We start from the raw sequence: 115343 nt of genomic DNA on the forward strand, positions 1-115343 counted from the left end.
GCACTTCATCTTTTTGTCGGCTCGTGGGGCTGGTCCTGTGCAGCAATGCGTCGATGGTTTACTTCGCTTTGGATTCGATCCGTGTGGCAGTCGTCACGACGCTGGCCTGTTCGCTGCTGCTTCAGGCCTGCTATTTCGGCTGCGTGCTCTTTTTCGCGGACGTCGATGATCTGTAGAACTGTTCATTCGCTCCGCAGAGGGCCGGCGAATCCAATCTCTTCCTAAGCCCGTTGGCCGTAATCGAAAGACACGGGGCCGGCGAGTTCGTGCTCAGCTGCCACTGTGCTAGCAAGGGAACGGAATCCAATCCCGGAGCAGATGGCCAGAGTTGAGCGAAGACTGCGGTCGGAGCTCCTGCGCTTCCGGGTCTCCAAGGGGACGACTTTGCGAACCGAAGGGACTTTGAACCGTTGACGTGGCCAGCGTGCGGTAGGTTGGGCCAGCGACAGGGATCCCGGCCGGCCGGGAAGCACCGCCCTCTCAATGTGCGTTGACTTCGCTTCCTTTGGCGAAATGTGGGTAACGGCGAGGGCCGCACTCTTCCCGGGCCGTCGACATTCCCGCCCTTTTGGTGCGTGCGCCGTTAGGCGCGACAATTCGGTGCCCGCGTGTAACTGCGCGCATTCGCCGAAGCTTAGACGTGGTGCATTCCCGCTCGCCCGTTTGGCGGACAGTTCCGGCCGTGCTGGTTTTGCCGCCTAACGCCCGCCGCTCGTCACTGCCACACCCCTCTCCGGCAACGGCTCGGCGCATCGCGCAAGCCGGTTTAGCGATCAGGCCAGGCCCTTCGCGAGTTCCAACGCCTGCCGTTCGAAGAGGCGGCGGTAAATGCCACCATCGAGATTGATCAGGGCGGCATGATCGCCGTCCTCCATGATGCGGCCACGGTCGAAGACGAGCAGCCGATCGAGCGAGCGGACCGTCGACAGCCGGTGTGCGATGACGAGTGTGGTTCGGCCCACCATCAACCGATCCACCGCTTGTTGAATGAGCACCTCGGATTCCGAATCGAGGCTCGATGTGGCCTCGTCCAGAATAAGGATCGGCGCGTTCGCGAGGAAGGCGCGCGCGATCGCCACGCGCTGGCGCTCGCCGCCGGAGAGCTTCAAACCCCTTTCGCCGACCAATGTCCCATAGCCCTTCGGCAGGGGCGCGATGAATTCGTGGGCACTTGCCAGTCGTGCCGCTTGCTCGATCTCGGCCTGGCTCGCGCCAGGCCGGCCATAGGCGATGTTCTCGGCAAGCGACCTGTGAAACAGGATCGGCTCCTGCTGCACGATCGCGATCTGCGAACGAAGGGACTCTTGGGTCACCTCCGAGACGTCCTGACCGTCTATCAGGATCCGGCCGCCGCTCAGGTCGTAGAGTCTCTGGATCAGCTTCACGAATGTTGTCTTGCCGGAACCGGAGGGTCCAACCAACCCAACCCTTTCGCCAGCTTCAATCGACAGCGAACATTCGCTATAGAGCGGCAGGGGATGGTTGGCGTAGCGGAAGTGGACGTTCTCGAAATCGATACGGCCGTTCGTGATCCGGATCGGCTTGGCCTCTGGACGATCGGCAACATCCACCTGCTGATTGTGGATGGCCACCAGTTCTTCCATATCATTAACCGAGTGCTGCACGTTGCGGACATGCATGCCGGCATCACGCAGATAGCCCTGCAGGACGATGAAGGACGTGAGAACATATGCTATCTCGCCCGGCGTTGCCTGTCCATGCGACCACAGAAGCAGGGCATATCCGACCACCGCCACCCTGAGCGCAACCAAAGTTACGCCTTGGGTTGAGCCGATGATCGTTCCGCGCACCCAGCTCCGGCGCGCGCGGTGCCGCCATTTCGTCATGATATTTGCAAGCCGCTCGTCTTCGCGAACCTCTGCGCCGAAGCCCTTGACCACAGCGTTGCAACTGACCGCGTCCGCAAGCGCGCCGCTGAGCCTTGTGTCCCATCGGTTGGCAAGGCTCGCCGCTGGCGCGACATAGCCGAGCGACAGCGAAATCGAAAACGCAAGGTAGACGAGAGAGCCGCAAGCAAAGATCACGCCCATGACCGGCCAGTGCCAGCCGAGCAGCACCGTCGAGCCGATCAAGATGACAAACGACGGGAGCAGCGTGACGAGTATCGTGCTGTTGAGGAGGTCGAGCGCCCACATGCCGCGCGTTATCTTGCGCACTGTCGAGCCGGCGAAGCTGTTTGCATGCCAGTCTGTCGAAAAGCGCTGCACATGATGGAACGCTTCGGTCGCGACGTCGGAAATCATTTTCAACACCAGGTCGCTCAGGCCAATGAAGGCGACGTGGCGCATGGCAATGCCACCGAGTGCCAATGCAATCGGTACAGAGAATGCTGCAACAGCTGAATCCGAAGCTGGTGCTGCCGCATTAGCAGCACGAGAAACAGCGTCGATGAGTCGGCCAGAATAGAGCGGCATCAACACGTCAGCCAGCGTGGAGGCGAGCATCGCGGTCATGATGATCGCGAGCCGGGCCGGCTGCCTGTTCCAGAGGCGAACAGTGAAGGCGAAAACGTCGCGACAAGTGGCGCCGCGCCCATGGACGGGGAAACGTCTCATAGTTTCCAAGCGGGCGCATCAACACGCTCGGTCCCAAAGACGATAAAAGACAAAACTGGAATTTCGACCTCCCCCATAACAGCATCAATTTTGGCGGGCAGCTCTTGCCGCCTCACGACGGTGAGTTCAAAAGTCGTGCCAACTGAGCGGGAACATCCGAAGGACAAATTCAGCAGGTTACCGAGCCTGGAGAAAGTCAGCCGCCATCCAGTCGATACGATTGCTACGGCTGCTCAACTCGGGAGATTGGAAAAGAAGGTCGATGTATCGATTGAATTTTGAGCTTGTTCTTGCCTCGATCAAATAAGTACAGTTGCAATGCAGCTTTCTCAGGCCCGGCACTTAGGTGCTGATTTCAAAAGCGCGCCGCGAATACTTTCCTGCCCATATTCCGTCAATCGAATGCTCGACTGTCGGATTGTGCGCTCCCCGACACAGTGCTGTCGGTTCGCCTCCTGGGTACCTCCCCCGTCGATTGACGACCTGAAGGAGAAGCTTCGCTCGCAAGCTGGCACGACTCTTGAGGGTACTCCAGGTGGCGGAAGGAACTCCGGCTCGAGTCCCGTTGACTTCGGATGTTGCGAGGCTGGGTTGGAGCAAACTGTGCACCAATGAGAACGCAATGAAGGAGACATCATGGAACTCCGGCGGATTGCGGTGGAGTTAGACCTATTCCTCAAGATGACTGATGATGTCGCTCAATCCGAACAGTTGTTCGAACTGTTGTCTGCGTTTGCGCTGAATTTCGATTGCCCGTGGATTGCCTATGGGCCGCTCGCATCAGAGAGGGCTTTCAAGCCGAACCGGGAGGGTTCTGTGGTGATGTGGAATTATCCTGCTGAATGGCAGGAGCGCTACTCGAGAATGGGCTATGCCAAAATAGACCCCCTCATCAAGAAAGGTCGAAAGGAGGCGGGACCCTTTCGATGGAGCGAGGTGTATACTGATGAAAACATAACTGAAGATGGACGCCGCGTCTTGGACGAAGCAGCAACATTCGGCTTGAGGTCAGGCGTTACCGTCCCATTACATGGCCCTGGTGGCAGCTTTAGGTTTGTGAGTTTTGCTCAATCCTCGGACTGCGAATTGCAGAATAGAGCGATCACCTACCTGCAAATGGCCGCGCTGCGGTTTCATCGGATGGTTACGAAGTTCGACACTACGACTGCGTCGGAACGAGCTCATAACCTGTCTCCGAGAGAAATAGAGTGCATTGATTTGGTGTCACAAGGAAAATCATCTTGGGAAATAGGAACTATTTTAGGCAGATCACGAAATACGATAGATTTCCATTTAAAAAATGTAATGCGGAAGTTGGATGCGACCAGCAGAACGGTAGCTGTTGTAAAAGCTTTGAACCTTGGGATTATCCAACCGCCGTAGGTGCGCAGCTAGTTCTCCGCCCGTAGTAGCGCGCGTGATAGCCGAGACGCTCCGGCGTGCGCTCGCTCTTCGAAGCACCCAGCGCCTCGTCCATCTCGGCCTCGAGCACCTCCTGCATCACGGCGCGAATCACCTCGTGCAATCCATCCGGCTTCGAAAGCAAAATGTCGTTGACGCTGCTACGGCGGATTTATCTTCAGGCTTGGTCCTGGTGGCGATGCTGAGTTCGCTTCGCTGAGATTGGGCGGTCATGACAGGGTGGTGTTCAATGTCACCGATTCCTGGAAGAAATTACCATCCGTATTAAGCGACTGACGATGAGTGATGTGTGTCCAAAATCTGACAGCTGTCAGAAAACATTTCGGGTTCAATACAGCGGAGCGTCTTAGCCCTGTCGGGCTTTTCGAAGCCTATCTCGCAGTAACTGCGCGCCAGGCGCACTAGCTCGGCCTTTGCTGGTCGATGTGCGGCAATATAGTGTGAGGGCTGACCCGCATGAGAACACGGAACTCGCTCGATGAAGGATGATCGACGGCATCCAGAAAGCTTCTCTCCGGCGGGTTCGAGGGTGCTGCGCGCGCATCTCGGCGACGGGCCAGCGACCAACGGTTGAGGCTACATCTCCGGAGCGAGTGATGCCTCGAAAGATGCAATGCTGTCTCTGGTCCGACGCGCTGGAAGTTTGTGAAGGGTCGGCCCGGCAAATCGGTGAACCGGGCGGCTTAGGCTGCCAAAAAGGGTAGATGTCTGCGTTGCCTCGGTAGATCAGCAGGCGGTATCAGAAAGCCAAAGGCACACGCACACCATCGTGGCGCTTCGCAGGAAGTAGATGGGAGTAATCACCAGTGATTTTACCGGAACTTCGCTCAGCAAACACAGCCGGCAGGGTTTTGGAGATAACGACGACCACGGGATGCGTCGTAGGATGTTCATATTGTCCCCAGGACAAGTTCGCGGTCCGGCAAAGAAAAGTGTCTCATGCGAGTCATCTGGATCTTGAAGATTTCAAGCGGTGTCTGGCCCGCGTACCGACTTCCGTCGACATTGGTTTTGCGGGATACTCCGAACCTTGGCTCAATCCGGACTGTACCGAAATGGTGGAGCACGCCTTCGCCAAAGGCCATGGCATCAGGATTTTTACGACGCTGGTGGGAATGAACGGGCAGGACCTGCAGCGATTGCAAGCCTTGCGCTTGGGCGTATTCGTGGTCCATGTTTTCGATGACGGCACCTACATGAACAGCCGCCTGGTCGGAGACAAGTATCGCGATCTGGTTCGTCAACTCGTCGACGCGGACATCCCCTTGATCCGATTCGTGGCCTTGGGCGAGCCCCACCCAGATATAGCCGACATTATTCCTACCGAAGCCCTGATAAAAGCGCGGCCGGTGAGCAGTAGGGGTGGAAGCGTCGACCCTAAGATCGTTGCACCACGTCAGCCAGTGGTCGGAGCCCTAACCTGCGTGGACGCACGACAGTATCGGAATGTTCTTCTTCCAAACGGCGACGTTACCCTGTGCTCTATGGATTTTGAACGGCGTCACGTATTGGGCAACCTTCTATATGAGGGTTACTCCGCTCTGTTTGAAAAGCCAGTTTTTCGCGAAATCGTCGACCGCATGAATGGAGCAGATGGTTTTCTGCTTTGCAGGATGTGTGAATTCGCCGACCCAAACGACCGGACCTGAGTGCATGCCGGCCGAGAGGGCGTGCCTGGCAGTGCGGATGGCCCCACGACAGATGCACCTGCCCGCGACGCCATCGTGTTTTCACGTTACGCCAGTATGTTCCTGTAGGCGCGGCAGTGGGCCTCGAGCATTTCGGAGACGAGCTCATCGAAAGGTCTTCGCCTTCCAACCGAGCTTGTCGGCCTGCCTAGCTTGAGGTAACGCCGATCACAGGTCAACCATCGGTCGGATGGAAACAGTGTTAGTCGATCCCGATCAGAGCTTGATTGCTTACTCACGGCTCACCTCGTCAACGCCTTCACCCTCCCGGACGATCTCCTTTTCGACTCGCCTGAAGGCAGCAGCCCAGCTGCGGCCGGGGATGGTTGCCGTCGCGGTAGTGGACGTTCTCGAAACCGATGCGGCCCTTCGCCAGCGCGTCTCCCGGTTGCTTCCGCCTGGCCTACGAACGGGCTTTCCGTCAAGGGGGTCCACGGCGGCCCCGCCCTCTTGATCCGGCGGCTCGGGCCAGTCATCGCGCAAGAGATCGGAATCCGCATTCTTCTCAAAGAGAGCGTGGCTTTCGCTGTGTCATCGGTCATCAAATAGTTTCTTGAATCAGGTTGGTGTCCGCAGCCCGAGGTTGAACGGCGAATATTGATGACCGCCGCGAAGCCGCTCGCTCGCTACGGCGCTATTGAGGAGCGCGCTCGCGAGCGGCTTCGCTACCGCCGAGCGACACAACCTCTGGCGACGCGACCCTGCTGATCTCCTTGGACTCATTCATTTGTCCGGAGCGCTATGGGCAGCGAAGGGTGGGTACGTCAACTACCTGATGCCATAGTAGCGATGCTTTCGCGGAAGCTTTAGAAGCCATCCTGTTGCAGCACATTCGAAAGCATCCGAATGGAGGGCAACGCAACCCAACAATATTTGATGAGGATGCCGGCATCACCAGACCAAACCCAGACCAAACAAAGCTGCCTCCGGCATTCTGCTTCAACGTTAAGCGACGAACATCTGCCGCAAACCACTAGCCATTAAACAGCTCTCTTCTTTGAAAGACTATGTGCAGAGGACTTGATATGGACACCGACGCTTTCACGGCTCATGAATCTAACGTTCGTCGTTATTGCCGGGCGTTCCCCACCGTCTTTACGAAGGCCCTTGGGGCGACGATCTGGGACGAGACGGGTAAGCCCTTTATCGATTTCCTGGTGGGTTCCGGCGCACTCAACTACGGGCACAACAATCCGGATATTATGGCGCCAGCGATTGAATATCTCGTCGGTGAGAACATTCTTCTGTCGCTTGATATGCATACGGCGGCAAAGCGTGACTTCATTGAAGGGTTCGTCGATTGGATCCTGAAACCCAGAGGCCTTTCGTACAAGATTCAGTTTCCCGGGCCGACCGGCACGAACGCCAACGAAGCGGCGCTGGCGCTGGCGCGAAAATACACCGGCCGCTCGAGCGTCATGGCCTTTACGAATGCGTTCCACGGCATGTCGCTCGGCTCTCTAGCGGTGTCGGGCTCGGCCTCAACCAGGGAACTGGGAGGCGTCGCTCGCCACGATGTGATCCGTGTTCCCTATGACGGCTATCCGAGCCAAGCTTTCGATTCCGCCAGTTACATCGACAGCGTTTTGAGCGACCCGGGGAGCGGCATAGAAAAGCCTGCCGCAATCATTCTGGAGACCATCCAGGCCGAAGGCGGCATGAACGCCGCATCCGCAGCTTGGCTCACGGAAATTCAGCGCATTTGCCGTACGCACGGCATTGTTTTTATCGTCGACGATATTCAGGCGGGTGCGGGCCGAACTGGCGATTTCTTCTCATTCGAGTCCGCGAAAATCGAACCGGATATTGTGTGTCTTTCCAAGTCCCTAAGCGGTTCAGGTAGTCCGTTGTCCATCGTTCTGATTCGACCCGACTTGGACATATGGAAGCCCGGAGAACATAGCGGGACCTTCAGAGGCAACAATTTCGCCTTCGTGACGGCAGGAGCCATGTGCAAGATGTGGTCGGATAGGAAATTTACTGCAGGTGTCGAGCGGACAGCCGTCAGGCTGCAAACGCACCTCGATCGCCTGGTTGCGAAATTTCCAAGATACATCGAACAGAAGCGCGGCCGCGGTCTGATGGCCGGCCTGAAATGCCGTTCACCGGCAGTTGTCGGCCGCGTGCACGATGTCGCATTCGAAAATGGCCTTCTTATCGAATCCTCGGGGCCAAATCGCGACGTTATCAAAGTCCTCCCACCGATAACCATCACCGATGCCGAACTCGATCGTGGCATCACCATCCTTGAACACGCACTACAGGAGCAAGACAATGCCTAGTCAGATATCTCAAGTGCCAGCCATCTCGCCGGTTTCGATCAAAGAACGGACCGGGTCGATCAACACGGCGGAGATCATCTCGGTCCTGAAAGGTGAGCTCACCGCTCTGCACATCAAGCAAGCTTTCAGCACCGAAGTAGCCGAGGAGATCACTACGAACTTTATTGGAAGCTCTGGTCTCAGAGAGCGTAAAGATGGTGTGCCCGGACAATATGTCGGCGCATCTCACTACAGGAAGGATGCAGCCACCTATTTCGCAGACGCCGAAAACGCGCGGCCGTACGTCGATGCCCTTTTTAAGAATTTGGTTGACCCGGTTCGAGCAGTATTCAGGGCGTTGAAGCGAGAGCTTCACAACCAGGGAATCGAATTGCGGCTAGCCCGTTCCGAACACGGCCAGGCCAATGTTTGTCGCGGCCTCAGTTGGTCGGGCACAGGCACATTTTCCTTGGATCCCCACGACGACGTCGCTCAAGTCTTACGTGCTGGCGATGATTACGAGCTTTCTGCGGTGGCGCACAATACGGTCGCAGCGCTCAACCTCTATCCCAGCATGCCTGAGGAAGGCGGCAATCTGAAGCTCTGGAGCCACAAGCCGACGGTTGCGGACCGGATATCGCAAGGTGTGGAGACCACTGGATATCCCTATTCGGCAGCCTATCTGGAAGCCGTCCCTTGCCGCGAGTTCGAGCTCAAAACCGGGGATATCGCCCTAATCGATGGCGGCTTCGTTCACGGGGTTACCGGTCAATTAGGCGACGGAAAGCGTCGCCTAGTGCTGAATTGCTTTTTCGGATTTGCGCGGCCTGATCTTGTTCTCTGGTGGACGTGACGTTGGACCTCGCAGCGATCGACTGGCTTGGGCCGTGAGTTGGCGTGGCCAGGCGTGTGACTGCTCATGCTGCCGTCATACAAGCCGAACCTCGAACCGATTGAAATGGCCTTCGCCAGACAGTTTGGGCTGATGCCTTTGCAGGCTACAATTCAGGACTCGCCCTATGAAGAAGCAGTTTACTCCTACAAACGATGTAAGCCTCGCGATCTTTGATCGTCTTGAGTCTGAGGTGCGGAGCTACGTCCGTGCGTTCCCAGTTCTGTTCGATCGAGGCGTCGGCACTGCCCTCATAGCTACAGACGGTCGGGAATACATCGACTTCTTGGGAGGCGCGGGAGCCTTGAATTACGGGCACAACAACCCAGCCTTCACGCGGGCGTTGTTGGACTACATTGCGCGCGACGGAATTGTGCACGGGCTCGACCTTGCTACGACCGCCAAGAAGGCCTTCATCGAAGCTTTTGAGCAGTTTATTTTGAAGCCCCGCGGTCTGTCTTATAAATTGCAATTTACTGGCCCCACAGGTACGAACGCGGTCGAGGCGGCTCTGAAGCTAGCTCGCCAAGTGACCGGCAGGTCAAACATCGTTTCGTTTACGAACTCGTTTCACGGAGTCAGCGCTGGGGCGTTGGCGGCAACCGGAAACACGAAGTTCCGAGATGCTGTCGGCTTTCCCCTCGCGCACGTGACATCGTTGCCGTACGAGGGCTATCTCGGCGCTTCAGACACGATCGAGTATTTCGAGAAGCTTCTCGATGATCCTAGCAGTGGTCTCGGCAAACCCGCTGCGGTGATCCTAGAAGCAGTGCAGGGCGAAGGCGGTGTCAATGCTGCTACCGTTGAATGGCTGCAACGGCTGCGTGATCTGACCTCTCGGCACGAGATCCTGATGATCCTCGATGATATTCAGGCTGGTGTCGGTCGCACAGGGAAATTCTTCAGTTTCGAGGCGGCTGAGATCGTGCCGGACATCGTTACCCTGTCAAAGTCGTTGTCTGCAATTGGAACGCCTATGGCCCTTGTCCTCATGAAGCCTGAACTTGATGTCTGGACGCCGGGTGCGCACACCGGCACGTTCAGGGGCAACAACTATGCTTTCGTCACTGCTCGTGCGGCCCTTGAGACTTACTGGTCCGACTCCAAGTTTGAAGATGAGATTGCTCGCAAATCAGCCATCTTGGCTCAAGAACTCAAGTCGATCGCAGACGACTTCCCCAGCCTTGCTCTGAATGTCCGAGGCCGCGGCTTGATGTATGGACTCGTATCACCAAAGCACCACTCATTGCCGGGGCTCATTTCCCGGGAAGCTTTTCGTCGCGGCTTGGTGATCGAGATCGCTGGCTCGTATGGTGAGGTGCTCAAGTTCATGACAGCCCTTACCATAACCGAGGCTGAACTGCGCCGTGGTCTGTCGATCGTACGCGACAGCATTGGCGCGGTGCAGGACAGCATTTCAGCGGAGTAGGCATTCACTCAGTCCCCCCTACCCAGTCTGGGCTTATCAAGCAAAGGAAATTCCGCTTTAGACGTATGCGATTGTATGGAGACGGACAGCAAAAATGGACACTCGGAGAGCTCAAACAATGGACACCGACCGCTTGACGTGATCGAACGACAGTACGGCATGTGCAAATCAATACACACTTCTTGCTCGTTGCAAGATGAAGGACGACGTCCAGGGCCGGTGAAACCGGTATTCTAATATATTATATAAGTAAGATGGTAATATTGCTGGTTTATCACGAGCGAAGACGAACGGTACACAACACATTAGAAATTAACTTGTATAAGAGGTCCGGTATTTCTTATCCTTTCTGATGAAAAATAGAACGGATTTTGTGCGACGTCGAAGTTTGGCGAGACGAGTGTAAGGCGCGTTCGCGAACCTTACACCGTTACGTTCTGAAGGAGTTGAGATCGTGAGTGATATGACAGCCCGAGACGATGAGATAAGCCTAGCCGAACGCGTAACGCAGCATTTGAAACCGCATTTATGGGCAAAGGCCAACCGGCTCCTTATCCGTAAAGCAATCAGCGAATTTGCACACGAGTTGCTAATTGCTCCTCGACTCCAGCGAATGGAAGGCGACTGGGGGAAGTATGTGCTGGAAAGCGAGACCCCTGGGTTGGAGTATTGGTTCCAGGCTCGGCGCCTCCTGCTAGATCACTGGCAAGTGGACGCCGGCTCTCTGGAGAAAAGGATTGAGGGCAGGCCGGCCCCCCTGGATGCGCTTGATTTTGTTATTGAGTTCAGCCGCCATCTTGGCATAAAGGAAGAGATGATGCCGGTTTACCTGCAGGAGATCAGCAGCACGCTGTATGGCAGCGCGTACAAGCAGGCCAAAACAGAGATATCCGCCGCAGAACTGGCTTTTGCCGATTACCAGATCGTTGAGGCTGGCATGACGGAGGGCCACCCGACCTTTATCGCGAATAACGGTCGCATTGGCTTTGACGCGCTCGACTATAGTCGCTATGCGCCGGAGGTGGGCAGTTCGATAAGACTCATATGGCTGGCCGTCCATAAAGAAATGGCAACGTTTAAGTCCATTTCAACGCTCGACTACGACCTTCTCATGCACGAGGAACTCGGTCGACAGGCGCTGGAACAGTTCGACGCAGCGTTGCGTCAAAAGGGACTAAACTCGACCGATTACATCTATATGCCAGCGCATCCTTGGCAATGGTTCAATCGGCTCTCAACTATCTTCGCGGCGGATATCGCCAACCGGCACATTGTCTGCCTAGGCCAGGGGAAGGACATATATCATGCCCAGCAATCGATCCGCACACTTTTCAATATAAGCGATCCGCATAAACGGTACGTGAAAACGGCGCTGTCGATACTTAACATGGGGTTTATGCGCGGCTTGTCACCGACACACATGCTGGCGACGCCCGCCATCAACGAATGGTTGAAGAATTTGCTCGACAGTGACTCCTATTTAGCCGCCAACGGCTTCAGCATCCTTCGCGAGGTCGCGACGATTGGCTATCGCAATCGTTGTTTCAACACCGCCCTCAAGAAGGACTCCCCTTACAAGCAGATGCTTTCTGCGCTGTGGAGGGAAAGCCCCCTTCGGCAGTTGAAAGAAGGGGAACGTCTGATGACAATGGCGTCGCTGCTTCATGTCGATTACAATGGTGAAGCACTCGTGACAGCCCTCATCAATGCCTCGGGGTTAGACGCCGCCGCTTGGCTACGCCGCTATTTTGAATCTTATCTGGCGCCGCTTCTCCACTGCTTTTATGCTTACGATCTAGCGTTTATGGCACATGGAGAAAATATAATTCTAGTTATGAAAGATCACGCTCCGACGCGAGTTATCATGAAAGACATTGGCGAGGAGCTTCGTATTCTAGGCGGAGATCTCAACGTGCCGGAGGAGATTAAGAGGATCTGCATTCAAGTAAATCGCGACATGAAGCACGACTTCATTTTCACCGACGTTTTCGACTGCTTCTTTCGTTACTTGGCTGTAACACTCGAAGAACATCTTGATTTTCCGTCGACACACTTCTGGCAGCTCGTAAGCGAGTCCATCCTTGGCTACCAGACGAAACATCCGGAATATGACGAAAAATACAGGCAGCATGACCTATTCGCTCCAGAATTTCTGCGACGATGTATGAATCGACTGCAGATACAAAAAAACCAGCAAATGGTGGACTTCGGTGATCCGGGAGAATACCTGCACACCGTCGGCACGCTGAAGAACCCACTGGCGGGCATTCGCAAAGTGACCAGTGCAGGTTAAGCTTGAAGGAGGCGCGTATTTTAAATGAACAATGTAGTTAGCCGGTTTTGGGCCAATACCATACCCCCCCCTTGGGGTAAGCAACCCCTTGCGTAAACGCCGCCGCAGCATGTTGCGCGTATCAGGCGCCCGCTCACCAGCGCGTCGCCTGCTTCCATTCTGAAAGGAGGCGCCTAATTTTTTTATCGCCTTCGGGCCGGCTTTCCAGGTGCCGTCAACACTGACACGGTTAGGCGCCCAAAGCTTGATTTGTGTAGACCTCGCTACCTTAAGCATAAACCTCGTCGAACGCCTTCAATCAAGCACTGCGGCCTTGACGCTCATGCTAGGAGATCATGGCCGCGTTGGAGGTAAGTGCGGCTCTAACTTATGGCTAGAAGGGAGCTTCTCATGTACATTCTAGAAACGCCGCGCCTAATCCTAAGGCCACCGTCGCATAGCGACGAGCTTCTTCTACATGAGCTTCATAGCGATCCATTTGTGGTAAATGCCATGTGGGATGGAGTCTATCCGACCCGAGAGCAATCGAAAGCTAAACTACAACAGTTCATCCATCATTGGCAGAGCAATGGTTTCGGCTTATGGATGGTGTTCGTAAAAGGCGAAGGCCAAGTCGGAAAATTCGCAGGCTACTGTGGATTGATGTACAGTGGCCCGTATCTGCCCGAAGATCCCACTAATGTGGAAACCGTATCGTGCCTCCACCTTGCGTCTTCCGGTAAGGGGATCGCCGCAGAGGCCGGCAGGGCAGCGATCCAGTTTGCTTTCGAGAACCTAACGCTCGAGAAGGTCACTTCATTCATTCGCCCAACGAACACGCGTTCGCTTCGGAAAGCACCGAAAGTAGGCCTTCGCTATGTAAGAGACCGGGTCTACAATAACGTAGTTATGCGATATTTTGAAGTGACAGTCTTGACTGCTGTAAAAATCGAAAAAGTCGTCGTTATCTCTTGTTAGTATCATTGTTTCTCGGAAGACGGTGATGCAAGAAACCGTAGGCGAGCGCTGCTCTCGCCCTACGAACTTGCAATCATTCACACCGACGCACCGGCGTGTCCGGAGATGCATGTGCCCTGGAATTGAGAGCTTGTCGGTTCAGAGATAGTTCAGATGGGTCGCTCGGTCTCGCTTCGGGCATGCCCTCGACCGATTTGGCGATCAAATCGCTCCGTTACAGACGGCATGATGTGGAGCTGCCGCGCCGTAAGTGACCATATCTCAGGCGGTAGGAGGAGCGCTTTGCTGAAGAAGCCCATCACACTTGGTACCTTGATGGGGAGTTGCGTGGTTTTCGATTATATCGTCGTGGGTGGTGGCTCCTCTGGATGCGTGATGGCGAGCAGGCTCTCCGCCTATGGCGCTCGCGTGCTGCTCATTGAAGCTGGCCCTGATACGCCGCCGAATGCCATTCCTGACGACATCCAGGATGGCGACCCAACGCGTGCTTACCTTAATCCCGGTTATCGATGGCAGTCACTCCACGCGACAACGGTGCGAGGTGGCCGCAAGCCTGTCCATTACGAACAGGCGCGCGTCATGGGTGGCGGCTCCAGCATCAATGCCCAAGTCGCCAACCGCGGCGGGCCCGGAGATTACGATGAGTGGGCCTCAAGCGGTGCAACGGGCTGGGGTTGGGAAGACGTGCTGCCCTACTTCCGTCGTCTAGAATGCGATTTGGATTTCGGCGGGGAATTTCATGGCACGAACGGCCCCTTGCCAATCAAACGTGTGCGCCAATCAGACTGGTCGGGCTTCATCCGGGCAATCTCCGATGCTTACGATGCTTTGGGGCTTCATTTCAGGCCAGACTTCAATGGTGCATTCGGTGATGGCTATTCAGTTGTCCCATTGACCAACCGCAATGGTCATCGGGTCTCCTCCGCGATGGCGTACTTACCCGAAACCGTCCGCTCTCGCCGCAATCTAACGATTTTATCCGAAACGACAGTTGCGCGGCTGACCTTTTTGGGAACAACGGTAACGGGGGTCGAGACGGAGAACAAATCGGGCGTGCAATCGTATAGCGCTTCTTGCGTTATCCTGTGCGCAGGAGCACTCCATTCACCCGCCATATTGATGCGCTCCGGGATCGGCCCCGCGAAGGAATTAGTACAATTCGGAATCCCTATCGTTGCAGATTTGAAAGGTGTGGGCCAGAATCTTCAGGAACACCCCACGATTTGCGTTTCGGCCTATTTGAAGCCGGCCGATCGCTTGTCACCCGGCGTGAGCGAATATATTCAGATGCACGCCCGCTACTCGTCGGGTTACGAAGGCTGCCCGTCGACCGATATGGCAATATCGACTGTTGCCAAATCATCCTGGCACCCGCTGGGGAGGCGCCTCGGCACTCTCGCCGTGTGGGTCAATCGCAGCTACTCGACGGGAACTGTGGCGCTCAAGGGTAGTTCGCATAAAATAGAGCCGGAGGTCGATTTCAACTGGTTGAGCGACAAGCGGGACGCCGAGCGCCTCAAGCAGGGCTTTCGCTTCATAGTCCGCCTGCTGCAGCAAGATTCGCTGTCCTCTGTGGCGCTGGACCCGTTTCCGTCAGCGTTGAATGCGCGAGCGAAGCTGGTGAGCAAGGTCACAAGCACAAACTATGCACTCACGTCATTTCTGGCGCTGCTCATGGACGCGTCGCCGCGGCTGCGCCGTGGGCTGATTAGGCGCGTCATAACGGATGGGGATAGCATTTCCGATCTCGTCAACGACGAGAAACATCTGGATCGGTATATTCGCCAGAACGTCATCCCAAGTTGGCATCCGACGTCGACCTGCAGGATGGGGGCAGCCGCGGATCCTGGCGCTGTGACCGATCCGTCGGGACGCGTTCATGGTATTTTGGGTTTGAGGATCGCCGACGCTTCCGTCATGCCATTTTGCCCTCGGGCGAACACAAACATTCCGACGATTATGGTGGCTGAGAAATTGGCCGACACAACCTTGAGAGACGGCAGACGGAGCTAAATCGCTGCCTGCTTTGCTGCTCGGCTAGTCGTCTCGTCGAGACGGCGGATAACGTCGACAAGCGCTTCCTCAGCTCATGTGCTCCTTGGTGCCGCCAGGCAGAACGCCGAACCCGATGTAGATGGCTTTTTTGCGAACGAAGTCTTCGTCCCTGAGCTTGACCGCTCGACCCGGATAGCGTCGAAAAAGACTATGGGATAGGAAAATTTCGAGCGGTCGGTTTCTGCCATTCGGCCATCGTCCGGGACGGCGTGTGTGATGGACGAGCTCAGGTAGCTGGCGATACCTCGCGTCATAGAGCTCTTCGAGATGGCCGATCCTGCCATGAAACCCGGAGGTCGGCGCTGGTCTGGATTGAGCCTGGAAGTCATAAAGCAATTCAGAATTGTAAATCGCTCTTAGTATCTTGGCCGTGATAATGTTAAACTAACCGCGACGGATGTAACAATATATACAACTATATTAACATACAAATCGTTGTTATCTTCACCAGGAAGCGCTAGAGATCAATTGCTAAGACGGAATCACCGCCCAGCCATCGGCTTAGCCTTAGAATGGGACATCATGTCGACTTTCGTTATTATTGGAAGAGACGGCGCGTTGCCCACATCCAAGGAACTGTCGACTTTGAGAGCCGCGGCAAACACTAATCAACTTAAGCGCCCAAAAAGGGGATTGACTATGACCACGCTGCCGAAAATTTCACTTTCGAAATTGAGAGACGATGCAACGCGACGTGACGAGCGCCAGCGCCTGCAAATGGCATGCCAGGAATACGGGTTCTTCTACCTTGTCGAGCACGGCATCCCCGGGGAACAGATCGCGCAAGCCATTGAGGCTTCCCGGCGATTCTTCGCATTGCCACAGTCGGTTAAGGAACGCTACGGGCACGCCTTTCAGGACGTGTACCCCACTGCCGCCCGTGGATACAGTCCTTTACACGGCGAAATGCTACATCCTGAGGCCGGCTTCGATCCAAAGGAGGTATTCGACCTCGGAATTGAGAACGAAGGCGACCGGCGTCCGTTCTCCGGCCGCACGCGCCTTCCGGATGAAGCCTTGGCTCCTGGCTTCGCAAGAAACCTGCTTGCTTTGCAGGCTACCGTGCTCGCCGGGATTGTCCCCCAGATCGGGGATGCGCTGGCGGACCTGATAGGTATGGAAGAGGCATGGTTCCAACGCCATTTCAGCACGCCGACGCTTGGGCAACGCGTGATACGGTATCCAGCTCGCGGCGGCACTTGCGCAAAGCACACGGATCATGGCTTCTTCACGCTGCTGCTGCAAGAGGAACTCCCCCTGCGTTCCTTGCAGGTGTGGTTCCGCGGTCGATGGATGCCGGTGCCGAGCCTGCCCGATAGTCTCGTAGTCAATCTGGGCGACCTCCTTCAGGTCTTGAGCGACGGCCGCTTCAAGAGTACGCCCCACCAGGTCGTGCATAGTGGTCCGACTGATCGAATTTCGCTGCCCTTCTTTATTTATCCCGAGATCGACGCTCGCCTGACTTCGCGACAAGGGCAGCAAGTTAGTGTTGTAGAAATGATGCTGCGCAACGTTGAGTCAATATGGGTGACTGGGAATGGCGCCGGACGCGCGCGCGAACTGCAATGATTGTCTGCTTTTCTAAAGCATGCGCAATTATGGCGCCGACGCGGTGCAGATCTCCGTGGTAAGCTGGAAGAACTCTCGCATCCGCTAGATTGTCCCGCCGTCGCGCGTGTAGCGCGGCGGTCGGAAGCCCGCTTCGGGATGAATGCACCTATGGTGTCAGATTGTTTGCATCGTGTGGTCGCAGGGAAAGATCGCACTAGATCTGCACCGCTGTCGCAAACGTGCTGCGGGAAAACCTGAGGGAACTTGATCCCATGATAACGCTCGCCCAACTCGCGCTTGACGTATCGCGAACCGAGCTCCCGGGAACCAGTTCCAGCGCGACCACGACGCCGTCACAGGCGGAAAGATCTTATAACACCCGGCGGTCGCGTGCTGCACGTCTTGCGGGCCGGTGGCAGTTATCGCAAGCCGTCAACCTTTCAGGCCGAACACCTCGCGCCCTGGAGCCCATTCTCAGCCGGAGCCCGCCCCTCATGGAGATTCGTCTCGCAGGCACTGCCGACCGCGATGCATGGCGGTCCCTTTGGTACGCATATTGCGCCGACCAAGGTCTCAATTCATCAGAACAGGCGACAGATAGGATCTGGCGGCGCATCGAGCGCCCAGACGAACCGATTAACGCGCTGATCGCGGTCTCAGCAACTGGCGTTACCATAGGTTTTGCTACCTTTGTCATTCACCCGTATACTCTTAGCGATCGTCCGGTCTGTTTTCTCGCAGATCTCTATGTCGACGAGTCTTCGCGGCGCCAGGGGATTGGCCAAGCCATGCTCACGAATCTGGCCTCCTACGGTCGCGACCAAGGCTGGCTGAGAATCTATTGGAATACGGACAGATCAAATTATCATGCGCGGGCGCTCTATGACAAGATCGGTAAATTGAGTCCATACCTTACCTACTACTATGACCTGTAGACTTGCTCTGAGGTCGTAACGAAAGCGCATTGACCTGCCCCAGTCTTTTAAACAGTGGCGAGTAGACTAGAGGTGCAGCCATTTATGTTGCGCACATGGGCTTGCAGCGGAATGTATTTTCGGCGCGATGATCCATTGATCAGGCAAGGACCGTGTTCGAGGTAAACTCCGTGCGGTGGTCTGCGACGATCATGCCGGGCTTGCCGCGCTGGGCGATCAGGTCGTCAGTTCGCGAGCAACGCGGCGACCAGAGATCTGTGTCCGGAATCGCGTAAGGCATTCGCGCGTCACGTCGTCGACGAGTTGATCGGCCGCAGGAGAACTGGTCGTACAGCGACCAGCGTGCGTTCGGCTTCGCCTCGACACGGATCGGCCCCGCATGCCGACCGCCGCTCGCCGTCCGCACTTCAACAAGGTAGGCGACATCTCGTCGACCGGCAAGATCTATTCCGGACGTCCGCGCTGTCGTTATGACAAGCCATATTCTAATTTAGATCTCAAAAATCTTCCGGGGAGCAGTGGTCAGTACCTCGACGCCGGAGTCTGTGACACGGAACGTTTCGCTGATGACGTATCCAAAATCCTCCTCGATCCAATTACCTAACATCAGGTGAAAGGTCATGTTTGGTAGCAACTCTGTCATATCGCCATCCTTAAGGCTTGCGGTCGGCTCCAACCAACCAATGCCGTGTGCATAGCCGCAACGCGTCTCCTTTTTGAGGCCCCGCTTCTCGATGCTGCGATTGAAGGCGTTGGCAACATCGCTGCAAGTCGCTCCTGGCCGTATCGCATCAAGAGCGACCTCAAGGCCGGCGACTTGGATCTCATGCACGCGACGTAGACGATCGGAGGGTGAGCCGATCGTGTAAGTGCGCATAAGCCCAGCACAGTAACCATATCGCGCACCGCCGATTTCGAGATTCACCTGCGATCCATAGCGAAAAACGTCCTCGCTCCACGGAATGTGGCACGTTCCCGTTCGCGGTGATGAACACAAACTTATTCCCTCGATCCCGCTTCCTGGCTTACCGTTTGCGCCGCGCACCAACGTTGCCACAATTTCCGCGCACGCGTCTGCTTCACGCACCCCGGGGCGTATTACCTCAGCAGCGCGTCGAATCGCGGCGTCTGAGATTGCCGCCGCCTCCCGCATTACAGCTATCTCGAGATCTGACTTGATGAGCCTTTTCCAAGTGACCGCCTTAGTAGCATCGACGATCGTGGCACCAGGCAGGCGCATCCTAAACTTTTTCGCCGATTGCGATGGAAGGCAGCATAGCTCGATTCCTATGCCTCGACTCGCGAGGCCGACGTCCTCCAAGTAATCGACTACCGCGTCATAGCCATCCTTGTCAGGATTTCCAATATACGCTTCGGGGTATGCGACGATTTTGTCGCGCTCCATAAAACATTGATGAATGGCTGCCGGCGCATCACAGCGGCGCAGAATGAACGTCGGTTCCTCTTCTCGTATCGAAACCACAACGGCCTGAGGAACATAGGCTGATAGCGCGGTGTACCCCGTGAGATAGGTAATGTTATGTTGGTCGGAAACGACGAGCGCGTCGATATCGCACCGACCCATTTCGAACTTCACCGAGCCGAGCCGGCGAAGGTATTCACTTCTAGGGAATGCCTGGGGTCCCTTGGATATATTCATAAGTTTGAACTCCAGCTATGCTTTTGACAACAAGGCGAGCTATTGCGGGTAAGAGTTCTTATGCTGGCGACGGATCACCTCTCAGTTGGGGGGGAGTCGTGGGGCTGCAGATCGCTCCTGTTCGCCCGACGGCGGTGTGATAGACCAAGCGATTAAGTCGACAGCTCGTTGGAGTATCGCTTCGGTCTGAGCAAGGCTGGGTGAAACGGCGACGACATGTCCTATCCAGTCTCGAAAATCGCCTTTCCTGAAGATCGGCGCGTTGGGTTCAACATACAATTTGATTTCAGCGACACCTGGTACCGCGATCGCCTGACTGCCGCCATCGATCCAATCGAGGGTGCCGTCGCAATCAGCAACTAGGAACCGCGCGGCTGCGGTCTGCAAATGCCTTCTGCGCAAATCCCATTCCTCGCCGACGACAAGCTTGATGTGCTCGGTGACCAGATCGACACCGCTCGCCAGTTGGACCAGTTCAGGCTCAAGCGCACCAGCAAGACGCGGATTCACTTCGATTACAACCGGGCCATGATTAGTCAACCGGAGCTCGATGTTCGTTGGCCCCCAATTAAGGCCAAGAGCTTGCAAGCACCTCAGCGAAACATCAACGATACGGTCATGATCGTCTTCCGCAAGCGGGGCCGGGAAGGTCGTTTCACGGAAGACGAAATGCGGTGGGGGGCCGAAATCAACGGCGACAATCCCAATAACCTCATTGCCCATTATCTCCACGCTATAAAAAGGGCCGCGCGCGAATTCCTCAACCAATATCCTCGGCGAAGACGGCCAGATGTGCTTCCCACCCAACAGATAGGTCGTGTGGTCAGCTAACTCATCGGCGTTGCGGCACAATCGGACACCGATGCTACCGCTGCCGATTGCCGGCTTAACAATTACGGGAAAGCCGATCTCCGCGACAGCGCTTTCTACTTCTGCCACATTCAGCGCCATGCGATAAGCGGGTATCGGAACTCCGGCTTCCGCAAGTAGCTGGCGCTGAGAGAATTTGTCACAGCATCGTTCAATCAATTCGGGGTTGGGTCCCGGTAAGTCGAAATGCCGACATAGTTTGCCAACGGTTGCATAGACCGACTCGTCGATGCCCGAGAAGCCCGTGATACCAGCGATGTCATTGGTCTCACGCAGCCTGGAACATTCGCGAATCAAGGTATCAAGATTGGTTGTATCGACACGGATTGCCTCGCTTCTTTCCGCCGCAAGATACTCGTACTGTGTTGGATCAACTGATAGTGTAATTGGATGAAAGCCAAGACGCCGGGCCGCGTGGATGTATCGTATTCCATTACCTCTTGCATGGCCTTCAACCAGGATGAGAGCTTTCCTTGACATTGGCTGTTCTCCACTCTGCGTTTTTGTCGATAGGTCGTTTTGCCATCGTGGACCTCAGACTTAAAGACAACGATCCAAGGCCAAACATTCCGTGAAATTGGTCGCCTCTACCCGCAGCCGCTGGCTGAAGCTGAAGTTGCCTTTGGCGCAGCAAAATCGTCTTCCCAGATCTGGGCAGAACCGATTGGGCTTGATGGCAACTGACCGAATAGTGGCCGAGTGGGATAATGCACTGTATCGCGTACCAGAGTACTGGGGACGAGTACGCCCTTGACCGGGACCCGGCGCCACGAGCTGTCACCGAAAGGCCCTACTAGGGAGTGAGTTTTAGCGCGTTATCGCCGGGAGAGCCCTCGCGAATCGAGAACGTTATCCTTCCATCGTCGTCTATTGCACCCTCGTAGAACATGTGGTCGCAGATAGAATTATCCCGGTGGAAAGTCAGCACTCGCGGCTTGATCTCCACCATCTGATGCTCCTCGATGTATGCGGAGGAGCAAACGATTATTTCGTCCCCGACCTGACAGGTGCGAGCAGCGGCTCCGTTCAGCACGCAGCAACGAGAACCCCGCTCTCCATAAATCACGTAAGTGCTGATTCGAGCGCCCGATGATTTATTCCAGATTTCAACGAATTCCATTGGAAGGATGCCGGCTTCGTCGCAGTGATCTGGATCCAAAGTTATTGAGCCCCGGTAGTTCAAATTCGCGTCGGTCACAGTTATTCCATGAAGCTTGGCGGCAACAAATTTTCTCATCTACATTTCCTCTCGGCGGTGGGACACTGCGTCGACAAGCGATTGCTGTGTCTTGGTTTCAGGATGGATGGATGGACGTTCTGCGATTTGTCGTATTGTGGTTCTTAGGACAAAATTGATTACTCTGGCGTGGCCAGCACGAGACAGTCAGGCGAAGGCTGGTTGTGGTGGGCGGAGGCATTGCCGGCCGGCTGTCCCCCATTGGTAATGCCATCCGATACAGTTCCGACATGTTCCGTTCCTTTAATTAGTTGTGATTTCAGGTGACTGTGCCAATCGGCCCGTTCAACTGGATCGCACACAAAGTTGCAAACCTCGTGCCAAACTGGCTAATCAGGCCGGAAACAGAAATGCGTGATCTCTTTCAGCTATTTAGGTGAGCAGACCACGGATCGGATCAAGAAGGCACGTCGCGGACGCGACAAAATGTTGAGTGTAGGACGGGTTGAGGTGGCGCCCTTCTGCTGGTGGTCGTGCGGCCGATCTGGGCATCGTTGACTTCTGGCGGCGGGGATGTCGAGGACGCTCGGGTATTGGCTGTTCGGATCTTAGACGCGTGCAGCCTCATGCCTCGAATGCGGCCGTTTTACTTGTCCCAGTCGAGGCCTGCCTAAATGTTTGATCTCAGGTTTTGATGGGGCATCCTTATCTTCCGAATCAAAGGATGCACTATGGGCCAGGTTCTTCATGGGAGCGCCACGACGACAGAGGCGGTCCGTCGGGCGCCCGCTGATCAAGGGTTTGTTTTCAGCGATGGGATGGTCGCGGGGCTTACGCTCCTAAGGACGACCTTAAGAGCCCAGCCTCGCTACCGTGCCATGATCGCGCAAGGCGGCCCTCGCCGGAGGCGTACCCGAGGATCGCCCCTGACCAACAAGGAAAAGCCGGATCGACGCGGTCATGTATCCTCTAAGAGTTGTCATGACGCTTACCTCCTTCAGGTTGTGTGCGTCAAGTTCTGCAAAATGGGGCGGCCACGATGCTGGTCATGCGGCTTGGCGTAGAGCGAGCTTCTTGTGCTCGCGCAGATCGTCCATGTTGATGTAGCGGTTGGCCTCCATCCAGTTCTCGTTGGTCTCGCAGCCAGCGCCCTGACGAGGCGCAGGCAGCTTTCATTGGGGAAGATGCGCATGACATTGGTGCGCCGGCGGATTTCCTCATTGTGCCGTTCAAGCATGTTGGTGCTCTTGAGATGCTTGTGATGCTGGCGCGGCAGGCAAAAGAAGGTCAGCGTGCGCTCGATGGTCTCCTCCACCCAACTCGTCAGTCGCGGATAGCGGCCCGACCATTTGGACAGCCATGCGGCGAGATCGGCCTTGGCCTCGGCGAGATCGCGCCGGTCATTAGAGCCAGCGCAAGTCCTGCAGGCAGTCGGCGCCGTGCTTTCTCGGCAGGTGATCGAGCGCGTTCCTGAGGAAGTGGACGTAGCAGCGCTGCCAGGCGGCTTCGGGGATCACCTCGCCGATCGCCGCGACCAGGCCGGCATGATTGGCGGAGACAACCAGCTCGACGCCCTTGGGGCTGCGCGCCTTCAGCGCGACGAGGAAATCCCTCCAGGCCGAGCGGCTTTCGCGATTGGCCATCTCGACGGCCAGGATCTGGCGCCGGCCGTCCCAGTCGATGCCGACAGCGATCAGCACCGCCTGGCTCATGACGACGCCGGCCTCACGCACCTTCTCTTAGCGCGCATCGAGGATGAGGTAAGGAAACGGCTCTTGAAGGGGGCGCCTGGCAAAGGCAGCGAGGCTCTCGTCCAGCCGCTTGTTGATGGCCGAGATCGACGAGGCCGAGAACGCATGGCCGCACAGCTCTTCCGTGATCGCCTTGACCTTGCGGGTCGACACGCCCTGCACATACATCTCCGCAAGCGTCGCCACCAAGGCCCGCTCCGAACGCTGGTAACGCTCGAGAAGCTCGGTCGAGAAGCGGCCGGCCCGGTCCTGCGGAACCCGCAGCTCAAGCTTGCCGACCCGCGTGACAAGGGTGCGGCCGTAATAACCCGAGCGGTAGCCGAGCCGCTCAGGTGTGCGCTCGCTCTTCGAAGCCCCCAGCGCCTCGTCCATCTCGGCCTCGAGTACCTCCTGCATCACCGCACGGATCACTTCGTGAAGTCCGTCCGGGTCCGAAAGCAGAATGTCTTTGATGGCAGCGCTGCCGGTCTTACTTTCAATCTTGGTCATGGTGGCGTTCCTTCGCGGGAATCGGTGACGTGAACAATCACCAGCCTGCCATGACCGCCCTCTCTCAGCGAATTTGCAGAACTGTCAGCACACACCCTCCTTCATCACAAACCCAACCGAACAACTGGGCAGGTGTTCCAAAAAACGCCGAGTTCCAATAAGGACTCAGGTCCTGGTCCGCTATTGTCACCCCTTCCAAGTCGATGTGTTCGTCACAAATCTTGCGCAATTGAGAAAGGTCGCCCGGGCGTACAACTCTGATTTCCACAGTATTCTCCTGCTTCTCGTTCCGGCACACGTCAGGGGATTTGCTTGCGCAGTTGCCTGATGTGGCAGGTGAGCCAGCCCGCATATTGGCCGTCGTATTGTGGGCCGCGACGCTCACATGTGCGCACCCGATGAAGTGTAGATGTGTTTGTTTCAGGCAATGAGGCGCGTCTTGTGAGCACCGCCACGGTGGACCTGAAATCGCCTCACAGACGCTTGCCCACTGAACACGTCCCCGCCATGACCGGGGACGTGTTAAGGCACATTGCCTTCAGCCTCTGCAGAGGTCAGCGGTCTTGCTGCCGTCCGCAGGTTGTCTTTGCCGTAGCCGTATTTGCCGAATACTGCCATCATTTCGCCAGAGCCAACATAGTCCTGCATACGGCATTGAACGCGTCGACCGCAGCCTGCTCGTTGAGCTCGAAGGCGATAGCAGGATAGTTGGCTGGCGCGATGAACGAATCGGCCAGCTCAAGGCTGTGGTCCTTCTTAACAAGTCCAGTCGCTGTAAAGTAGTCGAGGGCACCGGCGGCGGCGCGACAGCCTGTCCGCCGGCGGTCCGGCGACCTGCATGATTTTGTCGTCGGCGATGCCTGACTTTTTCGCGTCCTGGACCGCGGTGTAGCCTGTATCACTGACGAAGGTGAGTCCCTTGTCACGCACATCCTCATAAGAATGCAGCCCTTCCGGGTTGCCCTTAGGCACCAGCAGTGCGCCTCTCTCCGTAGCGATCGGTTCGCTGAACAGCACGTTGCGGCAGCGCTCCGGCTTGATCCACATGCCGGCCGTGATGAAGTCGAAGCGGCTAGCCTGCAGGCCGGGGACAAGTGAGCCCCATTCGGTTACGACCGGCTCGATTCTATTCTCGTGTTTTTGCGCGACGCACGCAAATGCCAGACAATCCGATCCCCAAATTAATTCCCAGCACCGCAGGTTATTTGGTGTCCGCTTTTTCAACGAGACGCTCCATGAGCGTGCTGTAGGCGACAAAACCGGTGTGAGACCAGAAGGTCTTGCGGCCAGGATTGGTCTCCAGCACGTCGAGGAAAATCCTTGATTTGTTGTGGAAACGAGACCGAATAAGCAGCTCAAGGGTCCTGCAGCCAATCTCCGAACGTCGGTGTTGGCAGCTGACGTAGAATTGCCTCAAAAAGACGCGTTGCCCACTCGGCTCCGCATTGTCTGGCTCCAAACGATGAGTGGCGAGGCCCACAATCTCGCCGTTCTGGCTGAAGAGGTCGACCATCCAAATTTCGCGATTCACCAACTGAATAAACCGCTCCTTGAGTTCTGAAACCGTCATCGGGGTTTCGATGCTTCTCGGCCTCGATCAACTCGCGGTTCAACATTGCCAACTTGTCGAAATCTTCGGCGGCAGCTCTGCGAATCTCAATTGTCTCTGAAGCACTGTGATCCTCTCCTGACCCATGCGACCCACGCAGCGGGCTAGGCAATGCGCTCCTACATGTCCGTGGTGGGTAAAGCCCGTCCGCAGCCAAAAATCCTATGATTAGAGTTGTTCTCGATGACCTCCGATACGGATTCTCTCGCCGGGCTTATTTCGATTTGGTCGAGGTCATTGAATCCTGCATCGCCCGACAGCCGCGCCGTCGGTAGGGATCAGCAAGCGTTCAATTTCCAGATGGTGGCTGCGAGAGGCGGATACCAACGTTTCTCGTCTGAACGTAGCCGTCCAGCGCTTCCTGACCCTTCTCCCTGCCGTAGCCGGACTGGTTTATCCCACCGAACGGTGTTTCCACCCCGCCCACATACCACCCATTCACGTACACTTGACCGGCCCAAAGGCGGTCGGCGGTCCAGAGGGCCCGGTCAATATCCCGCGTGAACACGCCCGCTGCCAGACCGTGAACGGTGTCGTTCGCGAGATTGACGGCCATTCCCGGATTATCGAACGTGGTAACGGCAAGAACAGGACCGAATACTTCTTGCTGGAAGAGATTGCTGTCTCGCGCGACATCGGCAAACACCGTGGCCGCCATAAAGTAACCGCTCCGCTCCGAAAGCGCAGTCCCGCCGGTTACGAGTCGCGCGCCCTGCGAGAGGGCCGTCTGGCAGGCCCGCTCAACTCCTTGTCGTTGGTTTCGGGAGATCAACGGGGTGATGTCGCAGTTTTCGCGTCCTGGACCGACCGACAGTCCTTCGACGCAGACCCTCACTCTTTCCACCAGTTTGTCTGCAATAGAACGTTCCACAATAAGACGTGTAAGGTTGTTGCAATTCTGGCCTGCATTCAGAAAGGTCCCGACGCGTACCGCTTCCACAACGCAGTCGAGGTCGGCATCGGAATACACAACTGCAGCCGACTTTCCGCCCAGTTCCATTATGCAGGGCACGATCCGATCCGCTGCCGTCTTGAGCACCGTCCGCCCAGTAGTAATCGAGCCCGTGAAGACGATGTGGCGAACGTCGGGATGTTCGATCAGCGCCTGGCCTGCCGTTTGGCCGTATCCAGTGAGCACGTTGACCGCTCCGGCAGGCAGCCCCGCTGTCTCACAGGCACGCGCAAGTTCAACTCCGGAAAGGGGAGCTAGTTCCGGCGACTTCACCACGACTGAGTTGCCGGTTGCGATGGCGCAGGCCAGCGAGCGGGCCGTCAGTTCAAGTGGACCATTCCACGGAACGATCTGGGCGGACACGCCGAAGGGACTTCTGACTGTGTAGTTGACCAGGTTGGCCCCGCGCGGGATCGAGCGCCCTTCAAGTTTGTCGGCCAAGCCACCATAGTATCGCAGGTATCTGATGGCGGTCTGAACCTCGCCATCGGCAAGTTCCAATGCCTTCCCCGTCTCCGCGCAGTTAATGGCTGCGATCTCGTCGAAACGCGCTTCAAGGGCGTCGGCAACGCGAAACAACATGCGACCGCGATCATACGGATGCATGTCTATCAGCACGCGGTCGCGAAAAACGCGGTGAGCAGCAGTAACGGCAAGCTCGATGTCTTGGGGTCCTGCTTCAGCTACGACAGCAATCGTTTCGGCGCTCGCCGGGTCATCGACCTCGATGCGTGTGCCGGACACAGAATCCCGCCACTCGCCATCGATATAATTTTTGACTACGTCGTTGCTGGCCATCCAGTCCTCTTTCTTATCGCTCGATTTTCTTCGAATTGGCGCAGCGACAGTGGTCGGCGCCGCAGGAAGAACGGCAACCGTGGTATCGGTCCGGCAGTGAAAGCCCTAGTCTGCCGTTCAGCCGCTCCGAGTTCGCCCACTGCCACATGCCACGGAACGGCCTTCCCGTTCCGTGACTGCGAGCGGCCCGATTTTGGACCTGCTAGTGGCCCGGTGCTTTGTCGGCTAGCGAGCCGCGCCTCCACCGTCGAGGGTAGTCGCTACTGCGCCAATGCTGTCGCGAATGATGGACAGACCACGCCGAAGGTCAGCCTCGGCGATGGTGAGGGCAGTCATGAACTTAAGCACCTCACCGTATGAGCCGGCGATCTCGATCACCAAGCCCCGACGAAAAGCCTCCTGGGAGACCAGACCTGGCAAGGAGTGGTGCTTCGGTGAAACGAGTCCGTACATCAGACCGCGGCCTCGCACGCTCAGGCCGAGGGTGGGGAATTCCTCGGTAATCGCGTTGAGTTCTTGGACCAAGATCGCAGACTTGCGAGCGATCTCATCCTCGAACTTGGAGTCGGACCAGTAAGCTTCGAGGGCCGCACGAGCAGTGACGAAAGCATAGTTGTTGCCTCTGAAGGTCCCGGTGTGTGCGCCCGGGGCCCAGACATCAAGTTCAGGCTTGATGAGAATAAGGGCCATTGGGGTTCCGATCGCCGACAAAGATTTGGACAGGGTAACGATGTCCGGCACAATTGCAGCCGCTTCGAAACTGAAGAAACTGCCCGCGCGACCGACCCCGGCCTGGATGTCATCGAGGATCATCAAGATTCCGTGCCGCGACGTTAGCTCGCGCAGCCGTTGCAGCCAAGTAACGCTCGCAGCATTGATGCCGCCTTCACCTTGGATCCCTTCCAGGATCACCGCGGCAGGTTTGTCGAGGCCACTGTTGGGGTCATTGAGAAGCTTTTCGAAGTAATCGATTGTGTCAACTGACGCCCCCAGGTAGCCTTCGTATGGCAACGATGTCACATGGGCGAGGGGAAACCCGGCAGCGGCCCGGTGCTCCTTGTTTCCCATCGCTGCCAATGCTCCAGCGCTTTCCCCATGGAACGAGTTGGTAAACGAGACGATGTTCGATCTCCCGGTCACCTGGCGAGCCAGTTTTAGACTCGCTTCGACCGCGTTCGTACCTGTGGGGCCGGGAAACTGTAATTTGTATGTCAGACCACGAGGCTTGAGAATGTATCGCTCGAAAGCTTCGATGAAGGCTTTCTTGGCCGTCGTGGCAAGGTCCAGCCCATGCACAATTCCGTCGCGCTCGATATAATCCAGCAGCGCCTTCTTGATGACGGGGTTGTTGTGCCCATAATTCAAAACGCCTGCACCGGCGAAAAAGTCGAGATATTCCCGACCGTCTGCAGCGATGAGAGTGGTCCCGACTCCGCGATCGAATAGGGCGGGGAAGGCGCGGACGTAGCTGCGCACCTCAGACTCCAGGCGATTGAAAACCGCGAGACCTGCATCCATTTCAGGTGCGAATTGCTTGCTCATAGGCGAACTCCTCAATCTGAAGCCTGCAAAGCCAGGCCTCTTCTGCTTTATGAAGTGGCGTGTAGGTGCCGTTGTGAGACAATAGCGCGCTACATTGGGCGCCTTGCGCAAATTCTGAGCGGCGGGATGCAGTAATTATGCGAAATTGCCGGCAGGTTGCATAAGGCCGGCGGTTTGTGTGGCTGCGGTGACGATTTTTCCCAACCACCTCAAGACGGCTGCATTTGATGCAGCAACCGGGGCAGGCGAACCTAGCGCTCGATTCCCTATACACAGATGAGACTCTTGGCAGCGTGAGCCAACGAATGGAAGCCGAAGCGCGGAAATAGAGGTCCCCCCTATCATCATCGTCCAGTCGGCTTAGCGTTTAAGTTCCGAGACGTTTCCTCGGCCGAACTGGGCGCAAGGCCTCGGCTTTTGACCGTCGGCTGCCATTGTCAGTTGGGCGATGGTGGACAGCACTCTTCGGCCAATGGCTATAACTGACGTCGAGGACGATAGCCGACTTTGGTCCCATGCCTGGCCTGATCGTTTGGGCTTCCGTCTGCGCGGGGTTGAGGCTACAGTCGAGTGCATATCGCAGTTTTTCTGCGCAAATTGCAGCTATTCCGGAGAATGACCATGGAATTGGATCGGATAGATCTGAAAATCTTAAGCGCTGTTCAGCGCAACAATCGCCAAACAACGGAAGAATTGGGCCAACTGGCCGGTATATCGCCCACGGCCTGTCAGCGGCGATTGAAGCAGTTGCGACAAATTGGCGTAATTGAGGCTGATGTTGCAATCGTGTCGCCTGAGGCGGTGGGCAGGTCCCTGATGATGCTGGTCTTGGTCGACATTGAGCGCTATCGTTCCGACGTCATCGATCGCTTCAAGCAGTCTCTACAGAAGGCGCCTGAAGTAATGAGCGCGTATGCGGTCACCGGTAACGCCGATTTCGTTCTCCTTCTCTCCGTGCGTGACTTGGCAGAGTACGACGCATTCTCGAGGCGTTTCTTCTTTGATAGCCCGGCTGTTAGAAATTACAGCACGATGATTGTGATGGATCGCACGAAGGTAACCTTGGCGGTGCCAATCGATGTATAGAACGCGCAATCTTACGCGCATTCAACAACTGGTTGATCCGATTCACCGATGACTGGCGCAAGGGTCAGCCGCCTTGCCCGCCGGCCATGATTGGGACGGGAGTTTTCGTACCGCTAAAGCGGCGATGGAGCGCAAGGCGAAGCATCATTCTGCTCCTTACAACGGCCTCGTCAGCGCGATGCTGCAAAAGCACTTCTGGACCTACCGGGCTGCATTCTGATGTATCTCGCGATAGGTTTGTCCCCTTCAGTCGCGATGCGCTTTGTCCACTTAAGTCACGACGCTCCGGCATCGCCTTCAGCCCTGATGGACTGCTGGCAAGGTCATGTTTAAACGTTCCGCCCCGTTGGGAGGCCGCCATAATGCGAATCTCTTAAGAATGCGCTGATTTCCTGCGTCCTGCAAGATAATTGCGCGTTTTTGCTTGCTCGCCGTCTGCTAGATTTTTGCCCGACTCAGACATTTGCGAGTTTGCGTGGTTTTCGATTATATCGTCGTGGGTGGTGGCTCCTCTGGATGCGTGATGGCGAGCAGGCTCTCCGCCTATGGCGCTCGCGTGCTGCTCATTGAAGCTGGCCCTGATACGCCGCCGAATGCCATTCCTGACGACATCCAGGATGGCGACCCAACGCGTGCTTACCTTAATCCCGGTTATCGATGGCAGTCACTCCACGCGACAACGGTGCGAGGTGGCCGCAAGCCTGTCCATTACGAACAGGCGCGCGTCATGGGTGGCGGCTCCAGCATCAATGCCCAAGTCGCCAACCGCGGCGGGCCCGGAGATTACGATGAGTGGGCCTCAAGCGGTGCAACGGGCTGGGGTTGGGAAGACGTGCTGCCCTACTTCCGTCGTCTAGAATGCGATTTGGATTTCGGCGGGGAATTTCATGGCACGAACGGCCCCTTGCCAATCAAACGTGTGCGCCAATCAGACTGGTCGGGCTTCATCCGGGCAATCTCCGATGCTTACGATGCTTTGGGGCTTCATTTCAGGCCAGACTTCAATGGTGCATTCGGTGATGGCTATTCAGTTGTCCCATTGACCAACCGCAATGGTCATCGGGTCTCCTCCGCGATGGCGTACTTACCCGAAACCGTCCGCTCTCGCCGCAATCTAACGATTTTATCCGAAACGACAGTTGCGCGGCTGACCTTTTTGGGAACAACGGTAACGGGGGTCGAGACGGAGAACAAATCGGGCGTGCAATCGTATAGCGCTTCTTGCGTTATCCTGTGCGCAGGAGCACTCCATTCACCCGCCATATTGATGCGCTCCGGGATCGGCCCCGCGAAGGAATTAGTACAATTCGGAATCCCTATCGTTGCAGATTTGAAAGGTGTGGGCCAGAATCTTCAGGAACACCCCACGATTTGCGTTTCGGCCTATTTGAAGCCGGCCGATCGCTTGTCACCCGGCGTGAGCGAATATATTCAGATGCACGCCCGCTACTCGTCGGGTTACGAAGGCTGCCCGTCGACCGATATGGCAATATCGACTGTTGCCAAATCATCCTGGCACCCGCTGGGGAGGCGCCTCGGCACTCTCGCCGTGTGGGTCAATCGCAGCTACTCGACGGGAACTGTGGCGCTCAAGGGTAGTTCGCATAAAATAGAGCCGGAGGTCGATTTCAACTGGTTGAGCGACAAGCGGGACGCCGAGCGCCTCAAGCAGGGCTTTCGCTTCATAGTCCGCCTGCTGCAGCAAGATTCGCTGTCCTCTGTGGCGCTGGACCCGTTTCCGTCAGCGTTGAATGCGCGAGCGAAGCTGGTGAGCAAGGTCACAAGCACAAACTATGCACTCACGTCATTTCTGGCGCTGCTCATGGACGCGTCGCCGCGGCTGCGCCGTGGGCTGATTAGGCGCGTCATAACGGATGGGGATAGCATTTCCGATCTCGTCAACGACGAGAAACATCTGGATCGGTATATTCGCCAGAACGTCATCCCAAGTTGGCATCCGACGTCGACCTGCAGGATGGGGGCAGCCGCGGATCCTGGCGCTGTGACCGATCCGTCGGGACGCGTTCATGGTATTTTGGGTTTGAGGATCGCCGACGCTTCCGTCATGCCATTTTGCCCTCGGGCGAACACAAACATTCCGACGATTATGGTGGCTGAGAAATTGGCCGACACAACCTTGAGAGACGGCAGACGGAGCTAGGCCAGGCGGCATGTACATTCTGCCGGAGCGCTGCCGCAATGTGGTGTTCACCGAGCCGCTTGCTAAGTTCACCGAAGCCCTGCTCATGCCGAATGGCAATCCCAAAAGACCAGCACTCCTTTGACGATATTCGTGATAAGGGCCTAACGCTGGTCACCACCGCCGGTTCCGACACGGTCACGACCGCCAAAGACGCGGGCATTCCGGAGGATCGTGTCATGCAGGTCGCCGGCCAGGCCGAATTCTTGCAGGCAGTGAAGGTCGGCCGCGCGGCGGCGGGGTCGCTAAACTACTTCACGGTAAGGAGCTCGCTGACAAGGTCGACAGCGTTGAAATGGCAGATCCGTTCACCCCGCCGGCTGGGAAGGCCGGCTACCCAAGTCTCGCCTTCCTGCCCAATCAGCAGGCGGTCGATGCCTTCAACGAGGTATTGAATACTTATATCGGCTCCGACCAAATGATGCAGTCGGTCAAAATACGGCTACACCAAAATCAATCTGCCGGACGGCACCAAGACCGGCGACCTGTGCAAGGGTTGAAATCTTGCGGGGAATGCCACCCATGCACCTAAAAGGCTCCCGGCCGCAGTGGCTGGGCGACGACAGAGCAAAGTGACAAGACGCGAGGCTCCGGGGTGCCGATTTCCGGTATTCAGACGAGATAGTTCGGCAACGTGGCATGTGAGGCTGCTACGCTCAGGAGTGAGCAATGGCAGTCCATCTCGCATGTCGCAATGCCGACCTGATGCCCCTCCTTTTGCCGAGGAACCGATGATCACCAAGCATCGCGTATCGGTTGATGGTGTCGAGACATCGTACTGCGAGAACGGAGCTGGTAGGCCGATTGTTTTCCTGCAGGGGGCGGGCTTCCGTGCAGAGGCTAAGAGTTCCTTTGTTCGGCAGCTGAACGGGCTATCCGATCAATTTACGGTAGTAGCGATTGATCAACTCCATTTTGGGGGAACGGATTATCCTGCTGACTGCAAATACATTAACCGGCTCGGTCGTGTGAATCATGTAATTAGCTTCCTCCAACAACTGGGTTTGAAGCAGATCACGCTAGTCGGCCATTCAGAAGGATCATTCGTCGACGCGCGGGTCGCGATCGTGCGTCCCGATCTTGTTTCTAAGCTTGTCCTGCTGACCGCTAACTCCGTGTCGCCGGCGTTCGGAGATGACCGTGACGAAGCTTGGCTGGAGGCCTGCCGGCAGGCTTACGGCTGTTCCGGCCCGATGCCGAGCGAAGAGGAATACATCACCGCACGGCGGAAAAGCTGCCGCGCCCACGGGCAGGATGTGGAATGCGCCGAGCGAGAAGCCTATCGGCGGGCCGCGGCTCGGGGACAATGGGAGATCTGGCAGAGATTGCCGGAAGACGAGACAAACCTGCATCGTTATCCACTGCTGCAGCAGAAGTATATCTTCCCCTACCTTGATCAGCTTCAGGCCCAGACGTTGATCATCTGGTCCAAGAACGACCCTACCGCGACGCCGGAGCAAGGGATCAACCTGGCGAAGCTGATCAGGAATTCAGATTTCCATCTGCTCAATAATGCCGGCGATTCCGTCCAGGTTGATCCGGAGCGAAGCCGTGAACAGACTCATCCGTCAATGGCACGAATGATCAACTGTGACGGGAACAATGCTCGGGCCAGCGTCTCCGAGGCGAATCTCTCAGCGGCGTGTCGCATACGACGAACTTGTGCCCTGCCATGGCAACAAGGGCATAGCCCAGGCGGTGGCGCCCATCCAACCGGGCAGGGCAGGAGTCATGCAAGACGTGGTGTGCCTCAGTTGGCCATACCACAGCTCGCGATTGTTCACTTCCAACGAACCACGGGGATGACGGAAATGTGCGTATGCACCCAAAAATCACCGAATTTCTGCGAATAACTTGCATTTCTCGCACAAAGCACCACAGCTGCGCTGCTACGCTCACGAAGCATGCACAAGTGGCGTAGCAAAGGATCGACTGGAGGAATCTATACCTAAGTGGGGACCCTGCAGCTCACACGATGATGGGAACCGCCGGACTACAAGCTCAACAAATGATGCAATGGTCTTTTCCCGAGGCATATCGGGAGACCATCGGCGATGCGAAAACGGAGGACTAACCAGTGGTCAAGTGGAAACTCGACGAATGCTTTAAGGCTGCAATCTTGAAGAGGATTGCCGCGCTCGGCCTGGCGGCGATGACAATCTCGTCCTTTGCCGGTTCGGCCTCGGCGGAGTCGCTGCTCGATAAGATTAAGAACGGAGAAACGATCCGTCTTGGCTTCACCAATGAGCCTCCCAGTGCCTATCCTGGTGCGAACAACGAGCCGCTTGGCCTGGTCAATGTGATGACACTGGACGTTCTGAGAAAGATGGGAACGACCAAAATCGAGCCGGTCGTAACCGATTGGGGTTCCCTTGTCCCGGGCCTCCAGGCTGGTCGCTTTGACATCATCACGGGCGGCATGTGGATTAAGCCGGAGCGGTGCCGCAACGTCCTGTTCAGCGAACCGATCGCATCGAGCAATGATTCGATGATCGTGCCGAAGGGCAATCCGGAAGCGCTGCATTCCCTCCATGACGCTCAGAAGAAGGGGCTTACCCTGGCCATCATGACGGGTACCACCGCAGTCGAGCAGGCGAAGAAATTAGGTTTCCCTGACGACAAGGTTATGCAGGTCGCCGGACCGCCCGAGGTCGTACAGGCTGTAAAGGCCGGCCGCGCCGCTGCCGGCTCGCTCTATAGTCTGAACGCGACGACTCTTGCCGAGCAGGATCCCAGCATTGAGGTGGCTGACCCGTATACCCCGCCGGGACCGAATGAACATCCCGCCATAGCCTTCCCGCTCAGCGAACAGGCTGCGGTAGACGCGTTCAATGCTGTGTTGAAAGACTATATTGGCTCTGACGAAATGATGGCCGCGGTCGGCAAATATGGTTACACCAAACGCGATCTCCCGGATGGCAGCAAGACCGCTGATCTTTGCAAGGGCTGAAGCTATGCGTCTGACCGCTCCCCGGCCCTTGGCCGGTAGGCGGTCAGTGGGGAGGGCATATGAGTAAGGTCGATCTCAGCTTTATCTTTGCCGTGCTCACCAAGGGCGTCATGACTACGGTCATCGTCACTCTTGGCGCCTGCGTCGTAGCGATCGTCCTTGGGCTTTTCGTGGGCCTGACCCGAGTCTCTCCCCGTCGGCAGTTGCGCTGGTTCAGTATCGCCTACATCGAATTCTTCCGCGGGACGTCCATGCTGGTTCAGCTCTACTGGTGGTTCTTTGTATTGCCGATTTTCGGTATTTTCCTGTCGCCGTGGACTGTCGGAATTTTGGGGATCGGAATGAATGCCTCTGGCTACGCAGCCGAGTATGTCCGCGCCGCCATTCAGGCCGTTGATAGGGGCCAGTATGAGGCATCTACAGCGCTCAATTTTTCGCGGCTCACCATGATGCGGCGTATTATCCTCCCACAGGCAATGCGCGCCATGCTGCCGACCTGGGGTAACATGCTCATCGATGTGCTTAAGGGTAGCTCGCTCGTCTTCTTCATCACCATTCCCGAATTTACTAGCGCCGCCAAGCAGGCGGCCGACGCAACTGGCGATTATATGCTGTTCTTTGCGGTTGCACTATTCGGTTATTACATCATCGCGCGCGCCCTCATCACTCCTTTCGTGCGCTGGCTGGAACGCCGCGTCTCGCGCGGTTTCGTTCGGGAGCAGGTGGCTTGAAGATCTGGGATTGGTCTTACGTATGGGAGGCTTTCCCATATCTCTATCAGGGAGCGATCGTCACCATTGAGGCTACGCTGCTCGGGTTTGCGATCGCGCTGATATTGGGTCTTGTCTTCGCGATGATTCGCCAGTCGCCAAACCGCTACGTCTCGACCACCATGGCGGAGATCGTGGAGTTTATCCGTTCAACGCCCTTGCTGCTGCAGTTGTTCTTTGTCTATTTCGTTGGTCCGCAGATCGGAATCTTCATTCCTGCCTGGACGGCGGGAGTTGGCGTGCTGGGGATCCACTATGCAGCCTATTGTTCCGAAGTCTTCCGCGGCGGCATCGAGAATGTGGATGGCGGCCAGTGGGAGGCCTGTACGGCACTAAACCTTTCGCGAACGCGGACCTGGCGAACAATCATTCTGCCGCAGGCGATCCCGCCCATGGTGCCAGCTCTGGGCAATTACTTCATCGGCATGTTCAAGGACACGCCGGTCCTGGCGGCAATCTCGATCTTCGAGATGCTGCAGCAGGCGAAAAATTTCGGGGGCAATAACTATCGATACATAGAAGCGATCACTATGTGCGGCTTCTTCTACTACGTGTTCAGCTTGGTTGCTTCCGCTATCGTGCAGTCGGTCCGCGTCTGGCTCAACCGCCGCTACCATCTGCAATAGGGAGGCCTTATACTATGAGCGAATTTGTGCTTCGCTTCGAGGACGATCTCACGAAGCGCCCTAGGGCATCAGCCAGGCGGGACGAGCTTGACCTCGATATCAGGCGCAGCGAAAAAGTCATGAACGAACCCATAGTTCGCTTCGAGAACGTCACAAAGCGCTACGGCGCGTTGACGGTGCTGGACGAACTCAATCTCGAGATCGCACGCAACGAGAAGGTGTCCATCATTGGTCCGTCCGGCTCGGGCAAGACCACCGTTCTGCGCATGCTGATGACGCTTGAGCACATCAACGGGGGGGTGATATGGGTCGACGGTGAACCGTTGACGCATACGCAGAAGAACGGCCAAATAGTGCCGGCGAGCGAGCGTCATCTCCGTCGCGTGCGTGCCAAGATCGGTATGGTGTTCCAGCACTTTAACCTGTTCCCGCATATGACTGCTCTGCAGAACTGCATGGAGGCGCCGATCTCCGTCCTTGGGCTCTCGAAGAAGGAGGCGGAGGCCCGAGCGGCAGAGCTGCTCGACTTGGTGGGCCTCGGCGACAAGAAGAACCATTTCCCGATCCAGCTTTCCGGGGGCCAGAAGCAACGCGTGGCGATCGCTCGGGCGTTGGCCATGCGGCCCAAGGTGATGCTGTTTGACGAGGTGACATCAGCGCTTGACCCGGAACTGGTTGGAGAGGTGCTCAACGTCATCCGCAAGCTCAGCGCCGAACATGACCTCACAATGCTGATGGTCACGCACCAGATGGGCTTTGCCAAGGAGTTCTCCGATCGCGTGTGCTTCTTTTCTGGCGGTAAGATTGTCGAGCAAGGCCCGCCCAGCCAGCTTTTAGGCAATCCGCAAAACGAGCGAACGCAGCAGTTTCTCAATGCGGTGCTGGAGACGAGGTGAGTTGCGGGTTGTGCCGCTAGTTGAGTTATCCCGTGGGTGGCTTCCGGGCAGGAACTGGTCCGTTCGGAGCAGGCTGCCCTGCGACGAACCTACGCGCGGTTTTTCAGGGCCGGGTTGATGTCGAGGTTACTGCCCCAGTTCATTCAGGACTGCATAACTAGGATCGTCCGGTCCAAGCCCCAGATTGGTCGAGTTAGGTAAATAGCGCTGCCCGTTCGGCAGTTGCGAGCTTGAAGATCTGATGTGCGTTCAATCTGCCATTCAGGGCATCTGGGCTCTGGAAAGTGCCCTAACACGATTGTCTGACGGCGGACGCAAACCCGGTATCCTACAGGCCCGGGGAGGGTCGCACAAGCGTTCTGCGGTTTCCCAGTTTTTACGGCTTTCATGCGAATGCACCAAAACAATGCCGACTTACTGCGCCTGGAAAGGCATGTTTCTCTGAAACAGCCGTTTCGACGCTGTTAAATTCGTGCATTCAGAGAGAACCTGTATCGCGCAGGTGATGGGCATTTGCTGCCGAAATCACCATCTTAGCTGCTTCCAGAAGAAGGATGCTTCCGTGACAACTCAACAAAGGGCCCTCGGAATTATTGGGCTGGAGATCGGACTTCCGCCTCGTGAATTTCCGCCACCGCAACCGGAGTCGGTCTTCAACCCGGCAACTTTCGACTTCCCAATTATAATAGAGACCGCGGCCGGGGCTTTGGAGGAGAGGGTCATTCCCGGTGATGCTTCTCTCGAGCCGGCCTACATTGCAGCTGCCAGGCGGTTGGTCGAGCGCGGAGCAGTCGCGATAACCGGGGACTGCGGGTTCAGTATCCGGTACCAGGCTGCAGTGGCCGCGTCTGTCGAAGTCCCGGTGGCCATGTCGAGCCTGCTACTGGCGCCCACGCTACTCCGGCAGCTTCCAGCTGACGCAAAGCTCGCCGTTGTGGCCGCAGACTCAAGACACTGCGGCAAAGAGCTGCTGGGCATAGATTCATCCGCAGAGGCAAGAGTAGTCATCGGCGGCATTGAAGGTGACGCGTGGCCGGCTGGTGTTGTTGAAATGGAGTCGGAGGTTGCAGCCTGTGTCGCGCGACTTGGCGCCGCACATCCGGGGATTGCCGCCCTCCTATTTGAATGTACATTGTTCCCGATGGTGACGTCAGCAATCCGTCGTAGGACAGGACTGCCCATCTATGACGCCGCGACCCTTTATCGGATGACATTCGCGTCCGTGGCTTGACCGCTTGGAGGCCACTATCCCAAAATATGAGCTCATGTCTGGTATGAGTTGCGGCTCGTTATTGTAACACACGTCCGCATCTTGTCGAATACTCTGTCGAGACTGGATCCTCGATTTCCGAGGTCAGGACGCGGTGCCTGAGATGCAGGTTGGATTTTTGGAACTCGTGCTGGTCGACCGTGATCCAGACGCTAAGCGGCGACCGACTTCGGCCGGAGTTGAAGCAGGGCGATCAAGGGCCACAAAAATCACTTCAGCCACCTGAGCAGGAGGGAGAAGTTGTATCCGGCGGCGGCCAGGACGGCGTTGAGGGCGTCGCCCTGCTGGCCGGCGAGGTAGTTGCGGCCCATGCGGTGTTCGTTCTTGATGTGGCCGATATGACGCTTGCCAGCGTGTGGCCGTCATAGGGATTGCCGGGCAGCGCTTTTGCATGCAGGGCGAACTGGCCGCCCTTGGAGCGCTTCAGCGTGGTGGCCACCGACACCTTCACACCGAACTCGTAGGGCATATGCGCCTTGCCCTTGCCAATGCATTCCACCTCGTGCGCGTGCAGGCTGTAGATCTTGCGGCCGCGCTGGCGCTGGCGTTGCTAGAGAACGGTGGCGGCCTGGTAGAACGGCCATTTGAAGAGCGCGTCCAGCCCCGCATCGCCGGCGATCTGGCGAGAAATGTCGCGAATGGTCCGGCCGAGATAGGTCTTGAGCCTGCGCAGCGCCTTGTTGGCCCGCTTGAACTGCTTGGCGTGGGCATAGCGCTGGTGGCTGATCAGCGCCAGCTGATAGCTCTGGCGCAAATGGAGCTCCTTCCCTCTTGGCCAGCCGCACCAGCCGTTCGCGCGCCCGGTTGATGAGCTTGGCGTCGGTCGGGAACATGACGTTCTTCGGCTGCACGGTTGTGTCGACGATCACCTGGCGCGTGTCGGCCGGCTTCATCGCCCCGGTCTTGACCGCAAGGCTGAGGCTCTCCTGCAACAGCGCCACGATCCGCTCCTCGCCCATGCGGCTGCGCCAGCGCGTCATCGACGAGAGGTCGAACGGCAGCGTATGGCAAAAGAACGTCTCGCCGGTGAGATACTGGAAGTAAGGGTTCTCCACCCAGCGCTCGCACAGCACCTCATCCGACAGGTTGAAGGTGTGCTTGAGGATCGCCAGCCCCGCCATCAGCCGGGTCGGCAGCGGCGGCATGCCGGGGCCGTCCGAATAGACGGCGCCGAAACGCTCCTCCAGCACCGGCCGGTCGATCGCCTGCTTCATGTTGATGATCTGATCGAGCCTGGAGCGGAACAGGTCCTGCTCTCCCGTCTCGCGTGGCTTGGACATTCGCCGTCCCCTCGATTCGCCGCCGCCGAACCGAGTGAATCACGCTCCGCAGCACAAGGGAATCGCAAAACCGAATTGCAGGAAAACAGCGTCCAAATACCGCTAATCCTGCAATTCAAAAGACGCTATCCGCCTCAATCAAAAGGCCAGATCAATGGCTTGCGGATAGTTCACGGTCGACGAGCTGGCGGCCACGCATCAGGCTGGAGATCCATCAGCGTTTACATCGTTTTTCAACGGGCGGCTCAAGCTCCGTGTTGTTGCGCGGCGCGCAGCTTGTCGAACGCCTCTTAGACCGTCGTGTGCCGGAAGAGGATATCCTCTGGAATTTCGGCATCGACATTCCGACATCACACATCCGTGATAAAGGCGTTTGCGGCTCGACGGGACCCTCCAACCCGAGGTCGCGAACAGAACCTGAATGACTGCCTCGTTTGCTATATGCGAATTGTCCGTGGGCGCCGCCAGGAGCTGGAACCGGCCAATCGACTTTAATTCTGGCTAGCTGTGCCCAGAATCGAGAAAAACGCCGGATTCATGCAGGCACAGCGGCCAATTTGCAGGAACCACCCCCCTGGGCACTGCTACTTATCTGGAATGAGGGGACTGTGGAGCTTCCGTCAAAAGGAAGCCAGATGTTCCGGGTTGAGGCCGTAGATCATCGTGGTCGTGTGAACATGAAGTGATGATAAAGCCGGCAAACAGGGAGGATAAAATGAGCCAATACTCATATAATCGTCGTGCGCTTATGAAGGCAATGCTGGCGATTTCGGCGACCCCTTGGGGGATTAACTCGAGGGCGTTCGCCTCGTCGTGCGACGATCGCATCCTGCGAATCGGCGGACTGGGTGGAGGCCCTGATTCGATGAACCCCTTCGCCACTTGGGGCTCCTTTTGGCCCTTGGCTATTTGCTATGATTTCTTGGTCTGCATAGACGCCCAGCGATACGACGATCGAAAGGGCTTTGCCCAATCTTGGTCCGTCGCCGACGACAACCTCACTTGGACCTTCAAGATCTGGCCCGGCATGAAGTGGTCGGACGGCCAGCCTGCTACCGCTAGGGACGCGGCGTTCACTTATAGTTATTTGCACGATTCCATAGGCAAGCCCGACGAGCTAAACGTCGGGTGGAACAGCACCAGCGGTCTTGAGAACGTCGAGTCCATCAAAGCGTTCGACGACGAGACTTTGCAGATCGTGACCAAGTTCCCCGCGACCTGGCCAATAGACAATATCATAATGATCGTTCCCGAGCACATTTGGAAGGACATCAGCTATGCTGACGCACGCGTAACCTTCCGCAACGATCCGCCTTTGGTGGGTACGGGACCTATGATCGTTTCGGAGTTTCACCAGGGCCAGTTTACACGCCTGACGCCGAACCCCTATTTCCGTACGGGGAAGCCCCAAATCGCGGGGGTGATCCTGCGGTCCTTCGATGCCGCCGATCCGATTGCGCAAGGTCTTAAGAGCGGGGAACTCGATTATGGCAACTACCTGACGTCCGCCCAGTGGGCTGATCTCTCGAAGGATCCCGACATTGTAGTCGGTGAATCCCGCATAGCTCAGAAAACCTATCTCGCCTTCAACACCGCTTCGGGAGATGGCGCAGGTAGCACCAAGGCTCTGCAGGATCCGGCGTTTCGCGATGCGCTCGGCTACGCGATCGATCAGAAGGCCATCGTCGATCGAGCCATGCGCGGACACGCCGACCCTGGTGTCGGACTCGCAATGCCGGTGGCGGCCGATTACTATTCAGATCTGAACGACATCAGGCGCCACTTCGATCTCGCCGAAGCCAACCGCCGGCTTGACGCCGCAGGGTACCGGGACACGAACGGCGATGGCATTCGGGAGGACAAGGACGGGAAGAGTTTCCAGCTAGAGCTGGTGTCTGGACCTTCAGCAAATATAGAGATGCCGGTCGCGGCAGTGCAGTTTATCGCTGGCTGGTTGGAGCAAATCGGTATCCCTGTATCGGTGACTCGGCTCGACTCCGGTGCGCTGAGCGCCCGCGCCGCAGCTCCGGCGAAAGGCGGCGGAGGGTGGGATCTGCTCATTTCCGATACCTGGCAAGGCCCAACACCTAAAGACCTGCTCATCTTCGGCAGCAGCAATTCCATCGGCATCAAGAACAAGGCGTACTGGACGAATGCGGAGTTCGACAAACTGTTCGCGGAGGTGCAGGTCACCGTTGACCTCAAGAAAAACCAAAAGCTGGTCGACCAGGCAGCGCGACTAATTTATACTGAAGCGCCTTACATCGTACTATGTTACCCCACCCTGCTCGAAGCCCACCGGAGGGATTGCTTCGAGGGTTGGGGAAAGCAAGGCATCATGTCGATGGACAGCTACTTCCCATTCGATCGCTTGAAGCCGGTGCCCGCGCCGTGAACGGAGGGGGAGGGAGCCGTCACATCCTGCGCATCATCGTCAGGGCCTCTATAACCCTCCTGATGGTGGCAGTCCTGAACTTCATCCTATTCCGAGTTATTCCAGGTGACCCTGCATCTCTTTTGCTTGGCGGGGCGCGCGTCAGCGTCACCGCCGAGCAGATTGAGGCGCAGAACCAACGTTGGGGCCTTGACCGGCCGCTGTTCCCGGACCAGGCGGTCGACTACCTGTCGGCAACACTCCGCGGCGATTTCGGCTACAGCTTCAAGTTCAGGGGCAGGCATGTCGCAGACCTGATAGCGGAACGCCTGCCGGACACCATAGTCCTAGTCGGGGTTGCTCAGATAATGGCAATCGTTATTGGGGTGATGCTTGGGATCTACGCAGGCTGGCGCCGGGGAGGAGCCGGCGACCGTATCGCAACCGGAGCCTCTCTGGCGCTCTATTCTACGCCGGCTTTCTGGCTCGGCATGATCCTGGTGGTAATCTTCAGCACGGCATTGGGTTGGCTCCCGGGCTATGGTGCATACTCGCCCGGCCTGATCACGGGCTCTCTTGGTTCGTTCCTCGACTACCTGCAACATCTCACGCTTCCCGCCACTGCGGTGGCGCTTGGGCTAATCGGCCAGTACGTCGTCGTCGCTCGTGCCGCAATGAGTGACGTACTCACCGAGGATTACATGGTAACCGCACGGGCGAAAGGGCTGACCAACGGTCAAATGCTGATGCGTCATGCATTTCGCAATGCAATGCTACCGGTCGTGACCTTGATCACCCTCAATATTGGCTATGTGGTCGCCGGGGCCATCACTGTCGAAGCCGTTTTCGCCTGGCCGGGTATCGGCGGGCTGACGGTGGAAGCACTCAACGCACGGGACTACCCAGTCCTTCAAGGCATATTCCTGTTGCTTGGCGTTTCAATTGTTCTCGCAAACCTCGTAGCCGATCTTGCCTACAGCCTTCTAGATCCGAGGGTCCGACAATGAGCGACAATATTGTTCGATATTGCCCGCGAGGCCGGGCGCGCGCAATAAAAGGCTTTCTGCGTCAATTTCTCAGCTATGGCGGTGCTCAGGTGGGCCTCGTATGTCTGGTATTCTTTCTTGTTGTGGGAGCGGTCCCCAATATTCTGGCGGGACCGCTCCAGACTGCGATCAATGCAACTGGCGATTTCCTCGCACCCCCATCAGGCGAGCATCTGCTCGGCACGGACGAAATCGGGCGGGACGTGCTCAATCTGGTCCTCCATGGTGCCCGGATCTCGCTTACGATTGCGCTACTCGCGACTGTGATCAGCCTCGTCGTTGGGACTACAATCGGTACGACCGCTGGCTACTATGGTGGCAGGGTCGACGTCTGGCTGATGCGCTTGACAGACTTCTTTTTTGTCATGCCGTCCTTCGTGCTGGCGCTGGTCATTACACCCGTGGTTCTCGAGGTGATGGGGCGCGGTGGAGAAATCCTGGGCTTCCGTCCTTCTCTTTTCGTGATCATTGTCGTTATAGGCATGACAAGCTGGTCCTTTGTTGCACGTATCGTCCGGAGTCAGACACTGTCGCTTAAGGAGCGACCATTCATTGATCGTGCGCGCGTTGCGGGTAGCAGTAATTTCGGCATCATGGTGCGGCACATCCTCCCCAATCTCGTGCCGCAAATCGCAGCCAATGGTGCGCTGGTGGTCGCCAGCGCAATCTATGTCGAGACATCGCTCTCATTCCTTGGACTCGGGGACCCGTTGCAGCCTTCATGGGGCACTTTGCTTTCGCTCGCTCAGCGCGCCGGCGCGGCCAGTGCTGGAGCCTGGTGGTACCTCGGCGCCCCAGGACTGTGCGTACTCACGGTTTCGCTTAGCTTCGTCCTGATTGGCAGTGCCCTTGACGACACGTTCAATCCACGGCGGAGGGTGATCCCATGACCAGCTCCTCCCAGGACAAAACACCGCTTCTGGAAATAGACCGGCTCTCTGTCGATTATGGGCTCAAGGGCGTTTCATTGCGAGCAATCGACGGCGTAAGCTTCGCGCTCCGAGCCGGAGAGGCCGTGGGCCTCGTCGGAGAATCGGGCAGTGGCAAGACCACGACCGCGATGGCGATCGCTGGTCTACTATCACCCAACGCGCGGGTCAGCGGCGGCCAAGTGCGCTATCGTGGCAACCGACTGCCGATCGACGATGATGCGGCGATGCGGCCACATCGCTGGAGCGAAACGTCCGTTGTCTTCCAGGGCGCGATGAACGCACTTAATCCTGTTCACCGCATTATCAAGCAGATCGCCGAGCCATGCATGCTGAAGCTCGGCATGTCGCGGGGCGAGGCGACCAAGCGGGGAAGTGAGTTGCTTCAACTGGTCGGCATCCCGGCGGATCGTGGTTCCGCCTACCCTCACGAGTTGTCGGGCGGAATGCGACAAAGGGTGATGATTGCCATGGCGCTCGCGTGTCGACCTTCGATTATCATTGGTGACGAGCCCACCACAGCGCTCGACGTCATCACTCAGGCTCAGATCCTTAACCTGCTAGGCGACTTGCGATCGCAGTTGAGCCTCGCCCTGATTTTGATCACCCACGACCTTTCTGTGGTGGCTAAGTGTTGTGATCGCGTAATGATCATGTACGCGGGCCGCATCGTCGAGGATGGCACTGTCGCCGAGATTTTCGCCCAGCCCAAACATCCCTACACCCGACAGCTGATCGAATCGATCCCGAACCCAGCGAGCGGCAAAAAGATGATCCGGCCAATACCGGGTGATCCTCCCAACTTGGTGAATCGACCCTCGGGCTGCGCTTTCCATCCGCGTTGCCCGTCGGTCATGGGGGGGTGCGCGACCGAAGTCCCCAGCCTCAATAAGTTCGGGCGGGGACGTGTCGCCTGTCACCTTCACCGGTCCTTGACGCAAGAAGACAAGGTCGCTGTTCATGCCTGACACTGCCGGCATCCTGCGTCTCGAGAGCCTGCAAGTTCATTTTCCTATCCAGGGCGGTCTGTTCGACCGTGTCCTGGGCCGATCTGTCGGCGCCATGCGCGCGGTAGACGGGATCGACCTCAACGTCGGGCGGGGCGAGATCGTCGCCCTGGTCGGCGAATCGGGAAGCGGCAAGACCACTGTGGGCCGCGTCATCACCAAGCTTGCCAAGCCGACTGGCGGCAGAATGCTGTTCGAAGGCCGCGACATGAGGTCGGTAGAGGGCTTCTCGGCTCTACGTCCGTACCGGCGTCGCGTGCAAATGATCTTCCAGGACGCTTATCAGGCCCTCAATCCGCGACACACCGTGTTCGACATCGTGGCGGAGCCGTTGCAGTCCCTGCGGCTGGTCGGTAACGCCACTCAACTCGCCGACCGGGTGAGTGAAGCGCTTGCGGCCGCTGGGCTCAATCCTCCCGGCGATTTCTTCGCCCGCTTCCCGCACGAGCTATCCGGCGGGCAGCGCCAGCGCGTCGTGATTGCAGGAGCGCTTGCCGTCCGGCCGGAACTCATCGTTGCTGATGAACCTGTATCGATGCTCGATGTCTCGATACGCGCTCAGATTCTTCAGGTCCTGGTTGACTTGCGCGACAGGCACAACATGGCGCTGCTGTTCATCACCCACGATTTGCCCCTTGCCTGGCTGATCGCCGACCGGATTGCGGTCTTGTATCTTGGAAAATTGGTCGAGATTGGTAGCGCCGACGAGATCACATTCAACCCTCGCCATCCGTATACCGTCGCCTTGCGCAACGCCACACCGCAGATTGGCGGCAACGCAGGTCGCGCCGAGTTGCCGGCCCTGCAGGGCGAGGTTCCAAGTGCCGCGCGCGTGCCGAAGGGCTGCCGTTTCCATCCTCGTTGCCCGCTTGCCTTCGACCGTTGCAAAGCTGAGGAGCCGCCGGCGATCGAAGTTGGACCACAGCACCTGTCAGCCTGCTGGCTCGCTAAGTGAAAGGCATGCAATCAGCGCCACCCCAATGAGCGTATTCCATCTGGTATTGCACAGGCAGGTGGGCTGGAACACCACCATGCAGATAGAATGCTGAGACCCGTCGAAATTGGCCACTCCATCTTGAATCAGTCTCAATGTCTGGGAGGCACTCTGAAGTGTGTAATGAACTAGGCCCGATTAAACCGCCAACGCCGCGATACGAAGTGGTTTTGCAGACCGGCTTGCGCGTTCCAATGCGGGACGGCGTTGAGCTCGCCACGGACCTGTATCGGCCTATTGGTTACACTGGGGAACTCGGGTCAATCCTTATCCGAACTCCATACGGTAAGACGCCCTATCGCTGTCCGGTTGAGCCTCGCCACAAAGTGGCAAGAATGTTTGCTGGACAAGGGTTCGCTGTACTTGTGCAGGAGCGTCGTGGCGTCTTCGATTCCGGCGGCGTATACGCTAGGGAACATATAGGGGACGACGGTTATGACACGCTGTCCTGGATTTCGCAGCAGCCATGGTCGAATGGACGCGTGGGCACATATGGGTGCTCGGCGCTTGGTATCGCGCAGGTTTTGCTGGCGCAGTTGTGCCATCCAGCCCACCGATGCGCAATTGCGCAGGGATCGGGCGGCGCGAACGGCTCTGCCGGAGGGCGATATCGCAACGGGGATCTCCGTCTCGGCGGTGCGGTGGAGGTTGCCGCGTTTGTCCCCTGGTTCCACCAAACCGCAGCGAAGGACCGGTCCCGAGTGCAACCGAAAAGCGATGAGGAGTATCAGCGGGCTTTCGCGTCGCTGCCGCTCGTCAACATGCTTAAGAGCCTTGGGGGACCGCCGACTGACTGGGAGGACTGGGTCTCGCGTGACCCAGGCGATCCCTGGGGGGATCGGAATGGGATGCTTAGCGAGGACTCGACCATCGACGTCCCAGCCCTGTTCGTGAACTCGTGGTACGACGTGGGGGCTGCCGACGCGCTTCACCAGCAGCGCGTTTTTAGTGCTCGCGGATTGAGCCCGGCGGCACGCGATCACCAACATATCATTCTGTCGCCAGCCACGCATTGTGGCACCGAGAGTCTCAAAGCCCCGACGGTTATCGGCGAGCGCGAGCTGGGCGACGCGCGCCTGGATTGCTGGCAGATCTACCTGGACTGGTTCGACTGCTGGCTGAACGACAAGCCCGACCGGATCGAGGGAATGCCCCGCGTCCAGTACTACGTGATGGGTCGCAACGAGTGGCGTGCCGCGTCAGAATGGCCCCCTCTTGGTGTGGAACTGCAGCACTGGTTCCTCCGCAGCGGCGGGAATGCCGCGACCCGTCTAGGCGACGGGACTCTTGATGTAGAGCCTCCGAGTGCCGACGAGCCGGCTGACACGTTTACCTACGACCCTGGGGATCCGGCGCCGTTCTTGGGGATGGACGGCGGGAAGTCAAGTGGAACTACTATAGGACCCCGCGATTACCAGGACGTCCAGCTTCGTCCAGACGTCCTCTGCTTCACTTCACCGCCCCTCACAGAGGGCATGGAGGTTACCGGATTTGTCCGGGCGGTCCTCTTCGTCTCTTCTTCGGCCCCGGACACGGACTTCGTGGCCAGACTGTTGGACGTACATCCCGATGGCCGTGCGATTGACGTGGTGGACGGGATACTGCGCGTCCGCTATCGCGAGGGCTTTGATCGGGCTGTTTTCATGGAACCGAGCGTTATATGCAAAATCGAGATTGATCTCGACGCCACAAGTAATTGGTTTCCGGCCGGCCATCAAATTCGCCTGGAAATCACTAGTTCGGCCTTCCCGCGGTTCGACCGCAACCTGAATACGGGAGGTAACAACTGGGACGAAACTGAATGGGTAGTGGCTCGGAACACGATTCATCACTGCGAGCAGTTCCCCTCCCACGTACTGCTTCCTGTGATGACAGCGATGGGGTCCCATGCCGGCAAGGCGAATTTGAACAGCTTGCCGCCTGGCTAGCCTACCTCCACTATTTCAAACAAACGGTGATAACAAGCTGCGATCGGTCGGGGAGCCCGTCGCTTCTCACATCAAGCAGCTTGCCCCATCGGCCCGCGTCAATCAGCATGGAATGGGGGTCCATGGATCGGCACATAATGGCGGTGAGACTCACAATTGATGTTTTGCACAGCGGCGTAGGCGCGCTGTCACATTGATTTAAGCAATAGGGAAATTGGGGTGGCAACGCGCCATCATTGAGTGCCGGACCTGCTAGAGAAGCACGGTTGAGTTTCTTTTCAAACAACTTAGCAACGGCACAGAGTTCATCGTTGTACTGTGAATGCGACGAACACACCACCGTGCAGATAGAATGCTGAGACCCGTCGAAATTGGCCACTCCATCTTGAATCAGTCTCAATGTCTGGGAGGCACTCTGAAGTGTGTAATGAACTAGGCCCGATTAAACCGCCAACGCCGCGATACGAAGTGGTTTTGCAGACCGGCTTGCGCGTTCCAATGCGGGACGGCGTTGAGCTCGCCACGGACCTGTATCGGCCTATTGGTTACACTGGGGAACTCGGGTCAATCCTTATCCGAACTCCATACGGTAAGACGCCCTATCGCTGTCCGGTTGAGCCTCGCCACAAAGTGGCAAGAATGTTTGCTGGACAAGGGTTCGCTGTACTTGTGCAGGAGCGTCGTGGCGTCTTCGATTCCGGCGGCGTATACGCTAGGGAACATATAGGGGACGACGGTTATGACACGCTGTCCTGGATTTCGCAGCAGCCATGGTCGAATGGACGCGTGGGCACATATGGGTGCTCGGCGCTTGGTATCGCGCAGGTTTTGCTGGCGCAGTTGTGCCATCCAGCCCACCGATGCGCAATTGCGCAGGGATCGGGCGGCGCGAACGGCTCTGCCGGAGGGCGATATCGCAACGGGGATCTCCGTCTCGGCGGTGCGGTGGAGGTTGCCGCGTTTGTCCCCTGGTTCCACCAAACCGCAGCGAAGGACCGGTCCCGAGTGCAACCGAAAAGCGATGAGGAGTATCAGCGGGCTTTCGCGTCGCTGCCGCTCGTCAACATGCTTAAGAGCCTTGGGGGACCGCCGACTGACTGGGAGGACTGGGTCTCGCGTGACCCAGGCGATCCCTGGGGGGATCGGAATGGGATGCTTAGCGAGGACTCGACCATCGACGTCCCAGCCCTGTTCGTGAACTCGTGGTACGACGTGGGGGCTGCCGACGCGCTTCACCAGCAGCGCGTTTTTAGTGCTCGCGGATTGAGCCCGGCGGCACGCGATCACCAACATATCATTCTGTCGCCAGCCACGCATTGTGGCACCGAGAGTCTCAAAGCCCCGACGGTTATCGGCGAGCGCGAGCTGGGCGACGCGCGCCTGGATTGCTGGCAGATCTACCTGGACTGGTTCGACTGCTGGCTGAACGACAAGCCCGACCGGATCGAGGGAATGCCCCGCGTCCAGTACTACGTGATGGGTCGCAACGAGTGGCGTGCCGCGTCAGAATGGCCCCCTCTTGGTGTGGAACTGCAGCACTGGTTCCTCCGCAGCGGCGGGAATGCCGCGACCCGTCTAGGCGACGGGACTCTTGATGTAGAGCCTCCGAGTGCCGACGAGCCGGCTGACACGTTTACCTACGACCCTGGGGATCCGGCGCCGTTCTTGGGGATGGACGGCGGGAAGTCAAGTGGAACTACTATAGGACCCCGCGATTACCAGGACGTCCAGCTTCGTCCAGACGTCCTCTGCTTCACTTCACCGCCCCTCACAGAGGGCATGGAGGTTACCGGATTTGTCCGGGCGGTCCTCTTCGTCTCTTCTTCGGCCCCGGACACGGACTTCGTGGCCAGACTGTTGGACGTACATCCCGATGGCCGTGCGATTGACGTGGTGGACGGGATACTGCGCGTCCGCTATCGCGAGGGCTTTGATCGGGCTGTTTTCATGGAACCGAGCGTTATATGCAAAATCGAGATTGATCTCGACGCCACAAGTAATTGGTTTCCGGCCGGCCATCAAATTCGCCTGGAAATCACTAGTTCGGCCTTCCCGCGGTTCGACCGCAACCTGAATACGGGAGGTAACAACTGGGACGAAACTGAATGGGTAGTGGCTCGGAACACGATTCATCACTGCGAGCAGTTCCCCTCCCACGTACTGCTTCCTGTGATGACAGCGATGGGGTCCCATGCCGGCAAGGCGAATTTGAACAGCATCGCTAGGTGTTTAGATTGTGGTATTCGGCTTTGCCCCCCGCCTTGAACGGGTTGTTTTGAAGTGCTGCGCTTCGAGATGATGACAAAACGTGGTCTGTGTGAACAGCCACAAGCATCAGGAAAGGAAGCGCAGCATGAAAAATTATGCCGGACTGGACGTCTCCGTGAAAGAGACCACCGTTTGCATCGTGAGAAGGGCGCCGAATTTGCCGAGAGATGAAGGTTGCTAGTCATCCGGACGATCTTGCTGACGCATTGAAGAACCCCGCATGGAATCTCGCCCGGATCAGGCTTGAAGCCGGCCCCTTATCCCAATGGTTGGTCTGGCGGCAGCCGGACTACGTGACCTGTATCGAGCCCCGTCATTCCAAGGCGTTCTCAAGGCACAGGTCAACAAGACCGACCGCAACCATGCTCGCGGCATCGCGCAGATATGCGGGTTAACCTGTTCCGGCCCGTGCATGTCAAGAGTAAGCGGTATTCTCGGGCCACGGCCTTGAGCTCGAGCTTGTTGATGTAGACCCAAGGCAGGAGATCGTCGATCTGGCTGTTGGGGTGGCCGTTGACGATCCTGGTGAGGACATCGGCGAGATAAGCCGAGCGGTTCGACACCATTGAGCTTGCAGGTTTCGATCAGCGAGGCGATGACTGCCCAGTGTTCGGCGCCGCCGTCAGAGCCTGCGAAGAGCGCGTTCTTGCGGTTGAGCGCGAAGACTGATTCATTATGCACCCCCTCTTCAAATGGCGGGAAACAGCGATTTCTGATTATCGTCGTTGATGATACGCGGAGATTTGCGCGCCAAATCGGCCTTGATCCGTTCATCTTCAAGGTCGCTGGCGCGGATCTGGTAGGGCGCGCCGCGCATGACCTGCTCGGCTGGTAATATGCCGTCCCTGACGAACCGGCGGATTTTGACGTGCGACACGCCAAGCTTCGCGGCCGCGTCCGACATGGTAAGCCACTCGCCGTTCTTGTCGGAAGACCGATAGCCGCTGATCTTGTGCACCGTGCGCAGGGATTGGACGCGTCGCGCCGTCCAGGTCTTTCCCTGACCCGTCTTCATGCCCATGCGGTTGAGTGTGGCGGCGATTTCGGCATCCGACCATCGCGTTGCCATGGATCGCATGACCGCCAGAGCCTCCTCAGGCGTACTCTGGCCATGCTCTCCGGATTTGGACTTGCGAACCCTTACCTGGGAATGCTGGCCCCCATGCCAATGGATGGTCAGGATCACATCGCGCGCGTCGTCATCGACGTCCGCCACAATGTCCTTGATGAGCGCGCGCAGCAGTTGCTGACGGAACCGCATATCGACACCCGGCGCATTCCAGGCGGCTTCGAGATCCTGGGCGAGGCCGGTGAAGTCAGGGATCGCGTCGACAGGCTCCATACGCTGGACTTCACTGAGCCGGGCCTCGCAGGTCTCCACGCGCCTGAGCCTAGCTTCCCAGTTCCTCTCGAGCTGGGCCGCTATAAGCCGGTTCTCCGGGTCGCAGGCGGCGTAGCGGCGCTCGGCGAGCGATGCCTCATAGCGTGCCTGCTGCAGGTCCATCTCGATCATCTGCCGCCGCCTGGCTTCGCTCTCCAGCTGCATCTGTTCAGCCTCCAACGCCGCCTCGATCGCCATCGGCGCAACCGCCTCCAAGGCTTCGCGGGCCACCGCCGCATCGGTGCGAAAGCCGTTGAACGACATGCATCGCGCCTGCGCCATCATGGTGTTCTCGCAACGATAGACCGGGTAACCTTGGCCACGTCCGGCATACGTGACAACCAGTCTTCGCCCGCATCGACCACAGGAGAGAAGACCCGGGAGCAACGCGCGACCGCCGCGGCCCGACTTGACGCCGCCGGCTTTGCCATAGGCGTTGGCGGCGAGAAGTTCCTGGTTCCGTTCGTACTCGCTCCATCCGATATAGCCTTCGTGATGCTCCTTGAGCACCACCGCCCAATCGCTGGCCGGCTTGTAATGACCATAGCTCTTGCGGACGCGGCCATCCACGATCTCGGTGCGCTTCTCGCTCTTACCATAGACATAAGCGCCGGCGTAGAACGGGTTCTTCAGGACGGAGATCACGTTGCGGTAGCGGACCGGAACCCAGGCGAAGGACACCATCTTCTTGCCGTCGGAGGGTCTGGGGAAATGCACGCCATCGTCGATCATCGAGATCAGGACCTGGCGGGCACTGCCGAGTTCGCGGAAACGCGCGAATATCAGGCGAATGGTCTCCTGCAGGCGTATATCGGGATCGAACCCGAGACCGTAATCCCGGTGCCAGACGTAGCCGAAGGGCACAGAGATGCGCAGTTCGCCGCGCTGTGCCTTGGCGCGGTCAGCTTCGTACATGCGAGCACGCAGCACCCCGAGTTCGAACTCGCTTATGCTCCCCTTCATGCCGAGCAGCAGGCGATCGTTCGGCAGTCCCGGATCGTAGACTCCGTCCAGATCGATCACCCGTGCATCGACTTCGCCGCACAACTCGAGCAGCCGATGCCAGTCCGGTCCGTTGCGAGACAGGCGGGACGCCTCCAGGCAAAGCACAGCGCCCACATGACCGGTGCACAGATCGTCGACCAGGCGTTCGAAACCGGGACGTTCCACAGCTCCACTTGCGGTGCGTCCCAAGTCCTCGTCGATCACCTCAACCTTGCGGAATCCCCAGCGCCGCGCGACGTCGACCAGCTCATATTGCCGACGCTGGCTCTCAAGATTGAGCTGCACTTGCGCCTGCGTGGACTGACGTACATAGACAACGGCCTTGCGCTTGAGGATGGTGGCCGGAATCAGATTACGGCTCGTCATCGCGGCTCTCCTCCGTCACGATACCGGCGGCGGCCATCAGCACATTGGCGAGCCGGGCGATCACGATCGTTCGTTGCGCTGCGCTCAGCCCGACTAGCTTGTGCGAGTCGAGCGCATGCTGAGCTGGCGAACGATCACGAGAGATCGTGTCGGTGGCGGCAAGGTTCTCATTTTGAGTCTCCCCGATGATGAAACCATCCGGAGAGCCTCGCCGGAAACGGCGCTGGATCAAGAGCTTGTTCAGTTCAAGCAGTGCAGCAAGCGACGCGCGCGGGGAGCCCAGATCCATTGCTGCGCACGGGACTTCGACCTCCTGCCCAACATGGGCAGAATGACCCCGAGATTGCGATCGGACGGATCGAGCGTTCGACGGTGTTGCTGTCGATCTCGATGCGGCCGTCGTCAAGGAAGTGCGAGAGGCCTTCCCAGCGTGAGAGCGTGTAGCGGATTGCCTCTGCGAGCTTGGTCTTCTGACTGATCAGGCCGAGCTTCTCACGCAGCCAGGGTTCGAGATCGGCGACGATGGCGCGGCTTTTGTCCTGACGCATCGCGCGGCGCTCGTTGGCCGATCGGCCACGGATGTCATCCTCGATCTTGTAGAGTTCGGCGATCCGTCTCAGCGCGTCACTGGCGATCGGCGCGGGACCGGCTGCTGCCAGTTCATAAAAGCGCCGACGGACATGCGCCCAGCAGAAGGCGAGCGTGACGCCGCTTTTGTCGGCCAGCACGCGATAGCCGCCATAGCCGTCGACCTGCAAGATTCCGGTGAAGCCTGCGAGATGAGCGATCGGACGCTCGGCCTTTCGGTCCGGCGCATAGACATAGGCGACGCCCGGCGGGTCGCTCCCCTCCCATCGTCGGTCATCGCGGGCATAGGCCCAGAGTTGACCTGTCTTAGTCTTGCCGCGGCCGGGATCGAGCACCGGCGCGGTCGTCTCGTCGGCGAAGAGTTTTGCCGAGGACTTCAGCTTGCCAAGCAGCCGCTCATGCACCGGACGCAGGTGCCAGGCGGCGCGGCCGACCCAGTCGGCGAGCGTAGAGCGATCGAGATTGATACCCTGCCGGGCGTAGATTTGCGCCTGACGATAGAGCGGAAGGTGATCGGCATATTTTGAGACCAGCACCTGGGCGACCGTTGCCTCGGTCGGAAGACCACCCTCGATCAGCCGGGCCGGCGCCGGAAGCCTGAACCACGACGTCCTCGCAGGCGCGGCAGGCATATTTGGGCCGGCGCACGACGATTACACGCAGCTGCGCCGGAACGATGTCGAGCCGCTCGCTCACGTCCTCGCCGATCCGATGCAAGCCATTGCGGCAGCATGGGCAGGCATGGTCCTCGATGTCGACGACCATCTCCACGCGCGGCAGATGGGGTGGCAGCGCGCCCCGGTTGGCCCGGCGCCTCGTGGCCTTTGCTTGCCGCTCGGCGGGAGCAGATTGCTCCTTCTCTTCCTCACCGGCGGCCTCGATCTGCTCCGCCTCTTCGAGCCCCAGCAGCAATTGATCCTCGGGGAGCGTCTCGGCACGCCGGCCGAAGCGGTGACGCTGCAATTCCTTGATGATCTGAATCAGACGGGCATTCTCGACGTCGTGCGCCAGGACCATCGCCTTCAGCGCGTCCGGATCGTCGGGAAGCTGGTCAGCCGTCATCGCCATGAACGGATCAGACCATATTCGCCGACAGCCCGCGACAGCGGAATCTAGGCTGATTCACTTCGTCGCGGGTCAGCCCGCCTGGGCTGGCACGCGGGTCCGGCGCGCCTCATGGACTCGCCGCCAGTCGAGACCTTCGAGTAGCGCCGAGAGCTGCGCGGCCGTCAGCCGCATCATGCCGTCATGCACTTTCGGCCAGCGGAACTCCCCATCCTCCAAACGCTTAGCAGGCAAACCCCGGTGCCATCCCAGAAGATCAGCTTGATCCGGTCAGTCCGCTTCGCCCGGAAGACGTAGACGGCCCCGCTGAACGGATCGGCCCCCATTGTCTCTCGCACCAGCGCCGCCAATCCCTCCGCACCCTTGCGGAAGTCGACGGGCTTCGTCGCCACCATGACCTTGACCGCACCCGTCGGCCCGATCACGACGTCGCCTTCAGCGCGCGGATCACTGCGGCCACCGTCTTGGTATCGGCGCCCCGGCCGACGCGCATCGCGATGCCGTCGATCTCAAGCTCGATCATGCCGGCATCTCGGGTGGCTTGCCGTTTCCGCTGCTTCGGTGAACGGCTGGCTGCAGGTTCCGCCGCCGCCACAACCGCCGGCACAAAGGCAGGAGAATCTTGCTGCACCGAAGCGGCCTGTTTGCGCGCTTCGCGGCGCCAGGCGAAGACCTGCTGCGGCCTGAGACCATAACGGCGGGCGACCTCGGAAATGATCGCATTCGGCTCCAGCGTCTCTGCGATGATCCGCGCCTTGTCATCCACCGACCAGTGACGCCGACCGCCGGCACCGTTGATCACCTCGAAACGCCGAAGCTGCCGCTCCGGGTCAAGCGTAAGGTCAAGTCCAGACACAAGCCGATCTCCGATCCCAATACAGGATCGGCAACCTCACAGATCGCGACCACTCCCGAAAGGTGGTCCGGAAACACCGCTCTGATGTCCGCTGTCAAGGTTTGGAACGCATGAGGTCGCCCGATCCGAGGAACGGCTGCTCATTCTGATGATCGCGCATGGGTGGGGAGGCGGAACTGAAGGACGTCGGTGATCAAGCTCTGATGCGCGGGTTGGCTACCGCATTCCCGATTGTGCGTCCGGGGCTGTTCCTATCTTACTGCGGGCGTCGGTCGATTTGCCGGCCACAAAGCGTCTGACGGGCATTCCCCTGCCGTGGTCCCGCCTCCGCCCATGCGCGATATGTGCGCCATCGCGGCGAGCGATCAGGTGACGCGCGCCTCCCTTGCGACTGCCCACATAAAGCCGACCAGTTCACGGGCGATCGCGGTGCAGACGACCGTTGTCCGTTTGCCCCGAGCGCTCAGCATGCGGTAGCGGGCTGTCAGGCGGGACTGCGCCTTCCAGGCGATCTCACGCACCTTCGGTGACGCCTGCTCCAACCGGTATAGCTTCGCCTTCCCGACCTTGGGCGGATGTCGATAGGTCCAGGCGCTCTCGACCAACATGTGGCGAACCCGACCGTTGCCTGCCTTTGTGATGCCGCCGCGCCGGACTGTCTCCCCGGTTGAGCGCTCGCCGGGGACCCGACCGAGATATCCCATGAGCTGGCGTGGGCTTTCGAACCGGCTGGCGTCGCCGACTTCGGTGACGAACGTCACGGCGACAATTAGGTCTACCCCACGCAATGTCTGAAGCGCCCACACGATCGGTGCCAGCGACCAGGCCGGGACGAACTCTTCGATCACACGCTCCAGCCGCTCGACCCGCTCTTTCGAGACGCGCACCGCCTCGACCATCTCCTGGAGTGCGATCTGATGCGCGGGATGATCGAACCTTGTTCCTGAAGCCAGCGTAGATAGCGCATCGTCCAGCTCTTCTTTCGCGGATAGCTACGGCCGTGCTTGAGCATGAATGCGCTCACCTGCTGGCGATGGACCCGCAGCGTCTCGACCGCGCCCGCCCGCGCGCGAACAAGATCCCGTATGGACTCGTGCCCTTCATCGGGAACCCACACCGCGGTCAGCTCGCCGGCGCGCAATAGTCGGGCAAGGGAAATGGCGTCTCGACGGTTCGTCTTCACCCGATCGCCGGGCTTCCTTGGTATCAATGATGGTGCAACCACGGTGCACTCGTGCCCGAGCGACCGGATCAGGCGATAAAGGCCGTACCCGGTCGGCCCAGCCTCATAGCAGAAATGCACGTAATCAAAGCGGCTGGCGATCCGGCCTATGACCCGCCGCATGCTGGTCGCCGACGCGTCGACCTCACCGAAGAACCGAACCTCTCCTTCCCGGCCTGCCTCCGCAATCGCAATAGCGTTCTTAAGCTTCGCAACATCGATTCCGACAAATGCTTCTCTATAATCCGCCACGGCTCGTCCTCCTGTGGTGAGGATCGGCTCGGCCCGTCCGAGCAACCCTCGGACGCGCAGTGTAGGGCGAGCCACCTCATCGGCAGAGGCGGACATACGGTCTTACTGTCAAGACGCTGACGACCCAGAATCGCCGGGCGCTGCTGACGGCCCTCAAGTCGCTTCAGGAAAAGGCCATCGCCATCGAGAACGACATCCGTGGCCTGTTTCGTAACTTCGGTCTCAAAGTTGGCATTGTCGACGGCCGGCAAATTCGCGGATCGCATCCGGGACCCTTCCGGTGACATTCCGGAACTCGAGACATCATGGAGACGTTGCTCACCGCCCGTCGGAAACTTTGCGAGCAGTTCACGGTGCTACACGAAAGACTGTTGTCGATCGTGAGGGGTGACACGGTTTGCAGGCGGTTGATGACCGTGCTGGGCGTCGGCCCTATCGTTGCACTGGGTTTCAACGCCACGGTCGATATTCCTGCCCCCTTCAGGAATTCGAAGGACGTGGGGCCGTATCTCGGTTTGACGCCGCGGTTACATCAATCAGGCTAGGATAATCGCGTCGGCAGGTCAGCCTAGGAAGCTTGAATGGGATTGACTTCAACACGCCGAATAGACAAGTCCAGGCATTTGGTGGAGCGGATTGAGAGTGAAGCGCTCGGGCTGGGAAGCCCATGCCTTGCAGATGAACTCGTAGGGTGAGACCTTTGAGGGCCTTCAGCCTGCGGCCGAAATTTGTAGGCCGCAACAAAGTCGGCAAGATGCCGACGCAGTTGGTCATGATCGTCGTAGTGGAAACGCTTGCCCGTCGCGTCCTTGATGGTGCGGTTCATTCGCTCGACCTAGCCGGTGGTCCAAGTATGCTTTGGCTTCGTGGTTCGAAGCACAGCGCGACGATGCGGCCCCCGAACGTGCTTGCGGGCTTCCTGGCGCCGCGACGAGCGCTTGCAGGCGCTGACGGTCGCTGGCCAAAACGGTGAAGGGGGATGCTATTGCGCATGCATCTAACTCGCACGCCAAACCGCAAAACGGAATCCCGAAATCGGACTCTTTTGATCCGATCAATCCACTATGAGACGCCGATTCCGAAATAGCGGGTGTGGGCGACATTGAGGATGCGATTGATCAAGCTTACGAAGCTGTGTCCGCCGGCCGTTGCAGCTGTGCCATAACTGGAGTGTATACCAAGGGCCGGCACCGAGTTCATCTCTAGGACAAACGGTTGGCCTGAGCGATCGATCCGGAAATCGACGCGGGCATAGTCCCGGCAGTGGCAGGCACGGAAGGTCGCAACCGAAATATCCCGTAACATCGTCTCAAGCCCGCTCTCGATTTTCGCCGGGCAAATCTTGGGCACCGCTGCGGCCGCCACGTACTTCGCATCCCAATTCATAACACGCGTTTCGCGGTCACCGAAGTCCTGCTCCACTAGAGGCAAAACTTCGGGCTCCCCGTTTCCGAGCAACGCAACGCAGATTTCCCGCCCCTCGATGTATTCCTCCACTAGCGCATCCTGAGCATGCTGCGTGACGATCACTTCGACGGCCTGCCGCAACTTAGAGTGTTCATGTATGATCTGCAATCCGAAGCTGCAGTCCTCCTCCCGCGGCTTCACTACCACTGGGAATCTCAGGTCGCCGGTGTTCTCGGTGCCGCGACGCATCACGCGAAAGTTCGGAGTCGGCACGCCCTGATCGCGGATGAGCATTTTGGTAATGACTTTGTCTCCCGTCAGCCCAATCCCGAAGGGGCTACATCCAGTGTATGGAACACCGGCCATCTCAAGCATGGCAGGAACATGAGTGTAACGCTTTTCGCCCTGAATTCCCTCCGCCAAGTTGAAGACCATTCCCGAGGGGCGACCTTGCGGATCAGGTGGCATGAACCGCTCGAGACTGGCGAGCAGTCCTTTATCGCCTTCACACACTACCGTCTCGTGGCCGCCCTCTTGAAGTGCCGCCACCACATCTTCCAACGTGCCGCTATGCGGCCAAGGCTGCGGCGGCTGCGGACAAGGCTGACCGAACCGGTTAATCACACCGTTGAAATCACTGTTCGTTACGATGGCTACTCGCATGAGCTATCTCCTTTGACGTTTGTCTGCTGTCACGAAACCAATGAAAACTGGATGGAGGCCAACCGCTATATCAACATTGACGACCTGCACGAGTACAAGAGGCTCGAAGCACCATGGCTGACCCTTTTCACAACCCCCTCCACAAACATAGGTCCACCACCCGGTTCCCTCTCCGGTTCCCGACCCTTTCCGCTGGCGGTGCTCTTTTTGCCCAAGTAGCTCGAAAGACGGCGAGTTGGGTTGCGGTACCATCAATAAAGCCTTATGCAGGGTTTATGCCAAAACAGATGATAACCGGCGGATGAGAGCGCTCCGACGCGAAATGATCGCTTCAAAAACCGTGCCAACCTCGCAAAATGCACGTCGGCCAGTGCTTTGAGTTTGATATCAAACTTACGGTCATATCAGGTACTAAACTGGCCCGCACAACCACTATGTCGCAGGCGCGACAAAATCCGACAGAGATCGTATCCCAGGGGACGAGCGGCGACCCATCCGCAGTCTTTTGACGCTCGCCGGTCCCTTACATCGAGCCCTGGCGTCCAGAATTGAAGTTGGGCGAAGGCGATCCGCATAATCGTATGCCCGGCCTGGCCGGCTTCAACGTGCGAGCGCTGCAGCAGTTTCAACAATGATGGCGAGTCGGCATAAATCTTCTTGAGAGGCTGGCGCTTAATCCCGGAACAAACGCGGCAATCAGCACTTCGCCTTGCTCATTTCGATGACGGCCATAGTGTTATTGCGCGCTTCAAAAGCTGGACAGCGATTCCGCTAATTCCCGGACAGCGTTTTCACAAAAGTCCGACAGTTCGTCGAGGTTGGTCCTCGGCAGCCTGGTTGCTGTAGGGCTGATTGATTTCGGTGTTCTCGGAGTCGGTCAAGAGGGCCGAGGCTTTTTTCTTCGGATGCTCTCGCCCTGAAGGGCGATGCGGTGTGCATTGTGCACGAGCGGTCGTGTATAGCGTCGGCGACCGTGCTGTCGTTAATAAGGTCGTGCCAGCTTGCCACGGGGACCTGGGCGGTGATCAGGGTGGATTTTCTCTGATAGCGCTCCTCGACGATTTTCGAAGAGGTGGAAGCGCTGCTGATCGGAGAGAGCATGGTTGCCGAAGTCGTCGTGGATGAGCCAAGTGGACACGGGTGAGCTTGTCGATGAGGCGGGGAAAGGAACCATCGATGCGTCGCTCTCGAACAGGATAACAGTGCGGCTTCGGAAAAGTCCGGACAGGCTTTCCGGTAATCTCAATGATGAGATCCGCGCCCGCCGTTCCAAAAAAAGGTTCGGCACGAAGCCCGCATTTTTTGCACTGGGCTTACGGCGTGCTGATCCACTGTTTCGTCATTACTATTCCCGAGCCTTGCAACCGAGCCGGAAGCGTCAGGCGAATGCAGGATTCCTGCGCTCGTAGAGCGTCCCAGCTTGGTCAGCACAACCTGACGATACGCGCCATCTTGGCGGCAAAGGCATTTGACGCAGCTGAATTGTCACGATCAGACGGCAGTTGGATCCTCATTGGATGGCCAGTGTTGCAAAAATCACAGGCTGGAGATCGGACTTGCGCCCTGGTGAATTTCCGCCACCGCATCGGGGTCGGTCTTCAACCCGGCAACTTCGACTTCCCAATTATAATAGAGACCGCGGCCGGGGCTTTGGCGGAGAGGGTCAGTCCTGGCGATGCCTCTCTCGAGCCGGCCTACATTGCAGCTGCCAGGCGGTTGGTTGAGCGCGGAGCCGTCGCGATAACCAGGGACTGCGGCTTCAGTATCTGGTGCCAGGCTGCACTGGCCACGTCTGTCAAACTTCCCGTGGCCATGTCGAGCCTGCTACTGGCGCCCACGCTCCTCCGGCAGCTTCCGGCCGGCGCAAAGCTCGCCGTCTGGCCGCAGACTCAAGACACTGCGGCGAAGAGCTGCTGGGCATGGATTCATCCGCAGGGGCAAGAGTAGCCATCGGCGGCATCGAAGGTAATACGCGGCCGGCTAGTGTTACCGAAATGGAGTCCCCGGGTTGCAGTCTGTGTCGCGACTTCGCGCCGCACATCCCAAGATTGACGCACTCCTATTTGAATGTACATTGTCCCCGATGGTGACGTCAGCAATCCGTCGTAGGACAGGACTGCCCATCTATGACGCCGCGCCCCTTTATCGAATGACATTCGCGTCCGTGGCTTGACCGCTTGGAGGCCGTCAGGTGCTTGAGCGCGGCAGTCTCAAGTTTTAAGGGGTGGCAGCGTGGAATCTGCTCCTCGCGAAAGAAGGAAGCCCCAGGCGACTTTCGATCGTATATGCCGCGGCTAGGACGGAGGTGTCGGAATAGCGCGCGCCGACCAGTTGTAGCCCGACGGGCAGCCCTTGATCATCCAGGCCCGATGGAATCGATGCTGCTGGTTGCTGGGTCAAGTTGAAAGGGTAGGTGAAGGGCGTCCAGTCCACCCACCCCTTGTAACTATCATCCGGCACATTTCGCCCGACGGGGAACGGCGCGATAGGCATCGTCGGTGTGACCAAGAGATCGTAATTTTCGTGGAACTTCGCCATCAGAGCGGAGAGCTCGAACCGCATCGCCTCAGCTTCCTGAAATTCGGTAAGGGTGATCTTCAGCCCGCGTTCGGCACCTTCCAGAAAGCCAGGATCTAGTAATTGTCTTTGCTGTTTGTTCATTCGTGACACAATACGGGCGGCGCCAGCGAACCAGAATGTAGAAAACACCTCCACCGGATCCGCAAATCCCGGATTGACTTCGGCCACCTCGGCCCCAAGAGCTCGAAGCTGGTCGATCGCATTATCGGTAACGTTTTGGATATCTCGCGCCACCTTGACATAGCCGAGGTTCCGACTGTAGCCGATCCGCAGGCCCCTGATGGTGGTCTTTGCTGGATCGGGGTCGAGACCTAGGTACGCCGGACCCGCATAGCCATCGCGAGCGTCCTTTCGTGCAATCACATTCATCATCAGGATCGCATCCGCAACGGTGCGGGTCACCGGCCCCAAATGAGACAGCGTTGTCATGGCGCTAGCTGGCCATTGCGGAACGATGCCGAAGGTTGGCTTGAAGCCGAAGGTCCCCGTGAAGCTCGCCGGTATCCGGATTGATCCCCCGCCGTCGCTACCCTGATGAAGAAAGCCAAGGTTGAGCGCAGCCGCAACTGCCGCCCCTCCCGACGACCCGCCTGGTGTCAGGTCAGGATTCCAGGGATTGCGGGTGATCCCGTAGACCGGGCTGTCTGTTACCCCTTTCCAGCCAAATTCTGGAGTGGTTGTCTTGCCCAGGATAACGCCACCGGTCTCACGGATACGGGCTGGAACAGGGGCGTCTTCAGTCCAGGGTCCCTCGGTGCTGCCGGACAATGAGCCACGTCTTGTCGGCCAGCCTCGTGTCAAGGTGAGGTCTTTGATGGTGGCCGGAATGCCATCTAGTACTCCGGCTGGTTCCCCCTTCATCCATCGACCCTCCGAGGCCCGGGCAGCAGACCTGGCCCCTTCGTGGTCGACGAGGCAAAATGCGTTCAGCGCCGGGTTGTTGGCGTCGATGCGGCTGAGACAGTCATCGACGACTTCAACAGGCGAGAGCTGCCGCCTTCGGTAGAGTTCCAGGCATTCGCACGCCGACAGACCCTCAAGAGATGTTGGCACGGATGAACGAGTTTTCATTTTACGAGGTCCGCTACATTCAAGCCTGGCATAAGACGGCAGTTATTCATTCGTTCTGCGGCCCTTGTCAGACCGATCATCAAGACGTCGGACGGGATCCCAACGTGTTCTCTACGAGCTTGATCCAGTACGATGTTCCATAAGGAATCGCCTCGTCGTTGAAATTGTAGGCAGGGTGATGCAGGCCGGCGCTGTCACCGTTCCCGCACCAGACGAAAGCACCCGGCCGCGCCTGCGCCAGGAAGGAGAAATCTTCCCCCCCCATTACCGGTGGCGTCTCGAGCACATTGTTTTCACCGGCCACGCCCTTGGCCGCGCTTCTCGCAAGGTCGGTCTGCTGGACCTCATTGAAGAGAATTGCGTCGAAGCTCTGAAATTTAATATCTATCTTCGCGCCGGTTATCTGGGCGATGCCGGCGACCACTTCGCCCACCCGCTCCTTCACGAACTTGCGCACCTCCGGCTTTAGCGTCCGCATGGTGCCCACCAACTCCGCTGTTTGCGGAACGACGGGGACTAGTCTCTGCCCGGACTGGAACTGGTGGAACGAAATTCCTGCCGAGTCGACAGGGTCAATGTTCTGAGCCAGGATATGCTGCAGGGCCGTCACAAGCTGAGCGCCGACCAGAATCGGATCGATGCATTCATGAGGCCTTCCAGGGTGCCCCCCTCGCCCTTCAATGCTAATTTCTATGCTATCAGTTGCCGCCATCACTGGACCTTGCCGGATTCCGAAGACACCTACCGGCAAGCCCGGACGATTGTGCATTCCGTAGATGTGCTCGATGCCGAACCGCTCCATCAAACCGTCATCTAGCATGGCAACGGCGCCGGTACCGATCTCCTCGGCAGGTTGGAAGATCATGACCGCCGTTCCAGCGAAATTCCGAGTATCGGCAAGATAGCGCGCGGCACCCAACAGCATCGCGGTGTGGCCGTCATGCCCACACGCATGCATCAAGCCCTTGTTCTTGGACGCATAGGGCAGATCGGTCGCTTCGTTGATCGGCAGCGCATCCATGTCAGCGCGCAATCCGATAACCTTTGGGTTACCGTCGCTCACGACGCCGTTGCCCTTGATGACGCCAACGACGCCGGTTTTGCCGATGCCGGTCGCGACGGCGTCGCAGCCGAATTCGCGCAGGCGCTCGGCGACAAATGCCGAAGTACGGGGGATGTCGAAGCCCAGTTCGGGATGTGCATGGATGTCCCGGCGCCAAGCCACTATCTCGGGGAGAAACTCTGCGACGCTATTGAGAATTGCCACGGGGACTTTCCTTTCTTGCCGGTTGCAGGCGAATTTCACGCTTTGTCCTTGCGAGAGCCGGGAGACCCGTTTCCGCGCTGCCGGGAGCACAGCATCCTCTGTGCGACGTAGGCACCCCAGCTATTCCGCCGACTGAAGCCGCTCCAATTAGCCGGGGACCGACAATCCTGAATTCCGCTCCGCCCAGAATGTAGCAAGTGCCAAAGAGCTTGGTTGCGCGAAGGGCGCCTTGGTCCCGCAGAATATCATCGTTTTTTGGTCATTGGCGCATAACACCTGCAGGCTGAGAGGAGGTGCCCTGGTATATATGCGGGACCATTCAAAATAGGACAGCCGACATTCAGAAGTGCGGGACAACTGCGACCCGCGGAAGGCGCGTGGTGGTTGCCTGGGCGGGCTCTTTTGAAGGCTACTCTTCAGCAATTGGCAGAGCAAACGACGCCTTGATCCGATCCATTACAACGATTGTCTTGAACCCCTTTACTTCAAGATGTTCGTAAAAAAAACGACGGGTAAACGCCTCGTACTCGGCCATGTCCTGAGCAGAGACCGTAATAATAAAATCCGCTTCACCCGTAACGTAGTAAGCGTTCATGATCTCAGGCGTCCGCCGAATTGCCTGCTTGAAACGATCGATGATATCGGCGCGATCGCGCTCGAGAGTGATGGATACCAGCAGGAGCAGGGGCCGACCGACGGCTTCCGGTGAAACTATGGCAACGTCCGCTTCGATGACGCCAGCGTCTCGAAGTCGCTTTAATCTCCGCTGACAAGCGGTAGCCGATAGTCCGGCAAGTTCGCCCAATTCCTCTGTCGTAAGGCGATTGTTGCGCTGCACGACGTTGAGAATCTTCCGGTCAATTCGATCCAGATCCATTCACAATCTCTGCTCATGATGATATCGGCCAATGCCAAGGCCGCCAGTCCGTACGTCCAAAATGTAGCAAGTGCCAAACGCCCTCTCGGCGCTAAAGTCGGTCCAAGTCGCAGAAAATCGGCGTTTCTTTCGCCATCTGCGCACAATACCGGCATAGTATAACTATCTGAGGGGTGCCGCTGAATCGATGGGCGTTGCTGGTGAGCAGTTGCGGGCCAGCGCAAGAACGGCAGATTCGATCGGGTGGGGGCGATCCCCGGTCGAAAAGATCCTACCGATCTCGTTGCTCAGGCGCAGAAAACATGAGTTGCAGCACGCTCGCATCAGTTCGAGGCAAGCGTGTTAGGGAGCGACATCACCAAGGGTGTCGGCGTTGCAGCATAAATCGGAGACCATGAGAGTCAGGCTATGAACCGGCCCCGGCTTTCGGATGCCTTACGGCCCTCGCGCGTCGGCCGCGAGTGAACTATGATCCGCATGGGTGTGGGGCTGGAGGAGAAGGTCGTCGGCTCAGTCAGGCTAACGTCGCTCCAAGCACTGGTAAGAAGCCCTATCCGCGGTCTGAGAATTACCCAAATTGATCTCTCGTGAGGCAGTTGTTGCAGCTGCATTCCGTCGAGACGCTTCAGTGATCCGCGAGAATGGCTCGCGATCTCTGCGTGAATCGCGGTTTGGCGCAGGAATGCGGCGTGGGAGACCGAATGTTAGACCAAAGTCGGCACGAGCACCGTGTAAAATGGGCAGGTCAGCGCAGACCAGTCTGGCGGCATTCTTACCCTTGCCGGAACGATCGCCTGAACAAGGTAGCTCAACCGCCGTCCGCACTCCCAGGAGAGAAAGCCATATGCTTCCCTTGGACATCCTCCGAAAGGAGTTTCCAGCCACAGCAAACGCCATCTACATGGATGTCGCGAACCAGGGCCTCATATCAAGCACAACATTGGCTTCAATCGAGCCTCATTTGAACAATCGGCTGCATGGCCTAAACGACGAAGAAAGAATGCTCGAACACGTCGAGCGTACTCGCGCTAGGTTCGCACAATTTATCAATTCAGATCACGATGAAATTGCAATTACCAAGAATGCATCGGAAGGCATCAACATCATCGCTAATGCGATCGATTGGAGAGATGGAGACAACGTCGTTCTATGCCCAAAATTGGAACACGCAAATAATATCTTGCCATGGATTCAGATCAGAGACCGCTACAATGTCGAGTTGCGAGTCGTAGAGCCGGATAACGGCTCAATTCCCCCTGATGCATTCGTAAAGGCGATTGATTCTCATACCCGCGTTGTTGCCTTGGCGACGGTGACGATGGTTCCGGGGTTTCGGACCGTCATGGAGCAGATATCCGAAGCCTGTAGGCACTACGGTGCATTTCTTTTGGCGGACGCGACGCAATCTGTTGGGATACTCCACACCGACGTCAATCGACTTGGCGTAGACGGTGTAGCAGTGTCCACTGTGAAGGGTTTGATGGGTCTTTATGGATCGGGTTTTTTATATTGCCGTAAAGAATGGGCCGATCGGCTGAGCCCGGCCTATCTTGCGCGCTTCAGCGTAGATTTCGGAAACGCGCCAGAATCAGCTCCGGTACCTAGTTTTGTAAAGTTGCGCTCTGGCGCGCCCCGCTTTGATATCGGGCATTACAACTTCCCTGGCATGTTGGCTGCATATGCATCAATGGGCCAGCTACTTGATATCGGAACCGAGGCGATCGACCAGAGCGTTACCTCACTCGCAAAACGTATGGCCACTGGTCTCTTAGATATCGGGCTTCCGGTCTGCGGCGGGCCACCAGGCGCTCACACTGGAAGTATCGTAGCCGTTGGCGATTCCAGCGATCTTGTTGAAGGGCGCCCAGTCGACGCCCGCATTCGGTCGCTTCACGAGCATTTCACGAAGAACGGGGTAATCGTCTCAATACGCAGAGGCATGCTCCGGTTTTCCCTGCATCTTTACAACACCGCCGATGAAGTCGATCGCGTAATCAATCTGGCCAAGAGCTGGTCGAAGTAAGAGCGACACGGCTAGTTCATGCACACAGGAGAGTACATGTCGACCCAGAGCGCCGAGACTATCGGACTTCTCCAAGATCTTATAAAGATCGAGAGCATCAATCCATCGCTGTCGCCAAAAGGTAGTGGAGAGCAAGGTGTAGCCAAGTTCCTCGAGGGTTTTTGCAAGGAGCGGAAGCTGGCTTACGGGATACAGGAGGTGGCCGATGGTCGCTCGAATTTCCTGACCTGGGTACCTGGGAAAGAACCCGATAGGCGTATTCTATTCATTGCTCATATGGATACCGTTCCTATCGATAGGTGGGAATCAGATCCATTCTCGGGTGAGCAACGGGACGGGCGAATATATGGGCGAGGTAGCTGCGACACAAAAGGCTCACTTGCAGCTATGTTGATTGCGCTTAGCTCACTTGGTGAACGGCAGCCCCGGGCCACGGTTGTTGTGGCAGCCAGCATTGACGAAGAGTACCGCAAACTTGGCGCCCGCGCTATAGCCGATTCCGGTGTCGCTTATGAGGGTGCGGTAGTCGGTGAACCCACCGAATTAGAGCTCGTTGTAGCTCACATGGGTTCTGTCCGCTGGCAAATCGAGGTTCAGGGTGTACCGGCTCATACGTCGAAGCCTCATCTCGGAGTGAACGCGATCACGGGCATGGCCAAGGTGGTATTGGCACTTGATGAGCACCATCGATCCCTTGTGTCTCGGGCGCAGCACCCATTGGTAGGGTCATCACAGCTGACCGTGAGCCTCATCGAAGGAGGTTTGGAACTTACCACTGTACCGCCGGTATGCCGTATCTGGGTCGATCGGCGTCTCATACCCGGGGAGCGGCCGCAGGACGCGTTGGCGGAGGTAGAAAGCATACTGGAAGGCCTTCGCCAGGGCGAAGACAAGATCAATGTTCGGTCATTGCTTCCCGCATTGGAAGACCCGCCTCCAATCAGTTCCGGGTCGAGCAAAATTGCAGCAGTCGCAGGAGCGGCTTGTGCCCACGTCGCGGGGACCGGAGAGCAGAAGGGAGCCACCGGCGGCTCGGATGCAAATCAGCTGTCATTGGCTGGGATCCCGTGTGTGATTATCGGACCCGGGCGTACTGCCCAAGCCCATACGAACAACGAGTTCGTTGAAATCGATCAACTGACCAAGGCTGCTGATTTGTACCAGAGAATCATGCTCACATATTAGGAGTGGCCGGCCTGATGGGGGTGCTCAAACCCCGTCCATTGGGCCGCGGACGCCCCGGATGCTGCATGAGCGTGGCGGCCGCAACGTCCCGATCTTCGCTGGTCTCGTCGGCGCTTCCCACGTAGATCTTGCCGCCCGTGCTTGAAATTCTGTTGCGACAGGCAGAGTGCGTCTTCACCATAGGGAGGGCATGATCTTCCACCGGAGACGCAGAGCCACCGAAAATTTGGCGCTCATATGCGGATAACGTACGGCAAGTGCCTAGGAAATGCAGATTTTCCGCGACAAGAAGAAATCCTCGGGGAAAACAGCCTCTTGTGACGTGATACGAAGAGAAAGTATGCGGACAGGACGAATGCCTGATCCGTTCGAGGAATGCCTGTTTTGAAGGACTCGACGAGATGAAATATGAGAAGCCATTTCCGCCCGAGGAGTTTCGGCGTCGTGTTCATGACGTGAAGCAGCGGATGGAGCGAGCGGGGCTGGACTTGCTGATCTGCCAGGATCCCGCGAATATGTATTGGCTTACCGGCTTTGACGGCTATTCGTTCTACGTGCCTCAGGTGGTCTTAGTGCATCTCCAGTCGGACATGCCCCTCTGGTTCGGACGTTTCGTCGATGTAAATTCCGCTTATATAACGACGGATCTGCCTAGAGAAAATATAAGCTCATTTTCCGATCATAGACTTCAACATCCAGAATTACATCCATTTGACGATCTTTGCGAGCTTATCAATTCGCGCGGCTGGGGATCTGATCGAATCGGTGTCGAGCTTAACGCCCACTTCTATACTGCCCGAGCACATCAACATCTCGTCAAAGGCCTTCCGAATGCAAAATTCTCTGATAGCCGCGAATTAGTCAATTGGGCACGGCTTATAAAATCTGACCTTGAACTAGTCTACATGAGAGAAGCGGGCCACCTTGCAACGCATACGATGCAGACGGCAATCGCTAACCTAAGGCCTGGAGTGCCGCAACATGAGGTCGTCGCGGAGGTGTACCGGGCCCAGACACGAGGGGTGGACGGTAAATATGGCGACTCTAGCGGTCCTCCTCTTATCCAGACTAGCGAACAAACGAACGCTCCGCACCTCAGTTGGACCGAGGAGCCCTTGCCGACCTCTGGCCTGGTTCTCATGGAGTTCGGCGCCACCCGACGCCGCTACTGTGCGCCGCTGTGCCGCACCGTCCACATCGGAAAGCCACCCGCAGAGGTCTCGCGTCTTGCTGAGGTTATAGTGGAAGGCGGGGATGCTGTGCTCGAGATGGCAAAGCCTGGTACCGTCGTTGAGGAGCTTAATGCGGTGTGGCAAGATATCCTCAAGCGGAACGGGTATATCAAGATAGGCCGCTCCGGCTATTCAATCGGACTCAACTTCCCGCCGGAATGGGGCGAACGCACGGTTAGTATTCGCGCGGGCGACAAGACCATCCTACAACCAGGAATGTGCTTCCATTTTCAGTCGGGGGTTAGGCTCGAAGGGTTCGGCGCCGCCATCTCTGAATCATTTATTGTAACCGAAAGGGGCGGTGAGCGATTGGCAGATGTTGATCGCCGCTTGATCGTCGTGGACTAGGTGATTTGGATGTGACCCAAATCGTTTTGCGATCTCACTGGGTCCGTTCGAAGCCGGTTGAAATTTGTTTCTGCGGCGAGCGGATGAACGGATCTAGCTTAAGGACGGCGCTGTCTGAGAGGTGCGGCATGCCCAACCTCTGGGACAGGAGAATCTCGCCTAGCACATGAGTTCTCTGCATCAGCGGAGATTAAGATCCGTAGGCCGAAATGAGCCACCTGTGACGCGAGCGCGGCGTGAACGTTGCCCCATTCTACAAATGCGCGGATGACGCAAGAGGACTTAGCTTTTGAGGAGCATTGAGGACGAGTTTACGCGCGCCTGAAGCGGGCTCTTGCCAACCCTGCGCGCCGGTGGGAACGCGAGTATGGTCCGCCCCGTCCGTGCAACACGTCGCGACATCAGCACACGTTGTTCCCGATAGATGGCTCGGCAGCGAAGCTCGCCTTTTGCCCGGGGCTCGCTTCATCCTTTTCTGCTGTTTCGTGCGACTTCACCACTTCACCAAGTGAATGTCTGGGTTATCGCGGGGACCTCAATTTCGGGACCCCAAGACCTCCTTCCGAATGAAGTCGTCCGCGATGCCATCGTGTCTGAAGCGGTCGCGGTCACCCTGCACAGTGCCGGACGAAAGTAGCCTTGCGGCGAGTTCCGTCTAAGATTCGAGGCGGTTGCGCCTGCGTCAGTGCGCCTGATCGGTGTCGGTCGAGAACTTAATGCCACGAGGCCAGATCGGGAACTCGGGATCGGGAGATCGGCGCTGGAACCAACTACTTTCCGCGCCGCCGGCGACCAGCGCGACCTTCGCTCGCGGTCGCTAAGCCTCCTGGCAAGTGAAGTTGTGAGCCGTGTCCAATTCTACGCGAATTGGCTGCTGTTTGCAGGAATGCAGCTAAAGGGGCATCAACTGCGCTGCCGATCGGCGCTGTGGCAGCAATAACCTAAAGGCATCAGCATACCATTGGAGTCTTAGATGAGGGGTACGTCAATCACGGCATTACGCAGGCTCAAACGGCCAGACCTTTTGCGTGGTGATGCGTATCTGAACGGCGCCTGGCTCTCCAAATCAGATACTCTTGCCGTGTTTGATCCTGCCAGCGGTGACGAGATCGCTCAAGTTGCGGCTTGCGCAGACGCCGACGTTGACGACGCGGTCCATTGCGCAAGAGCAGCGTTCCTCAAGTGGCGCGACATGCTTCCGTTACAGCGTGGTGCATATCTGCGGAAATGGGCGGCAGGCATGCGGGAGAGCGCCGAAGACCTGGCTGTCATCATAACGGCCGAGCAAGGAAAACCGATTGCTGAAGCCCGCGGCGAAGTTTCATACGCTGCCGGCTTTTTAGATTGGTTTGCAGGGGAAGGGGAGCGGGCTTACGGCGAAACGATTCCCAGCCATCTCCCCGCAAGCAGGCTGGCCGTGCATTTGCAGCCGATCGGGGTGACTGTCGCCATTACGCCATGGAACTTCCCAGCGGCAATGATCACCAGAAAGGCTGGAGCTGCACTGGCCGCTGGCTGCACAATGATTGTAAAGCCGGCACCCGAAACGCCACTGTCGGCCCTCGCGCTTGCCCGCCTTGCCGGGGATGCTGGCATTCCGCCCGGCGTGTTTCAGGTGATCACGGGCGAAGCTCCGCCACTTGCCAAACGGCTGTTGTTGCATACCCACGTGCGTGCGTTCTCTTTTACGGGCTCCACCGAGGTCGGCAGAATCCTTCTCGAGCAATCCGCGAAGACAGTGAAGAAAGTCTCGCTCGAACTTGGCGGCAATGCTCCTTTCATCCTTTTCGGCGATGCGCCGATCAACGCTGCGGTCGCCGGTTGCATGGCAGCCAAGTTCGCGACATCCGGTCAGGACTGTCTCGCGGCAAACCGGATTTATGTGCAGCGAGAGATTTACGAGCATTTTACGGAAAAATTTGCCGAGGCCACCAGTAAACTAAAGGTCGGGCACGGATTGGAGCCAGGTGTCGACATCGGTCCGATGACAAAGACGTCTGGTGCTGACAAATGCAGGCACCAGGTTTCTGAGGCTCTAGCAGCCGGGGCTCGAATGGTAGCAGGCGCACAGCACAATTCGCTTGGCGGGAACTTCGTCACGCCGGCCGTGCTTGCTAATGTGACCGATGACATGGTGATTGCGAAGGACGAAACGTTTGGACCTGTCGCTGCAATCCTGCCCTTCGACGACGAACGGGAGGTGGTCGCGCGAGCCAACAATTCCGAGATGGGACTTGCGGCCTACGTCTATACCCAAGATCTCAACCGAGCCATGCGGCTCTCCGACCGGCTCGAATATGGCATGGTTGCCGTGAATACTCCAAAATTTACGGGGCCGGGCATTCCGTTCGGCGGCTGGAAACAATCCGGCCTTGGTCGCGAGGGCTCAAGGCACGGTCTTATCGAATATCTCGAACCCAAATACCTCTGCATCGGCAACATCGCGGCCTGAAAGGAAGCATTCAATGACCATCAACATCAAAGAGATCACCGAAAAGGACCGCAACTCGGTCTTGCATCCTTTCACTCAGCTTAAAGATTTCGCCACTGGCAAGCTCGGCGACCCAACGATCGTGGTGACAGGGAAGGGGATCCGCATCCAGGACGCGCATGGCAACCAATTTATCGATGGCTTTGCCGGCCTATACTGCGTCAATGTCGGGTATGGCCGCACGGAAGTCGCCGATGCGATCTCGCGTCAGGCCTATCGCTTGGCGTATTACCACTCCTATGCGGCGCACACGACCGACGAGCTTGCGATCCTCTCCGATCGCCTTGTGAAGATGGCGCCGGGCAAGATGAGCAAGGTGTTCTATGGCATGTCCGGCTCGGATGCGAACGAGACCCAGGCCAAGCTTGTTTGGTACTACAACAACCTGCGTGGCAAGCCGACCAAAAAGAAGATCATCTCCCGTGAACGCGGCTATCACGGCTGCAGCGTCGTGTCGGGCTCGATGACGGGCATGAGCTTTTATCACGACCACATGGACCTGCCACTTCCGCAGATTGTTCACACGGGTGTTCCACATCATTACTGGGGCGCAACCCCGGGCGAAACCGAGCGCGAATTCTCCGCTCGCCGCGCCGCCGAGCTTGATCAGTTGATCGAGCGGCTCGGCCCGGACAACGTCGGCGCCTTCATTGGCGAGCCCGTCCTCGGCACAGGTGGTATCACGCCTCCGCCGGAAGGCTATTGGGAAGCGGTACAGACGGTCCTCAAAAAACATGATGTGCTGCTGATTGCCGATGAAGTGATCACAGGGTTCGGCCGCACCGGTTCCATGTTCGGCTCACAGCACTATGGCATCGAGCCAGACCTCATCACGATCGCTAAAGGTTTGACGTCGGCCTACTTCCCGCTTTCAGCGGCAATCGTCGGTGAGAAGGTGTATAAAGTCCTGGAGGATGGAGCCGACAAGGTCGGGGCATTCTCGCACGGCTACACCTACTCTGGTCATCCGATCGGCGCCGCCGCGGCCAACGCGGTCCTCGATATTGTCGAGAAAGAAGACCTCCCCGGCAATGCGCGTGACGTCGGCGCGTTTTTCCAGGCGCAGTTGCAGGAGAGGTTCGCGCAGTTGCCGATCGTCGGCGAAGTGCGGGGCGTCGGTCTTATGGGCGCAATCGAGTTCGTTGCCGATCGCGACAATCGGAAGCGTTTCGATCCGGCGCTCAAGGTAGGTGCGCGAATCTCGAAGGCCGCCCGTGACCGTGGTCTTATCGCTCGGGCCATGCCGCACGGGGACATTTTGGGCTTTGCTCCGCCGCTGGTTACAACCAAAGCTGAGGCGGAGGAGATTGTTGCAATCGCAGAAAGCGCCGTGCGCTCGGTTATGGATGAGCTTGTTCGCGAGAGTGAGAAAATCTGAATGAGTTGGGCCATCTTGTCGTAATCAAGGCGCAAACTCAAGCGACGGCCTGATCGGCTTGCGGGGCTGCCAGCTGAGCTGGTGCCGCGTTCCGCTCATTGAGTTTTCGGCGGAATTCAATGCAGACACTGCTCAGGAGGAACTGGTGGCCAATTCGACCGCACTCAATCCCTGGGAATGGCCTGAAAGCCATTGGCGGCGGCGCATCAACAAAGTCAGAGCGGGCAAGGCACTAAGACCAATGTGGCCCGGCGGTAAACGCTGTGCCTTCGCCATCTCGTTCGACGTCGATCATGAGTCGAACGAATTGCGCAGGGGAGGGCGATCGCTAAGCAGATTATCCTGGGGTCAGTACGGGAGCCGACGAGGGATGCCTCGGGCTTTGGAACTCTTGAGAAAGTACGACGTTCCGGCGAGTTTTTTCGTTCCCGCTGTGATCGCTCAGTTGTATCCAGACGAGCAACGCGCAGTTGTCGATGAAGGCCATGAAATTGGCATGCACGGCTGGATACACGAGCTAAACTCGGAACTGAGCGCAGAGAGCGAGCGCTCTTTAATGATGAGGAGTGCCGACACTCTTGAAAAAATCACTTCCAAACGCCCGACGGGAATTCGAACGCCTTCCTGGGATTTTTCCGACGCAACTCTACGGATCATACGTGAAACCGGATTGACATACGACTCATCCCTTATGGCCGATGATAGTTGCTATGAGCTGCTGGAAGACGAGGAACCCACGGGAGTGATTGAAATACCGGTCGAATGGATTCGAGACGATGCCACTTATCTTTGGATGAGTCCCGATGGGTCTTCACGGCCAGATTTATCAGTCGACGACGTGCTTTCTGTATTTATTCGGGAGTTCGAAGGGGCCTATCAAGATGCCGATTTATTTCAGCTGACTCTGCATCCACACGTCATTGGATATCGCTCACGGATCTGGATCGTAGAAGAATTAATTCGACGCGCCAAAGCAAAGGGTGACGTTTGGTTCGCCACACATCATCAGGTCGCCGAGCGTGCGTCCTCATGTCTCTGAAAACTCTCAGACAGGAACGCCGGTAGAGTGCGGTGTTCTTGGGGCGGCGCAAGCCGTCCTGCGCCTCGACCGTTGCGGCGGTCACCAATGGATTTGGAATGACGCGGATCATCCGCTGTCCGGTATTCGCTTTCAGAGCGGGTACAGTGGGAGTTCTTATCTTGGAGGAGGACTACAATCTTGATTGACACGACCTTTGCCGGAAAAACGGTGCTGATTACCGGCGGGTGGCGCGCTTGGCCCGGCCAGTGCCAAACTGCTGGCGGCGGGTGGAGCGGATTTGGTGTTGGCTGACCTGTCGCAAGAGGCTCTGGACCAAACTCTGGCCGCCTGTCCTGGTGCCCGTTGAGTTGTCTGCGACGTGACCGATCCGGCGATGCTGGAAGGGCTGGTCGACCTCGCCCGCGAGAGCTTTGGCCGGCCGGTTGAGGGCTTGGTCGCGGCCGCTGGCATTACGGTGCGATGAAGCGGCTGATAGACGTGAAGGGTACGAAGCCATGTTCAGCTTCAACGTCGGGGCCATTTGGCGAATCTGCAAGCTGCATCCCGCAGATGCGCGAGCTTGGCCGCGGATCGGTGGTGCTCTTCAGCTCGACTGCTGGTCTGCAGGCCTCGAAGGACGTGCCGATCTATTCGGTGACCAAGGCGGCGGTTGTGATGATGACTCGCACGCTGGCGCTGAACCACGCGGCAGAAATATCCGCGCAAACTGTGTCTGCCCCGGAACCATCGCCAGCCGTTGGCCGAGGCCGGCGTCGCCTTCGCCCGGGGAGAAGCGGCACAGGTCGAGCGCCGGACGAAGATCATCGCTGCGCATCCGATGGGCCGAATGGGGTTGCCGTCCGAGGTGGCGACAGCTGTCGGCTATCTGCTGGACGATGCGGCGGGCTTCACCATCGGCGCCGCGCTTACGGTCGACGGAGGCAGCCTTGCCTAAGCTCCGGTCAGAAACACTGTCGTCGTCACCGGCGCGGCGCGCGGGATCGGTGCCGCAACAGCGGCGTGGCTTGGCTCGGAAGAGGCGTGGGTGTTGCTAGTGGATGTTCTGGATAAAGTGCACGACACAGCTGCGGGCCTTGGCCAGACGGCGCTCGTCTGCGATCTGGCCATGCCCGACGCCGCAGGGCGGGTTCTGGCCGCCTTGGATGCCGCAAGGATCGAGACGCTCGACGTCCTCGTGAACAATGCCGGCATTGGCGGTTCGAAGTCGCTCGCCGATACTGACGATGCCTTTTGTTCCCGCTGATCGATATCAACTTGCGTGCAGTCATCAGCCTGACCCGCGAGTTGCGGCCGCGGATGCGCCAGCCGGGCGGGCGGATCATTAATGTCAGCTCGATCCTCGGGCTTACGGGCTATCCCGGAACGGTAGGCTATTCGGTGGCCAAGGCCGGGATCGCGTATCTCACGCTCCAGCAGGCCGGCGAGCAGGGCCTGTAGGGTATAACCGTGAATGCGGTGGCGCCCGGCGTGGTCCCCACCGACATGACTCGAGCGCTGCACGTACGCAGCTACCAACGCCTGATGGTCGCGCCAATCCGCTCGAGCGCGTCTCCTCGCCGGAGGAGCAGGCGGCGGTGATCGCCTTCCTGCTTCGGACGACGCGTTCTACGTCTCGGGCGCAGTGATCCCCGTCGACGGCGGCTCCCGCCTGTCACAGTAGAGAAGAATAGCGCAATTTAAGCCTATACACAGGATGGCCCTGCAATTCCCGGATGCAGACCGACTCTGCCGGTAACCGGTTCCGGTGGTCGATCCTGTTAGCGGCGCCATTACCCGGCGCACATTTGATCGCGGTGGTGGGCAAGTTGAATTTACCCTTCGCGCGCTTCCCAGCGATCAATATGGCAGTGTCGTACTGCTCGGTCATTGTCGCAACGGTCGCGTTCAGCGTCGGCGCGAACCACAGCGCCTTGGCCACACCAGGTTGTAGCAGACGGATCGCCTCAGTGACCCGCCGAAGAAGCTGAGGCCGTCAATCCAGTCGGGCAGCTTTTGAGTCAGAGTTGGCAAAGGCTGCTCGAACTGAACGACTGTTGAGGAAAGCCTTTGCAGGCGCGGCGGGCGCGAGCACCGCGGGGAGCCGCAAAAAGGCACGCGGAGAGCTCTGCTGAGGCTGCAGTCAACTCAGCGTCCTTGGGAGCATATTGAAGTAGTATTTGCCCATCTCTCCCTGTTATGGCGATTTGAGAAGCAAAAAGCCCGTTCAGCGTTTAGCTTGGAGAATGTGCCCACTGCACTGCTCGCCCGCGAATCACCGATATTATGCAGATTTAGGAGCTCGACGCCGATCTCCTGCATTTGTTGGCGAGGATTGCTGGAAGAGTACCCATTCAATGCACTAAAATCCTGGAGTGGTCTGATCCTCATATTGTAAGTGTAGGCTGGCCTGATGCGGCTGGTTCCAAGTCTTCACAAAGGTTCCAACTACGCCTCCTCCCAAGGCGCATCGGCCCGGCAGCGAGTTCAATCTCCTGCCGGGCGTTGTAACTATTTGCGCACATTGGCCGATTCGGACCTTCAACGGGTTGGGCGGCTGCTGGCTGTCGGAGCAATGTAAAACTGGCTCATAGGCAAGAGTTAGATTGATGAGCAGTCTTGCGGACCAAGTCGCCGATCCAAATTCGCCAGGAGCATTTGCGCCCCTCAGAAATCCGAGCTTTCGTTCAATCTGGTTCGCCACGCAGGTCAGCTCGCTCGGCTGGTTGATGCAGACTGTTGCCATCAGCTGGCTGATGGCTACGATTTCGACTTCCGATCTGATGGTCGCGCTGGTTCAGGCTTCTTCAAACCTGCCAGCGTTCATCTTATCCGTCTTCGCCGGGGCCTTGGCTGATAATTTCAGCCGGCGCCGGGTCATGTTCGCCGGCCGGTGCCTTATGGTATTGGCATCTGCGATGCTGACGGCTTTTGTGGTGCTGGGCTTTGTCGATCCGTGGATGATCCTCGGCTTCAGCTTCTTGATCGCATGCGGCGGCGCTCTCCACGATCCAGCCTGGCAGGCCTCGGTTGGCGATATGGTGAACCGACGCGACGTTCCCGCCGCCGTCACGCTCCTCTCCGTTGGCTTCAACACTGTTCGGACCGTAGGCCCGGCGCTCGGTGGCATAGTAGTTGCCTCTTTTGGGCTGATGACGGCTTTCGCCGTAACCAGTCTTACCTATCTGGTCCCTTTGGTAACCATATGGCGCTGCAAGTGGATGGTTCGCTCATCACCTCTCCCACGTGAGTCGATGAGGACGGCGATCTATGACGGGCTACGCTTCACGGCGATGTCGTCGGAGATTAAGACGGCGATCACTCGCGGAACCCTCTTTGGTCTGGCGAGCATCGCCATTCTCGCGCTGCTGCCGCTGGTTGTCCGCGACCAGCTGGGAGGCGGACCGCTCGCCTATGGCACGCTCATGGCCGGATTCGGGACAGGCGCCGTCTTCGCCGGCATCTCGAACAGCGTGTTCAGACGGAGCTTGTCACAAGAGCGGCTGATGACGCTCGCATGCGTCGCCTGCGCGGCATGCTCCCTTTCGCTTGCGCTGACTTCTTCGATTGCAGTGGCGGCAATTGCACTCGCCATGGGTGGCGCGGGCTGGGTCACCGCCTGGTCCGGGGTCGGCGTGACCGTGCAACTGGCAAGCCCGCGCTGGGTCGTGGGGCGCACCATCTCGATTTACTATGCATTGATCGATGGCGGCATCGCAGCGGGCAGTTGGGTGTGGGGCACGGTGGCCCAGAACCATTCACTGACCTTGGCACTGGAGGGCTCCGCTGGAGCCCTTCTGCTGGTCGCCGCCACGGGCCTCCTGTTTCCCCTTCGCGAGCGCCGCGAATCCGATCCAGATGCTTTGGAGGACTTCGACGCACCGGCAGTCGCCCTCAATCTCAAGCCAAGAAGCGGTCCCATCGTGGTCAAAGTCGAGTACCTAGTGCCCGAGGAAAATCGCGAAGCATTCCTGGAACTCATGCGGGCGCGCCGGCATGTGCACAGTCGCGTCGGCGCTCGTCATTGGACTCTCCAGCGCAACCTTCAGGAGCCTATGCAATGGATAGAGACATTCCGCACGCCGACCTGGACCGACTACCTTCGCCTGAACCATCGTCTCACGGAAGCAGACAAGGAATTGGGTAAACAAGTGCTGAAATTGCATGCAGGACAGCTTCCGCCTAAAATCATGCTTTTTATCGAGCGACCAACAAGCTCGGCCCTAAAGTCCGATGAATCAGCACGTTATTTTCTCCGACACTGACTCTTCGAGGTTAACCCCTTGTATCTGCACGCAGAGGACTTTGTGCGATGGAAGCGACTGAGCCTCGAACCGGATGGCCATCCGGTTCGAAGCAAGGCGAAGTCGCCCGACACCCCTCCGGCCACAACCGTGGGTGAGCCTGGGATCTTCGCCTTCGTCACGTACGACCGAATAGTCGCTTGGCTCCAATCGCACGCACAAGGCAGGTTACCGTGAACAAGACTATCTGTGGAGTGGATGTTTCGAAAGACTGGCTCGATACCCATGTCGTGCCGAGCGGAGCGGCGGGCCGCTTTCGCAACGATGCGGCAGGCATAGCCGAGCTTGCTGCCTGGTGTTAGGTCAATGGTGTCGAGCTCGTCGTCATGGAGGCCAGTGGCGGCTACGAACGGCTTCCCTTCCTGCTGTCGTGGGAGTTGGGAGTAGCCTGCGGCATGGCCAATGCGAGGAGCGTACGCTGATTCGCCGAGGCGATGGGCTTCCTGGAGAAGACCGACAGGATCGACGCCGCCGTCATCGCCCGCTATAGCGAGGTCAAACGGCTGCAGCCGACGCTGCCGCCGAGCGCGGCCCAGCAGCGGCTCAAGGCGCTGGTCGCCCGGCTTTCCCAGGTAACCGCCGATCTCACCGTCCAGAAGCAGCGCAAGAGCGCTGCCACTGATGCCGATACCATTGCCTGCGTATTCCGATGAAGCCGGCCACCGATTCCGATTTGAAGCCGGCCAGTCATTCCGATTTCATTCCGGCCAGCATTCCGATTTGAAGGCGGCCATTTTTCGGTCTGATCCTGGGTCTCGTTGATGTTTGGGTTGGGTTTTGTTTCAGGTCAAGCTGACGGATAAGCCCGAAAGCGGCACCATGCAAGAATACAATAGGTCCACCGGTTCCATTCTCGCAATACAAAGTCGCGACGGCCCCAATCAATATGCAATGTTCGGTGATCATTGTTTCCTCAGCAAAAGCGAGCCAGATCGGTCTGCATTATGCATATGGGAAGCGAGGCTTCTGGTATTTACTTCATAAGCGTAGCAGCGTCTACAGGCCTTTTGCGCCAATTGCCCCCTAGCCGAACGCAGGAATTCGGCGTAGGCGCCCCAGTTCTTCAACCGCGAATTTGCAGGAAATTCCTAAACAAGCGCGGTGACCGTCTAGTGCATCAAGTTACGCGCGGAGCATCCTCCCCAATGCCTGCATCTGCGGCCTTCTAATCCGATCAATGTGGTCGCAAGCGGGGTGCGACCCGAAGCGCGCAATCACCATCTCCGCCTTTGGCGCTATGTACAGGTTCTGGCCGTAAAGGCCCCGACCTTCAATAGCATCAAGCTCGTCGTGTGATACCCACCATTGGCTTCGGTATGTATAGCCGAATGGGAGGTCCGGCTTGGCGGGGTGGTCGAGATCTTGAAGGTCGTAGACAACACTCGCGGGAACCAGTTGCTTGCCATTACACGAGCCTTCACATCGCATCAGCTCGCCGAAACGCGCCAAGTCGCGCAACGTCACATTGAGTCCGCTATGCGCCCTCGGCATACCGTTTGTCGGGTCGATCTCGACATAGGCGTCTTCTTCGCAGCCCAGTGGCAACCATAAGCGCTCCTCCAACAGTTGTGCGAACGACCGGCCCGTTGCGCGCGACATAACCCAAGCCATAACATTGGTATCGACGCCTTTGTAGACAAATTTGCCGTGCGCCCCTTCCTTTCGTATGGTACGCAGGTATTCGCATCTATATGACTTGTCTACACTTGTGTAATCTTCAGTAAAAGCAACGTTAGTTTGCATGTCCATGACTTGGCGGAGCGTTGCATCTTCCCACCCTGTACCTCGTAATTCCGGCACAAACTGCGATATTGTCTTCCTGTCGTCGAGAATGCCCTCATGCACCAACGCCGCGGCTAGGGTGCCCGCATACGATTTGGTGATTGACTGACACGAATGTTGTACGTGCGGCGCGAGTGCGCCGAAGTATCGTTCGTATATGATCCGCCCCCGATGCAGGACCAAAATGCCGTCGGTGTAGGTGTCGAATAGCGCCTCCTCGAACCGGTTGGTGCGGTCGTCCATGTCGACGAACGTGAGCCCATCGATTTCGGTAGACCTGTTGCTGCACTCAAGCTGCGACGGTCCGCCCCGCCCTCGCCACACTTGGACTGTGGGCCGCAGCTCACGCATATGCGATAGCGACCAGCGAAGCTGAGGAAAGGTCCAAACAGTTTCATTCTCGAATGTTACACGCTTGTCTGGCGGCGGCGGCGCACCGCGCATCCAGCCAAATTCGCGAGGATCCGATGCACGGCCGTCCAGGTATTGCTGTCCGTCGAATTCGAGTACGCTCTCCGACGCGTTACCGACGGTTTGCCGTTGTTTGAATTCTGTCATACATGGGATCCAATTTCATGCCTAGGCGCCCCCGGCGCCAGCTGGCTATCGAGAGTTGCGACCCAACCTCGGGAGTTCGGACTGGACTAAATCACAACATGTTATGATCATAGCAGCGGCAGGCGCGCATTCTATGCGAAATGTCCTCGACAACGCAGCAAATCAGCGTTGTATTGCGGCCGGCGCATACTTGCGGCCCCGCTCTCGCGTGGCAAGTAGGACCTAACTTGCCGAACGCTTCCAGCTACAAGAGGCATGAGCCATCATGCGCAGTATGCCGAGTACATCTCGATTAAACCGGGTCCGAACGGGTTGACAATTGTAACGCGTCTCCGCTGTCCGAGCTACGATGAGTCAAAAATTCTCTGGTCTATCAACGATGTTGACCCAGAGGGATACGTGCGAACTCGCAAGGCAAGAAATCGCGAAATGGCATGGGCGACTCTGCATGTTGGCGACGCGATAGTGGATAACGCCGTCGCCTTCGTAGGTGGGCTCGGCTTGAGTCGTCGCATGCGACGTCTCGAAGCAACCGCCCTGGTCAATAGCGACGTCGACCAGCTCCGAGCCCTTCTTCATGCCGGACATCATTTCGCGGGTGACGAGCTTTGGCGCGGCAGCACCGGCGATCAGCACGGCCCCGACCACGATGTCGGCAGAGAAGCATTCTTCCTCGAGCGCCCCGACGGTTGAGTAGCGGGTGCGCACACGGCCGGCGAAGAGGTCGTCGAGATTAGGGAGGTCGAGATTAGGGAGGTCGAGATTAGGGAGAGAGAGGGGCTTGGACCGCAGTTCCCACGTGACCAGAGTCAGCCCTGCAAGGTGTAATTCAACGCGCCAGTCCAGTTTAGATCCTTCCAAACAAGACGTCTTGTGGCGATGCAATCTGCAGCCTTCGGAGTCCAGCGAGTTGGCGAGTTCGCCGACCTCTCTGAGGCCAGGGTATCCGTGCTTTGTGAAATCGCCAGAGCGATCCGGCGAAAGCCAAGGGTAGTTCGCAGGAAACCTGCATCATCGAACTCGATTTCGCTGAATGCCAACAATGCAGAGCGATAAGGTGTCGTTCGTTAAATGACGGACCGGGATGGGTCCAATCAGCAGGGAGCAATGGCGCACCGCTAAGACACTCCTCTCGGTGGCGACGAAGGTAGCTTTCAAGAAAATAAGAACGAGAAAAAAGGGAACTATAGATGAACAATCATGTAACGACGGTCGTAGTTGCAGTCTCCATGGCGGTTGCGTCGATGTCTTTGTCAGCCAAGGCTTGCGCCGGCGAAGTCCTTGATCGTGTGCTCGCGGCACAGACATTGACGGTAGCGGTCGGGTCCGACTGGGGAGCCTTGTCTCACTTGAACGACCAACATGAACTCGACGGTGATGATGTAGAGGTCGCGAAGGGCATTGCGGACTACTTGGGCGTGAAGATCAAATTCGTGACCCCGGGCTGGGATATCATTCAGGCAGGCCAGTGGGGGGGGCGTTGGGACATGGCCATGGGTCAAATGACGCCGACCAACGATCGCGCCAAAAAATTCGCCTTCCCGGCCATGTACTTCTACGAAGGCGAAGTCGCTGTCGTTCACAAGGATAGCAAAGCGACGAAGCCTTCCGACCTGGAGGGCAAGATCGTCGGCGTCCGAGCGGGAACTCTTGGCGATTTGTATGCCAATCACAAGCTCACACCGGCATGGATCGGCGCTAAGCCAATACAATATCAATTTACAGCGGGCCAAGTGAAGGCTTATCCAAGTGCTAACTCTCTTACGCTTGACGACCTGCGCCTCGGCGATGGTGTTCGTCTCGATGGCGTCATTACTGAAGGAACGACGGCGGCTGCGGCAATCAAATCTGGCTATCCATTGAAGGTTATTGGCGATCCCTTATTCTACGCCCCGGGCGCTGTCACAATCGAGCGTGGCGATAAGGAGTTTATCGACAAGGTCGCTGCCGCGGTCAAGAAGATGAAGGATGACGGCACTCTTGCTAAACTCTCGGTCAAGTGGTTCGGGGGGGATTTCAGCGTCGATAAATAACATGACACAATCGTGGGCGTCCCCTTCCCGGGGGCGCCTCTTCTTAGGAAGAAAATGCTTATGCTTTACCACGATACAGTTGAATCTGAGGTGCTCGTCCACAAGCCATGGTTTATCGGCTGCATATTTGCAATTGTGCTCGCGGTTTTTCTTATCTTCAACGTAGCGGGCACCACGATGGGCGAACTCCTACGGCCCGTGATTGGCGATCACGCACAAGTGAAGTTTTACAGTCGCATTGCGATCGCTTTTGTAATTGCCGCAATGTTCTGCCTCAACCTCGTGCTGATTGGTTTTGTCCCGCTCAAAATCCAAATCGGGATCGTATGGTTTGAGTTGGTGCTACTGTTCCTTTCGCTCTTCGCGGCATTTGACTTAAGCATGCCATTTATTTGGGCAAACCTGCCATTTCTAATTACGCAGGGGGTAGTTACTACAGTTTACGTATCAGCGATGTCACTGCTATTTGCGTCGGCTATCGCAATAATCGGCGCGATTGCGAAACTGTCAAGCAACGGCATGGCTTACGCGATAGTCAGCTTCTACACTTCATGCTTCCGGGGTCTGCCGCTTCTCATGCAGGTTTATCTGATCTACATGGGCTTGCCCCAGGTAGGTTACGTTATTAATGCCGTGCCTGCAGGCGTGTTGGCGCTTTCGCTATGCAGTGGTGCCTACATGACGGAGATCTTCCGTTCGGGCATAGCCAGCATCGATCGCGGCCAGTGGGAGGCATCCCGGTCATTAGGTTTCGGCTTTGCGCTCACAATGCGCAGAATCATTCTGCCGCAAGCGCTTCCGGTTATCATTCCCCCGATGGGAAACACGTTCATCTCAATGCTCAAAGACAGCTCTCTCGTTTCGGTTCTTGGCGTTTGGGAGCTGACGTATCTAGCTCACTCACTCGGCCAGCCAACCTTCCATACTATGGAGATGCTAGTAACAGCGGCAATGATTTATTGGATTTTATCCGCCTGCCTGGAACTGGTCCAATCCCGGATCGAGGACCATTTTGCCAGAAGTAAGAAGCGATGATCGTGAATTCATTGGTCAAGCTAAAAAAGACGTCTAAGTTGGTTCGGCCATTTTCAAGGCACTTACAGATGCGCCAATGAACAAGAGAGATGCAATATTGAGCGACGAAGTCATCGAAGCTAAGAATGTATCCAAATGGTATGGTGCCTTCAGAGCACTAACTGACATCAACCTAACCGTCCGCAAGGGCGAACGTATCGTCATCTGTGGGCCCTCAGGCTCGGGAAAGTCGACGCTGATCCGTTGCGTCAATCGGCTCGAAGCGCACCAGGATGGCGAGATTACCGTCACTGGGATTAGGTTACATAACAAAATGCGCAACGTAGCTGAAGTTCGCAAAAGCGTCGGCATGGTTTTTCAGCACTTTAATCTTTTCCCGCACATGACCGTGCTGATGAACTGTATGGCGGCGCCGATGTGGATAAAGGGCGTTCCAGAGGGTGAGGCTAGAAAGATCGCGCTTAAATTCCTAGAGCGCGTGCGCATTCCCGAACAGGCGAACAAATATCCGGCTCAGCTCTCCGGGGGACAGCAGCAGCGCGTCGCAATTGCCCGGTCCCTCTGTATGGAGCCTGCAGTCATGCTCTTCGATGAGCCGACCTCCTCGCTCGATCCAGAGATGGTCGCTGAAGTGCTCGAGACTGTGACCGGACTCGCACGCGACGGCATGACCATGGTATGCGTCACCCACGAGATGGGCTTTGCGCGCGCCGTGGCCGATCGAGTAATCTTCATGGATCGAGGTGAGATCGTCGAAGAGGGTACACCGCACGACTTCTTCAGAAACCCGCAGCACGAAAGAACGAAATTGTTTCTCAGCCAGATCTTGTCGCATTGAGGGAGCCATCCTTCAACGAGGCCGTTCGACCGAGTTACTGTGTATCGAATGCGTTGCCTCAGGCCAGCGAGACAACATGTGCGGATATTGTATTCGTACGTATTGGCTGACATACATCAGAGCGTTCTCGGCAAGCGCCTCGTTCCCGGAAGCGCGAGAGTAGGATCCCGCTGAGCTTGTGCGCAGCCCACCGTGCCAGTTCGCGTCCAGGCGCGCTGAGGATTGGCTCGCCACACATGATCAGGTTGCAAGAGTGCGGCCTCAACCCTCTGCCCGCAACCGACCACAATCTGCAGACGTCGTCCTCTGGCAGATTCCCGACCATCTTTGGGTGAACCAAACGGATCAACACATGTTAAAGAACATAACCTTCGACCGCCACAGCTCCGACAAGCTTAAGAGTGAGGTCACGATCGACATTGATAAATGGGGGGTTCCTCATATCAAGGCTCAGAACTTGCACGACCTATTTTTCGCGCAGGGTTGGAATGCAGCTCGAGACCGCCTCTGGCAAATTGATATTGCGCGCAAACGAGGTCTCGGTCTCCTGTCACGAGACTTTGGCCCCGGATATTTGGAGCAGGATCGGGCGGCGCGTCTCTTTTTATTTCGCGGAGCCATGAGTGCAGAATGGCAGGCGTACGGCCCGGATTCCGAAGAGATATGCTCAGCGTTTGCCGAGGGGATCAATTCCTACGTAGACAGTTGCCATGACGGTTTGATTGCCTTGCCACCCGAGTTTGGCCTCCTCGGTCACACTCCCGACTATTGGAAACCCGAAGACGTCGTTCGCGTGCGAACGCACTCACTAACCCGAAATGCGATTTCGGAGCTTCTGCGCTGCAGGGTGATGGCATTGGCAGGTGTGGAACGAGGTACCCGCCTCGACAGGTTGAGACAAGAATTGTCACCTCCGATAGCGCCACGACCAGCGGAGGGCCTTGACCTCGCCTTTATGACAGATCGAGTACTGCAGGATTTTCGCTTGGCAATCTGTCCCGTCTCATTCTCGAGGGAAAGACTTGCAGCAAGTCTTCAGGAAGCTGACCGTTGGACCCGCGTAACACCGAGTGATGAGATCATGCAGACGGTGTTCCAAGAGGGCTCAAACAACTGGGCCATATCCGCAACAAAAACCACAACGGAGCGACCAATCCTTGCTCTAGACCCGCATCGCAAGCACGTCCTTCCGTCCATCAGGTATCTTGTACACCTGAGTATGCCCGGGCTCGATGTAATTGGCGCTGGAGAGCCTATGATCCCAGGAATCTCCATGGGTCACAACGGGACAGCCGCCTTTGGTCTGACTATTTTCGGCGCTGACCAAGAAGATATTTATGTTTACGAAACCAAGAGTGAGGGAAATAAATACTTATATAAAGGGGCCTGGGAGCAGGTGAAGACTATACACGAGAAAATTCCAGTTCGCGCCCACACCGACCAGGAGGTAAAGCTTCAGTTCACACGCCATGGACCCATTTTAAACCAAAATGCTGAAAAAGACCGCGCCTTCGCACTGAGAACCGTATGGATGGATCCCGGCATGGCACCTTACATGGCCAGCTTGGCCGTAATGCGCTCTAAGACATTTTCAGAATACACCTCCAGTCTAGCAAACTGGGGTTGTCCTTCAGTTAATCACATCTATGCGGACACGTCGAATGTAATTGCGTGGAAACCGTCAGGTGCGGCTCCGGTCCGAAGAAATTGGGACGGCCTGCTTCCGGTTCCAGGAGACGGTCGGTTCGAATGGGAAGGGTATTTGTCACCGGACGATGGGCCGTTCGAGATGAACCCCGCCAAAGGTTTTGTCGCCACTGCCAACGCAATGAATGTTCCGGAGGAATGGAGTAGATCGCATCCTGCTTTTGGCTACGAGTGGTCTGACAGCAGCAGACATGATACCCTTCATACAACTCTCTCACGATCAGAGAAGATCTCGTTGCGGGACTGCATGTCGCTGCAATGTTCGGTGTATTCGCCGATAGCAGTTCGTATTCTTGCGAAACTAGACACTCTTCTCGGTTCGGTTGCAAACATGCCTGCGTTGCACTTATTTTCTAACTGGGACCGGCATTTGGATGCGAGTTCGCCAGCCGCCGCGTTCTTTGAGATTTGGCTTAGCAAACACCTTGGCCCGACAGTAGCTCGCTTAGAAAGCGCTGACGATGAAGTGTTGGCACTGCTCGTGCCTTTACAGCCTTCGGCCATAGCCTCTTGGCTCGAACAGGCAGAGCCTAGTGAAAAGTTGAAGCATTCCATAATGGAATCCCTAACTTCTGCCTGGAGTGAATGCATATGTCGATTTGGCGACGATTCTGCCTCATGGGCATGGGGCAGTATACATAAGCTTGATTTGCGCCACCCTCTGCAGGCACTGACGTCTGAACAATGGTCGTTGGGCGCCATAGCCCTCGGCGGAAGTAGCTCAACGCTCAATTTTTCGAGTTACCGAAGCGGCCAATTCTCTGTTTCAGAAGGACCGTCAGTGCGGATAATCATGGACGTTGGGTCATGGGATGACAGTCTCTTTATTAACAATCCAGGTCAGTCGGGTGTTCCGATCTCAAGTCATTATCGTGACCTCAATCACGATTGGCAACGGGGCGAATACAAGCCCTTGTTATATTCAGAGGAGTCCATACGGAGGGAGCTCGAACATAGGGTCGTCCTGTCTCCCGCTGACTGTTGAGGATGCGACAGTATAGGCCGCTTACCATTGTAGCAGGAACATATCGGTCGAACTCACCTGGCGGCAAGGTGAGGATCGACACTTTAGCGCCCGCCGGCCGACTTTGATATTGACAGCGGAACGCCCGGCCGGAATCTGGATGCGCTTGTGGGGCAATGATCCCGCTGGTGTGCGGCGACCACCCCTGATCGTCACGAGCAGGGCCGTCGCGGCCTCCAATAATGTTGCAGGAGACTTAGAAGCGGGATGTCCCGCATTGGCAATTGCTCTGCCTTGGGGCCATAGGGAAGAGGGGTAAGGTGCTGGCCCGACCACCGGAGAGCGCGTCTGTTACTACAAGGCTCGATCGCGGCCGCATCACGGCCCTCGGCGGCTGCCGATAACGCGCGCTTCGGGCGCTACCAGTACGCATTGGCGATAATCGCATCTGCTGTAGGAGAGCACTTGATTCGAGACTGACAGTGCGACGGTCAACAGGGTTCGCTATCATTGTCGAGCCGAGTTCAAGAATGGACACATACCTCAGGGAGGACCTTTCAGGGGGCAGACCATTGTCTGTCTCCTCATCCGAGAAACAAGCTAACCTCGCAGAGAGTGGCATCAGGGCAACACGTCATTGTCCTTCGATGCGACTGAATATCGACGACTTCAACGCGGCTTGCCGCCTTCGCGTATAGCCGCAGGACCTTGAATGCCGGGAACCAGCCGAGAAATGTTGGCGGTGGGTGAGCGCCTTTCATTTTTCAAGTCCGCTACATTCTGTCTGTCATATACCCGAAGGCGGCGATGCTTGTTGCCCGCCCGATGTGGTTAGCAGTTGACGTGCCTTCTTATGTATCTTCATTCAGCCTGCGGTGGCACGCTGGCCGTTTCGTTGAATGGCGGGGGAAAAAAGGCGTTGATGACTCAGGCTTGCGTGGAGCACTCGTGGGGCGCTCGATTGACAATGTTATTCGTGGAGAATGCTTTCCTTTGTGGAGGAGGATGATTCTCTCGTCCAGTTCCTTGTCGGCCTCGGTAAGGCGATGATTCAGGCGAAGGTAGTCGGTCCAGGTCGGCGTACGGAATGTCTCCGTCCATAGCACAGGCTCCTGAAGGTTGCGCTGGAGAGTCCAGTGCCGAGCACCAACGCGACTCTGTACATGCCGGCACCCGCGCATGGCGAGGAATTCTTCTAGATTTTCCACGAGTATGAGGTACTCGACTTTGACCACGATGGGGCCGCTTCTCGGCTTGAGACTGAGGGCGACTGCCGGCGCGTCGAATTCCTCCAAAGGGTCGGGCTCGGCCTCGCGACCCTCGCGAAGGGGAAACAGGACGCCGCTCGCAATGGAAGAGGCAGTGCCAGAAAAAGGGAGCACGCCGCACAGGCGACGCATGCCAGCGTCATTAGTTGCTCTTCTGACAAGCTCCGTCTTAATAGGCTGTTGGCGACGCCAGCCATGACGGCGCCTGTGCCGAAGCCGGCGATGATGGTGCCATAGGCGAGCGGTCCTTCGCCCAGCTGATCGCGGACAACCAATGGCAGCAGTGCGAGTATGGCGATGCCCGACAGGCCAAAGAAGGTTCCGCGGGCGATCGCCGTCTTGATTTCCGATGACATCGCTGTGAAGCGCAGCCTGTCATAGATGGCCGTCCTCATTGACTCACGTGGGAGAAGTGAGGAGCGAACCTTCCATTTGCATCGCCATATGGTGACCAAAGGGATCATATAGGTGAGTGTAAACATAGCGAAAGCCGTCATAAGTCCGAACGACGCAATCATGATGCCGCGAGCGCCGGTCCCACGGTCCGTGCAGTGTTGAAGCCAATGGAGAGGAGGGTGACGGCAGCGGGAACTTCGCGTCGGTCCACAATATCGCCAACAGAAGCCTGCCAGGCGGTATCGTTGAGCGCGGCACCACTTGCGATCAAGAAGCTGAAGCCGAAGATCATCCACGGGGCGATAAAGCCCAGCACCACTGAAGCCGTAGCATCGCGGATGCTATTACCATTAGGCATCGGCCGGCGAACATGACTCTTCGACGGCTGAAGTTGTCGGCGAGAACCCCTAGCGAAAATGGACAAAATGAAAGCGGGCAGGTTAGACGAAGCCTGCTCGAGCGCAACCATCAGATCGGAGGTCGGAACCGTTGCCATTAGCCAGCTGATAGCAACGGTCTGCATCAGCCAGCCAAGGGAAGAGACTTGAGAGGCTAAACCAGATTGAGCGAAATGTCGTATTCCTGAGCGGCGCAAACGTCTTCGGCGAAACTACATCCGCATCTGCGCCCGCCGCTTTGCTCATTGCTCCGACCGATTCGGTTCCGCCAAGCTTAACCACTTCGCGCGACACGATCCTCTTACACGTCGGATGCGCCAAATGCAGTCTTTGTATTAGTGTCATCTGGTAGCGAGATGCGGAGGTGGCGGCGGAGAGCCGTCGCTGGTGTCGCAGCGGCCTTACATCAGTGCAAACATGCTGTTGCGTGGCGCCGGCACAGTTCCCCCGGCGTCGGCGGCTTCGCCGGCAAGAATGCGAAGGCGCGCCGACTCGCTGCCAAGCTCAAGGTCGTCAGCATGGTTCTTCTGGCCGAGGCTGACGAGCTTGCCGAGCAACTCGGCGCCTTTGTCGGCGATCCTCTGGCGAGAACAAAGCTGTCGGAGACCAGCGTTGCCTGCATTGAGCGGCCGATGAAGGCACTATGCGCATCTCGCTGCGAGATGCAGCCGATATAAAAACAGCATTTGACGCTAGCCGCCAGGAAAGGGGATTGTCACCCCGCATGAGCCGGCGAAGCTTTTGTTCAATTTCGAACATGGACGCGATCGCGCGTTTTGCGCAACCAAACCACGACACACTGATTGAGGTGAGATATGGCGACGACACGCTCCGCAATTCCTCTGACTGGTGTACCGTTTCCGATATCAGAGTATGAGCGCCGGCAAAACAATGTGCTGGATGCGGTTGCTACGGCAGGCTTGGACGCAATCGTAGTAACGGCGCACGGCCACTTGAAGTATCTCAGCGGCTACGATGGGAGCGGTGGATATTTCGCGCCTTTCCCTCTTATTCTGATGCCGGGTCGGGTCCCGATATTTGTTGTCCGAGAATATGACGAGCAGGCAGTACGTTCATATAGCTGCATCGAGGAAATTGAAACCTATACACATCAGCCTGATTTTGGCAGGGTCTGCGCCGATGTATTGCGTCGACTCGGACTGGACAATAAGCGAGTCGGTTTCGAGCTTGGCTGCTGGAATCTCGCGCCCGCCGACGTGCGCGCAGTCCAAGACCAGCTCCCGGATCTGAAGATTACTGACGTCACCCGACTGGTCTCGTCAGTGTCAGCAGTGAAAGGAGAACTTGAGTTGGCGTGTATGCGCGATGCTGTTCGACTCACTGACGTGGCAATTCGAACCTTTCAGCAATCGCTTCGTCCCGGCATTACGGAGATCGAAATGGCAGCGGCCCTAGCTGCGGCGGTAACAAACGACCCCAGCAACGCCGCTGGGGATATCGGGCTTGCGCCGGGTACCATTTTGTTTGGAGAGCGAGTGAAGTTGCCCCATGCGCCAGCGACCCATCATCCTCTCAGCAACAACGAACCTGCCTTTCTGGAGATAGGGGCTTCGAAACACGGGTATACAGTGGGAATGGTTCGATGCGCAGTCCTTGGCAAACATCCCGAAACCGAATCTTTGCACGGCTTGGCTGAAGAGGTCATTGCGGCCCTTGTCTCCTCGATTCGACCAGGTGCTACGCCGGCGGACGTTCACGCTGCTGGGGGCGAGGTGTTGAAGCGATCTGGACGCAAGGGCGTCTTCCGCCAACGAACAGGATACCAAACTGGCATCAATTGGACTGAGCGCGGCGACCTAAGCCTGGAGCCCGATGTAAATGAACCACTCCGAGCTGGCATGACCCTGCACATGCCAAACATTTTGTGCAGCGAAAGTGGCTACCTATTTGGTGCCGGCGCACACGTGCTCGTGACAGAGCGCGGCGCGGAACTCCTGAGCGAAATCCCGCCAACACTTTATCGGGCGTGATGCTAGGCGGCGTGGACAAATTTGAGCCAGTATCTGGCGGTGGCTAGGTAGACCATTCCGAGGAAGCTATTGGCCAATTGATCGTAGCGGGTGGCAATGGCCCGGTTGATTTTGAGGTGGCCGAACATGCGCTCGATTCGGTTCCGCTGCTTGTAGAGCGCCCGGTCATACTCGATCTTCACGCGGCGGTTTGATCGGCCGGGTATGACGGGTTTAATCTTCCGCTCGGCGAGATCGGCGCGAATGGTATCGGCATCGTAGCCCTTGTCCGCAAGGAAGGCGTCCGGTGCACGAGTCCCCCTTTTCCGCCCGCTGCCGAGACATGGGCGCGAACTGTGGTGCTGTCGATGCTGTAGTGGCCGCTGTCCGCCATGACCTCGGCGAGCATTACCGCCACGGTCTCCCAGACCCCGGCCTCGCTCCAGCGTCGGAACCGACGATAGATGGTGTTCCAACTGCCGTATTTGGGCGGGACATCCCGCCATGGAGCGCCGCAGCGGAGCCGCCAGAGAATGCCGTTGATGATCGAACGATTCTGCTTGGGAGGTCTACCTCGGCCGCGTTTGTCAGGGTCGATGGGCAGCAAGCCCTTGAGAACACGCCATTCTGCTTCGGTGAGATCGCCCCTGCTCAAACCTGCCTCCAAAAAGCAGCCTTGAATCAATCCTCTTGGGCTACGTCAATCGCATCGACGTCCGAAATTCCGTAAGGCGGATATACTATTCCGCCAAGGTGATGGACAGTTCGAGAGGGCTGTCGCTATCCGCGAAAAATCGGCTGCCATCCTCAAACTCGATCACCACCTCTCCATCGCGGTGGCGCATGACACGGCGAACAACCTTGCCAATCAGCATCGACGTAGCTCGTTCGCTCTCTTCTTCCAGTGTCATTCCCAATGCTAACAACCCGATCGCAGGAAAGCGACCCTGCTAACATCGAATTTGTCCACGCCGCCTAGGGTCTGCGGTTTGCGGATTGAGTGGCAAAGCGCATGCAGTCCTGGAAAGTAGGTCGTGGGAGGGGGAGGAGTGTCGCGATGGTGACAGCTCTTCCTACTCAGACCTTTGCCATTGGCCGTTGCCAGCAGAGCCAGAGTTTATGATTGCCAGCACTTCGCAGCTGGTCCTCTAAGGCCGAAGCTTATCCATTTGAGGGCAAACGGCTTGTTATCGGGTCGCAGTCGCCGGCGCCAACACCGAGGCCTGAACGCGGGGCTATCTCGGTTCTAGATGGTTACGATATCCAAACTGCATTTGACGAAAACACCGGTGGCATCGATCATTAATTACGCACCGGCGCCTGATCCAAATTACTCAAATGCGGGAACGTGCCTATGGTTGGCGTTGACAGGTTCAAGGAGATCGAGATCGAAGCGATGACTTGGCGCCGGTACCTGCACGAGAATCCGGAGCTTGACTATCGGGTGAATGACACAGCGGCATTTGTGGCGGAAAAGCTGGCTTCCTTCGGGATTAACCACATCGAGTGCAGGATAGCTGAAACCGGCGTGGTTGCGTTGATCCAAGGTCAACTCGGAGATGGGCCCACTATCGGGTTGCGGGCCGACATGGACGCTCTGCCTATACTCGAAGCTTCAGGCAAACCTTGGACGTCGAAAAGGTCCGGACAGATGCACGCGTGTGGTCACGACGGGCATACTGCAATGCTCCTTGGCGCCGCGAAATACCTCGCCGCGACCCGGAACTTCAAAGGGTCCGTTGCCCTGATCTTCCAACCTGCCGAGGAAGATGGCCGCGGCGGCCAAAGAATGGTCCAGGAGGGGATCATGGACCGTTTCGGGATATCTCAGGTCTTTGGCATGCACAATTGGCCAGGCATGGAGGTTGGTGCGTTCGGCATTTGCGAAGGTTCGATTTTTGCCGCGCTCGACGAGTTCGATATTGTGGTCAAAGGCAGAGGGGGTCACGCGGCCGCTCCCCATCTGACAATTGACCCCGTCGTTGTTGCAGCTCAGATCATTTTAGGCTTGCAGACACTAGTCTCACGCAACACGGACCCCACCGAGTCCCTGGTGATCTCCGTCACAAAGCTGAACGCCGGACAAGCTTACAACATCATTCCCGAACGCGCGGAGATTGCCGGAACAGTCAGGACACTGTCACCGATTTTGCGCGACTTCGCTGAAAAACAGATTGAGGCGTGCGCGGAAAATATTGCACGCGCTTCCGGGGCGAAGGTCGAGTTTCAGCATCGCCGCCTGGAGCCCCTCACTGTCAATCATCCCGATCAAACGCGTCGGGCAACAGAGGTGGCGCGTGCTCTGGTCGGCCATTCATCGGTGAACCCCAAAGTCAAACCTAGTTTGGGGTCAGAGGACTTCGCGTACATGCTAGAGGCGCGGCCGGGGGCATGTATACTGCTTGGAAATGGATCGACTGCTGCTCTCCATAATCCAACCTACGACTTTAACGATGAAGCACTGCCATACGGCATTGGATACTGGGTCAACTTGGCCGAGGCTGCTCTAGCACCATGACATTGTCCAAGCAAAACAACCTTGGCTAATCAAGGCTGAGATCACAAGAAGAGGGTAACGACATGAAATACGAAATAAATCGCCGACGATTGCTGCAGGCGACATCGACCGCCATGGCGGCTGGCGCTCTGTCTTCAATTGCGGGCCGCGTTGCGGCCCAAACACCCAACCAGATCAACGTAGTGCTAGGCGGCGGCGATTGGGGAAAGGCTAACATTGAGGCTTACGCTAAGCCATTTGAAGCTGAGACCGGTATCAAGGTCAACCCAATCACCGACGACATGGGTATGGGACAGGTCGAGTTGATGGTAAAATCGGGCAATGTCACGGTAGATGTCGGGGCGCTTACGCAAGGGTCCGGCTTGGTCGCAGCTAAGAAAGGAATTCTTGAAGAAATTGATTACTCCTTGTTCAGGAAAGAAGAGCTAGACGGAATTTATGAATTTGCCAAGCAACCGTTTGGCGTGGCAAATTTGATTTACTCATATAATATGGTATATAGCACAGACGTATTCCCAGCTGATAAACCCCGGCCGACAAACTGGGCTGAATTCTGGGATGCTGATAAGTTTCCCGGCGTTCGCACCTTGGTGTCCGGCCAGTTTGGTTCAGAAGGACCCTGGGAAGAGGCCCTGTTAGCGGACGGTGTATCTCCCGATAAGCTCTACCCGATGGATATCGACCGGGTGTTTGCCAGTTTGGACAAAATAAAGCCGCACATCCGTAAGTGGTGGAGCAGCGGATCAGAGATTCAACAGATGTTGCATGATAAGGTCGTTGACATCGCTCAATCGTATGACGGAAGAGCTCTACTGTTGATCGATCAGGGCGCCGCGACGGAGATCAATCGAAACCAGGCGAAGCTGCAGTGGGATTATTGGGTCATTCCAAAGGGTTCACCCAACGCGAAGGCTGCGCAGAAGTTTATCGAATTCGCCACTCGCGCGGAACGTCAGGCAGCATTTTGCCAATTGTTTCCTGAGGGACCAAGCAACGGCAATGCGTTCAAACTTCTTCCCGAGAAAGTTGCGCGCAAGCTCCCTACCCACCCAGATTACATCAAGAGCAGCGTTTCCATCAACGGCAAATGGTACAATGAGGTAGGCCCCAGCGGTGTTTCCAACACTGAGATGCTTATCCAGCGGTGGAATGAGTGGATCCTGCAGTAGGGTTGGTTGAAGTGCGAAAGTCCGGTCGGGGTAACTCCATACCGGGCTAAAGTCGAAACTGATGCTGAAAATGTGACGGGGAGCGGGGTAGCCCACTAGCCTCTCCGCTCACGGCATCGGGTACGACGGCAGAAGGTACGGCAAATGCCTGCTAATGCACGCCAGCGATGGTGGAGGAGCCACAGTGAACATGCACGCAATGAATACCGCCCCCCGTTCGGAAGTTGACGCTGCAGATGTGAACCAATCGGTGCCACAAATTCAGTTCAGCAGTGTTACCAAGATGTACGGGAGTGTTCCGGCGGTCAGGGATCTGTCGCTGACCGTGCGTCGCGGCGAGTTCTTGACGATTCTCGGCCCGAGCGGCTCGGGTAAGACCACTACCCTGATGCTCTTGGCCGGCTTTGAGGCCCCGAGTTCGGGTGATATTATGATCGCCGGCCATTCAGTGGCTTCGGTCCCGTCCTACCGGCGCGATCAAGGAATTGTGTTCCAGAGCTATGCGCTGTTCCCGCATCTCACAGTGGCTCGAAACCTGGAATTCCCTCTCGAAATGCGGGGCATGGCTCCCGATCAGAGGAAGGTTCGGGTAGCCCGTATGCTTGAGCGCGTGCATCTAGGGGAATTCGGCGGTCGCATGCCATCCCAATTGAGTGGCGGTCAGCAGCAGCGCGTGGCGCTAGCCCGCGCGCTGATTGCCGATCCACCCTTCCTATTACTTGATGAACCGCTTGGCGCACTCGACCGTAACCTGCGTGAGCAGATGCAGATCGAGATGAAGAGCTTGCACAAGGAGTTCGGTATCACGACGGTGTGCGTTACGCATGACCAGGAGGAGGCGCTTACTCTGTCAGACCGGATTGTTGTAATGCGCGCAGGACGTGTCGAGCAAATCGATACACCAGAGGCCCTCTATGATCGGCCATCATCGTGCTTTGTCGCTAAATTTCTGGGTGAGGCGAACATTCTCGAGGATGCCTTGTTGCTGGCCAGAGGGGGCAACGCGCCGCAAATCGGCACCGTTGCGATGATAAGGCCAGAGCGCATCAGTGTACTTCCGAAGACTGCGGAGTGGGCTCAAACGGACCAGCGGCAATATGTTGCCGGTGCGGTCGACGATATGATTTTTGCCGGCCCTCTGCGAAAATACCATGTTCGCGTTGGCAACAATGTTCTCATCGTCCGGGAACATGTCGCGGCAGACCAACCTGTTTTCCAGCCAGGCGAGGAGGTTTGCCTCACGTGGCTGCGGTCAGACATTCGCTTCGTTTCGCCATAAGCGATTGATAAGGGATATCCATGAAGCTTTTGCGCAGAATGGCCAAGGTGCCACTTGGGTTAACCGCGCCCGCGTTCGCGCTTTTGCTTGTGGTTTTCGGTGCCCCTATAACCTTGCTTTTCCTAAGCAGTGTCAATGCCCCCGATTTCTCGTTCCAATACTACGGAGCGTTTTTCGCCCAGCCAGCTAATGTGCGGGTGCTCTTTCAAACGATAGAAATAAGTCTGGTCGCAACTGCCATCTGCTTAATCGTAGGCTATCCAACCGCGTATCTGATCGTCACGGCATCCAAGACTCTGCGCATGACGCTCATCGCTCTCGTGATCATCCCCTATTTGACCAGTGGGCTGGCGCGTACCTACGCATGGATTGTTATTCTTGGGGATCGCGGGGTCATCAACAACATCTTGCTGGACGTCGGATTGATCGATCGACCTCTGCAACTCATCTATAACCGAACCGCGGTCTATATTGGCATGGTCCACATCATGCTGCCGATGATGATACTTCCCTTGGTTAGTGCGATGATGGGGATCGATCGGTCCTTGATGGCTGCTGCACGCAGTATGGGAGCGGGACCTTTCACCGCTTTCAGGCGTGTATTTCTCCCCCTTAGCATTCCAGGCGCACGGAGTGGCTCGCTCCTAGTTTTTGTGTTCTGCCTAGGATTCTATATCACGCCGGCGGCACTTGGGGGATTGCGCGATGCCATGCTTTCAACCTTCATTGCGGCCGAGGTGAATAGCTCGTTCGATATTCCGCGCATTGCCGCTGCGTCCTTCATCCTTCTCGGGTTTGCCATTGTGGTGCTTTCCATGGTCGGGCTTGACCTCTCCGGCAAACAAGAGCAAAGCCAAACTCGAGCTCCGAAGGGCTCGATGTCCCGACTACCCATTGTTCTTGTTATCAAACGAAACTTCAGCGAAATTCTGCGTCCCTATCGTGTCAAACGGTGGACGGGACGGCGCTACGTGCCTGGGGCGGAAAGGCGATGGCCTAAAGTCGTCGCGATCGTTTTTATCGTTTTGGTGATGGCCTTTCTTTTATTCCCAGGGATAATCGTTGTCATCATGTCGTTCAGTTCCGGGGCATTTTTGCAATTTCCGCCTTCGGGCCTGTCGCTTCAATGGTATCGCTCGTTTTTCGGCGATGCATCTTGGAGCGGAGCAGCTTGGACCAGCGTCGAGATTGGTGTCGAGGTAGCTGTTATTTCTACTCTATTGGGAACACTTGCTGCTTTCGGATTGAGCCGAATAAGCGCAAGACTTCGCGGCGTGCTGACAATGATCATAATCACGCCTATCACCTTTCCAGTTATCGTGGTCGGTATCGCGACTTATCTGGGTCTCATCCAGATTGGTCTAATCGGCACAAAGGGTGGTATCGCCCTCGCTCACAGTATCGGCGCTGTTGGAATTGTGGTGGTGATCGTTTCTGCGACGTTGGCCAACTTCGATCGGACGTTAGAGCAGGCGGCCAAGAGTATGCGTGCCGGACCACTGCAAACGTTTTTTCGCGTAACACTGCCGTTAATCAGGCCGGGAGTGATCGGCGGCGCCATGTTCGCATTCCTCCAGTCATTCGATGAAGCGGTCATAACGTCTTTGGTCGGCGGTCTGTCGGTGCGGACGTTGCCCTTGAAGATGCTGGAGAATATCCGCCACCAAATCGACCCGACGATTGCTGCAGTCGCTTCTCTTTTGATGCTTCTGCCTTTAATCTGGATGCTTGTCCTCTATGCCGTCTGGTGGCGTTCTCGACCGAGCATGCAGCGAACATTACAGGAAGCCGCTGCCTAACTGGCGTGGCAGATCCACTTCCTGATGATGCGTCCGACCTATTCCTACGGACTGGCGACAAGCATCTGTTCGGGGCTTCAACGGGCGGATAAAATGGCCACCTGGTCCAAAACGGAAACCAGTAAAGCTCTTGCAATTATCATCTGGCACATGCGGATCAAGGATTCGGACTATGTCTGGGATCGGCCGGCCTTGCTCGCCAGCAAGCTCAGACCTGCCGATCCTCTTGCTGCGCGCCAGGATGGAATTCGAGGTCAACGGCGCTGACCGGATCGCACAGATCCTTCGCCCGTCTGAACAACGAACAGCTAGCCAACGTCAACCGGCTGATCGCGCGATTTCTGAAATCGGCTACCCACCGCGACTTTGACCTTCCTCCTCCCTTAGTGCACCGGGATCAAGGTGACGAACCAAGGGACAGGTCAGCAGAGCGAGCCCTGGTCATCTGAAAACGCGATGGTGCCGTCTCGGACATTATATTGGCGAAGTGGTGACCGCGTGTGCATAGTTCCAGGCGAAAAAAATAGCCGTGTACAAGACCATATGCCCGGTCAAAGTCGCCAGATCACCCGCAATAGGTTAAGCAATGAACGAAGCACCACATCTTACGTTTGATCTCGATGCGCATGGCGTGAGCAGAGGACACCTCGTTGTGCCGGGAGGCGCCGACCATGAAGAGTTCTCGCTTCCGGTTTTTAGTCTTAATAAGGGCGATGGACCGCGCCTTCTTATCACCGGTGGGAATCATGGCAATGAAATGGAGGGGCCATTAGTCGCGCGGCGGCTTATCGAGTGGCTGCCACAAGCGCAAACCAGTGGTAGGATCATCGTGCTGCCAGTGCTTAATCCATTGGCAGTTCAAGCATGGAGCCGCAATACTCCGCTTGATGGTTTGAATCTGAACCGCGTGTTTCCGGGCCGTGCCGACGGGTCTGTTACGGAACGAATCGCGGATGCGGTTTCACGCGTATTGTTGCCAAATGCCGACATCGTTTTCGATCTGCACAGCTTCGGCCCAACGTGGGATTTTCCCCCGGCGGTCATCACGCATCCAATTGCTGATGCGGATCTCATGGCTAAGACGCTCGCAATGGCAGCGGCATTTAAGCTGCCCGTAACATTGCTCTGGCAACATGACGACACGGCTGGGATGTTCGACAGTTGGGCACATAGCCTAGGGAAGGTATTCGTTTGCGCGGAATTCGGCGGTGGTACGGTTAGCGCAGAAGCTCTAGCGATTTATGAAGCTGGAGTTCGCAACGCGCTCGTTATGCTTGGACTCGTCGAAGGAAAAGTCGAGGACGTGTCTTTCCGTAACAAAAGGTCCAGTCAGACCCTTGAGACGCTGATATCAGACGAGTTGAAATCGCCCGCGCAGGGTATCTTCGAACCTCGCTGCTCTGTGTTGGATGAAGTGAGGTCGGGAGATCTTATAGGTATCCTACACTCTATGGATTCTGTTTCCGCTCCGTCCATTGACATCCGAGCGCCTGGGCCATCAATCGTCCTAGCCATAGGATCGGGCGCGCATGTCGACCGCAATGAAGGGGTAGCCATCCTTGCGCGGCCGCTGCATAACTAGAGGTACAGATTAGCCGCGCCTTGGCCAGCTGTAGTAACTCCGGTATGAAGGCACTGGCCTCGACTGGAGCTTATAGGCCAGCTCCTCGGATCGATCAGCGGCTGATCCTGTCTTCCAAAATCATGCCAAAAAGATTGCTTGATCCTTGATCGCTTGGTTTATACTAACCATGGTTGAAAGTGGCGGTCCGAGATGGGAGCTGGCCGGACGGATTGATCGCCTAGCTTCTGTTATGGAAGCAGGGGCGACGATCCGGCGCACCGCGACCAAGAGGGGAGGCGGACGGTGCCGTCCCCGCTGACGCCCGTAAAACAACTTTATCGTATCTTAAAACGAGATGGGCACGTTCGGGGCTTTATATTGGCAAAACCGATTCCGAACGGGGCATAACTTAGGACAGAGCGCGCAAATCCGGCCGCAGCTCATAGCTTGGCCAAACTCGAGTATAATTCAGTGCAGATCAAAGACGTCATTCTCACGCCCGGCAACGGCGCCTTCTTTTATGACGATCAAGCTGCCATTAGGGCAGGGGTTGGCCAGGACGGTTTTGTTTACGTCGGCGAGCCATTGACGCCCGGCTTCCGTGATATCCGTGTTCCGGCAGCTTGCTTAAGCGTCGGGCTTGTCCTGGAAGACGATATGGTCGCCTGGGGCGATATGATGGGAGTGCAATACTCAGGGGCTGGCGGGCGTGACCCCCTGTTTGACGTCGGAGCCATCATGGATCTCACGTCACGTGTTGTTGTCCCGCGGCTCTTAAACATTGATGCGTCCAGCTTTTTGACAGCCTGCTCCAGTGTCTTCGATCTCCATACTGGGAAACGACTCCCACTATGCATCGAATATGGGGTCAGCCAAGCCCTTTTAAGCGCTGCTGCCCATGCTGCGCGTCGTACCATGGCGGAGGTGGTTTGTTCGGAATTTTGCCTATCCATGCCGCATCGTCGTGTCCCAATTTATTGCCAGAGCGGTGATGCGCGCGAAATCAATGTCGATAAAATGATCCTGAAGGGGGTGGATGTGATCCCGCATGGCCTCATCAACTCGCGTAGCAAATTCGGCGTTGGGGGAGAAACCTTTCTGGATTTCGTCAAATGGGTGGCGCACCGCGTCAAGCAAATCGGCCAACCAGACTATTCTCCGGTGCTGCATTTCGATGTGTACGGCTGGATCGGTATGGAGATCGGGCTCGACGTCCAGCGCATCGCCGACTTCATCAGTAAGGTTGCTGACGCGGTTCCGGAGTTCACGGTGAATATCGAATCGCCAGCCGACTTCGGGTCTACGCCGGCGCAGGTCGAAAATTACGGGCAGATCGTCGGCATTCTGAATGCGCGCGCGTCACGTGCGCGCATCGTTGTCGATGAACGCTGCAACACCTTAGAGGATGTGCGTCTGTTTGCGGAGGCTAAGGCGACCCATCTCGTGCAGATCAAGACGCCGGACGTGGGCTCGATCGCCGACAGCGCCCGTGCGGTGCTTCTGTGCAAAGAGAACAACGTGGACGCCTATGTGGGAGGCAGCTGCAGCGAGACGGATCTCTCCGCGCGAGCGACGGTTCACATTTCGGTGGCAACACAGGCGGACATGATGCTCGCGAAGCCTGGCATGGGCATCGACGAAGGTCTTTCCATTGTAGGCAACGAACAAAATCGGTTGCTCGCCATGCTTGATCGGCGTCGGGCACAAAACCTGAAAGCCGCGTAGGAAGCGCCCTGATGCTAAACAGTCTCAAGGACATCACGGTTGTGGCGGTCGAACAGGCCGTTGCAGCTCCCTACGCATCGTCTCGCCTTGCTGACGCAGGCGCCCGGGTGATCAAGGTCGAAAGGCCCGAAGGGGACTTTGCCCGAAACTACGACAAGCTGGTGCGGGGGCAGAGCGCGTACTTCGTCTGGCTCAACCGGGGTAAGGAGTCGGTCTGTCTAGACCTGAGGTTGGAGGCGGATCGCGCCGTCCTCGACACGCTCATTGCCAGTGCTGATGTCTTCATCCAGAATCTAAAGCCGGGCAGCATAGAAAAACTGGGGTTCGCGTCCGCTGATCTGCGTCGACGATATCCGCGGCTGATCACCTGCGACATTTCTGGTTTCGGGGAGTCAGGGCCGTATTCCCATTTGAAGGCCTACGATCTGATCGTCCAGGCCGAAACAGGTCTATGCGCTATCACCGGCAACCAACAGGGGCCTGCGCGTGTAGGGGTCTCGGTTTGCGATATCTCGGCGGGCATGACAGCGCACAGCGCCATTCTTCAGGCACTGTACCACCGCGAGGTCACCGGCGAAGGGACCAGCATCCAGGTGTCACTGTTTGATGCCGTCGCCGACTGGATGAACGTGCCGGTTTTGCAAAATGATTACAGCGGCTACCAGACGGTACGCGCAGGCGTGAAACACCCGTCGCTCGCGCCGTATGGTGCCTATCGCTGTGCCGACGGCAAAGAGGTCATCTTTTCGGTTCAGAATGACCGCGAATGGGTGAATTTCTGCGAGAAATTCCTGAAGCAGTCCGGGCTCACACGCGCACCTGGTTTTGCTGACAATATGGAGCGCCTCGCTCATCGTGCGCAACTTGATGAGATCATTGAACAGCGGTTTTTTGAACTATCCTGCCACGATGCGATGCAGGAGCTCGAGGCGGCCGGCCTGGCATATGGCCGACTGAACGAAGTGGTGGATGTTTCAAAGCATCCACACATTCGCAGGGTGCAGGTTGGAACACCCGATGGAGCCGTCGAGACGATAGCGCCGGCGGCGATTTTCAACTCGGAGCTCCCCTCGCTTCGCCCAGTCCCGGCTCTTGGCTCTCATACCGAGGCTGTCCGCGAGGAGGTGCGGGCGCTTTTGCGCGAAAGAGCCGCGTCAGCGTGAGCGCGCGTTTCAGTAAGGTGAGACTGCTCGCGGTTTACAAAATGCCTGTGTACCTCGGATCATTTCAGCGCACCGGCCGCCTAGAAAGCTCACTGGCAGCGCCCGCGCTAAAATCGGCCGCAAAGGCGTCTCCATGATCAAGGACACCTTTGCGGCCGTTGAAGGCGCGATGTCTGTACCGCGCTGGAGATCCCTGCTCTTCGTTCCTGTTCACGTTCCGCGCTTTGTAGAGACGGCCCATGAGCGGGGCGCAGATGGCGTCATTCTCGACCTGGAGGATTCCGTGCCCCAGGATCGGAAAGGAGAGTCACGGCAGCAGCTTCCTGAATGCGTGGCAGAGGTGGGCCGGAAAGGCGCATCTGTTTTGGTCCGCGTGAATCATGGTCTGCGCGCCTTGGCGGCCGATCTCGATGCAGCCGTGATGGCGGGTGTTGACGCACTGGTTCTTCCGAAGACGGATTCGGCAGAGTGGGTTATAGAGATCGCGAATGCGGTTTCGGAACTAGAACGTGAAAGAAATCTTCCGCAGGGAGGCATCCGGTTCCTTGCCCAGATTGAGACCCCGGGCGCCTTGCAAAGGCTTGCGGCCATTGCGTCGGCGCATCCAAGGATGGTCGCAATGGCGCTTGGCCCTGAAGACTTCAGCGCCGCTGTTGGCGGCGCCCCAGGATTCGACCTTCTTTTGACGCCGAACCTTTCTGTTCTGTTTGCCGCCCGCGCGGCCGGCTTGCTCCCGCTGGGCTTCATAGGAAGCATCGGCGAGTTCTCGGACACGCATAAACTTCGTGAGGCCGCGGTGCGGGCGCGGCGGCTTGGCTTTGCCGGAGCTTTGGCGATCCATCCGACACAGGTGGCCATATTCAATGAGGCTTTCTCGCCAAGCGCCCAGGAGCTCGAGTGGGCCCATAAAGTTGTCGCGGCGGCAAATGATGCCGCCACGCGTGGACTGTCCGCATTCTCGTTGAATGGCAAAATGATAGATCCGCCAGTGGTGCGGCGCGCCCACGAGATCCTGATTCTTGTGGGCAACAACTGACTGGCCTGTTATCAGCGGCTGAACAGGAGCGAATGGCACTACACCGCGCCGGGCAAGCCGATGCAAAATGGCTACGCGATTCCCTCAACGGCCGAATGCGAGACGAGCTGTTGAACGATGGCCTGTTCTTCGGCCTCGACCACGCCCGCAGTGCCACTGCCGAATGGAGGCAGGACCTAAATCCTGTTCATAACACTCATCTGTCTATGTCATTTGAGTGAATAGGTTTTGCTGATCTGGATGCGATCCCATGGGGTATTTTGGGTTTTGCCGCGCGCGATGAACGATGCGCTGAGCCGCCGGTTCGTCAAGCGTTGATCGGCTGAAGACCCATGGACCGTCCGGCAGAGGATGAACGCCTTCGATCGACGCGAGTCCACCGAAGGCGATGCAACGCGGCTCGCCATTGTCAAGCAGACCACGCCAGCAGGAATAGCGCGGAATGTTGTGCTTGGTTCCCGTGTAGCGGACCGTCAGCTCGCGGCCGCAGCGCCGGCAGCGGACAAGGTCGGCGAGCAGAGCGTCGCCATGCTTGGGCGCCCCGTGATGCCGGCTCGTGGGCACGTGGTCGCTCACCATCTTGCGGATCGCTTCCGCCTTTCCCAGCCGACGTAGCCTTCGTGTGCACCCGGAATCAGCGCCAGCATCTCGCGCCTTACGGCGGCTGCGCGAGCGAATGGCGGCATCTGCGCGGTCTGCGCGTCGTGCGGGTTGGAGAAGATCGAACTGATATGTCGTAGGCTGGCGCGGTATGGACCTCTCCCCGGTTCGCTTCGTGAGGACCCGATGCTGCGCCCGAATCCTCCAATTGCGATGGGGTGTGGGAATTGGCCGTCGGGTCCTGCAGCAGTGTCACCAAGACGCCAAGCGTTCTGGGATCGATATGTGGGGCAGGGCAATGCGCCACGCGGTGCAGACCGCGATCAAACATCCAGGCCGGAACTTCCAGCCACCGATCGGAGGCGTGGCGGGAGAGACTGCAGCGGAAAACCTCCCGGTCGGCGTTCTCGATCACCTCATGAACGTGAACACAACGCCCGGCCCAAGGATGCCACGGATAAAGAAACTTGCGTTCCTCGGTCCTGTGGGTGTTCTTTCCTGGTGTTGTTCAACACCGTGAGGCCGCATTCCTCGCTCGCTATTTGACCCCGGCGGTCTTCGCCGGAACCCTCGCCGCAACCGGCTCCGACGCTGCACTCAATGAAGGCTTCGCGCCTCCGCCCGTTGCTCAAACCGCGCCATAACAGAAACGGCCGAGGCTAATCGCCACTGGTTGAAAGTTCAGTGGCAGGTCAGAGGGTCTGGCTCGACGGCCTTAGCTTCAGGCTATCCGGCCAATCCCGGCGATCACCCAGCGACACGATGACTGACCAGTGCTCAGCGCCACCGCCGGAGCTGCAAAAAGAGTTGCGTATGATTGAGCGTTCGACCACGTTGCTGTCGATCTTGATATGGCCTCGTCCAGGATGCGCGAGAGGCGCTTCCCAGCGCGAGAGCGTGTAGGGGATCGCCGCTGTGAGCTTGGTCTTCTGACTGATTTGGCCGAGCTTCTCTAGCCGCCCTGGGTCCAGTGCCGTGATGGTTGAGCACTTTTTGCCTGCGTGCAGCAAGGCCTCGTTGGCCTCGGCTACGGATGTCATCCTCGATCTTTTAGAGTTCGCGGATCCTTCTTAGCGCCTCGATCGGGCGCGGCATGGCAGAAGGCGAGCGTGAAGCCGCTTTTCGTCGGCCAGCAAGCGATGGCCCGCTATAGCCGTCGACCTGCAAGTTCCGGTAGAGAGCCTGCGAGATGAGCGATCGCACGCTGGGCCTTTTCGGTCCGGCGCATAGACATAAGACGCCCGGCGGTCCGCTCCCTCCCTAATCAGTCATCGCGGGCATAAATCCAGAGTAGGCCTGTCTTCGTCTTGCCGACCCCGGAACGAGCACCGGCGCGGTCGTCGCACGTCGGCGAAGAGTTTTGGCGAGGACTTCGGTTTTGCTAAAGCAACCGTTCATGGACCAGACGTAGGTGCCAGTCCGGCGCGGCCGACTACCGGCGCTGCCAGCAGCCTGGGCAAGCGAACCAAATTGTAGCCCGCCAAGTTATGCCGCGCCCGCGGTGGCACATCCTCGCAGCTTGACCTTGGCCATGCCGTCTGAGGTCTTGACTGACCGAACCCTCCTCTGACCCCTTAGGGCAGTGCTGACTGAGATCATAGCCCGGATGGCGCTTCGTGCGGTCATCGATCGCTATACGCGAGGCTTGTTGCTTTCTGCTCAAATGGGCGTTGAAGGCAACGCGCGGCGTGATCTTGCTCTTTGCAGGTCCTTGACTGGCGCGTCCTAGGCTTCGCCAGCGCCAGTCGATGCGCCGTCGCGGCGTCTGCGGTCCAACATAGCGAGAGCGGCATCACGCTCGCCTGTGCCAGGCCTGGGTATGAAACTTTCCAGTCAAGCCGGATTGGCCAGCACCTGGGTGCATAACCAACCTGTTGTCGCGGCTTCATTAGCATGAGGTGCCCGGAAACGAAGATACGTATGGACCCCGCCCCGCTTTCCAATTGAGCCTAGGGGCTGCTGATTCCTTCTTCGCCAAGGGTCGTGAACGGCGTGATCGACCAATGGATTAGGTTGATGGGACGATGAGTGTCGCCTCGGTCGAGCAATGGTGGATGAAACTGCGATGACATGTCCGATAGGATCTCTGTAATCGCCCTGCCTGACGCCCTGCCTTCAGGTTTTCGACATAAAATTTCACCTCGGTCACACCTGATCTTAATGTCGCCAGCGATCTAATCCAGTGTGCCAGGAATGAGGTACCGTACGGCCGCACTGCGAGAATGCCTTCTTCGCAAATCCCAGTCCTCGCCGTGACTGCTAGGTGCAATACTGCAAGCCAGCTGAACCAATTGAGGATCTGTCCCCTCATCGAGGCGCGGATTGACTTGGATGACGACGGGTCCAGGCTTCGTCCACGGAGTTCAATGTTCGTTGGCCCAGCTGAGGCCGTGAGCTTGCAAGCAATTCTGTGACACGTTGACGATACGATCATGCTCGTCATTAGTCAGCAGGGTTGGTTGGACAATTCACCTCTCGGAAGAGGAAATGGGGTGGCCGGCCGAAGTCCGCCAGCGGCAATAGCAATGACCTCCTTTCCCATCTTGTTAGCGCCGCTGGTTGCAATGGCGCTTGGTACTGAAGACTTCAGTGCAGCTGTTGGCGGTGCCCCAGAACTCGACCTGCTTTTGACGCCGAACCTTTCCGTTCTGTTCCCCATGCGGCAGTCTCGGCTCGATAGGAAGCATCGGCGATTCTTAGACAATGATAACTTCGTGGGGCCGCAGGCGATCCATTTAAACATCGATGGGGCTTTTCACCAAGCGCACAAGAACTCGAGGGACCCGTCGTGTCCTCGCGGCGAAAAAGATGCGACGGCGCAAGGCAAAGGCGCGTTCACATTGGACGGGAAGATGGTCGATCTACCGGTTATTCGAAGGGTCCGAGAAATCATCTCCATGGATCAGGGCGCCGAGTTGGCCGGTTGAAGCCTCGGCGGGTTGGGTCCATTCTGGACACATAGGTTACGGTTTTGGTCAAACCACACTGAGATGACACGACAGTTAGGCGTCATGTCGCTCTGCAATTATTGCTGTCGCGCCATCACATTTCGAGATAGATTACATCATTGCAGTCCGCCCTCGGAAGAGTACCCGTGGAAATCAGGCAGTTAAGATACTTTGTTGGCGTGGTCGAAGCAGGCAGTTTCACGAAGGCCGCTGGCTTTCTGAATGTCGCCCAGAGTGCGCTGAGTCTGCATGTGCGCCAATTGGAGGAAGGCTTCGGCACTCAGCTGCTGATACGCGACAGGACCGGCGTGAGCGTGACGGCGTCAGGAGCCAAACTCCTGGAGCGGGCGCGGGCGATTCTCAAAGAAATTCGAATTACCGAGGTGGAATTGACCAACACAGCCGCTTCCCCCGCCGGGGAGGTGACTATTGGCATTCCGTCTGGAGCTGCTCGCGTCCTGAGCGGTCCGCTGCTTGAGACGGTAAGACACGAACTGCCCAAGGTGTCCCTCAAGATGGTCGAGGGTATGACGGGACCGCTAGAGGAATGGATGGCGGCTGGACGCTTCAATCTGGCGGTTCTGTACCGCACTGCGGACAGTGTGGGGCGAATGACTGTGCTAGCGCGCGAAGACCTTTGTCTGGTGGTTCCGTCCGGCGAGCCACCGTTTGAAGATGCGATATCTCTGGCCGACCTGCATGCATTCCCCCTGGCGGTTCCCATGCGCAACAACAATGTCAGGCGTTCGGTGGCTGATGTCGTCGCACAACACGGTTGCGCGATGGACGTCAAGTTTGAAGTGGACTCGCTCTCAACGATCATCAACATGGTCGTAGAGGGAAAAGCGCATTCTATTCTCGCCCCGTCTGCCGTTCAGAAAGAAGCCTCTCAAGGGCTGGTCCGGACGGTCAAGATAGTCGATCCGGTAATTACCCGCTCCGTGGTGCTTGCTGTAAATCCCAAAGATGAGCGTTCTGCGGCCGTTTCTGCGGTCCGCAAGCTCATTCCGAAGGTCGCCAGAGAATTGATTGAGAGCCGGGGCTGGGTAGCATCGGCTCCTGACGCGACCTGAGAACCATCGATCTGTAAACAACGGCATGACTTCCTTCCTGTCGGAACAGATCGATCTGGATTCCAGATGGATTTAGGCACTAATCGATATTTGACCCGCTGCGACCATCGCGATGAAACTGGCTCAAGCGAGCTCAGCGGCTTCGAAAATTGAAACGGCGCTCGCATGGCCAGAATCACAAGTGGAGCCCGCGATGTCCCACGCCAGGAGCTACGAGCTCTTCATTAATGGCAAATGGCGAGCCGGTGGTAGCCGAGCCACTTTGCCGGTGATCAACCCGGCGACGGAGAAGGTATTTGCCTCAGTGGCCTCGGCTACGGTTCCAGACTTGGATGAAGCTCTTGCTTCGGCAGAACGCAGCCGCAAGGCGTGGTCCTCACGCCCCGCCAAAGAGCGTGGCGAGATCCTCGTCTCTGCCGCCAGCAATCTGGCTGAGAAAGCTGGCGCCGCAGCCAGGGACCTGTCGTCCGAACAGGGAAAGACGATTGCCGAAGCAACAGGAGAGTACGCGCGCGCAGTCGAAACGCTGGAATGGAATGGCCGGCATGCCGATGAGTTGTCGACCCCGATTCCGTTGGGTCCGAACAGGATGATCGTCCCGGAGGCCCTCGGTGTCGTCGCTGCCTTTACGCCGTGGAACTATCCAGCCGTTCTCATCGCCCGCAAGCTCGCCCCCGCGCTGGCGGCAGGCTGCCCGGTGATCCTCAAAGGGGCCGAAGAGACGCCAAGCGTGGCTGTCCATGTCGTGGAATCTTTGCGTCAAGCAGGGATACCGGAAGGCGTGGTCAACCTGGTGTTCGGTGTTCCTGTGCATATATCACGGCATCTGCTCAGTTCGCCAATTGTCAAAGTCTTGACGTTCACGGGGTCGACCGCTGTTGGGAAACAGCTGGCCACACTGGCCGCGAATAATCTGCAGCGCTGCATCCTTGAGCTCGGTGGACATTCCCCGGTTATTGTGTGCGAAGATGCCGACCTGGCAACGGCGATACCGGCTATTTCGGAATACAAATTCGAGTGCGCGGGCCAGAGTTGTAATGCGCCCAGCAGGATTCTTGTCGCCCGATCCCGCTATGAGGAATTCCTGTTCCGGATGACGGAGGCGGTCCGAAAAATCAGGATCGGTCCACCGGATGACCCTGCAACGCAGATGGGTCCCATGGCAAACGCGCGGCGAATCGAGGCCATGCAACGCCTGACCAAAGATGCGGTAGAGGGCGGCGCCCAAATCGAGACCGGTGGCATCCCCCTTGACCGACCGGGGTTTTACTGGCCGCCAACCATCCTGACTGGCGTACCGAAGGAAGCGAGAGTGCTTCATGAAGAGCCGTTCGGACCAATTCTCACCGTGGCTCCTTTCGATACGATCGAAGAGGCGATCGATGAAGCCAACGCCACGGAGTACGGTCTGGCCGCCTACTTGTTTACTGGCGCGGCCGATACGCAACAGAGGCTTGTGGGCGGTCTTTCTGCGGGCGCTGTTAGTGTGAATTACCTGAAAGGGGTTTCCGCTGATGCCCCTTATGGAGGAGTCAAACAAAGCGGCTATGGATATGAAGGCGGCGAGCAGGGGGTGCGAAGCTTCCAGATTCTGAAAATGGTCAATGGCCTCGGTTCATTTGGATAAAATCCGGTGGGAAACAGAACACGGACCATGGCCGGTAGCGACATCACAAGGAGCGTCGCCGACGCCCTTCAGTACATCTCGTACTATCATCCTCCAGATTATATCCGGTCTCTTTCTCACGCATACACGCGAGAACAGAGCCCGTCGGCGAAGAATGCCATAGGTCAGATTCTGCTGAACTCCCGCATGGCGGCCTTTGGGCGGCGCCCGATTTGTCAGGACACCGGACTTGTGGTTGTCTTCGCAAAGGTCGGCATGGATGCCCGCATTAAGTCAACAGCCAGTTTCGCGGATCTTGTGAATGAGGGCGTACGTCAAGCCTATCTCGATCCGGACAATCCCCTTCGGGCATCGATCGTTGCGGATCCCCTCGCTAGACGGGTCAACACCCGCGACAACACACCGGCAGTTGTCCATGTCGACCTGGTGCAAGGTAACCAGATTGAGATCACCATCGCCGCGAAAGGCGGCGGGTCGGAGAACAAGGCACGTTTTACCACCCTCAATCCCACCGCCTCCGTTTCCGACTGGGTGGTCAATACCGTTTCGACCCTTGGCAGCGGGTGGTGTCCACCTGGACTGATCTCTGTCGGCATCGGTGGTAGCGCTGAAAAGGCGATGCTGCTGGCCAAGGAGGCCATGAACGAGCCCATAGATATGGCGGAACTGATCGCAAGGGGGGCGTCAAGCGCAGAAGAGGGGCTGCGGATTGAGCTTTATGAGCGGATCAACGCGCTTGGTATCGGCGCCCAAGGCCTTGGTGGTCTGACGACAGTCGTTGACGTCAAGGTTGCGACCTATCCTACTCATGCAGCGTCCAAGCCTGTGGCGCTCATCCCGCAATGCGCCGCCAACCGGCACCTGAAGTTTACTTTGGACGGCTCTGGACCCATCAGCCTCCAGCCGCCCGATTTGCGCGAATGGCCCGACATCGGAGCCGACGAATTGAACCCAGCCGGCGTCCGGCGGGTCAATTTAGATACGCTTACGAAGGAAGAGACGGCATCGTGGCGCTGCGGTGAAACGCTCCTGCTTTCTGGAAAGATGCTGACGGGCCGTGACGCTGCCCACAAACGAATGGTCGAACTGATTGATGCCGGCAAGCCGCTCCCAGTCGATCTGAGGGGCCGCGTGATCTACTACGTCGGTCCCGTCCGGGCAGTGAGGAATGAAGTCGTTGGACCCGCCGGTCCAACAACCTCCAGCCGCTTGGACGATTTTACGGACAAGGTGCTCGCCGAAACCGGCCTTTTCGCGATGGTGGGCAAAGCGGAGAGGGGACCGGCGGCCATCGCGTCGATTGTAAGACACAGAACGCCATACCTTGCTGCAGTGGGTGGCGCTGCGTACCTGATTTCAAAGTCGATTAAGGCGGCGCGGATTGTCGCCTTTGAAGACCTGGGCATGGAAGCCATCTATGAATTCGATGTGCAGGACATGCCCGTCGTCATGGCTGTCGATGTTGAGGGAAACTCCATTCACAATTCCGGGCCTCTTGAGTGGCGTAAGCGTATGGCAGCCGACAGCATCGCACGCAACATCGGTGTTTGAGTCTTTCCGGTTGGGCGATTTCGGCCAGACCCGAGCGCCAAATTATCGGGCAAGCCATAAGACGAGCGGCATTTGCGGTGCCCTGCGCCTCGGCGAGCCGGCCAAGCAAGGCCTTCAATTCACCCTAATAGTTGAATGTGCGAGTGAATACTGCATTGAGTATGCCGTCCATGCGATCGAGGGTCGAATGCAGTCGCGCGTCTATCAAGTACGGCAGCGAGATTCAAGAAAATCGGTTATCTATTTATCATGGTCTCCGCCGCCGCCGACTATTCTCTCCAGCTGCACCATTGCCCCGTTGGGCGTTGGGGCGATAGCCAAATTACTTCTGCAGCTTTTCTCAGCGGATCGCTCACCCTCAGCTGATTTTCGTACCCCATTCTGGCACATCTCGGGCCTGGAACGGATGCCTTCCACTGCTACATTCGCTCGTTTCAATTGATGATAGAATTGATCGGCACACAACGCGATGTCATCGCTGAGAGCATAGGTTATGAAGTCGAAACCCGATCCCGTGCAACTCGACAGTTGGGACCTGCGGATCCTCTCCGAAATTCAGGCAGACGGTCGGATTTCAAAAAGTGAGCTTGCAAAACGAGTTCATCTTTCGGCGTCCGCCTGTTCGGAGCGGCTCCGAGCACTCAAGGCCGCGGGGATTATTGAGGGATTTTATGCGCGGCTGAGTCCTGCCCTCATCGGCGGCATGATCTTTGTGATGGTGGAGGTCGTGCTGGATCGTCATCGTCTTGAGGACCAACGACACTTCGAAACTGCTATCCAAGACATTCCGGAAATCCTGGACTGCTGGGCAATTGGGGGGCGCGTGGATTATCTGATGCGGGTCGCATCTCGTTCTATGGCCGCCTATCAGGATTTCATGGAGGGACTGCTGCAGGCAGGCTTGGGGATTGATCAATACTATAGCCTTGTCGTCACGAAACCAGTGAAGTCCAATTCACCGATACCTTTGTCCGCCCTGAGGCAACGGTAACCCAAAAGCTAAGTTTCAACGGCGTTTGGCACGGATCCCGTAGATTCGTCGGCAAAAGGCACCCATTCCGACGAAACTCAAGGGACATTTGCGGTATACTAATTGCTGGAAAAAGGTGGCCGAGCGCTATCCGCCAGTTGATCGCGAGCAAGGACGATGCGCTTGAGCAATCTGGAACCGATCTATTCCAGGAGAGGATCGAAGCAGCCATCGGACGCACTTGCCCAGCACGGTTACGGCGAGAAGCCAAACCGGATCGTGCCTGGTTGAGGAGGCGTCCATATCTAAGATGCGAAGTGCCGAAAAATGCCTCTACCGCTACTTCAAGGGGGGAACTTTCGCCCTGGATTGGCGATCAGTGGCGATTGAGCTTAGTCGCGGTCAGCGCATCCGTGTAGGGGGCGAAATCTACAGCGAGGGTTTGGCAAGCCGACGGGTAGCGGGAGTGCAAGCTGGCCCGCTCGGCCTTGGCGACCAACCCGGCCCTCGACGCCTGCGGACATTCGGAGATCGCGTTTTTACGTCCTAAGTTCGTTGCTGTTCGAGATTAGGAGATCGTCTGTCCTGTTTGACATTGCTGGTCTCCGCAGCCTTCTAAGCGAGGAGCATGGCTGTGCCGGGATCGCGTAGGTGGGTGACAAGGCCGGTCACTCCTGCCACCCGACGTGGTCTTTGAGAAGGTGGAGGTTGCGCTACCGGCTGGAGAGCATGGTGCCAGTTTTCACAAGACAAGGGTCGCTTAATCGAATGGGCGTCAAGTTCATAGATTGCGAACAGATCATGGGGGGATTTGAATAGTGCTACTGACCGAGGCAGAGCTGAAAAGAGTTGCGAATGCCAGTCGAGGACATAGAGCCGCATCGATCGTTCTAAAGGAAGAGACGGCCGCAGCTACAGCCAGATCGTCATTCGACGTTTTTCTGTCACATTCTTTCAAGGACGCAGAGATCGTTCTCGGTGTGAAGCGAATTTTCGAGGAGCTTGGGTTCACTGCTTACGTAGATTGGGTCGAAGATTCACAACTGGACCGCACAAAAGTCTCCTCGGCCACCGCCGAGTTGCTGCGGACCCGTATGAGGCAGTCAAAGACGCTAATCTATGTGCATTCAAACAATTCTCCAGGATCCAGATGGATGCCTTGGGAGCTTGGCTTTTTCGATGGGTTTCGGACCGCGGTAGCGGTTCTGCCCGTGGCAAAAAATTCTTCGGAAACATTCTCCGGGCAAGAATTTTTGGGCCTATACCCTTACATTGATGGGACAGGACCTGCATTCCTGTTTATGAACAGAGGGACCGCGCCTCGCTCAAGAATAGGCTCTGTAAGCTCGACTGCTAACCTCACGTTTGCCAAATCCTGGCTTAAAGAATTTACCGCCACAAAATAGACTGGTGTGCTTCAAAAATGAAATATCCTGGACTCTATAATAGCGCCGACGTGGCATCCAACGAGCAGCAGGCGACGTTTCTGCGCCTGATCCGGGCAGAGTACGTTCTTCTTTTTTTAGCGTCGGTGCTCTCTTTGGACTTGTCGCCATCAAAAGCCTATTTCGGTGTCTATGCTGCGGTATTTCTTTGCTCAATGGGAGTCCTCATTTTCCGGTCGGTCACAAAGCCCGAGCAGGTCTGGTATCAGGCTCGAGCTCTGGCAGAGTCGGTGAAGACATTGACTTGGCGCTTCGCGATGCGAGCACAGCCGTTCGATGACGCGCGCGCCGCTGACGCCAGAGCTGATTTTCGAAAGCTCATGGAAGGTATCCTTGATAGCAATCGTCACCTTGGTAGCGCGTTGAGCGGCACCGATTCAGCATCCCCCCAAACAACCGACCAGATGATGTCGATAAGGGACTCCCCGCTAAAAGAAAGAAAAGACCTATATCTGCAGAGACGAATCTGCGACCAACGGAAGTGGTACGAGAAGAAGGCGCGCTCGAACAAGAGGTCCGCGAAAGTCTGGATGGGCCTTGGTATTTTTGCATACGCTCTGGGATTCTCGTTCATCGTAGTACGCATCGCTGACCCCGCGATGCCAGGCTGGCCGACCGAGCCGCTAATTGTCATCGCCGCCTCCCTTATTGGGTGGACCCAGATCAAGAAATTTAACGAATTGGCATCGGCTTACACGTTGACAGCTCACGAGATCGGCTTGACTGCCGACCTTATTACGGACGCCAACTCGGATGAGGCATTCTCCGCCGCGGTGAACGAAGCCGAACTGGCTTTCTCACGGGAGCACACCCAGTG

Annotated in this window: 79 protein-coding genes and 19 pseudogenes (1 of these 98 running past the window's edge); 63 read left to right on the plus strand and 35 right to left on the minus strand. The window is 57.4% G+C overall.

The genetic code is table 11. The features are described 5' to 3' along the window. Window positions 1-53: 53 nt before the first annotated feature. Window positions 54-176 carry an exopolysaccharide production repressor protein gene (locus P9228_RS23935; RefSeq protein WP_127248688.1) on the plus strand — a complete coding sequence of 41 codons (123 nt, stop codon included), beginning with the start codon at window positions 54-56 and terminating at the stop codon, window positions 174-176. 597 nt (window positions 177-773) lie between these two features. On the opposite strand, the gene P9228_RS23940 is transcribed toward P9228_RS23935, so the two are convergent. Next, window positions 774-2576 (minus strand): ABC transporter ATP-binding protein, encoded by a 1803-nt coding sequence (locus P9228_RS23940; protein ID WP_063169366.1) that lies wholly within the window; start codon window positions 2574-2576, stop codon window positions 774-776. Between P9228_RS23940 and P9228_RS23945 the strand changes: the two genes are divergently transcribed. Then, window positions 2556-2858 carry a hypothetical protein gene (locus P9228_RS23945; protein ID WP_127262113.1) on the plus strand — a complete coding sequence of 101 codons (303 nt, stop codon included), beginning with the start codon at window positions 2556-2558 and terminating at the stop codon, window positions 2856-2858. The two genes, P9228_RS23940 and P9228_RS23945, sit on opposite strands and share 21 nt — an antisense overlap. Before the next feature lie 354 nt (window positions 2859-3212). After that, window positions 3213-3959, plus strand: a complete 747-nt coding sequence (locus P9228_RS23950) for a LuxR family transcriptional regulator (protein WP_063169365.1) — start codon at window positions 3213-3215, stop codon at window positions 3957-3959. 16 nt (window positions 3960-3975) lie between these two features. On the opposite strand, the pseudogene P9228_RS23955 reads toward P9228_RS23950, so the two are convergent. Continuing rightward, window positions 3976-4211 (minus strand): annotated as a pseudogene (locus P9228_RS23955) (transposase); the annotation flags it as partial. A gap of 719 nt (window positions 4212-4930) precedes the next feature. On the opposite strand from P9228_RS23955, the gene P9228_RS23960 reads away from it, so the two are divergent. The 7 genes from P9228_RS23960 (at window position 4931) to P9228_RS23990 (ending at window position 15531) form a co-directional block, all read left to right on the plus strand. After that, entirely contained in the window at window positions 4931-5647 is a 717-nt protein-coding gene (locus P9228_RS23960) for an SPASM domain-containing protein (protein ID WP_224571099.1), read from the plus strand. 1064 nt (window positions 5648-6711) lie between these two features. Next, window positions 6712-7968 carry a diaminobutyrate--2-oxoglutarate transaminase gene (ectB, locus tag P9228_RS23965; protein ID WP_063169362.1) on the plus strand — a complete coding sequence of 419 codons (1257 nt, stop codon included), beginning with the start codon at window positions 6712-6714 and terminating at the stop codon, window positions 7966-7968. Next, a complete protein-coding gene (locus P9228_RS23970; RefSeq protein ID WP_063169361.1) occupies window positions 7961-8800 on the plus strand; it encodes a hypothetical protein in 840 nt (279 codons plus the stop codon). Before ectB (P9228_RS23965) ends, P9228_RS23970 begins: the two co-directional genes overlap by 8 nt. Before the next feature lie 166 nt (window positions 8801-8966). Then, window positions 8967-10268, plus strand: a complete 1302-nt coding sequence (gene ectB / locus P9228_RS23975) for a diaminobutyrate--2-oxoglutarate transaminase (protein WP_063169360.1) — start codon at window positions 8967-8969, stop codon at window positions 10266-10268. A gap of 463 nt (window positions 10269-10731) precedes the next feature. Beyond that, the gene (locus tag P9228_RS23980) at window positions 10732-12561 is read left to right on the plus strand and encodes an IucA/IucC family siderophore biosynthesis protein (protein ID WP_063169359.1); all 1830 of its coding nucleotides are present in this window, start codon (window positions 10732-10734) and stop codon (window positions 12559-12561) included. Between the two features lie 390 nt (window positions 12562-12951). After that, the gene (locus P9228_RS23985; protein WP_158515808.1) at window positions 12952-13518 is read left to right on the plus strand and encodes a GNAT family N-acetyltransferase; all 567 of its coding nucleotides are present in this window, start codon (window positions 12952-12954) and stop codon (window positions 13516-13518) included. 282 nt (window positions 13519-13800) lie between these two features. After that, window positions 13801-15531, plus strand: a complete 1731-nt coding sequence (locus tag P9228_RS23990) for a GMC family oxidoreductase N-terminal domain-containing protein (protein WP_224571100.1) — start codon at window positions 13801-13803, stop codon at window positions 15529-15531. Between the two features lie 81 nt (window positions 15532-15612). Here P9228_RS23990 and P9228_RS23995 read toward each other — a convergent pair. Continuing rightward, a pseudogene (locus tag P9228_RS23995) lies at window positions 15613-15756 on the minus strand (transposase); the annotation flags it as partial. A gap of 456 nt (window positions 15757-16212) precedes the next feature. On the opposite strand from P9228_RS23995, the gene P9228_RS24000 reads away from it, so the two are divergent. Together P9228_RS24000 and P9228_RS24005 are read left to right on the plus strand one after the other, a co-directional pair. After that, a complete protein-coding gene (locus P9228_RS24000) occupies window positions 16213-17142 on the plus strand; it encodes a 2-oxoglutarate and iron-dependent oxygenase domain-containing protein (protein ID WP_063170383.1) in 930 nt (309 codons plus the stop codon). Between the two features lie 476 nt (window positions 17143-17618). Continuing rightward, entirely contained in the window at window positions 17619-18059 is a 441-nt protein-coding gene (locus tag P9228_RS24005; protein ID WP_158515807.1) for a GNAT family N-acetyltransferase, read from the plus strand. A 142-nt stretch (window positions 18060-18201) separates the two neighbouring features. Here the strand turns inward: P9228_RS24005 and P9228_RS24010 are convergent. The 9 genes and pseudogenes from P9228_RS24010 to ectB (P9228_RS24050) all read right to left on the minus strand — a co-directional run. Next, window positions 18202-18432, minus strand: a pseudogene (locus P9228_RS24010) (IS3 family transposase); the annotation flags it as partial. Between the two features lie 117 nt (window positions 18433-18549). Further along, window positions 18550-19719, minus strand: a complete 1170-nt coding sequence (locus P9228_RS24015; RefSeq protein WP_063169356.1) for a Xaa-Pro peptidase family protein — start codon at window positions 19717-19719, stop codon at window positions 18550-18552. An 81-nt stretch (window positions 19720-19800) separates the two neighbouring features. Beyond that, the gene (locus P9228_RS24020) at window positions 19801-21069 is read right to left on the minus strand and encodes an acetyl-CoA carboxylase biotin carboxylase subunit family protein (protein ID WP_082826583.1); all 1269 of its coding nucleotides are present in this window, start codon (window positions 21067-21069) and stop codon (window positions 19801-19803) included. Window positions 21070-21382: 313 nt separating this feature from the next. Further along, a complete protein-coding gene (gene panD, locus P9228_RS24025; RefSeq protein WP_063169354.1) occupies window positions 21383-21826 on the minus strand; it encodes an aspartate 1-decarboxylase in 444 nt (147 codons plus the stop codon). Window positions 21827-22812: 986 nt separating this feature from the next. After that, window positions 22813-24006: pseudogene (locus P9228_RS24030) on the minus strand (IS256 family transposase). Between the two features lie 756 nt (window positions 24007-24762). Continuing rightward, a complete protein-coding gene (locus P9228_RS24035) occupies window positions 24763-25230 on the minus strand; it encodes a transporter substrate-binding domain-containing protein (protein ID WP_224571101.1) in 468 nt (155 codons plus the stop codon). After that, the gene (locus P9228_RS24040) at window positions 25208-25576 is read right to left on the minus strand and encodes a GNAT family N-acetyltransferase (protein ID WP_063169352.1); all 369 of its coding nucleotides are present in this window, start codon (window positions 25574-25576) and stop codon (window positions 25208-25210) included. The genes P9228_RS24035 and P9228_RS24040 overlap by 23 nt, the downstream gene beginning before the upstream one ends. 328 nt (window positions 25577-25904) lie before the next feature. Continuing rightward, on the minus strand, window positions 25905-27365 hold the full coding sequence (locus P9228_RS24045; protein WP_063169351.1) for an aldehyde dehydrogenase family protein: 1461 nt from the start codon (window positions 27363-27365) through the stop codon (window positions 25905-25907). A gap of 225 nt (window positions 27366-27590) precedes the next feature. Continuing rightward, window positions 27591-28907, minus strand: coding sequence for a diaminobutyrate--2-oxoglutarate transaminase (gene ectB / locus P9228_RS24050; protein WP_063169350.1), 1317 nt, complete (start codon window positions 28905-28907; stop codon window positions 27591-27593). 621 nt (window positions 28908-29528) lie between these two features. Between ectB (P9228_RS24050) and P9228_RS24055 the strand changes: the two genes are divergently transcribed. From P9228_RS24055 to P9228_RS24090, 8 genes are all read left to right on the plus strand, one after another. Next, a complete protein-coding gene (locus tag P9228_RS24055) occupies window positions 29529-29993 on the plus strand; it encodes an Lrp/AsnC family transcriptional regulator (protein WP_063169349.1) in 465 nt (154 codons plus the stop codon). Between the two features lie 475 nt (window positions 29994-30468). After that, window positions 30469-32154 carry a GMC family oxidoreductase N-terminal domain-containing protein gene (locus P9228_RS24060; protein ID WP_063169348.1) on the plus strand — a complete coding sequence of 562 codons (1686 nt, stop codon included), beginning with the start codon at window positions 30469-30471 and terminating at the stop codon, window positions 32152-32154. Window positions 32155-32924: 770 nt separating this feature from the next. Continuing rightward, window positions 32925-34046: an alpha/beta hydrolase gene (locus P9228_RS24065; protein ID WP_063169347.1), complete on the plus strand. Its 1122-nt coding sequence runs from the start codon at window positions 32925-32927 to the stop codon at window positions 34044-34046. A 224-nt stretch (window positions 34047-34270) separates the two neighbouring features. Continuing rightward, window positions 34271-35143, plus strand: coding sequence for an ectoine/hydroxyectoine ABC transporter substrate-binding protein EhuB (gene ehuB / locus P9228_RS24070; RefSeq protein ID WP_082826582.1), 873 nt, complete (start codon window positions 34271-34273; stop codon window positions 35141-35143). 59 nt (window positions 35144-35202) lie between these two features. Next, window positions 35203-35874 (plus strand): ectoine/hydroxyectoine ABC transporter permease subunit EhuC, encoded by a 672-nt coding sequence (gene ehuC, locus P9228_RS24075; protein WP_063169346.1) that lies wholly within the window; start codon window positions 35203-35205, stop codon window positions 35872-35874. Continuing rightward, window positions 35871-36539, plus strand: a complete 669-nt coding sequence (gene ehuD, locus P9228_RS24080; protein WP_063169345.1) for an ectoine/hydroxyectoine ABC transporter permease subunit EhuD — start codon at window positions 35871-35873, stop codon at window positions 36537-36539. Before ehuC ends, ehuD begins: the two co-directional genes overlap by 4 nt. Window positions 36540-36658: 119 nt before the next feature. Then, window positions 36659-37435, plus strand: a complete 777-nt coding sequence (gene ehuA, locus P9228_RS24085) for an ectoine/hydroxyectoine ABC transporter ATP-binding protein EhuA (RefSeq protein WP_063170381.1) — start codon at window positions 36659-36661, stop codon at window positions 37433-37435. 562 nt (window positions 37436-37997) lie between these two features. Continuing rightward, the gene (locus P9228_RS24090; RefSeq protein ID WP_176477193.1) at window positions 37998-38666 is read left to right on the plus strand and encodes a hypothetical protein; all 669 of its coding nucleotides are present in this window, start codon (window positions 37998-38000) and stop codon (window positions 38664-38666) included. A 248-nt stretch (window positions 38667-38914) separates the two neighbouring features. Here the strand turns inward: P9228_RS24090 and P9228_RS24095 are convergent. Continuing rightward, window positions 38915-39985 (minus strand): annotated as a pseudogene (locus tag P9228_RS24095) (IS5 family transposase). A 715-nt stretch (window positions 39986-40700) separates the two neighbouring features. Between P9228_RS24095 and P9228_RS24100 the strand changes: the two are divergent. From P9228_RS24100 to P9228_RS24135, 8 genes and pseudogenes are all read left to right on the plus strand, one after another. Continuing rightward, window positions 40701-42380 (plus strand): ABC transporter substrate-binding protein, encoded by a 1680-nt coding sequence (locus P9228_RS24100; RefSeq protein WP_063170379.1) that lies wholly within the window; start codon window positions 40701-40703, stop codon window positions 42378-42380. Then, window positions 42377-43366 carry an ABC transporter permease gene (locus P9228_RS24105; protein ID WP_063169344.1) on the plus strand — a complete coding sequence of 330 codons (990 nt, stop codon included), beginning with the start codon at window positions 42377-42379 and terminating at the stop codon, window positions 43364-43366. The genes P9228_RS24100 and P9228_RS24105 overlap by 4 nt, the downstream gene beginning before the upstream one ends. Further along, window positions 43363-44295, plus strand: coding sequence for an ABC transporter permease (locus tag P9228_RS24110; RefSeq protein WP_063169343.1), 933 nt, complete (start codon window positions 43363-43365; stop codon window positions 44293-44295). Before P9228_RS24105 ends, P9228_RS24110 begins: the two co-directional genes overlap by 4 nt. Then, the gene (locus P9228_RS24115; RefSeq protein WP_063169342.1) at window positions 44292-45302 is read left to right on the plus strand and encodes an ABC transporter ATP-binding protein; all 1011 of its coding nucleotides are present in this window, start codon (window positions 44292-44294) and stop codon (window positions 45300-45302) included. Before P9228_RS24110 ends, P9228_RS24115 begins: the two co-directional genes overlap by 4 nt. Beyond that, window positions 45295-46296 (plus strand): ABC transporter ATP-binding protein, encoded by a 1002-nt coding sequence (locus P9228_RS24120; RefSeq protein ID WP_063169341.1) that lies wholly within the window; start codon window positions 45295-45297, stop codon window positions 46294-46296. Before P9228_RS24115 ends, P9228_RS24120 begins: the two co-directional genes overlap by 8 nt. Before the next feature lie 233 nt (window positions 46297-46529). Next, complete coding sequence (locus P9228_RS24125) at window positions 46530-48263, plus strand: CocE/NonD family hydrolase (protein ID WP_244514363.1); 1734 nt, start codon at window positions 46530-46532, stop codon at window positions 48261-48263. A gap of 498 nt (window positions 48264-48761) precedes the next feature. Further along, the gene (locus tag P9228_RS24130) at window positions 48762-50528 is read left to right on the plus strand and encodes a CocE/NonD family hydrolase (protein WP_206617005.1); all 1767 of its coding nucleotides are present in this window, start codon (window positions 48762-48764) and stop codon (window positions 50526-50528) included. Between the two features lie 88 nt (window positions 50529-50616). Further along, window positions 50617-50954, plus strand: a pseudogene (locus tag P9228_RS24135) (IS110 family transposase); the annotation flags it as partial. Between the two features lie 44 nt (window positions 50955-50998). On the opposite strand, the pseudogene P9228_RS24140 reads toward P9228_RS24135, so the two are convergent. From P9228_RS24140 to P9228_RS24170, 7 genes and pseudogenes are all read right to left on the minus strand, one after another. After that, window positions 50999-51191 (minus strand): annotated as a pseudogene (locus P9228_RS24140) (transposase domain-containing protein); the annotation flags it as partial. A 28-nt stretch (window positions 51192-51219) separates the two neighbouring features. Then, window positions 51220-53283 (minus strand): recombinase family protein, encoded by a 2064-nt coding sequence (locus P9228_RS24145; protein WP_063169338.1) that lies wholly within the window; start codon window positions 53281-53283, stop codon window positions 51220-51222. Then, a complete protein-coding gene (locus P9228_RS24150; RefSeq protein WP_063169337.1) occupies window positions 53270-53572 on the minus strand; it encodes a hypothetical protein in 303 nt (100 codons plus the stop codon). Before P9228_RS24150 ends, P9228_RS24145 begins: the two co-directional genes overlap by 14 nt. A gap of 49 nt (window positions 53573-53621) precedes the next feature. Continuing rightward, a pseudogene (locus tag P9228_RS24155) lies at window positions 53622-54939 on the minus strand (IS66 family transposase); the annotation flags it as partial. A gap of 69 nt (window positions 54940-55008) precedes the next feature. After that, window positions 55009-55361: pseudogene (gene tnpB / locus P9228_RS24160) on the minus strand (IS66 family insertion sequence element accessory protein TnpB). Next, a complete protein-coding gene (locus P9228_RS24165; RefSeq protein WP_063169336.1) occupies window positions 55358-55792 on the minus strand; it encodes a transposase in 435 nt (144 codons plus the stop codon). Before P9228_RS24165 ends, tnpB begins: the two are co-directional and overlap by 4 nt. A gap of 365 nt (window positions 55793-56157) precedes the next feature. Next, window positions 56158-57362: pseudogene (locus P9228_RS24170) on the minus strand (IS110 family transposase). 209 nt (window positions 57363-57571) lie between these two features. On the opposite strand from P9228_RS24170, the gene P9228_RS24175 reads away from it, so the two are divergent. Further along, entirely contained in the window at window positions 57572-57811 is a 240-nt protein-coding gene (locus tag P9228_RS24175) for an IS110 family transposase (RefSeq protein ID WP_063169335.1), read from the plus strand. Window positions 57812-57859: 48 nt separating this feature from the next. Here the strand turns inward: P9228_RS24175 and P9228_RS24180 are convergent. The 3 genes and pseudogenes from P9228_RS24180 to P9228_RS24190 all read right to left on the minus strand — a co-directional run. Then, a pseudogene (locus P9228_RS24180) lies at window positions 57860-58140 on the minus strand (integrase core domain-containing protein); the annotation flags it as partial. Between the two features lie 188 nt (window positions 58141-58328). Beyond that, window positions 58329-59336: an ATP-grasp domain-containing protein gene (locus tag P9228_RS24185; protein ID WP_063169333.1), complete on the minus strand. Its 1008-nt coding sequence runs from the start codon at window positions 59334-59336 to the stop codon at window positions 58329-58331. A gap of 771 nt (window positions 59337-60107) precedes the next feature. Continuing rightward, complete coding sequence (locus tag P9228_RS24190; RefSeq protein WP_272482847.1) at window positions 60108-60437, minus strand: ATP-binding protein; 330 nt, start codon at window positions 60435-60437, stop codon at window positions 60108-60110. A 2-nt stretch (window positions 60438-60439) separates the two neighbouring features. Here P9228_RS24190 and P9228_RS24195 point away from each other — a divergent pair, with 2 nt between their 5' ends. Next, window positions 60440-60745, plus strand: coding sequence for a hypothetical protein (locus tag P9228_RS24195; RefSeq protein WP_164548505.1), 306 nt, complete (start codon window positions 60440-60442; stop codon window positions 60743-60745). 808 nt (window positions 60746-61553) lie between these two features. On the opposite strand, the gene P9228_RS24200 is transcribed toward P9228_RS24195, so the two are convergent. The 3 genes from P9228_RS24200 to P9228_RS24210 form a co-directional block, all read right to left on the minus strand. Beyond that, entirely contained in the window at window positions 61554-62987 is a 1434-nt protein-coding gene (locus tag P9228_RS24200) for an amidase (RefSeq protein WP_063169332.1), read from the minus strand. Between the two features lie 79 nt (window positions 62988-63066). After that, window positions 63067-64254: a M20 aminoacylase family protein gene (locus tag P9228_RS24205; protein WP_063169331.1), complete on the minus strand. Its 1188-nt coding sequence runs from the start codon at window positions 64252-64254 to the stop codon at window positions 63067-63069. 409 nt (window positions 64255-64663) lie between these two features. Further along, the gene (locus P9228_RS24210) at window positions 64664-65131 is read right to left on the minus strand and encodes an Lrp/AsnC family transcriptional regulator (protein ID WP_063169330.1); all 468 of its coding nucleotides are present in this window, start codon (window positions 65129-65131) and stop codon (window positions 64664-64666) included. A gap of 844 nt (window positions 65132-65975) precedes the next feature. On the opposite strand from P9228_RS24210, the gene P9228_RS24215 reads away from it, so the two are divergent. The 9 genes and pseudogenes from P9228_RS24215 to P9228_RS24255 all read left to right on the plus strand — a co-directional run bounded on the left by P9228_RS24215 (window position 65976) and on the right by P9228_RS24255 (window position 76267). Then, a complete protein-coding gene (locus tag P9228_RS24215) occupies window positions 65976-67154 on the plus strand; it encodes an aminotransferase class V-fold PLP-dependent enzyme (RefSeq protein WP_063169329.1) in 1179 nt (392 codons plus the stop codon). Window positions 67155-67190: 36 nt separating this feature from the next. Further along, the gene (locus P9228_RS24220; RefSeq protein ID WP_063169328.1) at window positions 67191-68339 is read left to right on the plus strand and encodes a M20 family metallopeptidase; all 1149 of its coding nucleotides are present in this window, start codon (window positions 67191-67193) and stop codon (window positions 68337-68339) included. 401 nt (window positions 68340-68740) lie between these two features. Next, window positions 68741-69919, plus strand: a complete 1179-nt coding sequence (locus P9228_RS24225) for a Xaa-Pro peptidase family protein (RefSeq protein ID WP_063169327.1) — start codon at window positions 68741-68743, stop codon at window positions 69917-69919. Between the two features lie 973 nt (window positions 69920-70892). After that, a complete protein-coding gene (locus P9228_RS24230; protein ID WP_063169326.1) occupies window positions 70893-72371 on the plus strand; it encodes an NAD-dependent succinate-semialdehyde dehydrogenase in 1479 nt (492 codons plus the stop codon). Window positions 72372-72384: 13 nt separating this feature from the next. After that, entirely contained in the window at window positions 72385-73788 is a 1404-nt protein-coding gene (locus tag P9228_RS24235; protein ID WP_063169325.1) for an aspartate aminotransferase family protein, read from the plus strand. A 145-nt stretch (window positions 73789-73933) separates the two neighbouring features. After that, window positions 73934-74827: a polysaccharide deacetylase gene (locus tag P9228_RS24240; protein ID WP_224570030.1), complete on the plus strand. Its 894-nt coding sequence runs from the start codon at window positions 73934-73936 to the stop codon at window positions 74825-74827. A 739-nt stretch (window positions 74828-75566) separates the two neighbouring features. After that, on the plus strand, window positions 75567-75764 hold the full coding sequence (locus P9228_RS24245) for an SDR family oxidoreductase (RefSeq protein ID WP_063169323.1): 198 nt from the start codon (window positions 75567-75569) through the stop codon (window positions 75762-75764). Window positions 75765-75791: 27 nt separating this feature from the next. Further along, window positions 75792-76073 (plus strand): annotated as a pseudogene (locus P9228_RS24250) (SDR family NAD(P)-dependent oxidoreductase); the annotation flags it as partial. Beyond that, on the plus strand, window positions 76061-76267 hold the full coding sequence (locus P9228_RS24255; protein ID WP_199489648.1) for an SDR family oxidoreductase: 207 nt from the start codon (window positions 76061-76063) through the stop codon (window positions 76265-76267). The pseudogene P9228_RS24250 and the gene P9228_RS24255, both read left to right, overlap by 13 nt. A 400-nt stretch (window positions 76268-76667) precedes the next feature. On the opposite strand, the pseudogene P9228_RS24260 reads toward P9228_RS24255, so the two are convergent. After that, window positions 76668-76834: pseudogene (locus tag P9228_RS24260) on the minus strand (IS21 family transposase); the annotation flags it as partial. A 581-nt stretch (window positions 76835-77415) separates the two neighbouring features. On the opposite strand from P9228_RS24260, the gene P9228_RS24265 reads away from it, so the two are divergent. Continuing rightward, window positions 77416-79071: an MFS transporter gene (locus tag P9228_RS24265; RefSeq protein WP_063169321.1), complete on the plus strand. Its 1656-nt coding sequence runs from the start codon at window positions 77416-77418 to the stop codon at window positions 79069-79071. Between the two features lie 269 nt (window positions 79072-79340). Then, a pseudogene (locus P9228_RS24270) lies at window positions 79341-79727 on the plus strand (transposase); the annotation flags it as partial. A gap of 505 nt (window positions 79728-80232) precedes the next feature. Here P9228_RS24270 and P9228_RS24275 read toward each other — a convergent pair. Beyond that, window positions 80233-81450 (minus strand): serine hydrolase, encoded by a 1218-nt coding sequence (locus tag P9228_RS24275; protein WP_063169320.1) that lies wholly within the window; start codon window positions 81448-81450, stop codon window positions 80233-80235. 354 nt (window positions 81451-81804) lie between these two features. Further along, window positions 81805-82182 (minus strand): annotated as a pseudogene (locus tag P9228_RS24280) (alanine dehydrogenase); the annotation flags it as partial. Between the two features lie 458 nt (window positions 82183-82640). Here P9228_RS24280 and P9228_RS24285 point away from each other — a divergent pair. From P9228_RS24285 to P9228_RS24300, 4 genes are all read left to right on the plus strand, one after another. Further along, complete coding sequence (locus P9228_RS24285; protein ID WP_063169318.1) at window positions 82641-83483, plus strand: transporter substrate-binding domain-containing protein; 843 nt, start codon at window positions 82641-82643, stop codon at window positions 83481-83483. Window positions 83484-83543: 60 nt separating this feature from the next. Further along, window positions 83544-84518 carry an amino acid ABC transporter permease gene (locus tag P9228_RS24290; RefSeq protein WP_063170377.1) on the plus strand — a complete coding sequence of 325 codons (975 nt, stop codon included), beginning with the start codon at window positions 83544-83546 and terminating at the stop codon, window positions 84516-84518. A gap of 94 nt (window positions 84519-84612) precedes the next feature. Continuing rightward, complete coding sequence (locus P9228_RS24295) at window positions 84613-85356, plus strand: amino acid ABC transporter ATP-binding protein (RefSeq protein WP_135921822.1); 744 nt, start codon at window positions 84613-84615, stop codon at window positions 85354-85356. A gap of 352 nt (window positions 85357-85708) precedes the next feature. Then, window positions 85709-88048: a penicillin acylase family protein gene (locus P9228_RS24300; protein ID WP_063170375.1), complete on the plus strand. Its 2340-nt coding sequence runs from the start codon at window positions 85709-85711 to the stop codon at window positions 88046-88048. An 830-nt stretch (window positions 88049-88878) separates the two neighbouring features. Here P9228_RS24300 and P9228_RS24305 read toward each other — a convergent pair. Continuing rightward, a pseudogene (locus P9228_RS24305) lies at window positions 88879-90335 on the minus strand (MFS transporter). A 155-nt stretch (window positions 90336-90490) separates the two neighbouring features. Beyond that, window positions 90491-90646 (minus strand): hypothetical protein, encoded by a 156-nt coding sequence (locus tag P9228_RS24310; protein ID WP_164548527.1) that lies wholly within the window; start codon window positions 90644-90646, stop codon window positions 90491-90493. 258 nt (window positions 90647-90904) lie between these two features. Between P9228_RS24310 and P9228_RS24315 the strand changes: the two genes are divergently transcribed. Then, the gene (locus tag P9228_RS24315; RefSeq protein WP_063169317.1) at window positions 90905-92080 is read left to right on the plus strand and encodes a Xaa-Pro peptidase family protein; all 1176 of its coding nucleotides are present in this window, start codon (window positions 90905-90907) and stop codon (window positions 92078-92080) included. 2 nt (window positions 92081-92082) lie between these two features. Here P9228_RS24315 and P9228_RS24320 read toward each other — a convergent pair. Both P9228_RS24320 and P9228_RS24325 read right to left on the minus strand, forming a co-directional pair. Further along, window positions 92083-92714 (minus strand): annotated as a pseudogene (locus P9228_RS24320) (IS5 family transposase). 85 nt (window positions 92715-92799) lie between these two features. After that, complete coding sequence (locus tag P9228_RS24325) at window positions 92800-92970, minus strand: hypothetical protein (RefSeq protein ID WP_164548526.1); 171 nt, start codon at window positions 92968-92970, stop codon at window positions 92800-92802. Window positions 92971-93413: 443 nt separating this feature from the next. Here P9228_RS24325 and P9228_RS24330 point away from each other — a divergent pair, with 443 nt between their 5' ends. The 10 genes and pseudogenes from P9228_RS24330 to P9228_RS24375 form a co-directional block, all read left to right on the plus strand. Further along, a complete protein-coding gene (locus P9228_RS24330; RefSeq protein ID WP_063169316.1) occupies window positions 93414-94577 on the plus strand; it encodes a M20 aminoacylase family protein in 1164 nt (387 codons plus the stop codon). A 62-nt stretch (window positions 94578-94639) separates the two neighbouring features. Next, on the plus strand, window positions 94640-95746 hold the full coding sequence (locus P9228_RS24335; RefSeq protein ID WP_063169315.1) for an ABC transporter substrate-binding protein: 1107 nt from the start codon (window positions 94640-94642) through the stop codon (window positions 95744-95746). A 190-nt stretch (window positions 95747-95936) separates the two neighbouring features. Beyond that, window positions 95937-97025 (plus strand): ABC transporter ATP-binding protein, encoded by a 1089-nt coding sequence (locus tag P9228_RS24340; protein WP_224570037.1) that lies wholly within the window; start codon window positions 95937-95939, stop codon window positions 97023-97025. 20 nt (window positions 97026-97045) lie between these two features. After that, window positions 97046-98824 (plus strand): ABC transporter permease subunit, encoded by a 1779-nt coding sequence (locus P9228_RS24345; RefSeq protein WP_063169314.1) that lies wholly within the window; start codon window positions 97046-97048, stop codon window positions 98822-98824. Window positions 98825-98848: 24 nt separating this feature from the next. Further along, complete coding sequence (locus tag P9228_RS24350) at window positions 98849-99091, plus strand: hypothetical protein (protein ID WP_127273917.1); 243 nt, start codon at window positions 98849-98851, stop codon at window positions 99089-99091. A 319-nt stretch (window positions 99092-99410) separates the two neighbouring features. Then, window positions 99411-100406 carry a succinylglutamate desuccinylase/aspartoacylase family protein gene (locus P9228_RS24355; RefSeq protein WP_063169313.1) on the plus strand — a complete coding sequence of 332 codons (996 nt, stop codon included), beginning with the start codon at window positions 99411-99413 and terminating at the stop codon, window positions 100404-100406. A 453-nt stretch (window positions 100407-100859) separates the two neighbouring features. Then, window positions 100860-102113: a methylaspartate ammonia-lyase gene (locus P9228_RS24360; protein WP_063170371.1), complete on the plus strand. Its 1254-nt coding sequence runs from the start codon at window positions 100860-100862 to the stop codon at window positions 102111-102113. An 11-nt stretch (window positions 102114-102124) separates the two neighbouring features. Continuing rightward, the gene (locus P9228_RS24365; RefSeq protein WP_063169312.1) at window positions 102125-103276 is read left to right on the plus strand and encodes a CaiB/BaiF CoA-transferase family protein; all 1152 of its coding nucleotides are present in this window, start codon (window positions 102125-102127) and stop codon (window positions 103274-103276) included. A 133-nt stretch (window positions 103277-103409) separates the two neighbouring features. After that, entirely contained in the window at window positions 103410-104312 is a 903-nt protein-coding gene (locus tag P9228_RS24370) for a CoA ester lyase (protein WP_210326668.1), read from the plus strand. 24 nt (window positions 104313-104336) lie between these two features. Then, window positions 104337-104461, plus strand: a pseudogene (locus tag P9228_RS24375) (integrase core domain-containing protein); the annotation flags it as partial. 55 nt (window positions 104462-104516) lie between these two features. Here the strand turns inward: P9228_RS24375 and P9228_RS24380 are convergent. Beyond that, the gene (locus P9228_RS24380; RefSeq protein WP_063169311.1) at window positions 104517-104891 is read right to left on the minus strand and encodes a zinc ribbon domain-containing protein; all 375 of its coding nucleotides are present in this window, start codon (window positions 104889-104891) and stop codon (window positions 104517-104519) included. A gap of 528 nt (window positions 104892-105419) precedes the next feature. Here P9228_RS24380 and P9228_RS24385 point away from each other — a divergent pair. Beyond that, window positions 105420-105556: pseudogene (locus tag P9228_RS24385) on the plus strand (IS3 family transposase); the annotation flags it as partial. A gap of 48 nt (window positions 105557-105604) precedes the next feature. On the opposite strand, the gene P9228_RS24390 reads toward P9228_RS24385, so the two are convergent. Next, window positions 105605-105952, minus strand: a complete 348-nt coding sequence (locus P9228_RS24390; RefSeq protein WP_063169310.1) for a transposase — start codon at window positions 105950-105952, stop codon at window positions 105605-105607. A gap of 1485 nt (window positions 105953-107437) precedes the next feature. On the opposite strand from P9228_RS24390, the gene P9228_RS24395 reads away from it, so the two are divergent. The 6 genes from P9228_RS24395 to P9228_RS24420 form a co-directional block, all read left to right on the plus strand. Then, the gene (locus tag P9228_RS24395) at window positions 107438-107839 is read left to right on the plus strand and encodes a hypothetical protein (protein ID WP_063169309.1); all 402 of its coding nucleotides are present in this window, start codon (window positions 107438-107440) and stop codon (window positions 107837-107839) included. Window positions 107840-108006: 167 nt separating this feature from the next. Next, a complete protein-coding gene (locus P9228_RS24400) occupies window positions 108007-108933 on the plus strand; it encodes a LysR family transcriptional regulator (protein WP_063169308.1) in 927 nt (308 codons plus the stop codon). 193 nt (window positions 108934-109126) lie between these two features. Next, window positions 109127-110560 carry an NAD-dependent succinate-semialdehyde dehydrogenase gene (locus P9228_RS24405; protein WP_063170369.1) on the plus strand — a complete coding sequence of 478 codons (1434 nt, stop codon included), beginning with the start codon at window positions 109127-109129 and terminating at the stop codon, window positions 110558-110560. 27 nt (window positions 110561-110587) lie between these two features. Then, window positions 110588-112111 (plus strand): fumarate hydratase, encoded by a 1524-nt coding sequence (locus P9228_RS24410; RefSeq protein WP_063169307.1) that lies wholly within the window; start codon window positions 110588-110590, stop codon window positions 112109-112111. A gap of 493 nt (window positions 112112-112604) precedes the next feature. Continuing rightward, window positions 112605-113102 (plus strand): Lrp/AsnC family transcriptional regulator, encoded by a 498-nt coding sequence (locus tag P9228_RS24415; protein WP_063169306.1) that lies wholly within the window; start codon window positions 112605-112607, stop codon window positions 113100-113102. 1402 nt (window positions 113103-114504) lie between these two features. Then, window positions 114505-115343, plus strand: partial view of a DUF4231 domain-containing protein gene (locus tag P9228_RS24420; protein ID WP_063169305.1) — the 5' portion only. The gene runs 22 nt beyond the window's last position; only the first 839 of its 861 coding nucleotides appear in the window; the start codon lies at window positions 114505-114507; its stop codon lies off the right edge, out of view.

This window comes from Mesorhizobium sp. WSM4898, assembly GCF_029625845.1.
Taxonomy (GTDB): Bacteria; Pseudomonadota; Alphaproteobacteria; order Rhizobiales; family Rhizobiaceae; genus Mesorhizobium.

Coding starts and splice junctions, on each gene's coding strand:
- P9228_RS23935 (WP_127248688.1), top strand. CDS start 54: ATGGTTTACTTCGCTTTGGATTCGATCCGTGTGGCAGTCGTCACGACG.
- P9228_RS23945 (WP_127262113.1), top strand. CDS start 2,556: ATGGACGGGGAAACGTCTCATAGTTTCCAAGCGGGCGCATCAACACGC.
- P9228_RS23940 (WP_063169366.1), bottom strand. CDS start 2,576: ATGAGACGTTTCCCCGTCCATGGGCGCGGCGCCACTTGTCGCGACGTT.
- P9228_RS23950 (WP_063169365.1), top strand. CDS start 3,213: ATGGAACTCCGGCGGATTGCGGTGGAGTTAGACCTATTCCTCAAGATG.
- ectB (WP_063169362.1), top strand. CDS start 6,712: ATGGACACCGACGCTTTCACGGCTCATGAATCTAACGTTCGTCGTTAT.
- P9228_RS23970 (WP_063169361.1), top strand. CDS start 7,961: ATGCCTAGTCAGATATCTCAAGTGCCAGCCATCTCGCCGGTTTCGATC.
- ectB (WP_063169360.1), top strand. CDS start 8,967: ATGAAGAAGCAGTTTACTCCTACAAACGATGTAAGCCTCGCGATCTTT.
- P9228_RS23980 (WP_063169359.1), top strand. CDS start 10,732: ATGACAGCCCGAGACGATGAGATAAGCCTAGCCGAACGCGTAACGCAG.
- P9228_RS23985 (WP_158515808.1), top strand. CDS start 12,952: ATGTACATTCTAGAAACGCCGCGCCTAATCCTAAGGCCACCGTCGCAT.
- P9228_RS24000 (WP_063170383.1), top strand. CDS start 16,213: ATGACCACGCTGCCGAAAATTTCACTTTCGAAATTGAGAGACGATGCA.
- P9228_RS24005 (WP_158515807.1), top strand. CDS start 17,619: ATGGAGATTCGTCTCGCAGGCACTGCCGACCGCGATGCATGGCGGTCC.
- P9228_RS24015 (WP_063169356.1), bottom strand. CDS start 19,719: ATGAATATATCCAAGGGACCCCAGGCATTCCCTAGAAGTGAATACCTT.
- P9228_RS24020 (WP_082826583.1), bottom strand. CDS start 21,069: ATGTCAAGGAAAGCTCTCATCCTGGTTGAAGGCCATGCAAGAGGTAAT.
- panD (WP_063169354.1), bottom strand. CDS start 21,826: ATGAGAAAATTTGTTGCCGCCAAGCTTCATGGAATAACTGTGACCGAC.
- P9228_RS24040 (WP_063169352.1), bottom strand. CDS start 25,576: ATGACGGTTTCAGAACTCAAGGAGCGGTTTATTCAGTTGGTGAATCGC.
- P9228_RS24045 (WP_063169351.1), bottom strand. CDS start 27,365: ATGGCCAGCAACGACGTAGTCAAAAATTATATCGATGGCGAGTGGCGG.
- ectB (WP_063169350.1), bottom strand. CDS start 28,907: ATGAGCAAGCAATTCGCACCTGAAATGGATGCAGGTCTCGCGGTTTTC.
- P9228_RS24055 (WP_063169349.1), top strand. CDS start 29,529: ATGGAATTGGATCGGATAGATCTGAAAATCTTAAGCGCTGTTCAGCGC.
- P9228_RS24065 (WP_063169347.1), top strand. CDS start 32,925: ATGATCACCAAGCATCGCGTATCGGTTGATGGTGTCGAGACATCGTAC.
- ehuC (WP_063169346.1), top strand. CDS start 35,203: ATGAGTAAGGTCGATCTCAGCTTTATCTTTGCCGTGCTCACCAAGGGC.
- ehuA (WP_063170381.1), top strand. CDS start 36,659: ATGAACGAACCCATAGTTCGCTTCGAGAACGTCACAAAGCGCTACGGC.
- P9228_RS24100 (WP_063170379.1), top strand. CDS start 40,701: ATGAGCCAATACTCATATAATCGTCGTGCGCTTATGAAGGCAATGCTG.
- P9228_RS24110 (WP_063169343.1), top strand. CDS start 43,363: ATGAGCGACAATATTGTTCGATATTGCCCGCGAGGCCGGGCGCGCGCA.
- P9228_RS24115 (WP_063169342.1), top strand. CDS start 44,292: ATGACCAGCTCCTCCCAGGACAAAACACCGCTTCTGGAAATAGACCGG.
- P9228_RS24120 (WP_063169341.1), top strand. CDS start 45,295: ATGCCTGACACTGCCGGCATCCTGCGTCTCGAGAGCCTGCAAGTTCAT.
- P9228_RS24125 (WP_244514363.1), top strand. CDS start 46,530: ATGCGGGACGGCGTTGAGCTCGCCACGGACCTGTATCGGCCTATTGGT.
- P9228_RS24130 (WP_206617005.1), top strand. CDS start 48,762: ATGCGGGACGGCGTTGAGCTCGCCACGGACCTGTATCGGCCTATTGGT.
- P9228_RS24145 (WP_063169338.1), bottom strand. CDS start 53,283: ATGACGAGCCGTAATCTGATTCCGGCCACCATCCTCAAGCGCAAGGCC.
- P9228_RS24150 (WP_063169337.1), bottom strand. CDS start 53,572: ATGGATCTGGGCTCCCCGCGCGCGTCGCTTGCTGCACTGCTTGAACTG.
- P9228_RS24175 (WP_063169335.1), top strand. CDS start 57,572: ATGGAGACGTTGCTCACCGCCCGTCGGAAACTTTGCGAGCAGTTCACG.
- P9228_RS24185 (WP_063169333.1), bottom strand. CDS start 59,336: ATGCGAGTAGCCATCGTAACGAACAGTGATTTCAACGGTGTGATTAAC.
- P9228_RS24190 (WP_272482847.1), bottom strand. CDS start 60,437: ATGCTCTCTCCGATCAGCAGCGCTTCCACCTCTTCGAAAATCGTCGAG.
- P9228_RS24200 (WP_063169332.1), bottom strand. CDS start 62,987: ATGAAAACTCGTTCATCCGTGCCAACATCTCTTGAGGGTCTGTCGGCG.
- P9228_RS24210 (WP_063169330.1), bottom strand. CDS start 65,131: ATGGATCTGGATCGAATTGACCGGAAGATTCTCAACGTCGTGCAGCGC.
- P9228_RS24215 (WP_063169329.1), top strand. CDS start 65,976: ATGCTTCCCTTGGACATCCTCCGAAAGGAGTTTCCAGCCACAGCAAAC.
- P9228_RS24220 (WP_063169328.1), top strand. CDS start 67,191: ATGTCGACCCAGAGCGCCGAGACTATCGGACTTCTCCAAGATCTTATA.
- P9228_RS24225 (WP_063169327.1), top strand. CDS start 68,741: ATGAAATATGAGAAGCCATTTCCGCCCGAGGAGTTTCGGCGTCGTGTT.
- P9228_RS24230 (WP_063169326.1), top strand. CDS start 70,893: ATGAGGGGTACGTCAATCACGGCATTACGCAGGCTCAAACGGCCAGAC.
- P9228_RS24235 (WP_063169325.1), top strand. CDS start 72,385: ATGACCATCAACATCAAAGAGATCACCGAAAAGGACCGCAACTCGGTC.
- P9228_RS24265 (WP_063169321.1), top strand. CDS start 77,416: ATGAGCAGTCTTGCGGACCAAGTCGCCGATCCAAATTCGCCAGGAGCA.
- P9228_RS24275 (WP_063169320.1), bottom strand. CDS start 81,450: ATGACAGAATTCAAACAACGGCAAACCGTCGGTAACGCGTCGGAGAGC.
- P9228_RS24285 (WP_063169318.1), top strand. CDS start 82,641: ATGAACAATCATGTAACGACGGTCGTAGTTGCAGTCTCCATGGCGGTT.
- P9228_RS24290 (WP_063170377.1), top strand. CDS start 83,544: ATGCTTTACCACGATACAGTTGAATCTGAGGTGCTCGTCCACAAGCCA.
- P9228_RS24300 (WP_063170375.1), top strand. CDS start 85,709: ATGTTAAAGAACATAACCTTCGACCGCCACAGCTCCGACAAGCTTAAG.
- P9228_RS24315 (WP_063169317.1), top strand. CDS start 90,905: ATGGCGACGACACGCTCCGCAATTCCTCTGACTGGTGTACCGTTTCCG.
- P9228_RS24325 (WP_164548526.1), bottom strand. CDS start 92,970: ATGACACTGGAAGAAGAGAGCGAACGAGCTACGTCGATGCTGATTGGC.
- P9228_RS24330 (WP_063169316.1), top strand. CDS start 93,414: ATGGTTGGCGTTGACAGGTTCAAGGAGATCGAGATCGAAGCGATGACT.
- P9228_RS24335 (WP_063169315.1), top strand. CDS start 94,640: ATGAAATACGAAATAAATCGCCGACGATTGCTGCAGGCGACATCGACC.
- P9228_RS24340 (WP_224570037.1), top strand. CDS start 95,937: ATGCACGCAATGAATACCGCCCCCCGTTCGGAAGTTGACGCTGCAGAT.
- P9228_RS24345 (WP_063169314.1), top strand. CDS start 97,046: ATGAAGCTTTTGCGCAGAATGGCCAAGGTGCCACTTGGGTTAACCGCG.
- P9228_RS24350 (WP_127273917.1), top strand. CDS start 98,849: ATGATGCGTCCGACCTATTCCTACGGACTGGCGACAAGCATCTGTTCG.
- P9228_RS24355 (WP_063169313.1), top strand. CDS start 99,411: ATGAACGAAGCACCACATCTTACGTTTGATCTCGATGCGCATGGCGTG.
- P9228_RS24365 (WP_063169312.1), top strand. CDS start 102,125: ATGCTAAACAGTCTCAAGGACATCACGGTTGTGGCGGTCGAACAGGCC.
- P9228_RS24370 (WP_210326668.1), top strand. CDS start 103,410: ATGATCAAGGACACCTTTGCGGCCGTTGAAGGCGCGATGTCTGTACCG.
- P9228_RS24380 (WP_063169311.1), bottom strand. CDS start 104,891: ATGGTGAGCGACCACGTGCCCACGAGCCGGCATCACGGGGCGCCCAAG.
- P9228_RS24390 (WP_063169310.1), bottom strand. CDS start 105,952: ATGACATCCGTAGCCGAGGCCAACGAGGCCTTGCTGCACGCAGGCAAA.
- P9228_RS24395 (WP_063169309.1), top strand. CDS start 107,438: ATGACCTCCTTTCCCATCTTGTTAGCGCCGCTGGTTGCAATGGCGCTT.
- P9228_RS24405 (WP_063170369.1), top strand. CDS start 109,127: ATGTCCCACGCCAGGAGCTACGAGCTCTTCATTAATGGCAAATGGCGA.
- P9228_RS24410 (WP_063169307.1), top strand. CDS start 110,588: ATGGCCGGTAGCGACATCACAAGGAGCGTCGCCGACGCCCTTCAGTAC.
- P9228_RS24415 (WP_063169306.1), top strand. CDS start 112,605: ATGAAGTCGAAACCCGATCCCGTGCAACTCGACAGTTGGGACCTGCGG.